This window comes from Providencia sp. PROV267, assembly GCF_028477825.1.
GTDB classification, from domain to species: domain Bacteria; phylum Pseudomonadota; class Gammaproteobacteria; order Enterobacterales; family Enterobacteriaceae; genus Providencia; species Providencia stuartii.
Genome location: NZ_JAMPLX010000001.1, coordinates 1 through 115,343, shown reverse-complemented (window position 1 = coordinate 115,343; position 115,343 = coordinate 1). Strand labels below are relative to the sequence as shown.

Genomic DNA, 115,343 nt, shown 5'->3' with positions numbered 1-115,343 from the left:
TGAAACGACTGTAGTTAGTTTCTGGAAACTCCATCACTTTAGCTTTAAAAGCTGCGGTTAATTCAGCGGAAGTACAACCCACTTTGATTAATTCGCTAGCAGCTTGAATACCCGCTTCTGTAATTTGAGCACTTTTTCTTAAGTGAGCGATTTCCCATTCACTCTTGATAACGCGCAATTCATTGAAGAGCGGAGCGGAATCCACTAGATTTAATTCTGGGATCACCTTGTCTAGCCACACTTTCCCCATATGGCTGATTTGACCCAATTCAATGGCGACAGGTTTACCATATACATCGGCTTCGGCCAGCGCATCTTTTAATAGCGTAAAAATAGTCTCAATCGGGCTATGAATAGGCCTTTGCTTAACAACTTTGCCATTATCAGGGTGATAAGGATCATCCACATCAACCCATATTGGGAATGTACGCACTTGTGCATTAGGCATTTCCAATTGCAAATTTGCAGCCTCAAATTCATTCATAATCACCAGCGATTTCACTGATGGGTCACGAAAAATTACCGCGATCGCCGAGCCTGTTTGCCTAAAGGTATACATGAAGAAACTAGCAAAACCGGTTAAGTGATAAAAATTATCTCCCACGGTAGCTACGAGGGCTTCAATCCCCTTTCGCTCCATAATCGCACGGGCTTTATTCGTGACATTTTGTAGGTGTTGTTGTTTTAAAGAAGATACATCTTTATGAATTGTCATTATTTATTCTCTCGGATGGTGCAACATGGTGACCAAGAATTAATTAGCAGGAAGGCATAATTCAGTGGGCATATAAATATATCAAATAGCCCACTTATTAATTATAACTAATAGTTATAATATAGTATCAGTAACACTATAGAATAGAAGACAGTATGAATTAAAGGGCTAAAGCATAGCCCTTATCAATTTAAGTCGTTAAGTTACGAATTATTTGCACACGAAATAGCTTTCTCAAACTCATTATTCCGTGTTAACCATAAAGAGAGCGCTTTTAAGGAGTCAGGGGTAAATTCATCACAACGAGCACTAATTTCGGCTGGCGTTAACCAATTCACCTCAACCACCTCAGACTCTTGCAATGCAAAAGGGCCATGGCTCACACAACTAAACAGACCGCCCCATATACGGCAGTTTTCGCCTTCATAATAAAATAAGCCATGTTCAGCAAACGGCACGCCTGCAATGCCTAATTCTTCTTCTGCTTCACGCTTAGCAGAATCTAAAATATTTTCACCTTGAGTCACCACTCCGCCAGCAGTCGCATCTAAGTAGCCCGGATAGAAATCTTTACTATCCGTTCGCCTTTGTACCAATATTTTGCCCATTCCATCATGGACAACAATGTAAGTAGCACGATGGCGCAAGTTTTCTGCTCGCATCTGGCTACGTGTGGCCTGAGCGATAACCTCATTGTTCTCATCAACAATGTCAACCCATTCAACCACTTCGGTTTGTTCTTCCATCCTTAAAACCTTTTTTTAACCTGTTAACACAGTTTTTATGCCATAGAACTATTGCCGAAATCGGTCAAGCAAACAGTCTGTAACAAGGTATGCTTTTCACGTTCCCCTTGCAAGTGATAGCACACAAATTTGAGTATTGATTTCATGTTGCAGGAGCTTTAATAATAGGCTATTTACAGGAACAACAAGCGAATTTTTAGGAAATGCAATGCAGTCTCAGCAAATTTTCTGAGTAGCTGCTATAGTTAGCTCAGATAAGCTTTACACTGATTAGTCCAATTTTTCACAGGAGGCGATTATGCGGATACTTATTACCGGTGGTACCGGTTTAATTGGTACACCTCTCGTACAACGGCTTGTTGCTCGCTCTGATAAGGTAACAGTGCTAAGCCGTTCCCCGCAGAAAGTCTACAGCCGCTTTTGTAAGGCTATCGAATGTTGGACTTCACTACAGGATAAGCAAGATCTCAATGATTTTGATGCTGTGATTAACCTTGCTGGGGAGCCTATCGCTGAAAAGCGCTGGAGTGATGAACAGAAAAAATTGTTGTGTGATAGCCGATGGAAAATCACTCAACGCTTAACTGAATTAATCGCTGCAAGTAAAACACCACCGCATACTTTTTTATCTGGCTCTGCGGTTGGTTATTATGGCGATCAAGGCCAAGCCGTTGTCACAGAATCAGAGCAGCCACACGATGAATTTACTCATCAACTCTGCCAACATTGGGAAGCCCTTGCTCAAAATGCGCAATCACCATCGACCCGCGTTTGTTTATTACGTACAGGCATTGTGATGTCATTAAACGGAGGTGCGCTCGCAAAAGTCCTTCCTATCTTTAAAATGGGAGCTGGTGGCCCAATTGGTCATGGCAAACAATTTATGCCATGGATACATATTAACGATATGGTCAATGCTATCTGTTTTTTGCTCGATAACCCAACTTTATCAGGCCCCTTTAATATGACAGCGCCTTATCCTGTCCATAATGACCAATTTGCCGCTATTTTAGGCGAGGTCATTAACCGCCCCGCTTTTGTTCGAACTCCCGCCTTTATGATTAAGGCCATTTTGGGTGAAGCAGCGACGTTAGTGCTTGGTGGGCAGCAAGCTATCCCAAAGCGCTTGGAAGAGGCGGGTTTTCAATTTGAATATATTGAGTTAAAAATCGCCTTAGAAGATTTATTTAAAACACGTGATAGTTCAACGAGCTAGTTTGAGCAGGCTACTGACCATTCAATGCGTCATGGTCAGTAGATTAACTAAACGGCGACAATTTATAACTGGCAATCGAATAAAACTACTTCCCTCCCTGCCAGCGGGTAAATAAATCTTGGTCTAATTCAATATCAAATTGATCGAGGATTCGGTTCACTGTTTGGTCAACAATATCTTGAATGGATTTAGGCTGATGATAAAAGGCTGGCATTGGCGGCATAATGACCGCTCCCATTTCAGCCGCTTGCACCAGTAACTTTAAATGCCCTAAATGCAGCGGTGTTTCACGTACCCCTAGAACGAGTTTTTTACCTTCTTTCAAGACCACATCGGCAGCACGAGTGACTAATGTGTCGGTATAGCTGTGTACAATGCCAGAAAGTGTTTTCATGGTGCATGGCATAATCACCATACCCGTTGTACGAAAGGAGCCGGAAGAAATAGCCGCGGCGATATCGCGGCTATCATAATGATGATCAGCTAATTGCTGAACCTCTTTGACACTATAATGTGTTTCTAATGATAAGGTTTGACGGGCCGCTGCGCTCATCACTAAATGGGTTTCCACATTCTTAACAGGTTTTAGCACCTCTAATAACCTAACGCCATAGATTGCGCCACTTGCTCCTGTTAACCCAATGATTAGCTTCTTCATTCTGCTCCCCGCACGATTCGATATCACCAACAACCATAGTAGCAATTATCGCAATGAAAAGCCCTTAAATCTATCAACCACAATCCCAGTTATAGACCACTTTGCTAAAATCTTTATTTTTTAAATCTTCAGGATGAATAAAAAAGTTACCGACGCCAATATCGCCCCATAAAATGCCAGTTTCATAATCACTGTCGATTTGCAGTAACAATACATAGTCCTGAATTTCTTTACGATACTCTCTAGGGTCGGTTTGAGTAAAGAAAGGATAGCCGCCAATACGATGACCGTTCGACGCAAAGTGTTCATTGTAGGGTTCTAGCCATTCATCGTAAAAATCCTCGCCTTCAAACTGATCTTCGTAATCATACAGATCATCAACATCTAAAATTTTGCGGCCAAACTGAAAGTCGTTCGAGCTGATATATTGTGTCGCGGGTGTGAATTCGAGACTAAACTGCCCTTCTATTGGTGAGTAATACTCATCTTCATAAGCGGCTTCAATGGTGGAGAAGTCTTGTTGGAGTTTTGCGTTATCTTCAATAACACTCTCCCAATAGATGACGCGAAAACCGTTTTGGGTTTGTAGATCATCAAAATCCGCACCATACAAATCATCACCGCCGATAAAAAACTGCAATAATCCAGTTGTTGGATAGTTTTCAAGTGGCGGCATTTGTGCGAAATTAATTTGTGCCAATAGTTTTAAAGGAATGCCATCACTATCGACAGGAAAATCTGAGCCTAAAGGCAAATAAGGCATGCCACCAATACGACTTTCCCACAAAATCGGCTGTTCAACAGGCGTGAGTTGCATCTCTATGGTTGGTTTAGCTGTAGCCGTGATTTTATCAACAAAAGGCTTTAAGTTATCGGGTAAGGCTGTTAGGTCAATCATGAGAACTCCAGATGCATGAGGATATTCACAACAAGATACTCAATTAAAAACAGCAATATATCAGATATAACTGGAAATTTTTATTTTAATAACGTGCTTTTAATTCCTAACTTAAATATTGATTTCACAACGATTAATTACCTATTTTATCTCAAATAAGAGCCTAATATCTTTATTGTCTTTTGGTATCTGGTAATCAAATAAAAATCGCTTATGGTGATTAAATAAGAGCAAGAAACCGATTTCAGGTTAGCAACTGTTTTCATCACTGACTAATTTAAAGATTAAAATATATGCAGTTTTTTTGAATGTTTTTATTGAAAAGTATTTGTAGAATCAATCGCGGTGAATAAAAAAATGCCAGTAATCATCTCGCTGGCATTCTTAATATGTATAAAGAAATGATTAACCTTCGTTATAAATTTCTAGGTTCTCAATTTCATTTTGATCTTTAATTTTTAATTCATCGTCTTTACGGAGATTTTCTAAATAATCTAAGTAAGTTTGGTCAATATCTTTTGTGACATAGATACCATCAAATACAGAGCACTCGAACTCATTAATTTCTGGATTCTCTTCACGAACGGCATCAACCAAGTCATTCAGATCTTGGAAAATTAATCCATCTGCCCCAATCAGTTTACGAATTTCATCGACTTCACGCCCATGGGCGATCAATTCATTCGCGTTCGGCATATCGATGCCATACACATTTGGGAAACGCACTTCTGGTGCAGCGGAAGCAAAATAGACGTTTTTCGCGCCAGCTTCACGAGCGAGTTCGACAATCTGCTCTGAGGTCGTGCCACGCACGATAGAGTCATCCACTAACAATACGTTTTTATCACGAAACTCTGCACGATTTGCATTGAGCTTACGACGCACCGACTTACGACGCTCCTGCTGGCCTGGCATGATAAAGGTGCGCCCCACATAGCGATTTTTGACAAATCCTTGGCGATATGGTTTATCTAATATGTGGGCAATTTCTAGGGCGATATCGCAAGAGGTTTCTGGAATTGGAATAACCACATCAATTTGCAGATCTTCCCATTCACGGGCAATTTTAGCACCTAATTTCTGCCCCATACGTAGTCTCGCATTGTAAACCGAGATCTTATCAATAAAAGAGTCTGGACGAGCAAAATAGACGTATTCAAATAAACAAGGCGTTAATTGTGGGTTTTCTGCACATTGGCGAGTATACAACTGCCCCTGCTCTGTCACATAAACCGCTTCACCGGGTGCGACATCACGTAAGAATTCAAAGCCTAACGTATCCAACGCAACACTTTCTGAAGCGACCATGTACTCTTGTGCGCCGTTTTCTAATATGCGGCGCCCCAAGACCAATGGCCGGATACCATAAGGGTCACGAAACGCCAACATACCGTGCCCAATAATCAATGCAACACATGCGTATGCGCCACGCAACCTTTTATGCATTGCCGCAACCGCCGTAAACACATTGTTTGGCTCTAACGGAAAGTGGTCAAAACGGTCTAATTCATAAGCCAAGATGTTCAACAAAATCTCAGAGTCGGAGGTTGTGTTGACATGGCGGCGGGCGGTTTCAAATAAACGGCGCGTTAATTCATGCGCATTTGTCAGATTACCATTATGAGCAAGGGTGATACCAAAAGGTGAATTCACATAGAAGGGCTGCGCTTCTGATGCACTCGAACTACCTGCGGTTGGGTAACGGACATGACCGATCCCCATATTACCTTGTAGTCGGAGCATGTGCCGCGTTTCAAAGACATCTTTGACGAGGCCATTCGCTTTACGTAAGCGAATATTATTTTTGCCATCAATGGTAGCAATCCCTGCTGCATCTTGCCCACGGTGCTGAAGCACCGTCAAAGCATCATAAATTGATTGGTTAACCGGCGTAACACCGGCGATACCGACAATACCGCACATTTAGTCTTTCCTCATCAGCCAGACGGAGAAATATTCTCCGGTAGGAAACTTGACGCATTTTGCAGGTAGTCAAAGAACCACCTGATTATATGACTGAACTGCGGAATAAGTTCCGAACGTTGCCAATCCTCACTTTGAGGTAGGGGCGTAAAAGTATCGAGAAAAAAGAGTAATGCCGATACAATCAATACCCCACGCAACGCTCCGAAGCAGATCCCCAGAACACGATCTGTACCCGATAAGCCAGTCTTTTGAACCAGAGAACTAATGACATAGTTCACAACAGCACCGACAATTAATGTCGCGATAAATAATGCTGCAATGGCGATACCATTTCGTACCAGTATATCCTCAAAGCGCGTAAAGTATTCCGCCAAGTAAGGATAAAATGTACTAGCCACAAAAAAAGCACAACCCCATGTGATTAGTGACAACGCCTCTCGAACAAACCCACGGATCAGGCTTACCAATGCCGAGAAGCCAATGATGGCAATAATTGCGTAATCTAACCAGACCATATCTTATTCCAAAATTCGCACCCACGGCAGTGGCTGGAGTGCATTCTAACAGAAAACGAAAACGTTTGCGTAACCAATTTACATACAATTTAAAAAAACCAGCGGCGAAAAGAAAAATTCATCTTCGCCGCTGTAATTGATTAAAAGCTCAGGCTTTTTGTGATATTCCTATTTTAATATCATGGCTTAAAAGCCCTAATCTCTCCCTGTAGCCCCGTGATTGAACGTAGCTCAGGTAGTGCGCCTTCTAACAATTGCCTTGAAGCTTCTGGTCCGACAAAAATTCGCGTCAGTTGCCCATTGACTGGCCGTGAAGGTACGGTATAAACCTGATACCCTGACAACCTCAATTTTGCGACAATTTCCTCAACTTTTGCTGCATTTTTCAACGCCCCAAGCTGTACCACAAAAGCTTTACCTTGTGGGGCCTGTACTTCTGGCTTAGGCTCAGGTTTTGGCTTCGGCTCTACTTTAACCTCAGGTTTTGGCGTTGGTTTAGGTTCAGGCTTTGGCTCCACCTGTTTAGGTGCCTCAGCAGGGATATTCGGTACCTCTTGAGGTTGAGAGGCAGAATTTGCAGCGGCTTGTTGCTCACGCTGTCGCTGTTGCTCCTCCTGCTTCTGCTCGGAAATCGCTTCTGACAGCATAGCCTCAGAAGCTTGGCCTGACGCCGGATTTTGTGCCAGCGGTGCAATAGCTTCGATATCCTGTTCATCACCAGGTTTAGGAATAATAGGAATGGCCGCAAATTCATTTTCATTATATTTCTTATCGCCATCAAGTAGCGCAGGCAATACAATGACCCCCGCCGCGATTAAAACAATGGCACCGACAAGACGATTCTGAAATTTACTCGCCACCGATTTTATCCTTTTGAATTTTCTAACAACATCATTACGTGAGCGACCGTATGGAATGAGCCACAAACAACAATGATGTCGTTATCTGTTGCATCAAGGCACGCTTTTTGCCACGCGTCATCGACTGAATCAAATACTTGTGGTGAATCAAGATATTGACTCAACTGCGAGGCAGGCGCCCCACGAAACTCAGTAAGAGGAGCCACATACCAATCCGTCACTTGCTCTGATAAACAGGTGAGTGTACCTTGAATATCTTTATCTCCAAGCATTCCCACCACGGCTCTGACACGACGCCCTTCCACAGCAGGCAGTTGTGCTAAGCGGTTTATCAAATATCCAGCAGCGTGCGGGTTATGCGCGACATCCAAAATCATTAATGGCTTTTCACCAATAATTTGGAAGCGCCCCGGTAACTGAGCCGATCGCAAGCCGTCATGAATTGCCTGATCAGTGATTTTAATCGCAAGTTGGCTATCAATCTCTTTAAGGCAACATATCACCCCCAATGCGGTCGCTGCATTTGCTAACGGCACATTAGGTAGTGGTAAATTCAGCCATTGGCATTGACGACTCTGCCATGCCCAACAATCATGCTGTTGTTCAAATGACCAATCTTTATCCCGACGAAACAGCAACGCACCGATATTTTCGGCATGTTGACCAATTGACTGAGGCATATCAGGTTCACCGACAACCGCATAGCGACCACCGCGGAATATACCGGCTTTCTCAAAACCGATATGTTCCCTATCTGACCCTAACCAATCGGTATGGTCGAGTGCAATACTGGTCACCGCCGCGACATCTGCATCGACGATATTCGTCGCATCCAAGCGACCACCTAAACCCACTTCAAGGATCACGACATCCAATGAGGCTTGCTTAAATAACGTTAATGCCGCCAGCGTGCCATATTCAAAATAGGTTAAAGAAATATCGCCTCGCTCTTGTTCAATCTCAGCAAAGGCACGGCAAAAGTCGGACTCGGCCAATTCCGAACCTTGGATACGAACACGTTCCGTATAACGAACAAGGTGTGGTGAGCTGTAAACACCGACTTTCAGACCGGCAGCCATCAAAATAGATTCAATTGTATGGCAGGTTGTACCTTTACCATTAGTACCACCGACGGTAATGACGCGAGGTGCGGGTTGTGTTAAACCCATTTTGCGGGCGACTAAGCCAACTCGCTCTAACCCCATATCAATATTTTGGCTGTGCAAGTTTGTCTGATAAGAGAGCCAAGCCTCCAGCGGAGACTCGGCATTAGGGATTGTAAACTGATTATTCATCATCTTTTTTATGCTTAGCAGAGTCCTTTACTTGCTCAGGAGCATCGATGACAGCATCGTCACTGGCGATATCGATTTTCACATCCTCTTCTTCGACGACTAATGTATCTTCAGTGGTATTAAAACTTGGCTTGTTAGTCAACATTGCCAATACATCTGCCAAGGTATCACGCATTTCAGGGCGACGAACAATCATATCAATCGCCCCTTTTTCCAGTAAGAACTCACTACGCTGGAAGCCTTGAGGTAGCTTTTCACGCACAGTTTGCTCAATAACGCGAGGACCTGCAAAACCGATCAGCGCTTTTGGTTCAGCCACGTTGATATCACCTAGCATCGCCAAACTTGCAGAAACCCCCCCCATGGTTGGGTCAGTTAACACAGAAATGTAAGGTAACCCACGCTCTTGCATTTTGGCCAATGCCGCGCTGGTTTTTGCCATTTGCATCAGTGATAACAGCGCTTCTTGCATACGCGCACCGCCACTAGCAGAGAAACAAACCAATGGGCAGTTATCTTCTAGAGCTTGTTCAACCGCACGCACAAAACGTGCACCTACCACGGAAGCCATAGAGCCTCCCATGAAAGAGAACTCAAAAGCCGCCACGACAACTGGCATCCCTTTTAACGTTCCTTTCATTACGACGATAGCATCTTTTTCACCGGTCTCTTTTTGAGCCGCTGAGAGTCTATCTTTATATTTTTTGGAATCACGGAACTTCAGCGCATCTTTTGGCTCAAGCTCACTGCCTAGTTCTGTTGTCGAGTTTTCATCGAGGAAAGCTTCAAGACGCTGGCGTGCATGAATACGCATGTGATGATCACATTTAGGGCATACTTGTAAGTTACGCTCTAATTCAGCCCCATAGAGGACTTGCCCACAGCTATCACATTTTGTCCAAACACCCTCTGGGATGTTGACTTTGTTTGATTGGGTCAAGTTACCTTTTTTTAATATTTTTTCAATCCAGCTCATTAATGGACCTTTTCGTCTGATTGATCTCTGACTTTCCTTAGCGAATTCAAGCAACAAAAATAATTGCCACATCAACTCACTCAGGTAAAACGCCAGTATGTAATTTTGTGCCATTAAACCACAATGGTACACCACTGTGGATAAAAACTTTTAAATCCGTTATGGATTATCACTTTTTTCAACCGCAACACGTTTTTCTTTCGCGGCGGCACGACGATGACGAATCACTTCGATCACCCCCGGAAGAATTGAAATAAAGATAATTGCCACTATCAATAATTTCAAATTCTGTTGTATAACGGGTAGATCACCAAACAGATAACCTGCATAAGTGAATGACAGTACCCATAATAACGCCCCTGTCACATTATAAAAGGCGAAATGACGATAAGACATTTTGCCCATTCCCGCAACAAATGGCGCAAATGTTCTAACAATCGGCACAAAACGAGCCAAAATAATTGCTTTACCACCATGCTTCTCATAGAAAGCATGGGTTTTTTCCAGATAAACACGACGGAATATTTTTGAATCCGGGTTTTTAAACAGTTTATCGCCGAAAATACGCCCGATCGCATAATTAACAGCATCACCAAGAATAGCGGCTGTAATCATCAATGCGACCATTAAATGTACGTTTAAATCATTGCTATCTAACGCGGAAATAGCCCCTGCGACAAACAGCAGCGAATCTCCCGGCAAAAATGGGGTAACGACCAGCCCAGTTTCGCAAAACAAGATCAGAAATAAAATACCGTACACCCATACACCATACTCAGCAACTAACTCTGCTAGATGGACATCGATATGCAAAATAAAGTCGATAATAAAACTGATAAACTCCATACAAACCTCATTATCAATAGCATCCATGCTATACTCATGATACCTTCAATGACGGCACTGTTGACTCTGCACATCCACACAAGTCACCTAGCTGCTTCTGAAATTATTTAGAGTATATAAAATTAGATTCACATCAGTTCGTCCGCTAAGAACAACGGCCCCATCACATTCGACGGTAAAGCGAATTTTTCAGGATAATCAACGGATACTAAATACAAACCATCAGCTTTGGCAGTTGCCGCAGCTTTCGTTCTGTCTTTTAGTTCGAGCAATTGTGCCATCCAATTAATATCCTGATTACCGCAGCCAATTTCTAGCAAACTTCCCACTATATTTCTGACCATATGGTGAACAAAAGCATTGGCTTTAATATCCACCACGACATAATTACCGTGACGTGTGACTTGCACATGCATCACATTACGCCAAGGTGTCCGCGACTGACACTGGACTGCTCTGAATGAGGTAAAATCATTTTCCCCCAACAGAGCTTGCGCCGCTTCATGCATCTTTTTTTCATCTAGTGGATAGTGAAAATGTGTCACTCCACTGGACAAAATCGCTGGCCGATAACGGTGATTAAAGATGACATAACGGTAACGGCGTGCTGTTGCACTAAACCTCGCATGAAACTCTTCATCGACAGGTTTACACCAACGTACCGCAATATCCTCTGGCAAATGGGTATTGACTCCCATTGTCCATGCGGCTTCTTTGCGGATCACAGGGGTATCAAAATGCACCACCTGCCCCGTTGCGTGAACCCCTGCATCCGTGCGACCTGCACAAAATACATTAATCGGATGATTCGCCACTTTTGACAAAGCGTCTTCAAGACAGCCTTGCACACTTTTCACTTCCTGTTGGCGCTGCCATCCATAATAACGACTCCCATTGTATTCGATGCCTAACGCAATGCGAGACAACTTAGTTGACTCTGACATCAGTAAAACAACTCCTGAGCCAGTTTTTCAGCCGTTTCCACTGCCATTAAAGCGCCACCGAAACGCACATTATCGGCCACCGACCAAAATTGCAAAATTTCAGGGATACCATAATCATTACGAATACAGCCAATACTTAAGCGATCATTACCCGATGCTTCAGTGACCTGAGTTGGATAATCACCTTCTTCTGAGACCTGAATATCATCAAAACGTTCCAGTTCATCTCGAGCTTCTTCTACTCCAACAGGACGCAATGTTTCGAGATACACCACTTGAGCATTGCCATAAAACACAGGCGATTGAATAAAACTCACCGCAACAGGTAGTCCATCGTCTTGTAAAACTTTTCTGACTTGTTCAACTAAACGGCGTTCTTGCTGTACGCTGCCTTCCATATCTGCCAGCATAGGCAACATATTAAACGCCAATTGTTTACTAAAACGCCCTTCTTCCGCAGGAATACCGTTTAATAAGCGAGCACTCTGCCCCGCTAACTCATCAACAGCCGCTTTGCCATAGGAGGAAACAGACAACATGTTCGTTAAGGTGATACGGCCGATACCCGCCGCTTCAATCAATGGCTTCGTCGCACTAAGTAACTGACTTACATAACTATCCGCTAGTGCAATAATATTGCGGTTACGGTAATCAGCAAGCACATGAGGGTTCACGCTGGGAACAACTAAAGGTACGTCAGGTTCAAGCGCAAATACACCACTCGTATCAATCACGATGCACCCTTCTTGGGCGGCACGCTCTGCATAATATAAACTGGCTTCTTCCCCAGCGGCGAAAAACGCGATTTGAGCTTGTGACCAATCAAAATCGGTAGCGTCTTGAACTTGATAACTTTTATTATTAAAACGCAGGCTTTCTCCAGCGCTTCGTTCACTCGCCAATAGATGCAATTCGCCAACAGGGAACTCGCGTTCTTGTAATAATGCTAAAATAGCTTCACCGACAGCCCCGGTGGCTCCCAATAACGCAATATTCCAACCTTCAGTCATTGCTGTTTCTCCAAAAATATAACCATTAAATGAAATCATCTACGCGTCTTAATAAAAGGTTGATGTTACATTCACCAACCTTTATCGAGACACGCTGTGATCACTTAATTAAATGTGCATTAAAACCCAGTGCAGCAAGTTGAGATACCGTTTGTTCATCATCACAGTGCACTTCAAGAGAGGACCACTCACGGCGTTCTTGGTAGTGTTTACGTAATTTGTCAAATTCACCAGGGATTGCCGCTACTTCACGTAGTGCGGCATCATCGCGACGCACATCATACACCAGATGAACTAACCTTTTGAGTTGACTTTGCGTTAATTTACCGAGAAAAGTGATGGCGCTGATCTCCGGTTTCGGTAATAACGATGATAGCGCGATACGGTCCGGTTGACCTAAAAATTGGCAGTACGCTTCATAAACTTGAGTCGTACCGCGCGCTTTCCCTTCTAAGGTATAACCTGCGATATGCGGTGTGCCAATATCTACCCATTCTAATAATTCAGTGTCTAAATTAGGCTCTGGCTCCCAAACATCTAACACAACGCTCATGTTTTTGCCTTGCTTTAACAAAGACAATAGTGCTTGATTATCAACAACCTCACCACGACTCGCATTAATTAAAATCGTACCATCACGTAAGTTAGATAAGCGTTCAGCATCCATTAAATGATAGGTTTTATCTGCGCCATCCATATTCAATGGGGTATGGAACGTTAGGATATCCGCATCAGCTAACAAGGTTTCCAGCGGTAAAAACGCCCCTTGTTCCCCCTTTGCTTTACGAGGCGGGTCACATAAAAGCGTTTTCACTCCCCAAGCGGATAATCGGTTAGCGAGGCGTCCACCCACATTCCCGACACCAACAATACCGACCGTTTTATCACGCAAATCGAAATGGTCACGTTCAGCAAGCATCAATAAGGCCGAAAAAACATACTCAACCACCGCAATGGCATTACACCCCGGAGCCGAAGAAAAGGCGATATTGGCTTCCTTCAACCATGCCGTATCTACATGATCAAAACCTGCCGTGGCAGTACCAACAAATTTGACAGGCGTTTCACTTAATAGTGCTCGGTTAACTTTTGTTATCGAACGTACCATTAACGCATCTGCATCCAGAAGTTCAACTTCAGGTACTGGACGCCCAGGTACGGCTTTAACCTCACCCAGTTTGCTAAACAACTGCTGAGCATACGGCATATTTTCATCAACCAAAATTTTCACTTTATTCGCCCCAATCATGTCATTGTATGCTCAATGATCAACATACAAACTACTGTATGGTTGTTTCATTTTATGAGTGCTTATTTTGCCACGTTCCACGCACATTGCCTATGTGCGATTACTGTGATTTCACTATTCTTTCGCACGGAAACGGTCGGGTGTTACCCCTGAGATCTGTTGGAACATCGCAATAAATGCAGACGCTGAGCTATAGCCAACATCCAGTGCGACTTCATGTACGCTTTTCCCTCGTTCCAGTGCAGAAACGGCGTGCAAATAGCGTAAACGCTGACGCCATTCGCTAAACGACATTCCCAGCTCTTGCTGGCAACGACGCGACAATGTACGCTCTGAGGTGTAACTCCGTTTTGCCCAATCCGCAAGTGTGGTGTTATCGGAAGGGTCTTTTTGCAAAGACGCTAGGATTGGCGATAAGAATTTATCTTTGGTGATAGGCAGATACGTTTTTTGGCAAGGTGACACTGCAAATTGGTCAATCAGTACACTGGCTAATCGTATGTCCTCCTCCGTTTGTGGCTCGACAACCCCCCTTTGATAAAGATCGGCCATAATTGTTTGAAAGATAGGACTGAGCTTAATCACACCAGCACGGGATGATAATTTATCGCTAAAACGTTGCGCGAAATCGATAATACGAAATTTCACACTCTGCTTATTAAAGCTTGCATGCTGTGTATTTGCGGGGATCCAAACACAAAATTCCGGTGGTGCAAGGTAGTGTTTGCCTTCGACTTCCATTTCCATAATGCCACACACCACATATAACAATTGACCAAATGGATGGGAATGCGATTTGTACTCGCTTTGAGTATCAATTTGTTCATGGCGCAATGCAATGAATGCAGGTTCGATAATATTGCATTCATTAATCAGCCATGTTGGTGATTTTTGATCTTGTTGCATAAATGTTGTCTGAAAACCGTTATCGAATGTCTGGATATCAGTATATATAAAAAATCTGACAACGGTATACTAACGCCACTCATTAGGGAGAAACTTTTAATGAAAAATTTATTATTTCCGCTAATAGCGGTTTTACTTTGGTCAATGAATGCGATAGTGAATAAAGCCGCGGCAACCGCTATCGATCCCGCCGCAATATCCTTTTACCGTTGGGCATTAGCTCTGCTTGTCATGACTCCATTTGTGCTACGCTCTGTCTTGCGTCACTGGTCGATAGTCAGAAAACATTGGTGGCAACTCGCCATTTTAGGGGCGCTGGGTATGATGCTCTACCAAAGCTTAGCCTATTATGCCGCTCATTCTGTCAGTGCAACCTTTATGGGAATTATGAACTCCTTAATCCCATTATTAACCGTTGTCATCAGTATTTTTGTCCTGCGAGTGATCCCAACCGTTGGTATTTTTATCGGTACTCTGTTATCGCTGGCGGGTTTAACTTGGTTAGTCAGCCAAGGTAACCCTGCAACGCTCTTTTCCCAAGGATTAGGCACCGGTGAACTGTTGATGTTGATTGCCTCTGCCGCTTATGCCTTATATGGCGTCTTAACTAAGCGTTGGGCTATTCAATTATCAAGTTGGGATTCACTGTATGTACAAGTTTTCTTTGGCGTTATTTTATTAATTCCCAATTTCTTATTGGCAGATGACGTGTCGCTTAACCGTCACAACATTGGTCTTGTGGCCTTCGCGGGTATTGCAGCCTCTATCCTCGCACCTGCATTGTGGATCCAAGGGGTTATGCGCCTAGGCGCCAATACGACCTCGATTTTTATGAATTTAGCGCCAGTATTTACAGCAATCATCGCTATCTTTGCGCTCGGTGAAGAGCTGCAAAGCTACCATTTAATTGGTGGTGGCGTGGTATTATTAGGTGTTATGTTAGCACAGCAATTACGTACCCCTCTGACTCATCTTTTTAAGAGCAAGAAAAAAATTGAGCAGAAAAAAGATTGCTTAAACGACTCCTAGCAGTAAAATTAAGCTTCAAGCAATGCAATGTCGTAATCCATATGCCCCACACTTGTGGGGCTATGTTTTTTATTATGACCTATTAATTAGAATAGTTTGAACTAAATATAAATAAGCAAAACATTCCGTTTTGGACAAGTTATTCGCTAAGCAATTAATATTATCAGGAAAAGGAAATTTTTTATTCCACTGCCGTTAGATATCGTGCAAATCACGGCATGCTGGCTAAAACAACCTGACGCAATTTTTGCTTCAGGTTTTCCTGAAAAAGATCAGTTTATTCTTTAATACCCCAAGCGTTAACAACTGTAAACTAGCATTGGTAATATATAAGTAATCGCGTTTAAAATAATAGTACAACTTGATTTATGATGAATATGAAAAAGGATAACCATGCTCCCTAATATTAAGCCACTGATAACACCGACTGTGCTTTTAACTGCATTGATAAGCCTAAGTTTTATTCCATCAATAAGTCAGATATCACCACTATCACCTAGTTATGCATTTTCTCAATCCGATTCCCCCCAAAAGGATCTAATATCACTGACCGAAAGTGCCAATAATGACTTATCATCAACGGTTAATCTCCCTACTATTTTCTCAATGATTGTTGACGATCATTATGCAAAAAAAGCTTATTTACTGTATCAAATCTATAATGGTGACAAATATGGAAAAAGTTTAAAACCCGATCAATTGCAGGCTCAAAAATACCTTCAGCTAGCTGCCGAACTTGGGCATCAAGATGCATTAATCGAAATGATTGACCAATCAACCAACCTTTATAATGCACCAGGGAAGTATCTTGATAGTCAAGCCCAAAAATATATCAATATGCTGCTAGAAAAATATCCGAATTCTCCAAAAACACTGATCACTGTAGGAAACCTCTATGCAGACTATAGAAAGCATTTTTATAATCCTGAAAAATCATTTGAACTAATTCAAAAAGCTAGTGAAATCTCACCATCAGCAGAAATCAACTATGATCTCGCAAAAAAGTACGCTCTAGCGCTAGGTACAGAGCAAAATTTAAAAAAGGCGATCAGTCTTTTACAAGAAAATATTACGAATGATAAATTGGTACAAGATAGTCAATATGCACTAGCACGACTCTATTTTCAATTTGATGTATCCGATGAAATTGGAAAAGATTTCGTTATGGATATACTCAGAGAAAGTGTTGAAAGAAATAAGTCCGCCTTGTTTCCAGATTATAGCTTAGCGCATTACTATGCAGACTACCTTTTAGAACAAGATCCGATTAATAATAGAGAATATGCTTTTTCCTTATACAATAAAGCAAGTCATTATTTTACTGATGCGAATATACATCATGCATTAGCGCTAATAAAATATGAAAAACACGAAAAAGAACAAGCCGCCTACCTTATTTTATCAACTTTAAAAGCGGATCAAAAATATCATTATCTCACCACAATAGAGCGTCAAAACGCTTATAACTTGCTCTTTAAACACTTTCTTGACTATCCTGGAACAATTCAATTTCTTGTTGAACAGTCACTTAATAATGAGCAAGTAAAATCAGCTATTCAACCTCTATTAAAGCAAAACCCTGACGCAAAGTTTAAATATGCCATAGCGAATGTTAACCGTATGAGCATCAAGAATACAATTGATGACAAGGCTTTAGCATTACATTATCAAGACATAATTACAGCCGCAGAACTGGGTTCCATTGATGCAATGCTGTTTATTATTCATGGTAAAGTCGATGATGACCGTCTACCCGGAACTCTTTTTGATGATAATAAATTTGACCAACTCACGGGGATAACGAATGATGATCGTTGGATGTGGCACAATAAATGCGCTGACCAAGGAAGTAACCGCTGTTTAGCCGAACTTGGTTATCGCTACCAATATGGTAAATTTGGCGTCGAAAAAGACTATTCAAAAGCACTTAAATATTATAAGCGCATTCATATTACACCGGATAATTATGAATTTCTTAATTATGAATCCGATATGAAGCTTATTGAAAAAGAACAACAAAAATTCAATGAGCTACTCAATCAATACAACAATAATGATGCCGAAGCCGCCCACAGGCTAGCCGATGTCTATCGATTTGGTAAATATGGGCAAAAAGAAGACAATGTTAAGTGGCTTAAATATCTAGATCAAGCAGCAAACTTAGGTAGTGCTAAAGCATTACATGAATTATGGTCCTATTATGAGGATGAAGGTCAGCTTGAAAAAAACAGAGCTAAAATCATGAGCTATTATAGCAAGCAGATCGCCTCTGGGAATCAATCTGCTGCTCTCACCTTAGGCTTAAATTATTTATATGGGTTACACCTTGTTAATGCGAACCGAACGAAAGCGCGTGAATTATTGAAGAAATCAGGTAAAGATGGTGAGCGCTATCTCGCTGAAATGGATAAGTTTGATGAGAAATATACATTAAAAGATAAAGATGCCACCACTAATTATCAACTAGGCGTTGCACACACATATGGTCGGGGCGCCAGCATTGATCATTTAAAAGCGAGGCAATTTTTTAAAACCGCAGGAGAACAAGGCCATCAAGAATCTGCTTACACATATATTAGGTCATTGCAAAATGGTATTTATGATTATAAAAAAAATCGCTGGATCGCAGAACCTAATTGGTATGAAGCTATTTCGTGGCTAAAACAATACCCTCTCGCATGTTGTCAGGAAGATGAACTGCTTCGCTATAATACACTGGTATTACCGGCTTTAAATAATGATATTAATGCGACATTAAAACTTTCTCATTGGTATATTGAGCAACAACAACATACTGCTGCGGCCTATTGGTATAACAAATTACTTGATAAAAAAGATTTAAATATCATTATTCCTGAGCTTGATAAAATCATTACGAATGATGGCAAAAAGCGTGAATTGTACTCAGCGGGAACCTTGAAAAATGACTTATATTCTAAAGTACACTTTGCGTCTTTAGCTGTAAATAATAAAAAAGTCGCTGCAAACCCTGAACTCTACCAGTCTATGATTCAATTTCTACATGAGGGATTAGGCTCAAGCGATCCTATCATTTCAGATCTTGCATTTAACTCTTTACTTACTGCCTATAGAGATGGAACCGAACAGTATAGTTATATATTCCGTCGCCCGATAAATGAGAAAGCGTATGTAGAATTATTGGAGTCACAGTCTAAAAATCGTGATGATGTTCTCATGTTATTGTCAGAATATTACACAACCCAAAATCCCCAAAAGGCTCTAGATTATGCTCAAAAGGCTTATGAAAAAGGTGATATCAGAGCAGCTAAATATCTATATAATTTTTATTATGCTCACCTTGATGTCAATCATGAAAATCTTAAGCGTACTACTCAATATCTCAAAAAATATCTCAATATGAGGGAAAGTGCTGATGAGAAGATTATCAATGAGCTTACTCTTCCTACTGAACATATAATCGGCATTGCTGATATCTATTTCGAAGGCTTTTACGATATGCCGCGAGATCTAGATAAGGCAATTGAGATGTATCAATATTTATTAAAATATGAACCTGAAATTGCTTTAGAAAAACTTTATGAGTCACATATCCTAAACGGAAATACCAATGAAGCTTATTACTATGCATTAATTCTCAATAAAGATACGGATAATGTCACCATGTTTAATACGCTAACAGATGTACAACGTGAAGCTATCAAAACACGTGTACAAGATTATTTTGATAACAAAAATACGAATAAATAAGTTAATTACAGCAATGAGGGTGCTAATGTTGATTATATTAATACCCTCATCTGACTTATCACTGGCTAGTTTGAAACACCACCTTTGCCAACAAACCACCGAGTTCTCTTCCCTTCAATAATTGCAGGTCGGTACCATGATAAATCGCAATATCTTTCACTAACGCAAGCCCGAGACCTGATCCTTCCATGGCTAATGCATTATTTAAGCGTGTAAATGCTTCCATTGAGCGACTGATTTTTTTATCGGGGATACCGGGTCCTGAATCTTCAACTTCTAATATGGTATGCTGTTTGTTTTCGCTTAATAATATCCGTACCGTTACAATGCCGTTATCAGGGGTATATTTAATGGCATTATCGATTAAGTTCGCACACATTTCTGCCAATAAAATAGGCTCACCTTTAATCCATGATTGCTCTTGTCCTTCATAACCAAGGTCAATTCCTTTACTTTCGGCTTGCCCCAATCGTGTAAAACAAGCCTGTTGGACTAACTCCACTAAATTAATCGCGCGATAGTGACGAATAGCCTCTTTCTCATGCGCTTTTAAACGCGCGAGTTGCAATAACCTATCAGTTAAGACAATCGTACTGTCGAGGGTTTTATTAATCGCATGCAGACTTTGCTGCCGCTGAACTTCATTTGTACTATTCAGGGCAACCGACACTTGGGTTTTAAGTACCGTTAAAGGTGTTTTCAATTGATGAGAAGCGTCGGCACTAAAGCGCTCTTGGCGTTTAACCATCCGTTTTAGCCTTTCAATATAGCGATTCAGGGCGTCCACGAGTGGCGATAATTCAGACCATGGCAGAATATCAGGAATAGGTGTGAGATCATTAGCGGAGCGCCCCATCATTAACTGAGATAACTTTTTCAACGGCGTTAATAGCTTACTCAGTAATAAATAGGCCAGCACTAATGTCAGGAACACGACAGTACCTTGGCTCATTAATGAGGATATTAATAGTTGACGAGCAAACTCATGCCGCGAAGAGACTGTTTCAGCAACGCGAATTTGCACCATTCCCATCATGCCACCTTCATTTATCGGTTGATAAAACGTGGCCACACGGATAGGCAAACCTTTATATTCGGCATCATAAAAATAGACCAGCGCCGTATAGTACTGAGAGCGCATCCAATTTGGGGGAATTTCAGGTAGGTCATCATAGCCAGAAATCGTTTCACCATTAGGCGCAATCACTTGGTAAAATAATCGGTCATTAATATTTCGTTCGAAACTGTCTAAAACGACATAAGGAACATCAACAATCAAATGACCGTTTTCAACCTTTAGCCGCTCGGCAACAGTACGAGCCGAAGCCAATAATGTCCGATCATAGGCCTGATTTGCCGCGTTTTTGGCACTGTAATAGTGAGTATAAACGGAGAATCCCCCCAACATAATGAGGGGGATACCGAAAAAGAGCAGTAACTGATGAAAGAGAGAGCGTGGATGAGAGACTAATTTCATACACTACACTGCTCTAATCGGTATCCTAATCCGCGAAGCGTATTGATATTGACATCGGTTCCTGTGAGTTTTTTCCTTACTCGATGCACATACAATTCAATACTCTGTAAGTTAGCTTCATCGGACAATGAAAAAACCTGTTCGAATAATTGTGTCTTTGAGACAGGCCGCCCACGACGATGAAATAATGTATTAAGTACTGCGAATTCTCTTGGTGTTAAGGCCAGCGGCTCTTTATCCACTAAGAAATAGCCTTCTTCATGGTAGCAAAGTGAACCAAAACGTTGTGGCTCATTCACCTGCCCTTGGCTCCGCCGTAATAATGCTCTGATCCGAGCTTCTAATTCCGCTAAATCAAACGGTTTAGTGAGATAATCATCTGCCCCTGCATTTAACCCTTTGACCCTATCTGAGACATCTGAGTTTGCCGTTAACAACAACACGGGGATCTCTTGACCCCGTTTTCTCATTTGGGCAAGTACTTCTAACCCGCTGAGCCTTGGCAACGACACATCTAATACCACTAATGAGTAGCTTTCTGTTTGTAATAATTGATCAGCAATCGCGCCATCACTCGCAATATCGACAGCAAAGCCGGTCGAACTAAGCGCTTTTTGTAACCATAACGACAACTCGTCATGATCCTCAACCAATAATATTCTCATTTGTATGCTCTCAATTCATTCAATACTGAGTATACGTTCGCATTAACCCCTGAGAAATAAAATACTTAAGCACAATATTTTCAAGGTGGCTCACAAGAATATTATATGAATACAAATTAACATTAAATTAACAAGTTAAAACTACTAATAATAAACAATCTGATATTCATCACAAAAAAACAACTCCATTTGTTAATGAAAGGTAAATGAAAGCTTTATGAGCCCATGATGATGATTAGAAAAACAACAATGACATCTCTTTTTGTCTGCTTTTTTGTGAGGAAATAAAGAATGAAAAAAACATCATTAGCGACACTCGCTGCTGCCCTTTTCTTTGCTGGTCTTAACCAAGCTGCGGCTCTACCTGAGCGTACTGAATGTATCGCACCAGCAAAACCCGGCGGTGGATTTGATTTAACCTGTAAGTTAGTGCAAGTTTCCCTACTCGAAACCAAAGAAATTGAAAAACCCATGCGTGTTACCTATATGCCTGGTGGTATTGGCGCGGTGGCTTATAATGCCATCGTTGCACAACGCCCAGCCGAAGCTGGCACAATCGTTGCTTTCTCAGGCGGCTCACTGCTTAACCTAGCGCAAGGGAAATTTGGTCGTTACAACGAAAATGATGTACGTTGGCTCGCCAGTGTGGGAAGTGATTACGGCATGATAGCTGTTCGTGAAGACTCTCCTTATAAAAATCTAAAAGATCTGATGGAAGCATTCAAAAAAGACCCTAACAGTATCGTCTTTGGTGCTGGTGGATCGGTAGGTAGCCAAGATTGGATGAAGACGGCATTACTCGCGAAACAGATTGATGTGGATCCGCGCAAAATACGCTATGTGGCCTTTGAAGGCGGTGGCGAAACTTTAACTGCACTGTTAGGTAATCACATCCAAGTCATGTCGGGTGATATGAGTGAAATGGCTCCTTACCTTAATGATGGGAAAGTGCGTGTATTAGCCGTTTATTCCGATAAGCGCCTTGGTGATGGCCTTGAAAATATTCCAACAGCGAAAGAACAAGGTTACGACATTGAGTGGCCGATTATTCGTGGTTTCTATATGGGGCCAAAAGTCTCAGATGAAGATTATAATCAATGGGTTGAAGCCTTCAAAAAACTCCAACAAACCGATGAGTTCAAGAAACAACGTGAGCTACGCGGGTTATTTGAATATAACTTAACAGGTCAAGAGCTGGATAGTTATGTCAAAAAAGAGATCGAGCAATACCGCGAACAAGCTCGTTCATTTGGCTTAGCGAAATAACGGAGGCCAATAATGAGCCAACGCATATTCGCCATTGTCTGGCTAATATTGTGTGGTATCGGCCTCTATATTGGCTGGGGGATACAAAGTGAATACGCCTATGAACCACTTGGCCCCCGCCCTTTTCCGATAGCCATACTTTCGTTAATGGCTTTATGCGCATTCATCTTACTTGTTGGTAAACAAGAAGCGATTGAATGGCCTAAGGCATATGTGTTACGTCGCTTAGTATTACTCATCCTTTCATTGGTTATCTATGCTTGGGTATTTGAGTGGCTAAGCTTCCCGTTATCGACCTCTCTATTGACTATCAGTATTGCGTTGCTGTTTGGCGCGACACCTATTGCTGCCATCATTTCCGGCCCAGTATTAGGTATCACGCTTTTTTATGCTTTCGACAAGCTACTGGATGTCACTTTGCCAATTGGCAACTTGTTTAATTAAGGAGATAGCCATGGAAACTTGGATGTACCTTTCACAAGGCTTTGAAGTGGCACTAATTCCACAAAACCTAGTGATCGCACTTATCGGTTGCTTTATTGGTACGGTTGTCGGTATGTTGCCTGGATTAGGGCCAGTAAACGGCGTTGCAATACTTTTACCGCTCGCTTTTGCCCTTAAACTGCCTGCTGAATCGGCTTTAATATTGTTGGCAACCGTCTACCTAGGCTGTGAATATGGTGGTCGAATCTCGTCTATTTTATTAAACGTGCCCGGTGATGCTGCCGCGATTATGACAACCCTTGATGGCTACCCTATGGCAAAACAGGGTAAAGGTGGGGTGGCGTTATCAATTTCAGCGGTAAGTTCCTTTATCGGCTCTACCATCGCTATCTTCGGGATCATTCTATTCGCCCCATTACTTGCACAATGGGCGCTGGCGTTCGGCCCCGCCGAATACTTTGCGCTCATGGTATTTGCCATCGCGTGCCTTGGCAGTATGATGAGCCAAAACCCAGTTAAATCCCTACTGGCTGCATTAATTGGCCTCGCATTCGCCACGGTGGGTGTTGATGCAAACTCTGGTGAGTACCGCTTTACTTTCAATAGTGTCAATTTATCGGATGGCATCCAATTTATTGTGCTCGTTATTGGGCTATTTTCCGTTAGTGAAATTCTATTGATGTTAGAAGGAACTGCAACAGGCCAAGGGCTGATCCGTAAAACAGGCCGTATGCTGTTCAATCGTAAAGAGGCTAAAGCTTGTGCTGGCCCTACGTTACGCTCCTCTTTTATCGGTTTTTTTGTCGGTGTCCTCCCCGGCGCGGGTGCTACCATCGCCAGTGCTATCACCTATATGACAGAGAAAAAAATCAGTGGGGCTAACAACCAGTTTGGTAACGGTGATGTACGAGGTGTTGCAGCGCCGGAAGCCGCTAATAATGCTTCAGCCTGTGGCTCATTTATCCCGATGTTGACCCTTGGTGTTCCCGGTTCAGGTACGACCGCCGTTATGATGGGCGCATTAACACTGTATAACATTACTCCAGGTCCTGGCATGTTCACGGAACAACCGGATATTGTGTGGGGATTAGTCGCGGCATTGTTGATAGCCAATATCGTTTTATTGATCATGAATATTCCATTAATTGGGCTATTCACACGCATGCTCTCTGTGCCACTTTGGTTCTTAGTACCGACAATCGCCACCATATCAGCCGTTGGAGTATACGCGGTTCACAGTACTACATTTGACTTACTACTCATGATGGGACTTGGCATATTTGGCTATATCCTACGGAAAATGAATTTCCCATTATCGCCGTTGATCCTTGGCTTTGTTCTTGGCGAGATGTTGGAACAAAATTTACGTCGCTCTTTATCTATCAGTAATGGTGATTTCGATATTCTTTGGAGTAGTTCGATTTCTCAATGCTTACTGGTAATGGCTGTACTTGTTCTCGCTCTACCACCAATTATTAAATTAATACGTAAAAAGCGCCAACACCAACCATCCACCCTCTCGGATTAAGCTTATATTATCTCATCGATTTCTCTGTAAACTTTGCCCCGACCAGTAGTTAGGGGCATTTTTTATTACTGAGCATCACATTGCATTTAGTACAAGGCGTTAAACATTCAGCAAGTCAGCCAATGTTCCCTTTACCTATTTATACTCAGTGAGCACTCTTAGACGACATTATTTGTTATGCTTAAATTGTTACAAGCTTTTTTTAAATGGCAGCCTAAGCCACTTCATCATAATCAATTTGTGACTGTATTCAATAAGCTATACCAAATCAGTAGCGAGTACCCTGCCACAATAACGTATAAAGATAATGGTGAGCTATTAGCGAAGGCGGTTGGTAAAGTCCATCTGTATTGCGATGGCAAATTGGTACTACGCCTCACTAAGAATGTCAGTGTCATTACAATTGGCGTAGTGGATAACAAAGCAAAAGTGATTAATATTAAAAAAGATGTGTTCCGTTTTCCGTCAAATACATCATCATCACATCCGCCCTATTTATCACCAAGCAGTGATTCAGACAGCCATCATCATACAAGTCGTTCTGACGATAATCATAGTGGCCACTTTTCAGGCGGTGATTCAGGTGGAGGAGATTGTGGCGGTGGCGGCGGCGGTGATTGACCATAAAAAAAAGCGAGAATCGAGGTTCTCGCTTTTAATTTGATAGCGTGAAAGACCAATTAGCCTTTATATTTGCTCATCACTAACGTTGCGTTAGTCCCCCCAAAGCCAAAGCTGTTAGACATAACTGTCTCTAATGCTTGCTCTGTCGGTTTCGTAACAATATTCAGCCCTTGAGCTTTAGGGTCTAAGTTTTCGACGTTGATACTTGGTGCAATAAAGCCATGCTCTAACATTAATAAGCTATAAATGGCTTCGTGAACACCCGCAGCACCTAAAGAGTGCCCTGTCATTGCCTTAGTGGCAGAAATAGCGGGTGAGTCATTACCAAATACTTCTTGAATCGCTTCGAGCTCTTTCGTATCCCCCACAGGGGTAGAAGTACCATGTGTATTGATGTAATCAACCTTACCATCAATGCCTTGCATAGCCATTTGCATGCAACGTACTGCACCTTCACCTGAAGGGGCAACCATGTCCGCACCATCTGACGTTGCGCCATAACCAACAATTTCAGCGTAGATATGGGCACCACGAGCGAGCGCGTGCTCAAGCTCTTCAACCACCACAATACCACCGCCACCTGCAATAACAAAACCATCGCGGTCAGTATCGTAGGTTCTTGATGCTTTGCTTGGAGTATCATTGTATTTTGTTGACAATGCCCCCATTGCATCGAATTCACAGGTCATTTCCCAGCTCAACTCTTCACCGCCACCTGCAAATACAACGTCTTGTTTACCTAACTGGATCAATTCAACTGCATGACCAATACAGTGTGCAGAAGTGGAGCAAGCAGAGCTGATTGAGTAGTTCACCCCTTTAATTTTAAAAGGTGTTGCTAAGCAAGCTGAGATCCCAGATGCCATAGCTCGTGTAACCATGTAAGGGCCTACACCACGAAGGCCTTTTGCACGCATACCATCAGAGCCAGCAACTTGGTTACGCGGAGAGCCCCCGCCAGAACCAACCACTAAACCAGTACGTAAATTCGAAACTTGTTCGTCTGTTAAACCCGAATCACTAATTGCCTGCTCCATAGACAGATAGGCGTAAACTGAGCAATCACTCATGAAACGGCGGATCTTACGATCAATCAGACCGTCAGTATCCATTTTTACATTACCCCAGACGTGGCTACGCAGCCCCGCCTCTTTGAATTCTTCTGAGAAAGTGATCCCGGAACGACCTTCCTTCAGAGAAGCCAGTACTTCTTCCTGGTTATTACCAATACTGGAAACAATACCCAGGCCAGTGATGACTGCACGCTTCATTCATTACCTCATGTCTTTTAATAATGTGAGTACGGGATTACAGGTTGTCACTTTAGCTTACACTTGTAAGCTGAACAAGTCCGATCAGGGTAAATATTTGTATTTTTTTTTCATCGAACATAATAACATTTTTGTTCAAAGGTAGCCTTGATGCCTGTTCGGCGCTAAAATTCAATGATTATTTGGATAAGAACAGGCATAAGTGTGAAAAAGTCAGCCGTGCAAACAGCCCGCCTTAGCTGGAATGATGAAGGTACGCCAGTATCAGAACAATTTGATGATGTCTATTTTTCTAATCAAGATGGACTTGAAGAAACTCGCTACGTCTTTTTACAAGGAAATCAATTTCCAACGCGCTTTGAAACACATCCTTTTGAAACCTGTGTTATTGCCGAAACAGGCTTTGGTACTGGGTTAAACTTTCTTACTTTATGCCAATGTTTTGAAGAGTTTAAGCAAAATCATCCCAACGCAAAACTACAACGCTTACACTTTATCAGTTTTGAAAAATACCCCCTCAGCCAAGAAGACCTAAAAGCAGCCCACAGCCGTTGGCCTGAGCTAGATCCACTCTCCCAAATGCTCTGTGAAAAATGGCCTGATCCCCTACCCGGTAACCAACGTATTATCTTAAAAAATGGGGAAATCATTCTTGATTTATGGTTTGGTGACGTAAATGAACAATTACCTCTACTTAATAGCAATTTAAACAATAAGATAGATGCTTGGTTTTTAGATGGATTTGCACCTTCTAAAAACCCACAAATGTGGAGCGAACAACTGTTCACTGCAATGGCTAAATTTGCCCGCCAAGGAGGCACTTTTGCGACCTTTACCTCTGCGGGTTTTGTGAAACGCGGATTACAACAAGCGGGTTTCACTATCAAAAAAATTAAAGGTTTTGGTCGTAAACGGGAAATGTTAACAGGCAGCTTAGCGGATAAGCATGACGGAATGATGACACCTTGGTTCGCTCGTCAGCCAGCTGCAATACCAACCGATGTTGCTATCATAGGCGGAGGTCTCGCCAGTTTAACCACTGCCTATGCCTTAAATCAGCGCGGTGCTAACGTCACGCTCTATTGCAAAGACCAACAAGTGGCACAAAATGCTTCTGGCAACCGCCAAGGGGCGGTCTACCCACTTCTCAATGGGCGTGATAACCCTCTAGAGCGTTTTTTCGTCAGTGCGTTCCCTTATGCGCACCGCTTTTATCGTCATCTTTCCCAATCGGGGATCCCATTTGATAGCCAGTGGTGCGGTGTTTCTGAGCTAGCCTACCATGAAAGAAGCCGCAAAAAGATTGATGCGATGCTGCAAACTGAGTGGCCTGCTGCGTTCGCGGCTGCAAAGACACGTGAGCAGTTAACCGAGTTAGCAGGTCTTGATGTTAACCATGCTGGTATTCATTATGCTAAAGGGGGATGGCTTTGCCCCGCTCAATTATGTGAAAGCCTTATGCGCTATCTCGCTGAAAAAGGCGTTCAATTTCATTTTAATCACGATGTTGAGCAATTACAGCATTCTGAGGAAGGGTGGACTTTATCTGCGAATGTTTCCGGCAAACAGCAACAATATTTACATCAAACGGTTGTCATTGCTAATGGTCATTTACTTACCCAGTTTCAACAAACCCAACAACTTCCAGTGACCCCCGTGAAAGGGCAAGTGAGTCATATCCCAACGACACCATCATTAAGCCAACTTAACAATGTATTATGCTATGAAGGTTATTTAACCCCAGTAAATCCCAATAACCAGCAGCACTGTATTGGGGCAAGTTATCAGCGTAACCACTTAGATTTTGCATACAGTGAAGTAGACCAGCAAGATAATCGCCAAAAACTGCTCAATAGTTTGCCCGATGTGAGTTGGCCAGAAGAGGTTGATGTTTCTGCTCAACAAGCTCGCCAAGGGATCCGCTGTGTGATCCGCGACCATATGCCACTAGTGGGGAATATCCCTCACTTTACGCAATTAATGGCAGCTTATGAAAATTTACCTGAACAGATGGAAAAACAGGCAAATATTGTACTCGCCCCAACCTATCCTAATCTCTTTATCTTAGGGGCGTTAGGCTCACGAGGGCTTTCAACCGCGCCTTTGTGTGGTGAGTTACTCGCCGCACAAATCTTTAATGAACCACTGCCTTTAGATGATGAAACGTTAGCCGCATTGCACCCTAACCGCTTTTGGGTGAGAAAATTGCTCAAAGGCCGTGAAGTTAAAGTGATGCCACAAGAAAACATCATAAAATAACAGAATCCTGTGCTCTATTGACGTAATAATATCGAGCGCTTTATCGCTTAAAAAGCGATATGAATGAACAGCAAAAAATAGCCGCATTCGTTCAATGCGGCTATTAACGTCTAAAAACAGTAAGTTACTGCTATCTTAATTCGGACGGACTGTTTTAATCCTCATTGCACAACGATCAGCAGCATTAAACCCAGCATCAATTTCTTGTTGTAGAATTTCTTCTAACTCAGTGGGTAGAGCCTCTTCATCAATGATAGAAAATCCAAAACGCTGATAATACGGTGCATTCCAAGGGATTTCACGGAAAGTGGTTAGCGTCACATAGTCAAAGTGATGTTGTAACGCATAATGGAGAATATGCTGAATTAATGCCCGACCTACGCCCTTACCCTGCCACGATTGGCACACAGAAATTTCACCGATATGGAGGCTATGCGTTAATTTGTCGACATTAATAAAGCCAATGGGCTGATCGTCATTATCTACCGCCACCCATTCCCTATTGTCCTGAATAAACTGTAGATGATCTTGCTCTGATTGCACTTCATCGTCAGCAATCCAAGCAAATTGATGATGACCACGAAATACTTGCGCGGCAGAGCGCTCGATAGTAGGGAGTTTTTTTGCGTCGCACGGCTGTGCTTGGCGAATATGAAACATAAAATAAACCTATAAAAAAGAGGAGCTTCCTCCTCTTAATAATCAATATAGTGTGAGATTAACGCACGTCATCCAGTAAGGATTTCCACATACCTAAAACCAGCACTTGATCTGGTGGGGTGAGCTCTCCCCCTTTAATTGCCTGCTGAATACTCTCTTCAACACGTTGATAAAGTGCATCAACACTGGTTTCATTCTCTTGTTCAAGCTCTGCGACAGCAAGGGTTAGATGCCCACGCAAATAGCCGCCCGCAAATAATTCATCGTCACTTGCGTGTTCGACCATATCATCAATTTTTGTCAGTATGCGTGTTTCAAAATCCGCAAGCATGCTTAATCCTTACTCTCGTTAATGTGTCATTAGGCAAAAATATCTTCCGGATAAGGGAAGTCTTCTGCACAAAGTGGTGGAGTATTGTAAAACGTTTGTAACGCGTTCACAAAGCGTAATGGCCTTTCAGGAATACCATTTGCTAAATATTCCATCACTTGGCCATGTACTTTGCGCTGAAATGCGATACGGTCAGGCTCAAAATCCCCTTCTAGATTGTCGCAACTGACATTAAAAGGAATGCCAGCCGCTACACAAAATAACCAATCTAACGCCTGAGGTTTGATTTCAACGACTTCAAATGCACATTGCGTTTTTTCATCACGACCATCGGGGCAATACCAGTAGCCATAATCGACTTGCTGGCGTCTTGCCTCTCCCGCAATGCACCAATGCGAAATTTCATGCAGTGCGCTGGTGAAAAAACCATGTGCAAAGACAATGCGATGATAAGGTGTTTGCTCATCGGCCGGTAAATAAACTGGCTCATCGTCACCTTTCACCAATTTGGTGTTGTACTCTTCGCCAAAGCACTGTTCAAAAATATCAATCAACTGCTGATAATGATGTTTAATCATGGAAATTCAAATCATTTTAAAATAATGAAACAACCCAAGCTTTGATAGCATCGCCATGGCTGTCATGGAGCAATTTAATACTCATCAGCAAAGAGATGATCACAATCATTGGCCTGATCAGTTTTTGCCCTTTCGTTAACACCAAGCGAGCGCCTAGTCTTGCGCCAACCATTTGGCCGATAAGCATAACAAAACCGAGCACCCAAAGAACATGACCTCCGATAATAAAAAATATTAAAGAGCCAAAATTTGAGGCAAAGTTCAGTAACTTAGCATGGGCAGTCGCTTTAGCAAGGTTATACCCCAACAATAACACATAGCCTAATGCTAAAAATGACCCAGTTCCCGGCCCAAATGCGCCATCATAAAAACCCATCGTCATACCAACAGCAACCCCAAAAACAGGCATACTAATACGTTGCTTACGATCTTGTGCACCAATTGACGGTGTTAACAAAAAGTACAGGCCAACGCAGATAACCATGATAGGCAAGAGCTGTTTGAGAAAATCCGTATTAATCATTTGGATCAAGATAGCGCCTAACATGGCACCAATGATCGTCATGATAAAGGGGAACATTTGCTCTCGTAAGTTAATCGCTTTACGTCGAACAAAATAGAGTGACGATGAGAACGAACCTCCAACTGCTTGGAGTTTGTTAGTTGCAAGTGCCTCAACAGGCGTTATACCGACAGAAAGTAATGCAGGGATGGTTAATAACCCCCCGCCGCCAGCTATGGAGTCAATAAATCCCGCGAACAATGCAACACAGAAAAGTAATAAATAAATTTCAGGTGCAACAACAGTCAGCCAATCCATTTTTAATCCAAGTAACAGAATTGCCATTACGGCGATACGTAATCTACTCTGCCGCTGATAAACAAATACAAGCCCACAGAGTATCACTGCCCAGATGAGGTATTTTTAAGGAGGCGTCATCCAAACCTTCATATTAACAATAAGGGAGACTATGCCCCCTTACGCACTCTTTACGACAATCCTGAAAATGGTTTCATTGTGGGTATAACATCAGCACATTGCCCACGGTGACGTAAATAGTGATCCATCAATACAATCGCCATCATTGCTTCTGCAATAGGTACGGCTCGAATACCAACACAAGGGTCATGTCGACCTTTGGTGATCATTTCGACTTCTTCACCATCACGATTTAGCGTTTTACCTGAAACGGTAATACTGGAGGTTGGCTTCATCGCGATATGCGCAATAATAGGTTGGCTGCTACTTATCCCCCCTAGAATGCCCCCAGCGTGGTTTGAAGTGAAGCCCTCGCGAGTGATTTCATCGCGGTTTTCACTCCCTTTCAGGCCAATTACTCCAAAACCATCCCCAATTTCAACCCCTTTAACAGCATTAATACTCATTAAAGCATGAGCAATATCTGCATCTAAGCGGTCAAATACAGGCTCTCCCAATCCTGCTGGTACATTCTCAGCCACGACAGTCACTTTCGCGCCAATCGAATCTCCCTCTTTTTTTAGCCCTCTTAGTAACTCATCTAGCGCTTCTAATTGACTAGGGTCAGGGCTGAAAAAAGGGTTTTGCTCAACAATAGACCAATCTTTGATTTCACATTTCACTGGCCCCATTTGTGTCAAACAGGCACGTATCGTGATCCCCAATTTTTCTTGTAGGTATTTTTTAGCGATTGCTCCAGCCGCAACACGCATAGCCGTTTCACGAGCAGAAGAGCGCCCGCCTCCACGGTAGTCGCGCTGACCATATTTTTGTTCGTAGGTATAATCTGCGTGCCCTGGTCTAAAGACATCTTTAATTGCGCTGTAGTCTTGAGAACGTTGATCGGTATTTTCAATCAATAGGCCTATGCTGGTTCCCGTAGTGACACCATTAAATACCCCAGATAGAATTTTGACCTGATCAGGCTCTCGACGTGCAGTAGTATAACGAGACGTTCCCGGACGGCGGCGGTCAAGATCCCCTTGTAGATCGGCTTCTGTTAATGCTAGCCCTGGTGGCACACCATCAATGATGCACCCCAAAGCCAAGCCATGAGATTCCCCAAAAGTGGTAACCCGAAACAGTTGCCCTATTGAATTTCCTGCCATACCAAATTCCTAATTAATATTTCATGATTGTTATTTTGATGTTGTGGTTGATTAGAATGCCGCGCAATATTTTCTTAATCAATATAAAGTTGAAAATGAGCATGATGTTCAACTAATTGCTCACGCGTCAACATAAATACTCCATCACCACCATACTCAAACTCTAACCAAATAAAGGGAATTTCTGGGTATTGTTCAATCAGATGTACCATACTGTTACCGACTTCGCAGATCAATACACCCTCATCACTCAGAAAGCGTGGTGCATTTGCTAAAATACGACGCACCAATTTTAAACCATCGCTTCCCGCCGCTAGCGCCAATTCAGGCTCAACGCGGAACTCTTCCGGTAAATCATCCATATCCTCAGCATCAACATAAGGTGGATTAGTCACAATTAAATCATACTTAACGTCAGGCATATCCCTAAACAGATCAGAGCGGATAGGAATAACGCGGTGCTCTAAACCATGATTCGCAATATTGTGTTCAGTAACGGCAAGCACATCGGTCGAGATATCGACCGCATCCACTTCCGCTTCAGGGAATTCATACGCACAGGCGATTGCGATACAGCCACTCCCTGTACACATATCAAGTATCGTTCGCGGCTCATCAGCCAACAAGCCAACAAAATGGTTGTTGATAAGCTCTCCAATTGGTGAACGAGGAATTAATACACGCTCATCCACATAGAACTCATGTCCACAGAACCACGAACAGTTAGTCAGGTAAGCCACTGGAACACGCTCATTAATACGACGCAATACACGTTCAATGATACGATGACGCTCCGTTGGAGTCAGGCGCGAGGTCAATAGTTCATCCGGTACATCAAGAGGTAAGTAAAGCGTTGGTAGCACTAATTGTAACGCTTCATCCCATGCATTATCAGTACCGTGACCATAATAAACATTGGCAGCATTAAAGCGGCTCATTGTCCAACGTAAAATGTCCTGAATGGTATGAAGCTCAGCAACAGCTTCATCAACGAAGATCTTTTCCAAGAAGGGTTTCTCCAGACTGTATATCGAAAGTGTTCAAGTTTGCCACGAAGTGAGACACAAATCAGCAGATTAATACAATAAAATCGCGAGGAAAACAGAGGGGAAACTATTTAATGTCAAAAGGCCCCCTGTTTAAACTGGAGGCCTCTTAGGATAAGTCGTTATTCTACCGACTCAGCGTTGTAATTTACGTCAGTCTCCGCATTGGGTTGTTTAACCCACAGTGCATAAACGACGGCTAAAATCACCAACCAAACAATACCCACATATAAAGCAATACGTGTATCTTCAAAATAACCGAGTACCCCAAAGATAAATAGCATAAATATGATGGCAAGTGCTGGACCAACTGGCCATAATGGTACAGGGAATTTCAGTTTACTCACCTGCTCTGGCGTCATTTTGCGGCGCATGGCTACCTGTGATACCAAGATCATCAGCCATACCCAAATCGTGGCAAAGGTTGCAATCGATGCAATCACTAAGAACACTTTTTCAGGGATCAGATAATTCAATACCACCCCAACCAGCAAAATAATTGACATCACCAGTACGGTCATCCATGGCACACCATTTTTGGTCAGTTTAGTGAATACTTTCGGTGCCTGCCCTTCGTGTGCCATACCATACATCATACGGCCCGCCCCAAAGATGTCACTGTTGATAGCGGAGATTGCTGCGGTGATCACTACCACGTTCAAAATGTTTGCGGCCGATGCAATGCCTAGGCTATCAAAAATTTGTACGAATGGACTGCCTTGGTGACCAATTTGATTCCAAGGGTAGATACACATTAAGACAAATAAAGTTAAGACATAAAAGAGTAGGATACGAATTGGTACCGCATTGATAGCACGAGGAATTGTTACGTCAGGATTTTTAGCTTCACTTGCCGTAATACCAATGACTTCAATGCCCCCAAAGGCGAACATTACCACGGCAAACGATGCGATAACCCCTCCGATCCCATTTGGCATAAAGCCACCGTGCTCAAATAGGTTTGTAATACCGACTGCATGCTCAGAGGCTTGCCCAAAGCCAAACACCATAATCGCCGCACCGCCGATGATCATCGCGATAATTGCAACAATTTTGATGATAGAGAGCCAGAACTCCATTTCACCAAATACTTTTACATGACAAAGGTTAATTGCCCCGATAAAACAGATGATACTCAAAACCCAGATCCACTGAGCGACCTCAGGAAACCAGAGCTTCATATAAAAACCAAATGCGGTGACGTCTGCTAAGCAGACAATGAGCATTTCAAAAACATATGTCCAACCAGCAAAAAAACCTGCTCGTGGACCTAAATAGTGACTTGCATACTGTGAGAAGGAGCCAGCAAGGGGGTTATGTACCGCCATTTCCCCTAGGGCGCGCATCACCATAAAAACCGCCGCGCCACCAATAATATAAGCAATTAAAACCGCAGGGCCTGCCGTTTCAATCGCTTTTGCTGAACCATAAAAAAGACCTGTACCAATCGCTGCCCCGAGGGCCATAAACCGGATGTGACGCGCAGAAAGTCCACGCGTAAGTTTTGTTGTGCTTTGCATGATTTATCCTTCGTTTTTTATATACCCTAAATCATTCAAGCCACTTCTCAGAATGATGAGTAGACACAAGCTCACTAAGGTGACAGACAGATATCTATCTCTCATGTCGCTTGAAGATTAATGGGTACTATTTTTAATAATGGTCGTGCAGATAAATACTACAAGCGGCCGATACATTGCCGACCGCTTATTATTTGCGTGATGTATTATTTAGGAAAAACCGAGCTTTCAGGGAACAATGTTGATAGCTTTTGTTCCGTAATGAGCTGAATTGCCGCATCAATATCAGGGGCAAAATAGCGGTCTTTATCATAATACGCGACTTTATCACGCAATATGTGACGGGCTTTTTCTAATACCTCGCTTGATTTTAAGCCCTCACGGAAGTCGATCCCTTGACATGCCGATAACCATTCAATGGCTAAAATGCCTGTCACATTTTTTGCCATTTCCCACAAGCGGCGGCCTGCTGCTGGCGCCATAGAGACATGGTCCTCTTGGTTTGCCGAGGTCGGTAAACTATCAACACTGGATGGGTGTGCTAATGCTTTATTTTCACTCGCCAATGCTGCCGCAGTTACCTGAGCAATCATAAAACCAGAGTTGACCCCGCCATTATTAACGAGGAATGGTGGCAATTGAGACATGTGCGTATCCATCAATAACGCAATACGTCGTTCAGACAGTGCACCGATTTCGGCTAAAGCAAGCGCGATGTTGTCCGCAGCCATTGCCACTGGCTCCGCGTGGAAGTTACCGCCAGAGATAATGTCACCATTATCAGTAAAGACTAATGGGTTGTCAGAAACAGCATTCGACTCGATTAAAATTACCTCAGCCGCTTGACGAATTTGCGTCAAACAGGCCCCCATCACTTGAGGCTGGCAACGTAACGAATAAGGGTCTTGTACTTTAACGCAATTTTCATGAGATTGAGCCAACTCACTCGTTGGTGTTAACACCTCACGAAATAGTCTTGCAACATCAATTTGCCCTTTTTGACCACGCACCTCGTGGACGCGCGCATCAAATGGTTTGCGTGACCCCAATGCTGCTTCCACACTCAGAGAGCCACAAACAATACCGCTTAGCAGCAAGTTCTCAGCTTCAAATAACCCTTTTAGCGCAAACGCCGTTGATACTTGGGTGCCGTTTAATAGTGCTAGACCTTCTTTCGCTTCCAGTTTCAACGGTTTTAGCCCTGCTTTTTCAAGTGCCGATTTAGCGCTGAGCCATTTACCTTGATAGCGTGCTTTCCCTTCGCCAAGTAGCAGCAAACTCATATGCGCTAAAGGTGCTAAATCACCAGAAGCACCAACTGAACCTTTAGCAGGAATAAAGGGATAAACTTGGTGATTCACTAACGCGATTAGGGCTTCAATCACTTCTAATCGAATACCAGAGAAGCCACGAGCTAAACTATTAATTTTTAAAACCATAATCAGACGAACCAATTCGTCATCAAGCGGTTCACCCACGCCCGCTGCATGTGACATCACAATAGAGCGTTGCAGCGATTGCAGATCTTTTGCAGCGATTCGGGTATTGGCTAATAAACCGAATCCTGTATTAATACCGTATGCCGTCTTATCTTCAGCAATAATCTTATTTACCGTTGCCACACTTTTTTCGATTGCCAAATGAGAGCGTTTATCGAGAGCAACCGTTACAGGCTGTGCAAGCACAATACGCAAATCATTCAGTGACATTTTTCCTGGATGGATAGTTAACTTAGTCATGCCCGGCTCCTCTTAGCGTGTTTTTAACATCGGTAGGTTAAGATTTTTTTCTTGTGCGCACTGAATCGCTATATCATAACCCGCATCAGCGTGGCGCATGACACCTGTCGCAGGGTCATTGTGTAGAACACGAGCAATCCGCTCAGCAGCTTCATCAGTGCCATCGCACACAATCACCACCCCTGAATGTTGAGAGAAGCCCATACCGACCCCTCCACCATGGTGTAATGAAACCCATGTTGCTCCACTTGCTGTATTCAATAAGGCATTCAGTAAAGGCCAATCAGAGACGGCATCTGAACCATCTTTCATCGCTTCTGTTTCGCGGTTTGGGCTAGCAACTGATCCTGAATCAAGGTGATCTCGACCAATCACGATCGGCGCTGAAACTTCACCGCTTCTTACCATTTCATTAAAAGCTAAACCTAATTTCGCCCTATCCCCCAAGCCAACCCAACAAATACGTGCGGGTAAGCCTTGGAAGCTGATACGTTCACGCGCCATATCTAACCAACGATGTAAATGCTTATCGTCAGGTAAAAGCTGTTTTACTTTTGCATCTGTTTTATAAATATCTTCAGGATCACCGGATAACGCCACCCAGCGGAAAGGACCAATACCGCGACAGAATAATGGGCGAATATAAGCAGGTACAAACCCTGGGAAATCAAAAGCATTTTTGACGCCCATTTCAAGGGCCATTTGACGGATATTGTTACCATAATCAAATGTTGGAATGCCTTGTTTTTGGAAGGCGAGCATCGCTTTAACATGTTCAGCCATCGATGCTTTTGCTGCTTTCGCTGTGCCTTCAGGATCTTTCACGCTACGCTCGCGATACTCTTCCCAACTCATCCCAACAGGTAAATAACCATTGAGAGGATCGTGAGCACTCGTTTGGTCGGTAACCATATCTGGGCGAACGCCACGTTTCACTAACTCTGGTAAGATTTCAGCCGCGTTAGCACATAAGGCGATTGATACAGCTTTCCCTTCCGAGGTGTATTTTTTGATACGCGCCAATGCATCATCCAGATCGGTCGCTTGCTCATCCACATAACGGGTACGCAAGCGAAAATCAATACGGCTTTGTTGACATTCGATATTCAGTGAACAGGCACCCGCGAGTGTTGCTGCTAACGGCTGCGCCCCGCCCATACCGCCTAACCCTGCCGTGAGTACCCAGCGCCCAGTTAAGTCACCATTATAATGTTGGCGCCCTGCTTCAACGAAAGTTTCATAAGTCCCTTGAACAATGCCTTGGCTACCAATGTAAATCCAGCTACCCGCCGTCATTTGGCCATACATTGCCAACCCTTTCGCATCCAATTCGTTAAAGTGTTCCCAGTTAGCCCAATGTGGTACAAGGTTTGAGTTTGCGATTAATACGCGAGGGGCATTTTCATGGGTTTTAAAGACGCCAACGGGCTTGCCAGATTGGACCAGTAGAGTTTCATCACTCTCTAAATTTTTAAGTGTTTCAACAATTTTGTCATAGCACTGCCAATTACGTGCCGCACGACCAATACCGCCATAAACGACCAGTTCATGTGGATTTTCAGCAACATCAGGATCTAGGTTATTCATCAGCATACGTAAAGGGGCTTCAGTCAACCAGCTTTTCGCGCTGAGAGTGTTACCTCGTGGTGCTCTGATATCACCATTTCTGTATTTATTATTTATCGTTGTCACATTCATACCCTCTTTCGATAGATTCAGCTTGTACTGATAACGTCTTTATATAGGTATAGTTGTATATACATGTACAATCAATACCCTATTTAACATCAAAATTGAGAATGAAATGCAGATAAATAATAATTACATATTATGTTTCAATGGATTATAAAAAAACCACATCAAATTGGTGGTTAAATTTTCTTCTAAATCTGCCAGTGAGATCACATTAAATTTACAATTAATTCACATCTTTCAAGGGTTTTAGCGGGAAATATCAAAATTCACCATGAGATTAAGATAAACCCTCTACTCATGGTCAATATAGACGTGATTTTCAACATTTATTCGATAAAATACGCTAGGAAAGCAACCCCATAAAATAGCGTTGCCTTGAGATACTAAGAGGTAAAATGCCCTTTCAATTTATAGCGATGCCCCGGAAATAATAATTTCGTGCTAGTCACCACAAATGATTGGGACCATGTACGTCTTGAAATTAATAAGCAAGAAGAGCCTAACGCAATATTCAGCCATTTAGCAGCGCGCTCATCGGCTTCAATGGCCTCAACGATATGCTCACCTTCTGTTAATGGCGCCACCATAGAAAGGTAATCATGAGGAGTGATGGTCAAAAAGTCTTGTTGTAGATAATCAGGAGCCGCTAGCGCATTGACATACCGATCTTCAATTTGCACTGGTACATCATTTTCGTAATGAATAATAATTGAATGGAATACCCTTGTTTCAGGGGCGATATTCAATTCCGCAGCCAACGAAACCGATGCAGCAACCTCTTCTAGCTTGATAATTTTACAGCTATATTGATGATTTCTTGCCAGAATTTCGGACTCGATGCTATGAACTTCAAATAGCGCTGATTGGCCTTTTGGCTCTGCGACGAATGTACCGACCCCTTGAACCCTGACTAACAGCCCTTCTGCTGTCAGCTCCCTTAATGCACGATTTGCCGTCATACGGCTACATTCGAATTGTTTGACCAATTCAGATTCCGAGGGAACACGATCATTCGCCTGCCACTCACCTGTATGGATTTTTTCTGTTATTAACTGTTTTACTTGCAAATAGAGCGGGATCGGGTTGTCTCTATTACCTTTTTTTTCTGCTGTCACAATCGTTTCCATTTTAAAAAGTAAAATGCCAAACCCTTAAAGTAAAAACTTAGGGTTACCGTTATACTATTAAGTTGTGCTATCAAATAGCGGATATTCTGACAGTCGCAAATAAAACTTAACCCTCTGTAAATATCCTACAAGTCTATTTACCAATTAAAGGCTAACAAAAACCCCTTACGGCATATATTACCACACAACAAATTGATAATGTTGGCAACACCAAACAATAGGAATTTTATGATTTAATGAATTTCTAACAAAAATAACTAATAATCAGCTGATTTTATCGACATTATTCTATTTGAAGGAACGGTTTATATTCTCATCCCGTTCCTACTCCACCAGCGTGCAAACTATCTGATACTTTAATTCACTTATGAGTTATGATGACTAATATTGCCTTGATAAACTCGCATATATAATGGCTGGCTACCTTGCTCATAAATCATCTCAACGGGGTCAACCGCATTCCAAACCACAAAGTCAGCCTGATAGCCGACCTTAAGCTGTCCATGGCTTGCCTCGCGACCTAATGCTTTCGCAGCATGACAAGTAACTCCAGCCCATACTTCTTCAGGTGTTAATCTAAATAGTACAGCAGCCATATTCATGATCATACGTAGTGAAGCGAAAGGGCTTGTGCCAGGGTTAAAATCCGTTGATACCGCCATTGGTATTTGATGTTCACGCAACAGTTCTATAGGTGGCAATTTTTTCTCTCTCAAGAAATAAAAGGCGCCCGGAAGTAAAACGGCTACTGTTCCACTCTCTTTTAGTGCACGAATACCATTAAGATCAAGATACTCAATATGATCAACCGACAACCCCCGATAACTAGCAACCAGTTCGCTGCCTCCAAGGTTGGACAACTGCTCAACATGCCCCTTGACTGGGATCCCCAATTTTTGTGCGGCTGCAAATAGTTTTTGGCTCTGTTCTAGCGAAAAGCCCACCGTCTCACAAAAGACGTCAACGGCTTCAAATAACCCTTGCTGCCACAATGTTGGCATAATATCCGTACAAATTAGATCAATATATTCATCAGCTTTATCTTTATACTCAGGCGGTACCGTATGCGCTGATAGCAAAGTTGAACTGACTGTTACTGGGTATGCTTCGGCTAATTTTTTGGCAACCATGAGCTGTTTTTGCTCACTCTTCAAATCCAAGCCATAGCCTGACTTCATCTCAATGGTTGTGACACCTTCACGGATCAGCGCCTCTAATCGCGGTTGTGAAACCTGATAGAGTTCATCTTCATTTAACGCTCGCGTGGCACGTACAGTAGAGTTAATCCCACCACCTTGTTGGCTAATAGTCTCATAAGAGACACCATTCATCCGCTGCTCCCACTCGGCCGCACGATTGCCACCAAAAACCAAATGCGTATGGCAATCAATTAAACCTGGTGTAATTAAGCGCCCTTCTAGATCCACTACTTTACAATTAGCTGTATCTAACTCACCTTTTGGTTCAATCGCCACGATCTTATTCTCTCGCGTGACCATATCGTGATTTTCTAAGAGTCCATATGCCACGTTAGATCCCAGATCCATTGTAGCAATGCGGCCATTTCGCCAGACGACATCATGAGCAAGTGTTTTAAATGACATAACAGATCCTATGGGTTTAATAAGTACATTTACCACTGCAATAGATAACAGGTATATATATGTATATACAATTAGTCAATACAGCTACAATTGTCAATGTAAACTGCCCATAACGTTAAAATTTTGTTAGTTAAATCTTATAATCCACAGCTATAACCTTCGTCATCAAAAATAGGTTACACTAATGTAGATAAGTACTATCTGAAAAAGATAATTAAACAGCTAGCTAAGATAATTAATCGAATGAAAAATAAATTTGAATTAGACAAAGATGACATTCATCTATTTAAAGAAGCTATTCGCGGCACAAAAAAGATAGCACAAGATCAAATCTTGCATACTCCTGTGCGAACAAAAGTCACTCATCCTTCAAGTAAAAAAGTCCAACAAGAACAAATCGATGCTTCATTTTATTTTTCAGATGAATTTCAACCTCAATTGGAAGATGAAGGCCCAACTCGCTATTTGAAACCCGGCTCTAGCCCTTACGAACTGAAAAAATTGCGTCGAGGCGATTATGTTCCTGAACTTTTTCTTGATTTGCATGGCTTAACGCAATTAGAAGCGAAACAGGAAATTGGGGCGCTGATTGCCGCATGTAAACGCGAAAATGTCTTTTGTGCGTGCATTATGCACGGCCATGGTAAGCATATTTTAAAGCAGCAAACGCCACTGTGGTTAGCCCAACACCCAGATATTCTTGCTTTTCATCAAGCACCTAAAGAATGGGGCGGGAATGCGTCACTACTCTTATTAATTGAAACTCAAGAACACATTAGGCGCTAGCAATTTTCAGCGTCTTCATATTACACAATACAACGTTAGCCATTTTTCATCACGACAACAGACCGTTTAAAAGCCCCTAGGGGCTAACTGGTCGCCATTACTGATTGACTGAGAGTAATTGAGCTGGGCTGAGCATCCAATCTAAATGGGCTTTATGGTGCTTCACATCCATTTCAATGCAGGCAATCGAAGAAGTGATAAACATCGGAGGGGCTTCATGAGGGCATAACTCTGAAACTAAATACCCGACAAGAGGTAGATGAGACACCACCAATACGGCATTCGCTCCCATTATTGCTAGGTCACGAATATGATCTGCCACAAATGCCGCATTCCCACCGGGTGTTAACATCTCCATTACCGTAGCTTGTTCAGGTAGGCTAAGATGTTCACGGACAGTTTGTAGTGTTTGCTCTGCTCGAAGATAAGGACTTACTAGGACATGATCAATCTCTGGATGACGTTTATTCAACCATTGAGCCATCAATACCGAATCATCTTTCCCTTTTTGAGTTAACGCTCTTGCCGCATCACTTGCGGCCTGTAGTGCGGCATCACCATGACGCATAATATAAACTTGCATAATCCACCATCTGAGTAGCCTAGCAAATAACACTGGCTAATCTTTTTGTTAAAATAATTTATTGTCAGAGTCACCATCAGTGGGGCGAAAAGTGATTCTGCATCAAACTACCGACAAATAAAATGATTTAAGTAATTTTTTGCGTTTAATTTTGTCTGAAAAGCATGCAGCAGTGGCCTAATTACCTTATTGCTCCCGCTCCCATCGGCCCCTCTGACCTACCAATTAACTACATTAGAGGCCATCTAACTTTTTCTATTTTCAATCAATAAAAAACCCGATGATTGCTATATTAAAGCAAATACATCAGGCTTTTTGGTTACATCATCGTACCTTAAAATACACAGTTGTACGCTAAGTGGTATTTCAGGTTGTTAATTAAAGAAGCCACCGTTATGGCTGCTTGAAAGTGGCTTCACAATACTCAACTTTTGTTTGCTGGAAAAAAGGTTTCATTTGTTTGTGCCATCTGACACAAGCGTTCACAAGGGCGGAATTTATCACCGTAACGCTCAGCTAACTGATTCATCGTATCTACTGTTTTTTGAATACCTAAGTTATCCATATATCGGAATGGCCCACCAAAGAATGGCGGGAAGCCAATACCAAATACCGCGCCAATATCCCCATCTCGTGCATTTTGGATAATATTCTCATCTAAACAGCGAACAGCCTCATTGAGCATCAACATCACACAGCGTTCAGCAATATCAATTTTGCTCAAATGATTTTGTGGCTGAATACCGATTAATGAATAGATACTGCTATCTACCTGACGCTTTTTAGATTTTTTCCAGAACATCAATTTAGATGCGGGTTGATGCCCATACAAATAAAAGCCTTTCCCATTTTTCTTGCCTTTACGGTCGTCTTTATTCACTTTATCCAGAAGCTCAGGAGCCTTAAACCTATCACCAAAGCGATTGACTAAAATAGGTAAAATTTTAGTTCCGACATCAATACCGACTTCATCTAATAAGTTAAATGGCCCAACAGGGAAGCCAAAATCAACAAGCGCACTATCAATATGTTCAATTGATTCGCCACTCATTAAACATTCAGCCGCTTCACACAAATAAGGCGCTAAAATACGATTCACATAAAAGCCTGCATCATCCCCCACAACAATGGCCGTTTTACCTTGGCGTTTCGCAAAAGCCACCACCGTCGCAATGGTTTCTGCATCTGTTTGCTGATGAGGGATCACTTCAACCAGTGGCATTTTGTCAACAGGGCTAAAATAATGTAGGCCAATCACTTTTTCAGGATGAGCTGCATTTTCAGCGATTTGATGAATAGGTAATGAAGAGGTGTTCGAGGCAAAAATCGCCTTCCCGTGGGTGACCTCTTGTACCTCTGCAACCATCTTTCGTTTTAGTGAGAGATCTTCAAAGACAGCTTCAACCACAATATCAGCGTGCTCAAACCCTTGATAATTTAGCGTGCCCGATATTTTTGCCATCACTGCATTACGCTCGCGAGCAAGCATACGCCTTTTATTAACTCTTTGCGTTAATAGATCCCAGCTATAACGCAGTGAATGGGTAATGCCTTTCTCATTAATATCTTTAATACGGACAGGAAGATCACCTTTCATTGCGGTGACAAATGCAATCCCCCCTCCCATTAAACCGCCACCTAACACACCAATCTGCTTAAATGCGAGTGGTTTTGCACTAGAGCCCGTTTCATTTTTTAATGCCGTTGTCGCAAAGAATAAACTTCTTAGTGCGGCTGACTCTGGTGTCATCACTAACTCGCCAAACGCTTTGGCTTCTGCCTCATATCCGGCTTTAGCCCCTTTTTCTACCCCTGTTTTGACAACCTGAATAATTTTCTCTGGAGCAGGATAATGGCCTTTCGTTTTGCGCATTACGGTTTGTTTGGCGCTGGAAAAGACTTTATTACGTAATAAATTACTGCTTAATAAACGATGTTGCCAATGAATAGGCGCGCGTTGGATTTTACCTTTTTTCGCCATTGCAATAGCGACATCTAACAGAATGGTTTCAGGCACGACATCATCCACTAACCCCATTTTTAGTGCCTGTTTCGCGCGTAACTGTTTACCCGTTAACATCATATCCAGTGCATTTGGTATGCCAATTAATTTTGGTAAACGTTGGGTTCCACCTGAGCCGGGAAGTAAGCCTAATTGGACTTCAGGTAGGCCTAAACGCGTTTTATCGTCATTCGAGCACACTCTGACATGGCATGCTAATGCAAGTTCTAACCCACCACCGAGACAGGCTCCATGGATTGCCGCAACAATAGGTAAAGGATAGTTTTCTAGCTTTTCGAAAAGCAGGTGCCCTTCTCGAGATAACTCACTGGCTTGCTCTTTACTTTGGCAGTTAGCAATCATGCTAATATCCGCGCCCGCGATAAAACTGTCTTTTTTCCCAGAGGTGATCACCAATCCTTTTAAACCAGGTGTCGACTGTGCTTGCTGTAAAATAGAGAGGAACTGTTGTGCAAACTCAGCCTTCAATGTGTTGACCTTTTCATTTGGTACGTCAATGAAAATGACCCCCACTGTTTGGGCATGAACTTCAAGGCGAAAAGCTTCATGCACGAGGCCTGCTTGAACCCCTGTTTCTGAATGGTGCGTCATTATTCCACCTCCAAAATCATTGCAGCGCCCAACCCACCAGCAGCACATGCTGTTGTTAAACCAAACCCACCACCTCGGCGACGTAATTCATGCAGTGTTTGTGTCACCATACGCGCTCCTGTTGCAGCGAATGGATGACCATAAGCAATAGACCCACCAAGCACATTGAACTTATCCATATCTACTTCACCAATTTCTTTTGATAACCCCAATTTTTCTTGAGCAAATTGGCGACTAGAAAAGAGTTTAAGATTCGCTAGCGTCTGAGCGGCAAAAGCTTCATGCATATCGATTAATGTCAAATCTTGTAGCGTCAACCCCGCACGTTTAAGCGCTATTGGTGTCGCATAAGAAGGGCCTAACAGCATATCTTGCCAAACATCAATAGCAGAGAAAGCAAAGCTACGTATATAACCTAACGGGGTATAACCTAATGCTTTAGCACGAGATTCCGTCATCATTAGCACGGCGGCCGCCCCGTCGGTCAGTGGTGTACTATTGGCTGCCGTCACCGTACCGTGTTTACGATCAAATGCAGGTTTTAACTTTGCATAAGAAGATAAAACTGAATTTGTACGGATATTATTATCTTGAGTGAAGGCTTGTTTGAATGGCGGCATGTAAGCACTCATCACCTCTTGCTCCAAAACACCACTTTCCCAAGCTTTGGTCGCGAGCAGATGTGAGCGATGCGCAAGCTCATCTTGCTGCTCACGAGTGATGTGATACGTTTTCGCCATTTGCTCCGCCGTATCCCCCATCCGTAAACCTGTCGAATATTCTGCAACGGCGGGTGCGACAGGTAACAGATCTTTTAGACGTAATTTCGACATCAATGAAAGCTTTTGCCCGAATGACTTCGCTTTACTTAATGACAAAAGCGTTGCTGCAAGTTTCTTGGAAACCCCGATAGGTAATACAGAAGATGAATCTGCACCTCCAGCAATACCAACTGAGATATGACCAGCCATCATACTCTCAGCAATATTTGCCATAGCCTGGAAACTCGTCGCACAAGCGCGAGAAACACTATAGGCATCCGTCGAGACACTCATACCTGTACCGAGCACTATCTCCCGCGCAATATTCGGGGCTTCTGGCATTTGTACCACTTGCCCAAACACCAGCTGTTCAATAAGTTGTTTTTCAATACCGCTTCGACTTAGCAGTTCTGCAACAACAGCTTTTCCCAGATCAACCGCAGCAATACCTTGATATGCTGTGGCTTGCTTGGCAAAAGGTAAACGGAGGCCGCTAATAATTGCTATCCTCTCTTTTGCTGCATAAGTGCTTTCGCCATGATGGGAAAGTTGATTCATGGTAGCTCCTGCTAAAAAGTGATAAACCGTTTTTTATGACCTCTAAACCTTTCATGCTGGTTTCTGTAGCCACAAGTGAAACCCGCACTTTAAAATAATAGGTGTAACTTATTTATATTTAACCGATTCTCGTAACCTGTTAAAAAAGTGCTTGTGGCTAACTGACCCTCGCTAAAGAGGTCTGACCTGTTTAATATTGTTAACATAAACGTTACATTCAGAAAATAGCGACATTAAGAAAATGCGAGCTTGCACACAACTTAATGAATATTAATGAAAGCAGAAAAGAGTTGAGCAGAAAATAAAGGGAATTAAATAGAAAAACACCTTCACTATAGCGCAATTAGACTATAGTGAAGGAGATAAAGAGTTAATCAGTTGTTTGATTAGCGTAAGCCTAATTGAAAAATCAGACTTTCTGCTTCACAACTAAAAGTAAAGTTTGCAGACAACTCAACACCACCTTCAACATTGGTGATGGAATGGTCGATAGCACAAGGTTCTGACTCAACAGATTTGGCCTTTTCAGTTAGCTGTTTCAACATAGATTCCGCTTCTTCATGGCTCGCGAAAACATGCTGATACGATGCAGTGCAATCTTTATTATCTAAAACTGTACCCACATCTACACAGCAGCAAGCAGCAGTTTCTTCCGCGCTACAACGGTTAATCGCATCAGTCATTTTACTCTCCAAATCAACAAACTGTTAAGTTGCTATCATAACGCTGAAAAAGAGAGAAAAACCAGTGTATATCAAGCCTATTCCCTGACTATCTGAGATAAGTTTGATCTAACCCCATAAATACTCATCAATGACAGAATTACGCCCAACGGATGTTGCCATTTTGTTAAATACATCGCAATTTTGAAAACAATTTGTATATAAACGAAAAACATGCTTGCAACATATGAGGTGGTCAGACCTATACTCTAGTAACTGGTCTGATTTGTCATAGAGGCAAGCGACCCTACAATTCTGCGCTTCTTGCGATAGAAGTCGCCTAATATACATAATAAACAAGAGGGTTTTGGTCATGAGCCAGAAAAACCTATTTACTCGATCAGCTTTAGCAATAGCAGTGGCAATAGTTTCATCTAATGCGGGCGCCGCTGGTTTTTTGCTTAATGAATATTCCACATCTGCGCTCGGACGTGCATTTTCGGGAGCCGGCGCACTCGGTGACAACGCAAGTGAAGGTAGTCGTAACCCTGCTGCAATGATGTTATTTGATCGCCCAGCCATTTCAGTCGGTGCAGTTTATATTGACCCAAGTGTTGATATTAAAGGGCGTGGAGCATCTCCTTTAGGCAGTAACTTAACCGCAAATGATATTGCACCAAGCGCTCTCGTGCCTAACGCGCATTTCATTTTCCCTATCAATGATAAGTGGGCGGTAGGTACATCAATGACCACCAACTTTGGCCTCGCAACTGACTTTAGTAAAAACTATGCAGCAGGCCCTATTGGCGGTAAAACTGACCTGAAAACAGCCAACTTAAATTTAAGTGGTGCATATCGTTTAAATGATAACTTTAGTTTTGGTTTAGGTGTCAATGCGGTTTATGCCGATGCTGAAATCACTCGCCATGCAGGTGATTTAGGTAAATTAACACCAAAACTTGGATTACCACCTATTCCTGCTAGTACCACAATGGCAAAACTGACAGGCGATGATTGGGGCTACGGCTGGAACGCAGGTATCCTCTACGAACTCAATCCAGATAACCGTTTTAGTTTAACCTATCGTTCTAAAGTTACCGTCAAGTTTAAAGATGGTAAGTACTCAAATGACCTTCCAAGTAATAACCCTTACCTTAATGGCGCTGGTATTGTCGGCACTGATGGTGAAAAAATCAAAGGTAAGCTTGACCTAAACCTTCCTGATATTTGGGAGTTCTCAGGTTACCATAAAGTTGCTCCAAAATGGGCATTGCACTACAGCGTAGCTTATACTGGCTGGAGTGAATTCAAAGATTTAACAGCATATCGTAGTAGTGATGGAAAGCAATTATTCCACAAGGCTGAAAACTTTAAAGATGCTTGGCGTTTCGCAGTAGGTACAACCTATTACTATGATGATAACTGGACATTCCGTACAGGTATCGCCTATGACGAAAGCCCTGTACCGACAAAATACCGTTCAATTTCCATCCCAGACCAAGATCGCTATTGGTTAAGTGCGGGTACAACCTATGCATTTAATGAAAATGCTTCTGTAGACTTGGGTATTTCTTATATGTACGGTAAAAAAGTCAACATATCTGAGAAGCTAGTAGAAACTAACGCACTGCCACTTCCTGCTTATGAGTTTAAATCTGAAGGGTCAGCCTGGTTGTATGGTGTGAACTTCAACTACACATTCTAATTGTGTCGATGCAAATAAATAACAGGGGATGATCCCTCTGCCAAACCGTTAGCTAACCCCATGCTTTTCTACATGGGGTTTCTTGTTTAAGGAACATAATCGTTAAAATGATTCTCCCATTATCTTCTGAACGTCATTAATGAAAACGATAACTCATTTTAATTGGCACCAATCTCTCTTTTTAGTCCTAAAAGGATAAAAAAGAGTGTTAACCTAGTTACTGTCTCCATCTTATATGTCGTAGCTGCAATAAACCGAAAACACGGACAAGCAGAAATAAAAACTCTCACACCAAAAATTTACCTTTTTACAAAATAATTAACTAATTTACATTCGATTTTCTTGATAATAAGTAACCATTAATTATTAAAACAGAAAAATACACTACTTTAAATCCTCCTAAAAGTGAGTTTGAGGCCGTTCAGACCTGAAGTGCTCTTGACTTTTATCCCTGTAAATCTATAAATTAAATTGTGGCTTGAATGTTATCTTAGTATTAACTAATGATTTATCGGGCTTATCACTGTAAAACTATTTCAATTTCTTCTTTCTCGATCACTTCGTTGTAAATAGTTTTGCAATTCATTTTCATAACATCACACACCCTGCATGTTCTTGTCACTACGTCTAGTACAATGTAGTCATTGTCTGGTTCGGCGTAGCGCCGCTAGCATATAGGAAAAATAAATTAACGTTTAAGCAATAATCGTAAGCTAACCGTTAATTCTAAAGAGGTTAATATGACGATATAGAGAGGAGGTATTTATGGGAACACTGTTTACGGTTGGCTTTATTGGTGTTTTAGGTGTTATTGCTCTGATTGATGCAATCACTTCTCGAGGAAAACGAGGCAATGAATAATACTCTTATCACTCTCTGATGCCATACATAGCAAAAGAGAGTGATAGCTTCCTGTCATTAATCGATAGAATCTAAATCATCTTCGATAGCTGAGGCATTTGGATTTACCGTCGCTTTTAACTCCCCACCACTTGATAAGAAATCATTTCGCTGGAAATATGCTTCGCGCATCAACAAATAAGGATCAGACGAATTTTTCAGCAATCCATCCGAATCGAGTAGCTGGGAACGCGTTTCGATGCCTTCTAAGGCCCATTTACCTGCCGACATCCAGAATGTCAGATAGCTCAACATTGGGTAAAGATCATCAACTAAATTACCGCCCTCTTCACGTGGTGTAAAACTACCGTAACCAGGTAACACCACATAAGGACCATAACCTACATCATAGTAACCCAATGTGTTACCAAAACGTTTAGGATCTTCTTTTGCTAACTGCGGGTTAGCCATTGAAGCTACATCAATGAGTCCTCCAACACCAAAGACGGTGTTAAGGAAGAAACGGTTAAAGTGTTTAAACCCTTGGCTGACTTCACCTCGTAAAAAGCTGTTCAGCATGCTGGCTGGCTCTTCAAGGTTGACAAAGAAGTTCGTTAAACCATTTCGTGCAGGCATAGGTACATAATCGCGCCAAGCAACGGCAACCGGCCTTAAGATATAGGGATCTAACACATTGTAGTTAAAATTGAACATCGCTCGGTTAAAACCTTCAAGCGGATCTGAGCGCTCCTGAGTTTCAGGATTAATTGAGCTTGAACACCCAACAAGCAAAACCCCCGCAAGAAGAACGCCACTCATGCGAAACTTCATAATACTCTCCATTCCCTGTACCACCAGCCATGGCACTTCAATTCAAATTATAAACCAATGCGTTTATATTAAAACCAAATAAATATAATTGTTAACCAATTTGAGTGCTCAATATGACCAAGCAACCATAACGCTAAGTATACATTATTAAGTATATTGTTTTTATAAGAAAAGTGATCAAATGCACGATTGGCTAACTGTATCCGTTACAATGGAGTAATAAACAGTACAGTGTTCACGAGGCTTAGAATGGGCTTTTTAAGATAAGCGATAAACATCGGCGCTCACTGAGTTTACTTAGCATTACTCATCAAAAATGCGAATCTCGATTTACGGCTTATCCCTGCATAGGATGAGCAATTCACGCCATAATTACCCTCAATAATAACATTACGTGTTTTTATAGTTTCATTAACATATCGCGCAAAAGATCACCTAAAACTATAGTTTATTACTCTTTTATAAAAGAAATTCCACGTAACAACTTGATTCAATTAGAAGTCAGAAGTAGAATGCCGGACGTTGTAACATAATTTATGTCCCCTTAGTTAAATGGATATAACGAGCCCCTCCTAAGGGCTAGTTGTAGGTTCGATTCCTGCAGGGGACGCCACTGTAAGCCAATAAACCCGCTATCCTCCCACTAAAAACCTGCTTTACCTGTCCGTTGAGTTAAATAATACTAAACTGAATAAATATTTCTCAGGGGAATATGGGGTCTCACACACTTTTATTACCCCAATGAAACTAAACGTAATTCCAAGATAACGCCTATAAACAAACCGATGATGATGGTTGATGTTTTAATGTATCGTCCACTGGCGCAAAGTTTTAATAGACTCGATAAAAAGAAAAACTTCATACTATCAAGTTATATCCTGACATTAGTTTTGCGTGTCTTGCTGCACGACAAAACTGAAACTGCTCTGGCAAATTCTGTTCGTTACCCTATAGCAGCAATGATTTTCTCTTGTACACCATTAATCAACATTGAGTATCAATGCCCTAATGTGGCTAAGTCTGTTCAGCTCTTCATGCTATCAATTATCTAGCATTACTGCGGCATTGGCTGTGTTTTGTCGGCTTTACATCACCGCATAGCGTATTAGCACATTAGGCACTAACAATAGTAATCAACTTGCCTGCTAATGCCCTCTAAACCATTTTTTATACGTCAAGCCTGTATTTTACTTTCGGCCTCTTTTCCGGTTTCATCTCGTCATGAATAAGTTAACACTGTTCCTTGTTGCTTGCGCGCGTGTAAAAGGTTTTCATCTCAAAGTCACTTATTAGCCACCATAGCTAATAGACAACATTAATCAAGCCCCCCATCAAAAAGCGATTGATTCCTCAAAGGCATGTTATTCAAGGCCCCACATTGCTTTAACTAAATCCCAGCACTGTGACATCCATTACCCGTTTAAGTTAGATTCCAAACATATTCCGAGTTAAAATAACAATTAATTTCATTTAGCGCTCAATAAATGAATGAAAATATTCTTTAATTCCATTTAATATATCAAAATGAGAAATCAAATATGGATTTGAAGGTAAGTTATATGGAAAATAATATAATTCATACACTCGTTGAATTAACAAATAGAGGTAATGACGATGTTAAAATAGCCGCAATCACCGCTCTCGGAGATTACAAGGCAACGATTGAACAGCAAACTGCTATTTCTAGGCTTATTGAGTTGTGCAAGGACCCCAATAAGGATGTGGCAATTTCAGCCATAAAAGCCTTAAGTAAGCTTGCAGAATTCTTTTAACTTATTGTAAACACTCCGTTCTAATGTAATTTAGCAAATACATCGCCTGCTGTTCGTTCTCAGCTATCATCACTAATCTTGTTCAACTGCTACATTAGGTCGTGCGGTATCTCCATGATTCTGTTTTGTCAATAACGAAGCCGACATGACCATCTCCGATATGTGAAAAAACACAATACAACCGCATTTAAGTTAAAATAAGTTTACGCCATCGCTAAGATATGAGCGAGGAGAATGAATGCCATAACGCGCTATCATTACATTGGCGAAGCCTACTCATTAAGGAGCTGGTTTAGCTATCCCGACTAATCCACGACGTTTGGGTCGATAGAAAATAAATCTAATTACAGGATAAATAGCATCCTCCATGAATGCATTCACCTGCCTAACGCAATGCTTTGCAACGTCTAAATTTATTACTGTTTTTTCTGATAACGCATCTAAAACATTTTATGAGCTTTTGTATTATGTATAGCATTTAATAACAGCCTCACGAAAGGGATTACTGCTTAGTAAAAATTATTATTAATACGCATTTCAACAAACTCAAATTACCTTTTATCACCTATTCCGCTTATCATGGCGTCCCCTGTAGGAATCGAACCTACAACTAGCCCTTAAGAAGGATTCGTTATGTCCATTTAACTAAAGGGATATAAATTACCTTACAACGTTCGGATATTTCTTACTTCTAACTCATTCTCCATTTTGTGTGGAGAGTGAAAGTAACCATCATTAATATCTGAAATTACATATCTTCTAATCTAAATAACGTATCCGTATTTTTTACTATTCATTAGCTAAGTAACATCAATACAAATCCTCTATCCCGATGGAATATATTTTTTGTCTCTGGTAGTTGTTGCACTCCCTATTAACTGTGCGACCTATCATTTTTATTTCCTTAGATAAAGAGATTTTTACTGTTATCAATGTTGAACCAACAGAGTCGATAAATCAAAAATGCTATTGTCACTCGCTATAAATGAACCACTATAGTATCGGCAGTCCCAATAATCTAAAAAAAGAAAGCTTTCCATTTCATGATAAAAATCATCAAATCCAGACATGTCCCATATAAAGTGATGAATCATACAGTACATTCACTCAAAATAGGATAATTCTTGAATTAACTCTTTTACTCTATTAAAGCTAATAAACAACCATAAGTTGTCCCTTTATGAAGATAAAAATTCTCATATGATGATTTATTTATATTGAGTTTTACTTAATAATAATTTAGATTAAGTCACAAAATTTGTGATTGGTAAAGCTGGGAATTTACATTTTTAACGAATAAACCGTTGTATCATATTTAGCTTGCTGTATTTTATACTTGAAAATTCACTAACCACTGTCATTTTCATCTAAATACACATCACTATGCGTTATATCTCATTAGTTTCAGCCTAATTGTCTACGTATAGCGTTTTAAAATGTAAGTTACTTTTTATATCCCCAGCACACTGTAAATAAAACATAAATAGAGTAACCTTATGGAAAACGCAACAAAAAACCTTTTGGATATCGATATTGAAAAGGAAGATATACGTAGTCAAGTTCATCATGTTAAATTTCATGGTGACAATACTGAGTATTTCTTTATATGGATAGTGAATGTTTTATTGACGATACTCACTCTAGGTATATATTCAGCTTGGGCCACCGTCAGAACCCGACGCTACTTCTTAGGTAATACTGAGGTTAATGGCTCACGTCTTGAGTATCATGCTTCACCTGTAAGGATTCTAGTATCTAGGCTTATTATATTTTTCTTTTTTGCATTATATTTAGCCGTTAACTATCTTTTCCAACCAATAGCATATGTTATTCTGTCCCTGTTTTTCTTGATGCTACCTTACTTTATTATTCGCTCATGTCGTTTCCATGCCATTATGACAAGCTATAGAAATGTAAGATTTAATTTTCTCGGCAGTTATAAAAAAGGGTATTGGTACTTTTTTATCCTTCCATTATTACTTTTATTAGGTGCAATTGCTTTTTCATTCTTGGTAGGACAAGTCATAGGTTTAATCGCTATCTTTAGTTCAGCGAATACCAATGAACATATAAATCTGAGTAGATACTTTATCGGCACATACGCGACTTTGTTATTAATAGCGATTTCTTTATATGCCATTTTTGCAATAAGAACCAAACAATTGTATGAGTATTTCGCAAATAACTTTTACTTTGGCAAATCTGCATTTAAGCTAAAAATGAATTATCGGGCAGTGGCTAAAATTTATAGTATCGCTTTTTTAATACTGGTTCCTTTCATCATCTTAAGCGGGTTTAGCATCATCTCTATGATAAAAACCGTTATCATACACGAAAGCAACTTCAGTGAGTTAGAACCACCTGTTTTTTTGTTTTTATTCATATATTTATACTTATACGTAGGGTTTTTCTTCTCTTATAGTTACATTCATATCATGATGAGACGTGAGTTTTTCAATAAATTAGAATTCAGTAACGAGCTAAAATTTAGCTCATCCATCACCTATTTTTCTTACCTAATTTTACTGTTCTCTAATAGTCTTATTATTATATTTACGCTAGGGTTAGCTACACCTATTGCTCAAATTCGCCATGCACGATATTTCGCCATGAACACTAAAATTACAGGCGATATGTCTCTAGAGAATGAACTCGCTCATGATGAGACTCACTCCAATTCTTTTCATGATGAAACGCTTGATTCCTTCGACTTTGGATTATCGTTGTGAACATAGTGGGTGAATATACTTATAATAAAAAGGCACTGAAACACAGTGCCTTTATTGAGTTAGATAATGATAAGCATCAAATTACTCTTCACGTTAACGATGAAGTTAAAACATATCTATACCAAGATATTCATTTATCAAAACCACTAGGAACACTACCAGACTCTATCTATTTTTCTGATGGTGGATGTTTTACCTGTGATAAAGAGCAACATTTACGTAACAAACTCGTTCTAAAAAAAGGCAAACTCCATTTTGGTGTTATTCACTTTTTAGAACGTTATAAAATGGCTAGCCTGTATTTACTAGCCTGTATTATTCCTATGGTATATCTCTTTTTCCAATTCTTTCTACCATCAATGGCATCGATTATTGCTAAAGAGGCTCCTGTTCGAATTCAAATGCACCTTGGCCAAGAAACACTCGTACTCTTAGATGAAAGTGTACTTGAACCAAGTAAATTGCCATTAAAAAAGCAGCAAGAACTTAAGGCGCTATTTGAAAGAATTACACCTCAAGAATTTAATAATTATGATTTAAAACCACGGCTTATTTTTAGAGACTACCCGAAACAAGCCAACGCATTAACATTAACTGACGGTACAATCATCATTACTGATGAGTTAGTTAACTTAATTGAAGATGAAAATGAACTTGTTTCCGTTTTATTACATGAAATGGGCCATCATTATCATCATCATATAATGAATTCTTTAGTGAGTTCATCATCGTTAAAATTTGTCAGCATGTGGATACTGCGCAAATCATCAGGGATTGAAGACATATTGTTAAATTCAGGTAATCAATTAATGACATTGAGCTACTCTCGGGATATGGAATTAGAAGCTGACCAATTTGCTATTGAGTATATGTTAAAACAAGAACGCCCTTTAGAGATGATGGAATCAATATTTATCAAGCTGGCTAACATATCACCTGAAATGAAGAGTAAGCTATTAAGTACCCATCCTCTATGGAAAGAGCGCTTAAATGCGATAGATGCATCTAAACCCTATAGTCAGGATAAAAAACACTAATCACCTCGCTAACATCCCTTTTTATCAATCACTGAATAGAGAATCCCCAATAATATGGAGATTCTCTATTTGCCTTATTGGTAAAAAAATCAACATATAACTGATTATTAATGGAATATTTATACGTTCGATATAGATAGCGTTTATGAAAACAATATGCCGCGTTTTATCACTCTGTTACCACACGAGCATCGCTCTGTTTTATGTGAAATTGAGTTTTCTTCACTATCAAAAAATCAAATTTACGTTATAGTCATGATCTTTAAGTGTTATTTAACCTTTGGGTTATGATGTCAATACCCATCATATATCGTCGCTAGCACAAGATATTATTAGGCAAAATTAGATGAAATACGCATCCGTGCCATTTAATCAAAACGAAAATGGTTGGTTAAATGAAACTTCACGCACTCCCCGATATCCGACCTTAAATCAAAATACCGACGCAGATTGGGTAGTTATAGGTTCCGGCTACGCGGGTTTATCTTTTGCAAGAAGACTTGCACACAACAATCCGAACCTTAAAATTATTCTCCTTGATTGCGCAACGGCAGCCGAAAGTTCATCTGCTCGAAATTCAGGATTTATTATTGGGTTACCTCATAATATTGGCAGTTCAACGGCCGAACTAAAGAAAGCCCAATTTTATCGCACGTTGCTTGAAGAAGGCATTCATCAGCTCGCGACATTAACTGAACAGTTTGCGATTGAGTGTGACTGGGAAAGTGCCGGCAAATATCATTGCCAAGTTGATAAAAAGAATGAACGTGTTTTACAAGAGTATGTCGATAATCTCAATACAATGAGTGAACCTTATCAATTACTCGATAAGGAGATGCTCTATCACAAATTAGGTACGCATTTTTATCATAAAGGGATATACACACCAAATTCAATTCTCGTTAATCCAGCAAAATTGGTGGTAGGCTTAGCACGCTCATTACCTGAGAATGTGAAAGTGTATAATTACACTCCCGTTATGGCAATACAGCCTGGCGCCACCATACAGGTACTGACTCCTTATGGCAATATTCGTACAGCAAACATTATGTTAGCAACGAATGCACTCTCTAGAGAATTAACACCAATTAATCATAACCAAGCAGCAATGGCGACATTTGCCAGTATCACAGCCCCACTTTCTCTCGAACAACAACAACGCTTACCTGCGATGAAGAGCTGGGGCTTAACACCTGTGAATGCTATTGCTGGCGCAACGTTACGCTATACCAAAGATCAGCGTATATTGATCCGCCAGCATGTTACCCCTGCGATATGTGGGCGGATCAGTGCAGAACAAACTTATCGAGTGACACAACAGCATCAACAGCTATTCAATAAAATCTACCCGCAATTAGCTGACGTTCCGATAACAAATACTTGGTCCGGTACAATCAGCGTTACCAGAAATGGTGCTCCTATTTGGGGCAGACTCATGAAAGGCGTGTATAGCGCGGGCGGTTGTAATGGCGCAGGGATCTCAAAACAAACCATAGCAGGAACATTATTGGCAGATTATGCTTTAGGAGTTGATAACCCTTTAATTGATGCCATGCAGCAACTTGGGCAAGCGAACTATTTGCCACCATCACCGATATTGGATATTGCAATCCACGCCTCATTACTGAAAGAAAGATATATTGGGAGAACGGAAGTATAATGGCAATCGAGTGAACTCTCCCATTCTAGTTTGATCTACATTCCGCACTAACCAATGGAACCCTTTTATCGCGTCATTTATTGGACCATTGGTTTCCCATCAGTAAGAAATTTTACTGCAATTTGCTGCCTATTCATGCTAACACCATAGCCTACGTTATGTGATTGAACCTTTGCCCAATAAACCTGCTGTGAATGCTATTCAACGGTTATGATCGCCATCCATCGAATATTTTTTATTTAACCCAGACTGATTAGGATTATCATTAAATGACTTTTCACAACTTATTATTATTTAAAGGTTATTCTAACTTGCTTCATTGATCCTTCACCGCTAAATTACCCGTAATTTTACTAATATGAGTGAATGGTTTATGAGCCTCACAATCATTATCTTTTTACTTGTTTATATTGCGATGGGGTTTGGTAAGCTCCCCGGTTTTAAAGTGGATAGAACCGGTGCTGCTGTTATTGGTGCCTTAGCCATGATGGCTGTTGGTAGTATTACCCCTCCTCAAGCATGGAATGCGATCGATTATCGTACTATTGGCATGTTATTTGGGTTGATGGTGGTTTCCGCCTCTTTTGTCGTATCTGGATTTTATAGCTGGACGGCAAACCGCGTTGCCATGCTCAAAGTCAGTGCCCCTGTGTTACTCGCTGTACTCATTGCTGTAGGTGGTTTACTTTCTGCTTTATTGACCAATGATGTTGTTGTGGTGGCAATGACCCCATTATTAGTTTCTATTACATTGTCACGGGGATTAAACCCTGTCCCTTTTTTGTTAGGGTTTTGCTTTGCTGCAAATAATGGCGCTTCTGGCTCCTTGATCGGTAGCCCACAAAATATGATCGCAGCCCAAGGGCTAGATATTTCATTTGTTGGGTTACTCCAGGCTTCGGCTGTACCAGCCTTACTCTCATTACCACTGACTTGGGCTGTTTTAGTTTTTCTTTATCGGAACCGTTGGTATCTGGCGAAAACATCCGTGGATGGAGCCGCGGCCCCCCCTACTCCATCTACTGATCCTGCAACAAAACTTGATGTATGGGAAACCAGTAAAGCGGGCATTATTACGTTAATTGTTATTATCGCTTTCGTCATCAGTGATATTCCAAGAGAGCTTATTGCATTAACTGCGGCTGGGTTTTTATTGCTAAATCGCTCAATTGCATCAAGTGATATGCTGAAATTAGTTGATGGTAATCTGTTATTACTGATTATGGGATTATTTGTCGTCAATGCTGCATTTGCATCAACGGGATTGCCTCAGCAAATGTTAAATGATTTACGGAATAACGGTGTTGAGCTAAATAACCCTATCGTACTTTTCTTGATCACTGGTGTGTTAAGTACCATTGTTGGTAATAACCCCGCAGTAATGTTACTGGTGCCTTTCTTATCATCCAGCGGTAATACCGACTCATTAGGTGCCGCCTTAGTACTTGGCTCGGGTTTTTCAAGTAATTTATTCGTCTTTGGTAGCCTTGCCGGTATCATTGTGGTCGAACAAGCTGCCGCTTATGGCGTGAAAATTTCGTTTTCGGAATTTGCCAAATCAGGTGGGATCGTCGCTTTATTATGTATGCTACTAGCAGCAGCATGGATAGTCTTGGTGCTTTAAGCAGAATGCCACTCGCGTAATAGCGAGTGGCATATAAATAATTATTTCGGATAGCTGGTTTTATTTAAAATAGTGGCATGCGCCCCAACGGGAAATAGGCTAACCGCACTAAAGGCCTGATCCTGATACCCCATGATCCCACCATCCGTCCTCATCATATCTAAATCAATCAGGATAATGCCGAGTGTTGGAATAATTTTCTCACGCCAAATAAATAAATATAACTGCTCTGACACCTTAATATAGTGGCAGCGGTCAACATCAGCTAACCCCTTTTCGACCCCATCTAAACAATGCCACGCATAAAACTGTTCGTTAAGATAAACATGTTCATAGCGCTCTTTTGGATTATAGGTATACATATTGCGCATACCAATTAATTCAGATGTGTAGGCTGGTAAGGAGCGTTGAGCCTCTCCTAAAGTGCCAAAATAAATCTCCACTTCGACATCTGTCAAAGGGCGATTTTGCTCTACTTTACTAAAGGCAGAAATGCGAATATCTGCTTCGTCAGGGAGTTTACCTTGCACTAATACACAGTTACCGTCTTTTTCATTGATAATTAAGGTAACACTGGCTTGCCAATCATCTGGGGAGATAAAATTGACGAAATAAACCCCTGAACGAATTGAGGTAACACGGCAATCAATTGTCACACCTTGCCATTCAATTTGTTGATCTGCTGGAAAAGAAATATCTTCTTGCCGGTCTTTTTCAGCGAATCTCAATTGAAATGTTTTACCTGTTAATTGGTTATTGGTTTCTAAAATATAGCTATCTGGAGCAAAACCATCTGACAATGCGCCAACTTGGATAAAAGCCACTTCTTCAATCATAATAGCTCCTTAAGTAAAAGCGAGTGTAGGTAAATCAACGACGCTTGCACCACCATCAATAACCAGTGCAGCACCTGTAATCATTGATGCGTCAGTAGAGCATAAGAATCGGCATGCCAATGCGACCTCTTTTGCCGTTGCAGGGCGCTGTAACGGTACATCACGGCATACATATCGATAAGCGTCATCTAATGTAAATTGATGCTGCTCCATTAAAGGCTGCATCTCTTCATCTGCCATTGGTGTTCTAACCCAGCCGGGACAAACCGCATTCGCTCTGACACCTTGATGACCATAATCACGTGCAACGGAGCGCATCAATCCTATTAAGGCGTGTTTGGCTGTCACATACCCACACGCTTCCGGACCTGCGGCCAACGATGCCAGTGAGCCGACAAATAAGACATTACCGTGACTTTGCGTTAATAGGGGTATACAACCACGAACACTCGCAAAAGCACTATCAAGATTAGCTTTCATCGCTTGATGCCACTGTTGGTCATTCATATCTTCAACACGCCCCAACCCCATTCCGCCTGCATTGCACACCAGCACATCAATAGTGCTCGTATGTTGCTTAATTTGTGGCAAAATAATTTCGTTCCATGAAGTTTCAGTTGAGACATCAGCAACGATAGCAATGGCACCTGTTTCAAGTGCAACTGCATTTAGCGGCTCTGCACGCCGTCCAACAATAAAAACTTGATCCCCTTGCTGTGTGAATAGTTGCGCACACGCCGCACCAATCCCTGTGCCACCTCCTGTAATGATGACGGATCTTGAGTTCATTCAACCCCCCTATCGCTGGAATTGTTAAAACAACGTTAATTTATTTATTAATATAGAAATAAATAACCTTCGTTGACCATCGATCTAAGGAACGATATTCAGCAAAATACGGAGGTCGCGAATAAATTTATCGCTAAAAGGTATCAACCTGCCTCACAACAGGTTGATAAAGATAAGGGAAGCATTAAGGTAAGATAGCAAAAGAACGCACGGGAAAACCGCTCGCATTATTAGGTTTGGCAACAATATTAAAAATAACCGCCCCTCTCGTCGGTAATTTGTCCAGATTGGTCATCAATTCAATTTGATAGGTGTCCTGCTCTAGAACATAGTATTCACCTAATAATGCATTATGGCGACGAAAATCCTTAGCCGCATCGGTGTCAAAGGTTTCATGGCCTATTGCTTTGATCCTCCTTTCCTCAAATAAGAATTTCAATGCATCAATTCCCCAACCCGGTATCTGATTATTTCCCTCTGCATCTTTGTTATCCATCGCCTCCTGAGATGGCCAGCGATGACTCCAGTCAGTCCGTAGTGCAACAAAAGTATCAGGCTCTATTTTTCCGTACTCTTGTTCAAAATTGAGTACATCTTGACGTGAAAATGCAAACATAGGGTCTTGCTTCGCTCTTTTTGATTGGTCAATCACAATTAGGGGTAAAACTAACTCTTTTAGTTCTAATTCATGCAGATAGCGTTTCCCTTCAACGAAATGGCAGGGGGCGTCAATGTGTGTGCCATATTGGCCTGGAAAAGTAAATTGTTGCGCAAAAAAACCATCTGGATAATCAAATAATGTCTTTATGCTTGCCGATTCAAACATAAAAAAATGCGGTGAATCTTTATCAAAAGGATGCGTTAAATCAACCCATGTTTTTGACTTTAATAATTTAAGTGCTGTGATTAAGTCATTTTCCATAATATTCCCCTGATGATGCGTTAATTCAATTTTTAATTTTTAGCTTGTTCAATAACTAATTAACGAAAAAAGCACAATTTGTCTAGATCAGTAAAGAGAGGAATTTTCATATTAAAAATAGAAGAGAAAATCGTATCACTCAAATAAAAAACCACCTAATATAAATATTAGGTGGTCAAATGTAACATAATAAAAAATAATAAATAGACTAGGGTTTTGGATAATTAGCCCATGCTTGAGGTTCAATAAAACCATCATAAATAGACTGAGAACGAATGTAATCAGCGTATTCTTTAGATTCAAAAGCCTCTTTTAAATCTTTTGCCCATTGGGAATTCACATTGTCTTGCATAACAGTCACAATCACCCGATGCTCTAATGGTGAATTTTCTACAACCAGCCCATCGGCAATACGCTGACCAGCGCTGGCAACATAGTTGCCGTTAACAACAACAAAATCAACATCATCTAATAAACGTAATCCCTGAGCTGCATCGGTTTCACGTATATCTAAACGATATTTAGCAGGTTCGATATCATTAACACTAAAGGTTAATGTGCTGATATTCGGTTTGATTTTTATCCAACCTAACTCTTCTAAAATACGTGCGCCGCGCTCTGCATTTACGGGATCATTGGATAAAGCAACGATCATACCGTCTTTCACTTCGTCTAATGATTTATGTTTATTCGAACGTAAGCTTTGTGGTGCACTCGGAGAATCGGTTAATGCCACCATATTAATATTATTTTTCTTATTATAAGCTTCCATATATGCACGACTCTGGTTTACCGAGGCATCGATAGAACCTTCTTCAAAGGCGGGATTTATTTGTCTATTTTGCGAAAATTGGCGTAAATTGACTTTATAACCCTTCTTTTCCAAGATGGGTACAATCCCTTTCTCAACTTGGTCGATATAATTACCAACCCCAAAACCTATAGTGATCTCTTTTTTATTCGGATTATCCTTTTCACTATTATCATTACATGCAGCTAATGCAATAACAGCGGTAGCAATAAGCGATAAGTATTTTATTTTTTGTTTCAACATGATGTTACGACCCTGTGTAAATAATGTGGCCAGTATAATCATATTTTTTACATCTTATTTAGATCATCTCGTTATAACTTAATACAAAAAGAATATATAACCTATTTTATATGCCTTTTAGGTATATGAATATAATAATTTGTTCGTTCGAATAACGATTCGCTTGATATGTAATGAAGGAGATAAAAAACGTTAAAAAAAAGTGAGTTATGAAATGCCGATTTTAAATTATGATTTAATTGATGCGCTAATCAATATAACACCAGAGTCTACCTTAGCAGACGCAAGGAAAGAACGTTCAAACGCGACAGAAAATACGCAAGCTGCTTTTGAAGCGATTTTTTCCGCACCGTCACCCCAATTAACCGGAGAAATTAAGTTTTTATTTGCGCGAATTATCGCTGAACAGACAGGCAGCCATGTGCTAGCCGATTTTTACAATCAATTATTAGGGCAGCGCTCACCTCACTTGAATACGCCAGCGCTTCAAGCCGCTGAACACTATTTACGCATATTGGTTAGCCAGCCAAAACAAACTCATTACTCCCTCATTCATGCCCTAATTGAACAAGGGTGGCACGAAGCGGATATTATCCTACTTGCGCAATTAATAACTTTTGTCACCTATCAAGCCCGTTTAATTGAAGGGTTAAGATTATTGCAAGGTAACAGTACTATCACCAAATCTGCTGAGCCAGTTACTGCTGGACAATGGAATAGCAACTCACACACTCATCAAGGCCAACCCGCTCCGACCGCCTTCACTCAAGATCAACTTGGATGGGAATCATGGCTACAAGCGAGAGATCCACAGACGCTAGAAGCAGATGAAGCTCAGGTGATGAAAAAATTCGGCCAACTTAATTCTGAATATTTTTTGCTGCTCGCCCATCAAAGTCACATTCTAACACTACGTACGCTTATCGATCGTGGCGTCTTTTATACCCTCGGCGGCTTACCTCGTTGGGAACGTGAATTTGCTGCTGCGGCGGTTAGCAAGGTGAACGGCTGCATCTATTGTGCTTCGGTACATGCTCGTAAAGCCAGCCAATATGCCAAAGAGCGTAAAGCGGATGTTGAGAAGCTTATCGCAACGCCAGTAGGCGCGATTTTAGCTGAGGGTTTTGATGACCGTTTAACGGCGATTACGGATTTCACGACAGCGCTATCAACGACACCAATACGAGCCACGCATCAACAGGTTGAGACACTACGTCAACTAGGGCTAAGTGAGCTAGAGCTACTTGATTTGATCCAATCAACCGCCTTTTTCTCTTGGGCTAATCGACTGATGCTCTCACTCGGTGAACCATTTGAACTTAAACAGGACAAGGAGTGATCTCGTGACACAGCTAAAAGGGTTAAATGCTTTGGAAGAGCAAATCACTCAAGACCTACAAAACCTTAATCTGCCATTAAACCGCTGGTCATTATCGCCAAACCAGTCTGATGACCATCAATTAGATGTTGCAATTATCGGTGCGGGCATGTCAGGGGTTACGGCAGCCTTTGCCCTTAAATTACAAGGGATTGATGCGATAGTTTTTGATCAAGCCCCAGAAGGTCAAGAAGGCCCATGGCAAACGCCGGCCTTGATGGAAACATTGCGTTCACCAAAACAGGTGGTTGGCCCAGCACTCGCGTCACCCTCTTTAACTTTTCAAGCTTGGTTTAAAGCTCAGTTTGGTGACGATGAGTGGGAAGCACTCGATAAAATTCCTCGTTTACAATGGGGGGAATATCTACAATGGTTTAAAACCATGACGTCGCCAGTGGTTTTCAATCAATATCAATTAACTGATATTCAAGTCAACCCACAAGGTTGCCTACTCACATTTGCAACACCTAACGGTAAACAGCAATATCAAGCACAACATGTGATCCTTGCGACAGGTATGGAATCCTTTAGCGAACCTAATATTCCAAGCTTTATGGCGGAGATCCCTTCTGCTTACTGGGAGCACTCTTACGCCGGTAGTGATTACAGCCGGTTTAAAGGGTTAGATATTGCGGTCGTAGGATACAGTGCCGGTGCTATGGATAGCTCGGCAACAGCACTTGAACAGGGTGCGCGCTCTGTTGAATTATTGATCCGAGCGAAAGATATGCCAAGGGTGAATCGCGGAAAAGTCGCAGGCAACCCTGGCTTTACTCAAGCTTATCACCAGCTTACCGATGCACAAAAATGGCATTACAGTGATTATGTTGCTAAAGCAAAAACGCCGGCCCCGCATGGCAGCACGCTGAGAGTCTCTCGGCATGAAAATGCTTATTTTAACTTTAATACACAGGTCAAAAAGATAGACGTCAATGGTAAGAAACTGCATATCGCCACAACCACAGGGGAATATGTGGTCGATTACCTGATCTTAGCGACCGGATATCGCATTAATTGGCAGCGCCACAGTGCATTTAATCACATCGCGCCTTTTATTCGTAAATGGGGTGATGTGTATACCCCTTCTAAAGCTGAACAAAATAGTGAGTTTGCCTCCTATCCCTATTTAGGCCATCACTTTGAATTTCTCCCTAAAACCGATTGTGAGTTACCTAAGCTCAGTAATATTTACTGCTTTAACTTAGCTGCATCCTTAAGTATGGGGCCACTTATTGGTTTGATCCCTAATACCAATACGGGCGCGCAGAAACTGGCTGAACATATCGCTGCTCAGTTGTACCTCGCTCATCATGAGCAACATTTAGAGCAGGTAAAAAATAGCACTGAAGCGGAGCTACTAGGTGATGAATGGCAACCTGCTCTCCCCTATAGCCAGCGAACACCACAAACGAGTAATGTGGAGTGATTGATGATTACATTTAAAAATATTCAGAAGGTCTATGAAAAAGAAGGCCATTCACTCACTGCCTTACAGGATGTGAATTTGCAGATTCATGAAGGTGATATTTTTGGGTTTATTGGCTATAGCGGTGCAGGAAAAAGCTCCTTGATCCGTCTCGTCAACCAACTTGAAAAACCCTCGTCAGGTGAAGTGATCATTAATGGGAAAAATATTGCTCACCATAGTGCAACTGAAATTCGAGCCCATAAAAAAAGCATCGGCATGATCTTCCAGCACTTCAATTTGTTAGAAACGAAGACCGTTGCACAGAATATCGCCATGCCGTTATTGCTATCAGGGGTCGACAAAAAAGAAATTCAGCGACGCGTGGATGATATTTTAGCCTATGTAGAGCTGAGTGATAAAAAACACCAATATCCTGGGCAACTATCAGGCGGACAAAAACAGCGTGTTGGTATTGCTCGAGCATTAATCAATAACCCGAAAATTTTATTGTGTGATGAAGCCACTTCTGCACTTGACCCACAAACGACACAATCTATTTTGTCATTATTAAAAAAAATTAATCGTGAACAAAATATCACCATTTTGTTGGTAACTCATGAAATGGAGGTGATTGAGCAGATATGTAATCGTGTCGCGGTAATGGAGGCGGGTCGAGTTGTCGAAGAAGGCACTGTTTTAGAGATATTCTCAGAGCCACAACATCCGACGACAAAAAAGTTTGTCCGTACCGTACTTAACGAAGAAATCCCTGAACGTGTCTTGCACAATTTAGAGCATCAAAGCAATGTTTACCGCTTAGAGTTTTTAGGTGCTTCCGCACAGCAACCCGTTGTGAATGAACTGATCTTACAGGATAAAGTTAAAATCAATATTTTGTTTGCCAATATGAAAGAGATAAGTGGTGTCGTGTTAGGCAGTATGTTTGTCCAGATCGTCGGCCATGATGAAGATATCGACCAAGGGATCGCATTTTTACGTCAGCGCGGTGTTGCTGTCAATAAGGGGGTACTATGACACAATGGCTTGATACCGCATTAACGAGTAAACAATTTTTACTCGCGATGTCTGAAACCTTCACTATGGTTTCAATTGCACTGGTTATCGGTTCCCTATTGGGGATTTTACTGGGGATTGCACTCGTTGTGACGCGCCCTGATGGGATTTGGGAAAATAAATGGGTTTATCGCATTATTAACCCAATAATCAATACGGTCCGTTCATTGCCTTTTATTATTCTACTCGTTGCAATGATCCCTCTAACACGTTTTATGGTTGGCACCTCTATCGGCACTACAGCTGCCATTGTGCCCTTAGTTATCTATATTGCACCTTATACGGCTCGTTTAATTGAAAACTCATTATTAAGTGTGCATTCGGGGATCATTGAAGCCGCAGATTCAATGGGGGCGACCAATTGGCAAATTGTTTGGCACTTTATCTTACCTGAGGCTAAATCATCGCTAATCTTAAGCTTAACCGCAGCCAGTATCACTTTAGTGGGAGCGACAGCCATGGCTGGAGCGGTCGGTGGTGGCGGTGTCGGTGACCTAGCACTCAACTACGGTTACCAACGTTTCGACAACGTTGCTATGGCAATCACCGTCGTTACATTAGTCATTATTGTTCAAGGAATACAAATGATTGGTGATTATCTTGCTAAGAAAGCAAGATTCCACTAATTCTAGATGACCGATATATCAGATTATATCGGTCAATCTACTCTTTTCCGTCCAATGCATCATTTTATTGATAATCTCCGCATCTTTTTCGCCTGTTTTCCTCTAAATAATTATTTTTCTAATTTATAGCTTATTGATTAGAGTGAAAATTACACAAAACGCCAACCTTTACTAACTTTAAAGTTAAATCCCACAAAAAAATATAAATGAAACCGCTGATTCCACCAAACAATGCGTTCAAAAGCTTATAAAAATAGCATAAGCATGTCATAACAATTTAAAAAAATGCAGTTAATCGTCAATTTATTTGTTGTTATCTGTTGTATAATCATAATGATATGTCAATGGAAATGTTTTTAAGTCGTTTTAAACAAAAACATTATCAATGCCATGTTAATCTGAGTTTTTTCTTCTTATTGCTGATTACTTTATACGCAACACTACTGCATCATCAGCGTTTTATTAACCTCTAACCTAAATCTGATTATGCCAACAATAGAACAACTGATATTACTGACATCCATACTGATTTTACTGGGTATTTTTTCTAGCAAACTTTCTGCTCGGCTAGGCTTGCCTATGCTTGTTATGTTCCTGTTTATAGGAATGTTAGCGGGTGAAGATGGCATAGGCCAAATCGCGTTTAACAACGTGAATGTTTCCTATGCTGTAGGTTCACTCGCATTAGCCTTGATTTTGTTCGACGGTGGCCTACAAACATCAGTTAAATCGATTCGACTTGTTTGGAAGCCTGCATTTACCTTGGCCACCTTTGGGGTGTTAATTACCGCGGGCATCACCGGACTCGCCGCGGCTTATATTCTTGGCATCCCCTTACTTGAAGGGCTGTTGCTTGGCGCCATTGTCGGCTCAACAGATGCGGCGGCGGTATTCTCCCTATTGCGTAACGCGGGTATCTATCTTAATGAACGTTTACAATCAACGTTAGAAATTGAAAGTGCTACCAACGACCCAATGGCAATTTTCTTAACCGTGGGCTTACTGCAACTCCTCATGAATCAAAGCGCTTCTGGTAGCGAATTATTATTACTGTTCGTTAGCCAAATGGGGATCGGTACACTTGTCGGCCTAAGTGTTGGTTGGATTTCAATCAAGATCATTAATAAAATTAAGTTACTGGCAACAGGGTTATACCCAGTATTAGTGGCGGCGTGTGGTCTATTATCATTCGGTCTAGCCAGTAACTTACAAGGTAGTGGCTTTTTATCTATCTTCGTTACAGGCGTTGTGATTGGTAATGCTCGCTTTGTTTTCCAACGTAATACCTTTTTATTCCATGATGGGCTGGCTTGGCTCAGCCAAATCATCATGTTCGTTATGTTAGGCTTGCTAGTTAACCCAAGCTCTTTATTAGAGGTCTGGTTTGAAGGGTTGGTGATCGCACTGGTACTCACCTTTATCGCTCGCCCCATCGCTGTCGTGCCTGTATTAAAATTCTTTAAATTCAGTCGTGAAGAAATTACTCTGGTTTCTTGGGTTGGTCTGCGTGGCTCTGTTCCTATTATCTTAGCGATCTTCCCTTTTATTTATGGTCTACCAGGCGCTAACTTAATTTTTGATGTGGTTTTCTTCGTGGTATTAATCTCAGCGACGTTACAAGGCTCTACCCTACCTTATGTCGCACGCAAACTTAATTTAATGCAGCCACCACCATTACTGCCCGCTGCAACTTTGGACATTACCGCTGTCGATCAAATTGATGCTGACCTAGTAGAGTATACGTTGGGTGAGGACTGTTCTGCTGTCGGCCGCCGTCTATCTCAATTGGCACTACCTGACCAAACTGTCATCGCAATGATCACTCGTGGTAAAAGCGTGCTCCCCCCTCGTGGTTCAACAAGACTAATTGCCGATGACCATTTGTTTGTCGTCTTGAAACCAGAAAATCGTTTATTCCTCGAACGGCTGTTCTCTGAACAAGTCTCTCCTGATTTAACCCCGATAGAATTACCCACTTCTGGGCTCAGTCTAAAGGGCACAACAAGGTTAGATGAGATTTATGAGTCTTATGGCATTTTAATCGATAATGAGAATAACCAGACACTGGATCAATTTATTTATAGCATTTCAGCAAATGAGCCAGTACAAGACACCGTCATTAGCTTAGCGACATTACAGATAAGAATTAGTGAGATGATCGGCTCTCGAATTGTGACGGCAGTATTAGAGCCCCTTCCACAAGAAGATAATTAGTTCAACGGCAAACATCAGTTAATTCGATTTACAATGAAATTAACTGATGTTTATATCTGCCAGCCTCTTTTATTGTCTGGATGTGCGATTTTATCTGGGTGTATTGTTGATAGCTTTATCTTCTTTAGACTATTTGATGAGTTGTTATTTTTACTCATATAATTTTCTAGATTCTTAGCTACAAAAAATAAAAGCCCGTAAACGGGCTTTTATTTCGCAAAGTATAAATAAAGATAGCTACAATAAATTATCAGTATACTCAATAGAGAGAATTCTCAATTGTTATTAGCATATTAATGTTCTTAATTGAAACAATTAAGTTTTAATTGCTTAATTAAGTTCCACTTTGGAACATAATAACTGATGATTAAATGAGTGAATAAATAGAGTCATCAAACCCTTTAGATTCTTTGTCCTCATTAGCATGAGTATCATCTTGCAGGATTTCACTGAAGAATTCGCCCATATTTACATCTAATACTTTTAGTACTCTAACTAGACAATCAATATCTATACGATTTACCCCACGTTCATAACGAAATAGTTGTTGCTCACTGATATCAATCTCTTTAGCTAACTGAAAAACGGTATAGCCTTGAGATTTTCTTAACGATTTAATTTTTTGTCCAACTGCACAAGCGACAGGATATTTTGTATTCATAAACATTCTCGCTTCAACTTATATTATTAATGAAATAAAAAATCAGCAGGTGATTCTCTGTGTTTTTCTATTGTTATCTTTATTTATGATATAGCCATTTGGGTGTATTAACGACGATTCAGCATATATCTTGAGAGGGATGATATACTAGCCATATAATTAGTTTCAACTAATCCAAAAATGACATTGCAAATGTGTAACTAAATATTATCAGAATCACAAAAAGCCCACCACCTAAGTATTATTCTTTAATTTCAATAAGTTAATCTGTTTAACAATTAATAGTTGTTGTTCTATGCAGACATAGTCTAACAGGTAGCGGTAGAATTATAATCTAAATTAACCTCATTTAACCGATAAAAAATCTAAAAATAAAAGAAATAAACAGAATAATTTAATACTGTAACACTATTAATGATTTTTCAAATCAATATTCATTTTATGAATACGCATAATAGGATAATTACAGCAATACTGTAAAACAAAGTAAAAAATGGAAATTTTTCCCATATTATCATTTTGATAACTTAAATATCAATAACTTATAACAATAGTCCTTTTGTTACAATCGGCAGAAAATACTTAATTTTTAAAGCAGCACAAAAAAACAGACTACAGCTATCATAGCTAACATAACAAAACATTAACGTTAAGTATCTTTTTGCTTTGCTATACATGAAGCATATCACAAAAAACAAAAAATTAAATTCCCACAAATAAACAGGTTTTTATCTCGCTACAACACTCTAAAAGTGATATTTTTCTTATAGATTTTTTACATATATTAAACATGGGGAGTTTATGTCTACAAAATTTTTATCGGCAGATTTTTATCATGTTAAGCTCGACTGATACTCCTACAATTTTTTTGTTTTTAGCATCTGATATAGACAAATGAAATCTAATCCTCAACAAAAAGAACATCTACAGCATTATAAGAGTAACAATGTAGATTTTATCTAACCATTATTCTTAGCCCAATAAGAAGACTATTTCTAGCAATAATCATTCGAAATTTATTTCCTTTTTTGATCCTACCTTCCTTATAACTCATATACAGCGTAGATATAGCGACAAATAAACACCATGCAAAGTCATCTTTTAATGACAATCATTTATTGATAAGTTTTTATTGATGATCATTTTTGAACCAAACATTTTTATTAATACATATTTTAGGTGGTTTATTAATTACCTGATTAGTGACTAATAGCAACTTAATGAATATTTTTCGATATTGTAAATATTAAAACTAATTATCATTAATATTTTCATTAAATAAAATAACGGTAAGTGATAATAAAGCAAAGATAATGCGCTCGAGTTAATAAGAGATTATTTTCATCAATTAGCACATTGGGTAATATTTAATATCTAAATTTAGGTTTAGACGTTGCTTTCAGCGAGTTTAATTACTGCGTTCAATTTGCACTCAACGCGTTTACAAGTTTTTTTATTATTATGCCCAGCTAACGGTCAATTAAGACTAAAATGCTGAGATATGCGCATTTAGCTCACTCTACAGTGGGAAATTTAATGGAGCTATCCGAGAAATGAATTTCTGTTATTTTATCCAGCACGCTGCGCACTAGAGCAAAATTGAATAAAAATGAGAGGTTGAAGTGTTATTATCTATGTGAGTGGTTATTTATCAATTTTACAAGCTAGCAAATCAATAAGCTCAGTGTCTTGGCTAAATCTCTGTTTGTTAGCTTCGCAGACATGACAAAAACGCTATCGATAAGCAGGGTTCGATGATCGCAAAGCGGTTACAGTGGGTTTGATTAGAATTTTAATGCGGTTTTTCATTGATACTTAAATAAACATCATGAAAATAAGGTGGTTATTGTTGATTTAGGGGATTGATTAGATGGTGGGTCGTGCAGGATTCGAACCTGCGACCAATTGATTAAAAGTCAACTGCTCTACCGACTGAGCTAACGACCCATCTGGTATGACTGATTTTAATATTAAGATGGTGGGTCGTGCAGGATTCGAACCTGCGACCAATTGATTAAAAGTCAACTGCTCTACCGACTGAGCTAACGACCCATCTATTAATTTTTATAACCAGTATTTATGAAAATGCGAGTAACTAATGAAGTGGTGGGCGATACCGGGCTCGAACCAGTGACCTCCTCCTTGTAAGGGAGATGCTCTACCAACTGAGCTAATCGCCCACTTCATGACAAGTTTCACATATTTGTAAATAAATGGTGGGCGATACCGGGCTCGAACCAGTGACCTCCTCCTTGTAAGGGAGATGCTCTACCAACTGAGCTAATCGCCCATTTATTTACTTCACTTACTTGTTTTATCGTCGACAGTGGTGGGCGATACCGGGCTCGAACCAGTGACCTCCTCCTTGTAAGGGAGATGCTCTACCAACTGAGCTAATCGCCCTGCCGTCGATGGAGGTGCATTATAGGGATCCCTCGTTCTGAGTCAACGGTTTTTGAATAGATTTTTTCTGTTCGTTGTAAAAATAAGCAAGATGTTCCAATATTCACCAGAAAAGAACCTTATTTAACCAATAATTAAGCTTTTGTATCACCCAACCAATACAATATTAGAACAAAAATATTTTTATGCTGAGAAATTGCCTATCCTTTTTCTTTTTTTACGGATTTTATTTGCATCAACATCGATAACTTGATTGAGGTATCACTTTAGAGTGATAGAATAGAACAACATTTTAGACATGCTGACGTGTTTCTCTGGTGACCGATAGCGAGAAGAAATCTTTCGCTCACATATCAATGATAGGCTGTTTATATTTAACGCCTCCCTATTATTTAGAGAACGTTGGCATGTTAGAAACCACGTATCGCAATTAAGGCAATCTCGATGAGTAAAATTAAAACCCGTTTTGCACCTAGTCCAACAGGGTATTTACATGTTGGTGGAGCGCGTACTGCGCTTTATTCCTGGTTATTCAGCCGCCATAATCAAGGCGAATTTGTTCTGCGTATCGAAGATACGGACTTAGAACGCTCAACTCAGGAAGCTATCGATGCCATTATGGATGGTATGAACTGGTTAAATTTGAATTGGGATGAAGGCCCTTATTATCAAACGAAACGCTTTGACCGTTATAACGATGTTATTGACCAAATGCTTGAAGCAGGTACCGCTTATCGTTGCTACTGCTCAAAAGAGCGCTTAGAAGCGCTGCGTGATCAACAGATGGCATCAGGTGAAAAGCCTCGCTATGATGGCTGCTGCCGTGATCATGCCCATAACCATACGCCTGACGAGCCGCATGTTGTTCGTTTCCGTAATCCACAAGAAGGCTCAGTTATTTTTGATGATAAAATCCGTGGCCCGATTGAGTTTAGTAATCAAGAGTTAGATGACCTCATTATTCGCCGTACCGATGGCTCACCAACTTATAACTTCTGTGTGGTTATTGATGACTGGGATATGGAAATTACTCACGTTATCCGCGGTGAAGATCATATCAACAATACCCCACGCCAAATTAATATCTTAAAAGCGCTAGGAGCACCTGTTCCTGAATATGCACACGTTTCAATGATTTTAGGCGATGACGGTAAAAAACTCTCCAAGCGTCACGGTGCTGTAAGCGTTATGCAATATCGCGACGAAGGGTATTTACCAGAAGCACTACTCAACTATTTAGTTCGTTTGGGCTGGTCACATGGCGACCAAGAGATTTTTTCTCGTGAAGAAATGATTGAATACTTTAGCTTAGATGCAATTAGCAAATCAGCGAGCGCATTCAATACCGATAAGTTGCTTTGGTTAAACCACCATTATATTAATCAATTGCCACCAGAAGAAGTTGCCGTTCACCTTGCATGGCATATTGAGCAACAAAACATCAACACTGAAAATGGCCCGCAATTAGCTGAGTTAGTTAAATTGCTCGGTGAACGCTGCAAAACATTGAAAGAGATCGCTGAATCCTGCCGCTACTTCTATGAAGAGTTTGATGAGTTCGATGCAGATGCCGCGAAAAAACACTTGCGCCCTGTTGCACGTCAACCATTAGAAACGGTGAAACAAAAACTGTCAGCAATTACCGATTGGACAGCAGAAAACGTTCATCAAGCTATCGAGCAAACGGCCGCTGAATTAGACGTTGGTATGGGTAAGGTCGGCATGCCATTACGTGTCGCTGTAACTGGTGCGGGTCAATCCCCTGCGTTAGATGTTACCGTTCATGCGATTGGTCAAACACGTGCTATTGCACGCATTGATAAAGCGTTGTCGTTTATCGCCGAACGTGAAGCCTCAGCCCAGTAATTGATTTAATTAAGCCCCTGTGATGGTTAGCATCATAGGGGTTCACACCTTATCAACCTTATAAGTACTCCTCTAATCTCTATACACCCCCTTATTCATTGACGAAATGCTCTATAATTCAGCAATTAAACTTAAAACCACATTATTTGATTGACACCCTGACATTGCTTGAATATTATGCCCTCCGTCCAAAAGATTTTGTTTGGGGCTATAGCTCAGCTGGGAGAGCGCTTGCATGGCATGCAAGAGGTCAGCGGTTCGATCCCGCTTAGCTCCACCATCTAATGTCCCTGTTAGGTGGTATCAAAATCATTTTGTTGGGGCTATAGCTCAGCTGGGAGAGCGCTTGCATGGCATGCAAGAGGTCAGCGGTTCGATCCCGCTTAGCTCCACCACCTTATATCCTGTCAATAGTTAGTCAGCCTATCTCTTTTTTATCCCAATATAATAGATTGGTTCGAGATGTCATCCGGTTTTACTTCAGAAAAATAGCCGCTATTGAGATATAACACTTCCTCATACTATGGCTGTTTTTGATGCACTTCTTGTAAGAAGAAGTGGTTGCGGCTAGCCATGAATATCTATCACCACCGCATCCCTATTGTGCCGTATATCCCCCATCGACGGGTATAAATGCCCCTGTAATAAAACTGCTATCATCAGAAAGTAAAAATGCGACTGTTTTTGCGATCTCTTCACGCGTTGCCATGCGCCCCATTGGGTGAGTCGATGCCATCCATTCTTGAGTTTCTGTTGGTAAATTCATTATATTTGGCGTTGCGACATAACCAGGACCGATAGCATTAATCCTCACCCCTTTTTGAGCATACTCTAGTGCCGTTGCACGAGTTAGACCTAAAACAGCATGTTTTGCCGCTGTATAAGGTGAAATACCCGCAATACCAGTCACGCCATTACATGCAGATAAGTTCACGACGGCTCCGCCTCCTGCCCTGACGATTGCAGGTAATCCGTATTTTAATCCATAAAAAGTTCCACTCACATCAGTTGCGATAACGGCATCCCAATCCGCTAGTGGATAATCCTCAATAGTAACGCCATGAGGTCCTGTGATCCCTGCATTATTAACCAAATAGTGTAACGCCCCACACTGCTGCTCAATTTGTGTAATTGCTGCTTTAAATTGCTCGTGACTTGTCACATCCATCACTAAAGGAATAACACGTTCGCCACTTTGGTCTATCTTATTGGCTGCTGTTTGTAATGATATTTCGTTGCGTCCTGTTATAAACACCGTCGCACCACATTGGTATAAATGTAGTGCAATTTCTTCACCAACTCCTGTTGATGCGCCTGTCACTAAAGCGACTTTCTCTTGTAAATTTTGCATACTCCCTCTCAACATGATTAACTAAAGTTAATTAACCACACTGTATATGATTAACTTTAGTTAATCAATAGTCGATTTTATCGGATTGATAAGGCTATACTGTGTCAATAATCACTAACATGATGAAATAACATGGCAAATCAACTCGAAGATGCACTATCACTTTTGCAATGTACCTTGGTTGCGAGGCGTTTAAGCTTTACACCTGAACAGGTCACTTGGGGGCAATATGATGTATTAGAAATACTTCGGCTCAAAGGGGATCAAACACCAGGGCAATTAAGCCAACTGTTAGGCATATCTCGGCAGAATTTATCCAAGTTTCTTCGAGCACTAAAAGCACTTGGGTTCGTGAGCCAATACCAATCTGAACAAGATAAGCGAGAATTAATCACTCACTTAACCGATGAAGGTCGGGATTTTTTACAACGTGCAGCAACAGGCCGAAAAGAAAATGCCGCTAAAGTCAGTAGTGCTTTAACAGCGAATGAACAAGCTTTGTTTATCCAGCTTTCACAGAAAGTCACTGCGGCTTTAGGCCATGACTGACCCAATACAACTAAACTCGTTTTAAAGGCTTTACAAGGCCATCTAGCCCCTCTATTTTTAAGCCTAATGCCATTTCCATCAGTTGCCCTAATCGCCCCTGTGGAAATGCCCCTTTTTTGTAAAACCATAGCAGGTATTCTTCAGGAAGATCGATCAATACACGACCTTGATATTTTCCAAATGGCATCCGCGTGTTTGCCATATCAATGAGATCTTGTTTTTCCATTTTTTCCTCCTAAAAGCAAAAACGGCATTCATAATGAACGCCGTTTTACACTTTACCACGCTTTTATGTTTTACAGAATTAAGCCAACAACAGCCGCTGATAGGAAGCTAACTAATGTTGAACCAAACAGCAGTTTCAAGCCAAAACGTGCAACCGTGTTACCCTGTTTCTCATTTAAGCCTTTGATTGCCCCTGCCACAATACCGATTGAGGAGAAGTTAGCAAAAGAGACTAAAAATACCGATAAAATACCGACTGAACGTGTTGATAACGTTGCTGCAACCTCTTTTAGGTCGCCCATTGCGACGAACTCGTTAGTGACCATTTTTACCGCCATGATCCCACCGACTTGCAATGCTTCTTCAGCAGGGATACCTAATATCCAAGCAAATGGGTAGAACACGTAGCCCAGCATGGTTTGGAACTTGATATCAAAAATCGCCATACAGATACCATTTACCATGGCAATCAAAGCGATAAAACCGATTAACATGGCTGATACGATAATCGCAACTTTAAAGCCGGCAAGGATATATTCACCCAACATTTCAAAGAAGCTTTGACCTTCATGAATATTGGTCATCTGTAACTCTTCTTCGGCTTCAGGTGGGTATGGGTTGATTAAGGAAAGGATCACGAAAGTACCAAACATGTTAAGTACCAATGCTGCAACCACAAAGCGCGGTTCTAGCATGGACATATATGCACCAACTATCGACATAGAAACCGTCGACATTGCCGTTGCAGCCATGGTGTACATTCTACGTTCAGACATTTTGCCTAGCTGATCTTTATAGGCAATAAAGTTTTCAGATTGGCCTAATAGCAGTGAACTAACCGCGTTAAAAGACTCTAGCTTGCCCATACCATTGACTTTAGATAGAACCGTACCGATCACACGGATCACAAGAGGCAGCACCTTAATATGCTGTAAGATACCGATCAGTGCGGAAATAAAGATGATTGGGCAGAGGACTTGCAAGAAGAAAAACGCTAGATTGCCTTCGATCATGCCACCAAAAACGAACTTGGTCCCTTCGGCTGCATAACCTAATAAATGGGTGAAAACACTTGCAACGCCTAGTACGAATGAAGAACCGACATTAGAATTCAAGAAGAAGTATGCTAATGCGATTTGAATAACCAGTAGTTGAAAAACATAGCGTAGTCGTATCGCCTTACGGTTACTACTGGCTAAGACTGCAAGAGCGCCAATTACAACAAGGGATAGAACAAAATGCAGGATCGAGGTCATATGCGACTCCATACAAATTTAATAAAGCGGTTTATGTATCTATTCTATGTAATAGCCGACATTTAAATGAGACGGGAATCACATTAGTATGAAAACGACCCCAGTGTATTTTGCAAAAAATATATACCGATCACATTATTACAGTAAATTCTAATTCTTAGGTGGTAGATTGATACAGATCATATCATTACCCATTTTCTGGGTAATGATACTTCAAACTCTCGTTAATTATTAGGCTTCTAATAAGCGAATTAGCTCATTTTCGTCAATGACAGGTATACCTAGCTCATTTGCTTTTGCCAGTTTTGAACCTGCCGCCTCACCTGCAATGACTAAATGCGTCTTCTTAGAGACACTGCCAGAGACTTTAGCGCCGAGTGCCACTAATTTATCTTTTGCTTCATCCCGTGTCAGTTGGCTCAAAGAGCCCGTCAATACCACGGTTTTCCCTGCAAATGGACTATCTATCGTACTCACATCTACCGCAACAGCTTCTGGCCAATGAATATTCGCCTTATCTATTAACGCTTGAATGACAGTTTGATTATGCTCCTCGCGGAAAAAGTTAACGACATGCTTAGCCACCACATGACCAACATCTTGCACCGTTTTGAGTGACTCCTCATCTGCCGCCATTAGGGCTTCAAGGGTGCCATAATGCGCCGCTAAATTTGCCGCGGTAGCCTCACCGACCTCACGAATGCCTAACGCATAAATAAAACGAGCGAGAGTCGTTGATTTCGATTTATTTAGGGCTTCCACTAAATTTTGTGCCGACTTTGGCCCCATGCGATCTAAACCCGTCAATATCCCTGCACTTAATTGGTACAGATCAGCCGGATTTTTCACATATTCTTTTTCAACTAATTGGTCGATGATCTTATCGCCCATGCCATCCACATCCATCGCACGGCGTGAGACAAAATGTTTCAGTGCTTCTTTACGTTGTGCACCACAAATCAACCCACCAGTACAACGCGCAACGGCCTCACCTTCGACACGTTCCACATCAGAGCCACAGACTGGGCAGTGAGTTGGGAAAACAATTTCTCGGCTATCGGCTGGGCGTTCAGACTCAACAACACTCACAATTTGAGGTATCACATCGCCCGCACGACGGATCACAACAGTATCACCGATATGAACCCCTAAGCGCTCAATTTCATCAGCGTTGTGTAGCGTCGCATTACTGACTGTCACGCCGGCAACTTGAACTGGTTCCAAACGTGCAACAGGCGTAATTGCTCCGGTACGTCCAACTTGGAATTCAACATCTTTTAGCAATGTCATCTGCTCTTGAGCCGGGAACTTAAACGCCGTTGCCCAACGAGGTGCCCGAGACACAAAGCCTAACTCTTCTTGGGTTGCAATGTCGTTAATTTTAATGACGACCCCATCAATATCAAAGCCTAATGTTGGGCGAGCTTTTTCTATCTCATGATAAAAGTCCAATACCGCCTGAGCGCCTGTCCGTAATTGCACATACTCACTTACAGGTAACCCCCACTTCTTAAATTGCATCAGTCGCTCATAATGAGTATCTGGCAGTGTTTCGCCTTCCACCAGCCCCACGCCATAGCAGTAGAACGTTAAAGGCCTTTTCGCTGTAATACGTGGGTCTAATTGGCGTAATGACCCCGCTGCCGCGTTACGAGGGTTAGCGAAAACTTTTCCACCTGTACGGCGCGCTTCCTCATTCAATGCTTCAAAGCCTTTTTGTGGCATAAATACTTCACCACGAATTTCTACCCTAGCAGGAATATTTTCACCCGTTAAACGAAGTGGAATAGCACGAATTGTACGAACATTAGAGGTAATATTTTCCCCCACAGTTCCATCACCGCGAGTAGCGGCTTGGACGAGTTCGCCATTCTCATACAGTAAGCTCACCGCAAGGCCATCTAATTTTAATTCACAACAGAAGGTTTGTTCTTGCTGATCTTTTAATCGGTCTCTCACGCGTTTGTCGAAAGCAAGATAGCTTTCTTCATCAAATACGTTATCAAGCGATAACATCGGTATTTCATGACGTACGGTGTCAAACGCCGCTAATGGAGCCGCACCCACTCGCTGAGTCGGTGAGTCACTGGTGATCCATTCAGGATGTTCCGCTTCGATAGCCTTCAGCTCTTCCATGAGTTTGTCATATTCTGCATCTGGGATTTCAGGTGCATCTAATACATGATATTGATATTCATGATGACGTAATTGTTGTTTGAGTGTATCGAGATGTTGTTTTGTAGTCATGTTTCACCAGTAAAGATAAAAAACCCCCAGTTAAGGGGGTTTCGTTGATTCTGATATTTAATTCAGTGTGTTGCGGATCCGAGCATGGTACACCTCAATTTTCTGAGGTGTGAGCATTTTACGCTCATCATCAAGGACTACGCCCCCCACATCGGAAGCAATACGCTGTGCAGCTTGCAACATCAATTTGAAATTTTGCCCTGCTTCACCATACGATGGCACCATCATAAACATAGAGATACCCGGAGTGGTGAACTCTGACATCGTTTCTGGATCAAAAGACCCCGGTTTCACCATATTAGCAAGACTAAATAAAACCGGCCCTGTTCCCGATGGATGCACATGTCGATGGAAAATACGCATTTCACCGAACTGGAAGCCCGCTTGAAGAATGCTTTGCAACAGCGCTTCACCTTGTAGAACTTGCCCCTGAAGTGCAGCTACATGAAGAACCAGAACCGTCTCCTTGTTGTTCTCTGAAGATTGGTTTTGCGGTTGTTCAGTTTTCTTCTCAGTGTGCGCCTGTTCCTGTTCATGGTGTGTCGGCTGTGGCCCCTCTTGCTCTTCGTGAATGTCAAAATCAAATTCTGGTTGTTCAGGCGCATGCTGAGTGCGCCCATTCGCTGTAGAGACTGGTGTCGCTATTGGTTGAACCGTTGGTTCCACCTTCATCGCGGGTTGTTCATTTACAGCATTAACGCGCGAGTCAATATCAGATTCAACAGGCTCTGAACGCTCAGGCGTAATATTTAATACAGGCTCGGTATCACGAGTAGAAGATGTAATGGGTGGCAAATCAGGTTCGGCACGACGTTCTTCTTGAACCTGACGAGCAGGCTCAGAAACTACCGGTGAAGAGACGGGAGGCTCTACCTTTTGAGTTTCACTGAATAATGCAGAATCATCATCATAATCCGATGATTTATCCTGACTGTCATGTTTTCGGCGTTTTACGGGACGATCACGGAATAACTTAGAGCGCTCTTTACGGCTGGTCCATAAACCATGCAGTAATAACGCAATTATGGCTATCGCACCTACGACCACTAATATCAGACGCAAATCCTGCATCGCTGCTATCTCTAATTGTTGAATGATAATGCCACCACGGCAAAAAATAAGCCAAAATACTTTAAGTTGCAAGCCAAGGCGCACTCCCGCTCCCCTCGCCCCGCATTGCGGTATGATTTTGGGGATTTCAGCGGTAAAACGCCGTCAACCGAAAAACAACTTAAAAAATGACGGATATATCTTAAGATTATTTGTCAAACGTGCTAAGTGCAACCCCCTAAACGATTTTCTGATAAGAAAGAGACAATTCTGCTTTCGTTTGCTGCTTTTTTAAGCAAATACTGACTAGCCAGCCTAAAAACCTATCTATATGATACATAGTCAACCGCAAAGGAGAGAATAAGAAGTATGATACAATCGACAGATTCGCAACAAAAAAGCCATTCGGGTTTTTATTACTTCGTTCAAGGATGGCGTCTTGTTACACGTCCAGGTATTAAACGTTTTGTTATTCTACCACTTTTAGCCAATATCATCTTACTTGGTGGTGCATTTTGGTGGTTATATACCAAACTTGGTGGTTGGATTGACCAAGTCATGAGCTATATTCCTAGTTGGTTACAATGGCTTGATTATCTTATTTGGCCTATTTCCGTTATTTCGATTTTACTTATATTTACTTACTTTTTCAGTACGGTTGCCAACATTATCGCCGCACCGTTTAATGGTTGGTTATCCGAAAAGCTCGAATCAGAATTAACCGGTGTGCCCGCCCCTGATGGCGGTATTGTTGATATCGCAAAAGATGTTCCACGCATGGTTAAGCGTGAGTTTGTTAGGATCGGTTATTACCTTCCGCGCGCTATTGGCTTATTAATTTTGTTTTTTATTCCTGGTATTGGGCAAACTGTTGCTCCCATTCTTTGGTTCCTATTCGGTGCGTGGATGATGTCAATTCAGTATTGCGATTATCCATTTGATAATCACCGCGTTAGCTTTAGTGAAATGAAAAATGCTTTAGCCAAAGACCGCATGAATAATATTCAATTTGGTGGAGCAGTTAGTGTGTTAATGATGATACCTATCCTTAACTTGATTATTATGCCTGTTGCCGTTTGTGGCGCGACCTTAATGTGGGTTGACCAATACCGCGCTCGTCATGCACGCTATTAATTATTCACTGATTTGATCAAGAGTGCGGGGGGAATTTACACCTCGCACTTTTTCATCTTCAACCTCCCTCAGATCACAGACACAGCGCAACATATTTTATGATAGGTGCTTGTGTCACAACCTTTTACTTATAATTTTTCCACATAAGATAGCAATTCGTTATAAGCTTATACTTAATTTATATTTGCAATAATAGCGAGTTCACGTATGTTTGGAGTCAATCTTATCTATCATTCTCAGTTCTAAATAGGCAACTGCCTGATTATAAGGATATCCCATGAGTAAAATTTATGATGATAATTCGCTAACTATTGGCCATACCCCGTTAGTACGTTTAAAGCATTTCGGCAATGGCAATATCTTAGCGAAAGTTGAATCACGCAACCCAAGTTTCAGCGTTAAATGCCGTATTGGTGCGAATATGATTTGGGATGCTGAGAAAAAAGGACTTCTGACCAAAGAAAAAGAGCTGGTTGAACCTACTAGTGGTAATACAGGGATTGCTTTGGCGTATGTCGCCGCGGCTAGAGGCTACAAATTAACATTGACCATGCCTGAAACGATGAGCGTCGAACGCCGTAAACTACTTAAAGCATTAGGGGCGAATCTTGTATTGACTGAAGGCGCTAAAGGGATGAAAGGCGCCATTGAGAAAGCCGAAGAAATCGTCAACAGCAATCCGCATAAGTATATTTTGCTGCAACAATTTAATAATCCAGCTAACCCTGAAATTCATGAAAAAACGACAGGACCTGAGATTTGGAGTGATACTGACGGTAAGGTTGATGTTGTTATCGCGGGTGTGGGAACCGGGGGTACTATCACCGGTATCGGTCGTTATTTGAAAAAAACCAAGGGCAAAAATGTCACTCTGGTTGCGGTAGAGCCTGAAACGTCCCCTGTTATTAGCCAAACGCTAGCAGGAGATGAAGTCAAGCCAGGCCCACATAAAATTCAAGGGATCGGGGCTGGTTTCATTCCTGGCAACCTAGATATCACGCTTATTGATAGAGTATTTAAAATCAGTGATGATGAAGCCATTCAAACTGCCCGCCAATTAATGGAAAAAGAAGGGATCCTAGCAGGGATTTCATCAGGTGCTGCTCTTGCAGCCGCAGTAAAACTCGCAGCTGAACCTGAATTTAAAGATAAAAACATTGTTGTTATCTTACCTTCATCAGGCGAGCGCTATTTATCAACGGTTCTATTTTCCGATCTATCCGCCGAGTAATTTTAAAAACCGTTAATTAATCGTTAAAAAAGCACCTATTTGGTGCTTTTTTTGTGGAATGGATCAAACTTTAGCACGTATTGAGATGATTTCTGACCTAGGGTTTAGTATTAAACATAGTAATTATTTTGAGCCACGAAATTAATCAACTTTAAGTCAAAGATTTGTTCAATTACTCATATTCTTTGCGATTTAAATTGACATTATTTAGGCCAATAAACTGAAAAAGTGTTGATACGCAACAAAGTAGGAAACCTTTTTAACAGTTAATAATCTAACAATACGCAAACCTAAGTTTATTCAACTACACTAGCTTAGGTCATTATAAAAAACTAAAGTTATTGAGGAAATAATATGTTCCAGCAAGAAGTCACTATTACAGCACCTAACGGCTTACATACTCGCCCTGCCGCTCAATTTGTGAAAGAAGCCAAAGCATTCTCTTCTGATATTACTTTGACTTCTGGTGGCAAATCAGCAAGCGCAAAAAGCCTATTTAAGTTACAAACTCTAGGCTTAACTCAAGGTACTGTTGTGACAATTTCTGCCGAAGGCGAAGATGAAAAACAAGCAGTTGAGCATTTAGTTAAACTGATGGGTGAGTTGGAATAACCGCACAAGCAAGAGAGCCTGTGTCACCGCATTAATCTTCATCCCTGAATGGCATCATTCAGGGATATCAGTTTACACACAGATAAGCTTACTGTTGTCTTTTCAACATCAGAACACCTACCCGCAGTAGTAAGGTAATATTATGATTTCAGGAATTTTAGTATCCCCAGGTTTTGCTTTTGGTCAGGCTTTAATCCTCAAAGAAGATCCTATCACTGTCAGCACAAAAAAAATTACTGACGACCAGATAGAAACCGAGATCCAACACTTTATTGAAGGACGTAACAAATCAGCCGAACAGCTCAGCTTCATTAAAGAGCGAGCCGAAAAAAATCTTGGTGCAGAAAAAGCTGAGATCTTTGAAGGCCATATTATGCTGCTGGAAGATGAAGAGCTTGAACAAGAAATTGTCTCTCTAATCAAAAGTGATAAAAAAACAGCTGATGCCGCGGTTTACTCCGTTATTGAGGATCAAGCCCAAGCGCTCGAAGCACTTGATGATGAATATTTGAAGGAGCGTGCTGCCGACGTACGCGATATTGGTAAACGCCTATTAAAAAATATCCTCGGTATGCCTATCGTCGATTTGAGTGCCATCGACAAAGAGGTTATTTTGGTTGCAGCTGACCTAACACCGTCAGAGACGGCACAATTAAACCTTGATAAAGTATTAGGTTTCATCACCGATTTAGGTGGTCGTACATCACATACCTCAATCATGGCTCGTTCACTGGAGTTGCCTGCCATTGTCGGCACCTCAGATGCCACCGCGAAAATCAAAAATGGTGACTACCTCATTCTAGATGGTGTCAACAACCACATCTATCTGAACCCGTCAGATCAAGAAATTGATAAGCTGAAAAAATTCAATGAAGAATATCAGCAAGAAAAAAATGAACTGGCAAAATTAAAAGATTTACCTGCAATCACACTGGATGGTCATCAAGTCGAAGTGTGTGCAAACATCGGTACTGTACGCGATGTCGCGGGTGCTGAGCGTAACGGTGCTGAAGGGGTTGGTTTATATCGCACTGAGTTCCTGTTTATGGATAGAGACTCACTGCCAACTGAAGAAGAACAGTTCCAAGCATACAAAGCTGTTGCCGAAGCAATGGGAAGCCAAGCTGTTATTGTGCGTACCATGGATATCGGCGGTGATAAAGACCTGCCATACATGAATTTGCCAAAAGAAGAGAACCCATTCTTAGGCTGGCGGGCAATTCGTATTTGCCTTGATCGCAAAGAAATTCTACATTCTCAGTTAAGAGCTATTTTAAGAGCCTCAAGTTTTGGTAAACTGCGTATTATGTTCCCGATGATTATTTCCGTTGAGGAAGTTCGCGAACTAAAAGCAGAACTTGAGATGCTAAAAGGTCAATTACGTGAAGAAGGCAAAGCCTTTGATGAATCAATCGAAGTTGGTGTCATGGTGGAAACCCCTGCCGCAGCGGTTATTGCTCATCATTTAGCAAAAGAAGTTGACTTTTTCAGTATTGGGACGAACGATCTCACTCAATATACTCTAGCTGTTGACCGTGGTAATGAGCTGATTTCTCACCTCTACAATCCAATGTCGCCTGCTGTATTGAACTTGATTAAGCAAGTCATTGATGCATCACATGCAGAAGGCAAATGGACAGGAATGTGTGGTGAATTAGCAGGTGATGAACGTGCAACCTTGTTGCTGCTTGGTATGGGGTTAGATGAATTTAGTATGAGTGCAATTTCAATTCCTCGTATTAAAAAATTAATTCGTAATGCAAACTTTGCAGATACTAAAGCACTGGCTGAGCAAGCCCTTGCCCAACCAACCGCAGACGAATTGATGAAACTTGTTGATACCTTTATCCAAGAAAAAACGTTATGCTAGGAGCAGCACATTAGTTCGGTCCCATATAAAAACGATTAGGAGAAGGTCCATGGGTCTGTTTGACAAACTGAAATCACTGGTTTCGGATGATAAAAATAGCAGTGGCAGTATTGAAATTATCGCACCTCTATCGGGTGAAATTGTCAATATTGAAGATGTTCCCGATGTTGTTTTCGCTGAAAAAATTGTTGGTGATGGTATCGCCATCAAACCAGCAGGGAACAAAATTGTCGCTCCTGTAGATGGGACTATTGGTAAGATATTTGAAACCAATCATGCGTTTTCTATTGAATCTGATGATGGTATTGAACTATTTGTTCACTTCGGTATTGATACAGTCGAACTGAAAGGTGAAGGCTTTAAACGTATCGCTGAAGAAGGGCAATCCGTTAAAAAAGGTGATTTGGTTATCGAGTTTGACCTTGCATTGCTGGAAGAAAAAGCAAAATCAGTTCTAACGCCGGTTGTGATTTCTAATATGGATGAAATTAAAGAGCTGACTAAGCTTAGCGGTAGCGTTACCGTGGGTGAAACAGTTATTATGCGCGTTAAAAAATAACGGCAATCCCTTTTAAGCTTTTCAAATAAAACCACCAGATAGCGTTGTATGACCTCTGGTGGTTTTTTTATGGCAGGATAAAATCCATCGCCATCATATCTGTTGCAATCAACGACTCACCTATATTCGAGCACATTGATGCTTTTGTCAGTGTCTAGATGGCGATGCTAATTAATCGTCAAACACGCCCGTAGAAAGATAGCGATCGCCTCGGTCACAAATAATGGCAACGATCACCGCTCCCGGATTCATTTTAGCCACTCTCAAAGCGCCCGCAACCGCGCCTCCTGAACTAACACCACAAAAGATACCTTCTTGTTTAGCGAGGGCTCTCATCGTCTCCTCAGCCTCTTCCTGATTAATATCTAAAACGGTATCAACGAATTCCTGATTGAAGATCCCCGGAAGATAGCCTGGCGACCAACGGCGGATCCCCGGAATTTGGCTTTTTTCCGCTGGTTGTAAGCCCACAATCTGAATATGTGATGATTGTGATTTTAAATAACGACTGACACCCGTGATAGTTCCTGTCGTTCCCATACTTGAAACAAAGTGAGTCATGCGCCCATCGGTTTGCTGCCATATCTCAGGGCCTGTGGTCTTAAAATGGGCTAATGGATTATCGGGGTTATTAAATTGGTCAAGGACCTTCCCTTCCCCCTTCGCTTCCATTTCTTGAGCTAAATCGCGAGCGCCTTCCATGCCAACTGAAGTACTAACTAAAATGAGTTCAGCACCATAAGCCTTCATTGAGGCTTGGCGCTCTTTACTCATATTTTCGGGCATCAATAGTTTGAGTTTATAACCTTTGACTGCGGCGATCATTGCCAAAGCAATCCCGGTATTGCCACTCGTCGCTTCAATCAATGTATCACCAGGTTTTATTTCACCACGTTTTTCCGCTTCTGTGATCATTGAATACGCGGCTCTATCTTTGACGGAGCCAGCCGGATTATTACCTTCTAGTTTGACCCAAATTTCAGCGTCCATCCCCTGTGTCAAACGCTGAAGTTTAACTAGCGGCGTATTACCTATAAATTGTTCCAGAGTTGCCACTGTCTATTCCTTATTCTATTTATCTATAATCACCATTTCGAATGATATAGATAGTATCCTAACACCTACAAATTAGCAGCATGAAAAAAATTCACTTATATATCAGTAATTAATAATTCTGGTCGATGTTATTACTAATATCGATAATATGATATGTTTACAGGGAATTTGACTGAAAATAGTCTCAAAAAAATGCCATTGGTCAGCTCAAAAATGGTCAGGCAGGCATAAATTACGTTTTAATATCGAGGGATATTGCGTTGATGAAATAACAACATCAACGCAATATTAGGAATGGTTAGGCACTTTTAGCTAACTGGGGAAATAAGAGCTCATTTTCACCTTGGTAAATTTTAGCCTGTTGACTACCAAGGAAATAGTGCTCACCACGCACAGGCGTTACATGAGACGATTGCCAAACTACAGAGAGAGGTTCATGCCCCCAACCTATAGGCTGTACCGTTAACTGCCAGAAATGCCCTCTCGGCCCGGATTCAATCACACGAACCGGTAATCGGTGCTGTTCATCAACGTCTTTCTTCAGTGTTATATCCCATGGACGTAAAAACACATCCACCTCGCCTTGTTGGGCACTTGCATGATGTAGAGGGAATTCATAACCATCAATATGTAACTGAGAACCTTTAATTTGCCCATGGAGTTGATTCACTTCCCCCATAAACTCCAACACAAAACGCGTTTCAGGACGTTGCCAGATATCATCAGGAGTGCCAACTTGCTCAATATGCCCCTGACTCATCACCACTATTCTATCGGCAACCTCCATGGCCTCTTCCTGATCATGGGTGACAAATACACTGGTAAACTTCAATTCATCATGTAATTGACGTAACCAGCGGCGCAATTCAATACGTACCTGAGCATCCAACGCACCGAAAGGCTCATCTAGCAATAAAATTTGTGGCTCTACAGCCAAGGCACGGGCCAGCGCAACACGCTGTTTTTGCCCTCCTGAAAGCTGAGAAGGATAACGAGAGGCCAAATGCGCCAACTGAACCATATCAAGTAATTGCATGACTTTCTGCTTGATAGCTTGCGATGATGGGCGTTGTTTTCTTGGCATAACGGTGAGACCAAACGCGACATTGTCAAACACCGTCATATGACGAAACAGGGCATAATGTTGAAATACAAAGCCAACATGCCTATCTTTAGCATGAATACGGCTAACATCTTGACCATGGAAGCGTAGTAAGCCATGGCTATGCTGTTCTAACCCTGCAATAATCCGTAACAGTGTCGTCTTACCTGAACCGGATGGACCGAGCAGTGCCACCATTTCACCAGATGCAATATCTAATGAAATATCTTTCAACACTTGCGTCCTACCAAACAATTTCCCAATTTTTTTAATTTGAATACTCATGGTAAATGAACTCCTGATTCGGATTGCTGCCGGCTCAAATGCCATTGCAATGCACTTTTAATAATTAAAGTGATAATCGCCATTACAGCTAGGATCGCAGCAGCAGTAAATGCGCCTACGGTGTTATAGTCTTGATGCAATAATTCTACTTGTAACGGTAGCGTATAGGTTTCCCCGCGTATGGCACCAGAAACAACGGACACGGCACCAAATTCACCTATTGCTCGAGCATTAGTCAGAACAACACCATACAATAGTGCCCAACGGATATTTGGTAAGGTAACTCTCCAAAACATTTTCCAACCTGAAGCGCCCAGTAATACTGCCGCTTCATCTTCGTGACTACCTTGGCTTAACATCAGTGGAACTAATTCCCTAACTACAAAAGGACAGGTCACAAAAATGGTCACTAATGCCATACCGGGCCACGAGAACATTAATTGGATATCATAACTTTCTAGCCAGCCCCCAAACCAACTGTTGGAGCCATAAAACAGTAGATAAAGTAACCCCGCGACCACTGGCGATACCGCAAAAGGAATATCGACTAGGGTTAATAACAGTTGCCTACCAGGAAACTGAAATCGAGTAACTAACCACGCGAGCATGGTGCCAAAGATCAAGTTGACAGGCACCGTTATCAGTGCAATAAGGACCGTCAGTCCAATAGCATGCAACATGTCCGCGTCATTCAAATTCATTAAAACCGCATCAATACCTTTGGAAAAAGCGGTCAAAAATATCCAAATAATTGGCACCACCAGCAACATGACTGAAAACAATATGCCTGTGATAATCAAAGACCATTTAGCCCAATTAATCGGTTGACGAGAAGCCCCCGTGACAGGTGTAACCTGAGCCATTACTTTCCTCCCAACCTTTTGCCAAAGCGGCTTTGTACGACATTGACGCTAAATAGCAGTAATAATGAAACCGCTAAAATAACAGAAGCAATCGCACTCGCTGCTGGGTAATCAAACTGTTGTAACTGACTAAAAATCATCAAAGATACGACTTCAGTTTGCCAAGCAATATTTCCTGCAATAAAGATAATGGCACCAAACTCCCCCAAACTTCGGGTAAAAGACAATACTGTTCCTGCAATTAATGCGGGAGAAACTTCAGGCAATACCACCCGTCGAAATGTTTGCCAACGGCTTGCACCCAATGTTTGTGCCGCCTCTTCATATTCAGGCCCAAGCTCTTCTAACACAGGCTGTACCGTTCGTACAACGAACGGAATACTGGTAAAAGCCATTGCGACAGCAATGCCGAGCCAAGTATTTACTACTTTAATATCAAAGTGATGCAGAAACTGCCCGTACCAGCCAGACGCTGCAAATAACGTAGCTAATGTTAAACCTGCCACCGCGGTAGGTAAGGCGAAAGGCAAGTCAACAAGACCGTCTAAAAAAGTGCGGCCAGGAAAACGATACCGAGTCAAAATCCAAGCGAGCAGCATGCCAAAAACCGCATTAAATAAACTCGCAACCAGTGCAGCCAGTAAGGTGACTTTATAAGCGGCAACGACTTGCGGATAGCTGATCACATCCCAATATTGTTGCCACGTCATTTCAGATAACTGAACGACTAACGCACTCAAAGGTAGCAGCAGGATCAAACAGGTATAAAATAGGCTGCTACCTAGTGTGAGGCCAAATCCTGGCAAAAAGCGTTTCCCTGACTTACGCATTAACGGCGCCCTTCTGCCATCAATTTGTCAAACTCTCCGTTCGTCGCAAAATGGGTCTCCATCACCGCAGGCCAACTCTTAAACTGTGATTCGACCGTAAATAAGCGGGTTTCAGGGAACTTATCTTTATTTGCCGCCATGACTGCCTGATCGTTCACCCGATAGTTAAATTTAGTGATAATTTCTTGAGCTTTTGGACTATATAGGTAATTAAGATAGGCTTTCGCCACCTCTTCCGTACCATTTTTCTGAACGTTTTTGTCAACCCAAGCAACTGGGAACTCCGCCAGAATATCGACAGGAGGAACGATAACTTCATAGTCCGTTTCACCATACTGCTGACGAATATTGTTCACTTCTGATTCAAAGCTAATCAATACATCCCCAAGGCCTCTTTCAATAAAGGAAGTTGTGGCACCACGCCCCCCTGTATCGAACACTTCTACATTTTTCAAAAACTGCTTCATCTGCTCGCGGGTTTTCTTTTCATCACCTTTATTTTCTTGCGCATAGGCTCCCCATGCCGCTAAATAAGTGTAACGACCATTACCCGATGTTTTTGGATTTGGAAAAATCAGCTTCACGTCTTCACGCGCTAAATCATCCCACGTTTTAATGCCCTTTGGATTACCTTTACGCACTAAAAACGCCATCGTAGAGTAATATGGTGAGCTATTATTCGGTAATCTTGCTTGCCAATTTTCAGGGATCAACTTGCCTTTATCATGCAAGATTTGTACATCTGTCACTTGGTTATAAGTCACCACATCAGCCTTTAAACCTTGCAAAATAGCTAAGGCTTGTTTCGATGAGCCAGCATGTGATTGCTTGATCGTTAATTTGTCATCAGGGTGCTGTTCATTCCACTGCTTTTCAAATTCAGGGTTTAGTGCAACAAATAGCTCTCGGGCGATATCATAAGAGCTATTGAGCAGTTCAGCCGCTACCAACGGCGCGCTCCCCATCAATGAAAATGTTGCGAGACTCGCTAAGGCTGTTTTCTTTAAAATCGCTTTTTGCATTAGGCACCTACTTATGACTAAACCAAAACTACGCTAATGAGGTTACTTTATCTGCTTTGTTTATAACTGTGTAGCTATCAATTGCCTTTTAATATATCAAATTGGTATATTCAAGAAATTATGGCAATAAGCAAATAAATTATATTAGTTATCATAAAGTTGACTGCGTGAAAGGCCTTCATGAAGGCGCTAAGCAATAGAAGGGAAAAGTAGGATATTGACGCAAAAGTAAATTGCCGCCAGATGGCGGCAATAAGAATAATTTATAACGACAATAAAGTGTCAATTGAAGGGGCAAAATAGTAGCTTCCTGATACTGCTTTGGTCATGCGTAACAGGTCATCATATTTACCATCTTTTTCACCAAACATACTCAAAAGCTGCTGTTCAATATTATGGAGGCGCGCGCAATACGCAACGAAGAATAAACCATGTTTGCCGCTTGCCGTACCATATGGCAAGCTATGACGCATAATCGACAACTCTTCCCCATCTTCTTCAACCACCACGCGAGAAACATGTGAAGTCACATTACGTTCGCTTTCATCCAGCTCCACACTGTCTTTTTTGGTGCGACCAATCATTTTCTCTTGTTCTTGTTCAGAGAAACGGTCCCATTTATTGAGGCTGTGCTCATAACGCTGAACAAGAATATAACTGCTTCCCATATCAATGCCATCAGCAATTAATGCAACTTCAGCGATTTCTTCACCTTGTGGGTTTTCGGTTCCATCAATAAAGCCACTTAAGTCGCGCTCCTCAACCCAACGGAAGCCGTGGATCTCTTCTTCGACTTTAATTGCTGAGCCGAATGCTTTTAGTGCCGCCTGTGCCAATGAAAAGTTAATATCATGGCGTTGAGATTGGATATGAATAAAAATATCACGCTGTGTTGCTGGCGCTAACCCTTTACCTAATGGATGAAATGGTTTTAACTCAGGCGCGCTTTCCGGTGTTGATAGCTGTTTCCAGATATCAGAGCCGAAGGCCACTACAGCCCCTAATCTATCTGTTGGATACTGCTCCTGTAATTGAGTCAGTGTTTCAACAAAACGCTGACAACCTGTTTTTATATCAGCCAGAGACCCTTGCACCATTGCTTCAATGAAAATACCGAAACGGCTATGATCTTTCAAAATACCGCTCTGAGAATGAGACATGCTAATCAACCTCTTTTAAATAATTTATTATTTATGTCTAGCGATATAGTATCTCATCGATGACGATTTTCACCTGTTTTAACGCAAATATTGGCTAACATTTAGAAAAATGCACAATTTATTCTTAATAAGATAAGTGGGTTAAGAGGGGATCGTATATTAGGAGGGAATAACAACGTATTTTACCTTAATAAAACACGTTGTTATATCAATTAAATGTTTAGAACATAATCCAAAGCTATCGACCAATAGCTCTCTATCATCACGCTAAATCACCATTATTTTTTCCAAATAATTTGTGATACCGTCCAGCTCTTTAATTCATCATCCGGTGGCATTAAACCTTCTGGCCCTTGCCATTTACCATTAAATCGATAAATGATATGGGATGTTTGCGGGGCTACACATTCAACAGTCGGTTGATTATTAATTGGCTCAGCCATTTTACATGCGCCAAAAGCTTTTTCATAAATACCGCTAAATGATGAACCAATTTTCGTTCCCCATTCAGTTTTAATGTCAGGGTCATCCACAATAATACGTGAAACATAACCTTTTTCAGGGCCGATCACTTCAATTTTAACCGTCTCATCATCGATACCTTGAAACACGGTCACAATTTCACCTTGCTCAGTTTGCATCCCACTTCGTATCGTGTAACGGTTATCTAATCGCTCCTTGATGATGTCAGCTTGCATTGGTGTGAACCCAGTGATCTCCCCCACACCCGCTGCCTTCGCAGTAATAGGGCTACTAAACCAGTTCATTGGTGAAAGTGAAGACCAAAACCCCCCTGAGCCTGCACAACCCGATAGCAAAAACACACCACTTAGCGCGACTATCTGAGAAAGCTTCACAATTACACTTTTGGGCATAACATCCTCTATTTATTGGCTGACTGACTGCTTACTGTGACAACCTTTTTCTGAAAACATTCCAGTTTATAACGAAATAAACACACAACAGCATTAAAAATCCAAATCACGATCCAGTGTTTTTGTATAGATAAGCCTTGCTGGCTGCTCTTCTTCATATAACATTTTTTCGAACATACAGATAGCAGCGTCAGACTCCTCATTCACAAGGAACTCAATTCTGCCGCACCCTCTTGCTCGCAATTTTTTCTCTAAGCGACTAATCAGAGCATTGGCAATACCTCGGCCACGAAACTCTGGATGAACCGCAAGATAGCATGCCGTTCCCCTTATTCCGTCATATCCTCCCATCACAGTGCCAACAACCTCACCTGTCACTTCCGCAACAAGAAAAAGATCTGCACCACACTGGAGTTTTCGTTCAATATCAAGTTCAGGATCATCCCCAAACTCATTTAAATCACAGCGTTCCCACAATGTGATGACTTCTTCAAAATCGCTTTGGCGAAAGATGCGTATTTCCATGTTCATGACCCGTTTTAACTGAGTTTTCTGCCATTATCACCGCTTTTTGCGCACAATCAATATTCAATATGCCTTTTTTAACTCAAAAGGGTATACTTTACTCACTTTTTTTTACCAACCGTTCTATTGGAAAACAATGAATTACCCTGATATTTTTCAAGTAAAAACATTTTTGCTTGAACTACAAGAAACCATTTGCCAAAAAATTACTGAACTGGATGGTAAGGAAACCTTCCTAGAACAAACATGGGAACGCGCAGAAGGTGGCGGAGGCCGCAGCCGTGTGTTAACTCAAGGTGCTATTTTTGAACAGGCAGGCGTTAACTTTTCCCATATTCAAGGAACAAAACTCCCGAGTTCAGCAACCGCTCACCGCCCTGAATTAGCAGGTCGTAGCTATCAAGCTATGGGAGTCTCTTTGGTGATCCACCCTCTGAATCCCTATATTCCAACCACTCATGCAAATGTCCGTTTTTTTATTGCAGAAAAAGAGGGTCAAGATCCCGTTTGGTGGTTTGGTGGTGGTTTCGATTTAACCCCTTACTATGGTTTTGAAGACGATGTGATCCACTGGCACACCATTGCACACGACCTCTGCGCACCTTTTGGTTCAGAAACTTACCGCAAATATAAAGCGTGGTGTGATGACTATTTCTTTTTGAAACATCGCAATGAGCCACGAGGCGTTGGTGGGCTATTTTATGATGACCTAAACCAACCTGATTTCGAGACTTGTTTCGACTTCACACAAGCTGTTGGTCATGGTTTTTTAGATGCCTATGTACCTATCGTAGAAAAACGTCGCCACCATCAGTGGGGAGAAAGAGAGCGTCAATTTCAACTGTATCGACGTGGTCGTTATGTTGAATTCAACCTCGTGTGGGATCGCGGTACACTATTTGGTTTACAAAGTGGAGGACGTACAGAATCCATTTTAATGTCAATGCCTCCTTTAGTCCGTTGGGAATATGACTATCACCCTGAGCCCAATACCCCCGAAGCCAAACTGTATAGTGACTTTTTAGTCTCTAAAAAAGATTGGCTGGCGAAATAAGCGTAAAAATCATTTTTTATAAAGTCGCCAAAGCACTTGGCGGCTTTAGTAACAAAAAATATCAAAAATTATCAAATATAATTAATTATCAACTAGTTACACTCATCCCCTTGTAGCTTATGATTCCATTTCCACCCACAAAATGGAGTCTATTTATGAATCATATTCTTGGTCGTTCCTATCTTCCCCCATACCTTGTTGATCACTTATATAAAGAATCTCAATGCCAAAAGCTTAAATCCACACTACTTCATATCAATGAATTAATGAGCAGAGGCTATTCGACGGAAGATAAAGAACACCTAAAACAGTTATTTACTTGTTCAGCCCGCCCAGGTACAAACTACGAACGCATCATCCGCGATGCACAGGAAAAAGCATTTTTACCTAACCATACCCATTCTAACCTACCTATCTGCTCTCGTTCTGACCTTTCACTGGAGCCTACCTATCCGAGTCCTGATGAACTTCATATGCCCCATGAAGACTATCTTATTGTTATGAAAGAAGGTGATCCTGCAAAACCATACACACCCGTACAGATTGTTTATGATTCTATTGGCTATGTTAGGCAGTTTTATAAAGAGAAGCTCAACATTGATAAGATCTTTGGTTGTGATTCGCAAATCAATGCGGTAGTTCATTTCGACAAAAATTATCCAAACGCATTCTGGAATTCACAAGCTATCTATTTCGGTGATGGTGATAGTATCTATTTTGGCCCGTTTTATAATGATATTGATATTATTGCACACGAATTAACCCATGGGTTTATTACCTTTACGACTGATTTTGATTATATTTTCCAGTCAGGCGCCTTGAATGAATCCGTTGCCGATGTTGTCGGTATTATGGTTAAACAGTATGTAGCAAATGAAACAGCAGCTGAGTCCAATTGGCTGCTCGGTGAAAACCTTTTTATCAATAAAGCCAAAGCTCCTGCTTTACGTTCTATGGCTGCACCGGGAACCGCCTATCGCCTTTCGGAAACAAACAGAGACCCACAAGTCGGTCATATGAGAGATTACAAAAATCTATCTATTTTCCAAGACAATGGTGGTGTGCATATTAATTCAGGTATACCTAATAAAGCATTTTACCTGCTGGCGACAACGTTAGGTGGTTACTCATGGGAGGTAGCGGGACAGATTTGGATCCGCACTATGTTTGATAAGACACTTAGCACGCGAGCAACATTTGACGATTTCGCCAAAGCAACCATTAGAATAGCGACAGAAAAATTTGACCATCATGTCGTTAATCTTACTCGCAAAAGCTGGGAAAATGTCGGTATCTACGTTTAAGTTTGCAAATAAAATGCCCTGTCACTAACAGACAGAGCTTGTCAGCCATAAAATACGGCTGACATTTTAAAACATAAGGTTAGCGTCTTTTCTTTTTACGGCCTGGTTGAGTGAAACGTTTACGAGACGCAGTATCAGCCATTCCTTTAGGCTTGCTGCCTGCATTTGGCTTGCTACCCGTTTTCCCTGCCGTTGATGTTTTCGGTTTAACAGACTTTTTCGGCTTAGCCTCTGATTCTGATTTTTCAATCATCTCAAATAGCTTAATTAGCTCATCATCTGTTAAGTCACGCCATTCACCTAATGGGATCCCAGAAAGATTCACGTTCATAATACGCACGCGTTCTAACTTAGTGACCTCAAAACCAAAATATTCGCACATGCGACGAATCTGACGATTTAACCCTTGAACTAACGTGATCCGAAATACAAAAGGAGCTTCTTTCTTTACTTTACACTTTTTAGTTACCGTGCCTAGGATAGGTACGCCAGCTCCCATACCACGAATAAAATCATCAGTAATAGGCTTGTTAACCGTGACTAAATACTCTTTTTCATGCTCATTACCCGCACGCAAGATCTTATTCACTAAATCGCCATGGTTTGTGAGAAAAATTAGCCCTTGAGAATCTTTATCTAAGCGACCAATAGGGAAAACACGTTTACTGTGATTAACATAATCAACGATATTATCTCTTTCCCCACTTTCCGTCGTACTCACAATACCAACTGGCTTATTCAGCGCAATTAACACTAAGTCTTCTTCATTCCTAGGTTCAATAAGTTGTCCATTTACTTTGACAACGTCACCACTAAAAACTTGATCGCCGATAGCCGCACGTTTGCCATTAATAAAGACATTTCCTTGCTCAATATAACGATCCGCATCACGCCTTGAACAAATTCCACTCTCGCTAATGTACTTATTAAGACGTGTCGAAGATTTAATTTGCATGGTTACCCTCTGTAATCTGCATAGATAGGGAGCCAAACGGTTGAACCTAGCTCACTTTAAATAATAACGGATAGTTATTAAAAAGCCGTAACAGAATAATTTGTTACGGCTTTTTCAGAAGCTTCACGTTGACGTGCGACTTCTTCGCTTAGCGTTTTTTCAAATGTTGCATTAAACGCTTACGTTTACGCAATTGAGTTGCTGTTAGCTGATTTTTCTTATTCGCATAAGGGTTTTCACCTTCTTTGAATTGAATACGAATTGGTGTACCCATCACTTGCAATGAACGGCGAAAATAATTCATCAGGTAACGTTTATAGCTATCAGGCAAATCAGAAACTTGATTACCATGAATAACAACAATTGGCGGATTATGACCACCCGCATGCGCATATTTCATTTTCACACGACGACCACGGATAAGTGGAGGTTGATGCTCCTCTTCCGCCATCTTCATAATACGTGTTAACAATGCAGTACCAACACGGCGTGTCGCAGACTCATAGGCCTCTTCAACGGATTCAAACAGGTTACCTACACCACTACCATGCAGCGCTGAAATAAAGTGAATACGGGCAAAATCCACAAAGCCGAGACGTAGCTCTAACATGTCTTTCACATGTTCACGATCTTCAGGCTTCATTCCATCCCATTTATTAACCGCAATCACTAATGAACGACCAGCATTAAGAATAAAACCAAGTAGTGACAGGTCTTGATCGGAAATACCTTCCCGCGCATCAATGACCAACAACACCACATTCGCATCTTCAATCGCTTGCAGCGTTTTGATTACCGAAAATTTTTCGACCGTCTCGGTGATCTTACCGCGTTTACGGACACCCGCTGTATCAATTAAAACGTATTCACGCCCGTCACGCTCCATTGGAATATAGATACTGTCACGAGTTGTGCCTGGCATATCAAACACCACAACACGCTCTTCTCCAAGGATACGGTTAGTCAATGTTGATTTACCCACATTTGGGCGCCCAACGATCGCTAATTTAATTGGTAACGTTGTTGGATCAAACTCTTCGTCTTCTTCATCAAACTCAGCTTCAGCCTCTTGCGCAGCCCAATACGCCGCGTTTTCTTCTTCCTCGGTTAGCTCGACTTCTTCTTCTATTTCAATGAAAGGTTTTAGCGATTTTTCGATTAGCTGGGTCACGCCGCGACCATGTGACGCTGCAATAGGGTGGATTTCACCTAAGCCAAGTGAATAAAAGTCTCCAATTACACTGTCAGCATCAATACCATCCGTCTTATTGGCGACCAGATATGTTTTTTTCTTACGGCTACGCAGGTGTTTTGCGATACCTTCATCAGCAGGCATTAACCCTGCACGTGCATCGACCATAAATAGAACCACATCAGCTTCTTCAATCGCTTGTAAGGATTGTGCTGCCATGTGGGTTTCGACGCCTTCCTCAGTACCATCGATACCACCCGTGTCAATAATAATGAACTCATGCCCTTCCACTTCGGCACGACCATATTTGCGATCACGAGTCAGACCAGGAAAATCCGCTACCAGTGCATCACGGGTACGGGTTAATCGATTAAATAACGTGGATTTTCCTACGTTTGGACGCCCAACCAGCGCTACGACGGGTATCATTATTTGATGCCTCACTACTCTAATTAACTAAAAGAATCCCGGTTCTTAAACAAAACCCAACCAGAAAACAAAAAACGAAACGGTTCCTACCACTAGGAACCGTTGATTTTAGCGAGAAATTGACAGCTTGTCAGAAAATTAACGAGTTAACAGATAAACTGTTCCGTTTCTTGCCTGAACCATTAGCTTATCACTGGCAACAACTGGGCGGCTATGCAGACCTGAACTGTTAATTTTGTTTTGTGCTACAAAACCACCAGTGCTCATGTCTAACCAATGGAGGTAGCCTTCTTTATCACCAACCACAAGGTAGCCATTGTACATTTCTGGTGCACTTAACCCACGATTAAGCAGATCTTCTTGTGTCCACAGTGTTACGCCATCGCTCTTACGCACAGACAATACACGATCATTTTGGTCGACCAGATAAAGGTTTTCACCTGAAAGCACCATGTTATTGACAGAGCCGAGATCGCGTTTCCATTTTATTTGTCCTGAACGCATATCAAGTGCTGCGAGTGTACCGTTATACGCAATTGCATAGATAGTACCATCATCAATAATTGGCGTCATATCAACATCATCTAAGCGACCAATTTCTGTAGAGCTAGTCACTTGAGAGATACGTTGTTGCCAAATAAGTTGACCTTGGGATAAAAGTACAGCACTAACGCGGCCATTATCACCACCAACAATAGCGGCACCATAGGCAATACTTGGCGCTGATTCACCACGTAAAGACAATGATGGTGTATCCATATTCACTGTCCACTTGATTTCACCACTGTTCTCATCAAGTGCTTGCAACATGCCATTACTAGTATGAACAATAACTAAGCCATCATTGGCTACTGGGCGAGAGAGGGCTTCACCCGCTACTTCGACATCCCATACCACCGAGCCATCTTCTTTATTCAATGCAATGACTGTTCCGCGTTCAGTACCAATATAAATATGGTTACCCGAAACCGTTAACCCACCCGAAAGCAGTGCGGATAAGTTAGCAGAAAGAAAACCTGTGCGCTTAGAAAGGTCTACTGACCAAATTTCTTTACCGCTCTCCAGTTCTAATGCTTTCACTATTCCTTTACGATCGGCAGCATAAACAGCACTACCATCCCATACTGGCGATAGATCAGAATAAAACTGCTCTACACCATTACCGACTGATTTATCCCAAACGATCGTTGGAGTAAATTGGTTTTCAACCTGAGGAAGTGGTGCCATAACGATAGAATCAGTTTCGCTGGAACAACCGGCAAGTAAAGCTGAAGCGACTAAGCCAATCAAAAGTGTTTTCCGCAACTGCATAATAATCGTTTCCTTTCTTCTTATAAATTATACTCATCCAATTTCAAGCCGTATCCTGTTGATATCCATTGATTTCCCCCTATCGCGTATGTCTATCGCTCTAAGGGGGGATTGGCCTACCGATTGGATACGACCCTAATAATTTAGAGTACAGATACGTTGTTCAGTTTAAGGGTAAGAAGTTCTTTAAGCGTCTGTGAGCCTTCACTATCTAGCCCTTGAGTATATGCAGCTTTTGCGCCTGCATTGTCGCCTTTATGAAGTAATGCATCTCCACGAACATCTTGTGCAGCAGCCTGCCATGCCTTTCCTTTGATGTTACCAACAGAAGCTAATGCTGCATCAGCATTCCCTTGTGCAAGCTGCACTCTTGCTAAGCGGAAATTAATTAAATCAAGCATATCATCGGTTTTTGCTTTAGTTAAAGCAGCAGACAATGATTTTTCAGCCAACGCTAAATCGCCTTTATCGACAGCCACTTGAGCCAACTCTAGTCCGATCATCGCGCTGTATACATCTGTTGTATCCGCAGCGAATTTTTGCGCAGCTTCAATACCTTGAGTAGAGCCTGAATGCAGTTCTTCGCTCGCTTTTGCAAACTGTTGAGCGCTTTCTTGCAGCATATTTGTTTTATGTGACTGCCAGTAATTCCATCCCCAAACAGCCCCAACCCCTAAAACAAGCCCGACCACCAATGCCACGCCATTATTAGCAAAAAAGCGTTTAATCGCATCAACTTGTTCATTTTCGTTTGTATAAACTTCCACGTGCCTCTCCTTAACCTAACAGTTCAGCTAAACGCTGTGCCAATTGCTGCTGCGATACTGTTTCTTGCTCACCTGTTCGTAGATCTTTTACCCCGACTTGGTGATTAGCGATTTCCTCTTCGCCTAAAATCAACGCAACTTTAGCGCCCTGTTTATCTGCACGCGCTAATTGCTTTTTAAAGTTACCGCCGCCATGGTTGGTCATCACACGTAAGTTTGGTAGAGCATCACGTACTTGCTCTGCTAATAACAGCGCCGATTTTTGGCTATTTTCACCAAATGAGGCTAAATAAACATCCGTGACAGATTCATCAGCAATAAAGCCAGGATTTAGGCTTTCAACTAATAGAACCATACGTTCCATGCCCATAGCAAAACCGACTGCTGGGGTTGGTTTACCGCCCAATTGACCGACTAAACCATCATAACGTCCACCAGCACATACTGTACCTTGCGAGCCTAGCGCTGTTGTCACCCATTCAAAAACGGTGCGGTTGTAATAATCCAGACCACGTACTAAACGTTGATTAACACGATACTGAATACCCGCTGCATCTAACAATTTGCATAAACCATCAAAATGCTCACGAGATTCATCATCTAAATAATCAAACAACTCAGGAGCATCATTTAATAACGCCTGTACATCTTGATTTTTTGAATCAAGCACACGCAATGGATTCGTGTACATACGGCGTTTGCAATCTTCATCGAGTTTTTCTTTATGCTGCTCAAGGAAGGCCACTAATGCTTCACGATAATTTGCACGAGCGTCTAAAGAGCCGATTGAGTTTAACTCTAACGTCACATGTTCGCTGATACCTAATGCGCGCCACCAGCGTGCTGTCATCATTATCAGTTCAGCATCAATGTCTGGCCCCGCAAGACCGAAAACTTCGGCGCCAAGTTGGTGAAATTGACGATAGCGGCCTTTTTGTGGGCGTTCATGACGAAACATGGGCCCTAGATACCATAAGCGCTGTTCCTGATTGTACAGCAAACCATGCTCAATACCTGCACGGACGCAACCGGCAGTATTTTCAGGGCGTAAAGTGAGACTTACCTCTGCTTTATCTGTGTCGTGACGGTCGATAAAGGTATACATCTCTTTTTCGACAACATCGGTCACTTCACCAATCGCTCTGCTAAATAGCGGGGTGTGCTCTACAATCGGGGTACGGATTTCACTAAAGCTGTAACCCTGCAAAATATTTTTAAGTACTGCTTCAATTTTCTGCCAGACTCGAGTGTCTGCCGGCAGATAGTCATTCATGCCACGAACGGCCTGGATATTTTTTGCCACGTTATGTCTCTATTTTTTCGGAATCGAATAGACTCGATTATAAAAGCGAAATGTCATTGGGTTCAATCGACAAACCACAATATTCCGCTTCAATCGGGAATATTCTGCTCTTTTTGGGTTTGTCCGTTTAATTTTTACATCAAGCTATGCGCTGAACCCCCGTCAAAAAGTCATAAAAACAAAAACTGGCCCTCAATGAGCCAGTTGTTTGACAATTATTTTTCGACTTGGTTTATCTTTATACGGTTATTTTCATCAAGCATTGCTGCTTTTGCGCGAATTTTCGCCTCAAGCTGATCAATAATATTGTCATTATCAAAACGCTCTTTTTGGCGAACGCCATCTTCATAGAAACCACTTTTGGTTTTCGCGCCAGCCACACCTAAAGTAGAAACCTCGGCTTCACCCGGGCCATTCACTACACAACCAATAATAGAGACATCCATCGGCGTGATAATGTCTTCGAGGCGCTGCTCCAAAGCATTTACCGTACCAATCACATCAAATTCTTGGCGTGAACAGGTTGGGCAAGCAATAAAGTTGATGCCACGTGAGCGGATCCGTAACGATTTTAGAATATCAAAACCGACTTTCACTTCCTCAACAGGATCCGCCGCGAGTGAGATACGTAACGTATCGCCGATACCTTCAGCCAACAACATACCAAGACCAATTGCTGATTTCACTGAACCAGAACGAGCCCCACCCGCTTCTGTAATACCGAGGTGAAGTGGTTGATCAATTTTTTGCGCCAATAAACGATAAGAGCCGACGGCAAGAAAGACATCCGACGCTTTAACACTGACCTTGAACTGATCGAAATTCAGCCTGTCCAAGATATCAACATGTCGCATTGCTGATTCAACCAATGCTTCAGGTGTTGGCTCACCGTATTTTTCTTGGATATCTTTTTCCAGTGACCCGCCATTGACCCCTATACGGATAGGAATGTTGTGATGACGAGCACTATCAACGACTTGGCGAATACGCTCTTCACTGCCGATATTACCTGGGTTAATTCGTAGGCAGTCAACACCATATTCAGCCACTTTCATCGCGATACGGTAGTCAAAGTGAATATCCGCAACCAATGGCACATTCACGCGCTGCTTAATTAATTTAAAGGCTTCTGCTGCATCCATCGTAGGAACAGACACGCGGACGATATCAACACCTACACGCTCAAGTGATTGGATTTGCCGCACAGTGGCTTCAACATCCGTCGTGCGCGTATTCGTCATAGATTGGACAGCAATGGGAGCACCATCGCCAATAGGCACGTTACCTACATAAATTCGGGTGGATTTACGTCTTTTTATCGGTGATTCATTATGCATTTTAATTTTACTCTCTGGACATCCATGTGCTCTTAAACACTGTTGTGTAGTTGATAATCATTGCTTCGATGACCACTATACACAAAAACGCAAACTGCAAACTATCACAATTCTAGTTTTAGGATACAGTTTGCGTCTTCTTAATTTGTGACTTTATGCTTCAGGTATTTTTAATTTAGCAGAACGATTCGCTTTAATAAAACGGCTTAAGTCAACCACATTACCATTGAATTTGATATCAACGTTTGCGGGCGCACCAATATTCAAGCGGTAAGGCAATTTACCTTGTAAATCCAAGGTGTCGCCGCTGTTCTTAATACCACTATACAAGACTTTATTATTCGCATCGCGAACTTCCAGCCAACATGAACCTTTAAAGCTCATGGTGAGCGCATCTTGAACGACAGGAGTAGCTACAGGCTCTTCCGTTGATTGAGTGCGATCAACGCTCACGGTTGTATTAGGTGAATTCGGTAACGGAACGGTTTTTACTGGCAAAGATTCAATTGGCTGATTCTCTGTCGCTTGAGCGGCGTTTAAGTCGACAAGGGTACCTTCACCTGTCTCAGATGTATTTGTGGGCGTCTCTGTTGACCCATTGGAAAGCTCAACTGGATTTCCACTTTCATTTTGCTGAGATATAAGCAAATCATTTTGATTTGCCATCGTAACAAATTCATTTTGTTGTTTTTGATGATCTTGCCACCACCAAATACCAACCATAGCAATTAAAACAATGACAATTAGCCAGGTTAGTTTCATTAACCAACCTTCACGCTTCTTACGCTTTTTACCTAAAGAGTAACTCTGCATTGATGAGACTGTTGATGCCGCAATCGGCTCATCATTTTTAAGTAACGCATTCAATTCACTTTCAGGCACATTAACCATACGCGCATATAAGCGCATATAACCGCGTAAAAACGTAGGTTCAACGCCAGCAGGTTTCACATCCTCATCGATTTCCCTTACCGTACTAACTTTAAGACACAGACGCTCCGCGACTGACTCTTGTGTTAATCCCATACGTTCACGCGCTTGAGACAATAATTTTCCTACAGTGATTGGGGTTTGTTCGGTATTGTTATCGATAGTCATTTGCTGGCAACACTGTTTCCGAGTGAATGAAATATAAAGCTATTTTTCCTTAGCTTTACTCGTAATAATCCTAATGTGATAATTATATTAATATCATCACCTACAAAACATTGTAGGTGATGAGGGCCATTTTGCCTATCCATAAATGACCCAAATGATAATTAGACCAAATATTTAGACTTTATCTATAACTTCAGACTGCTTTCACCTTAATAGGTTCCCCAGCCATACGTTTTTTCAAGGTCCGTTTTGTTCGGTCAATCACTTCTCCCGCCAACTGACCACAGGCGGCATCAATATCATCACCACGTGTTTTACGCACAATCGTTGTAAAGCCATATTCCATTAATACTTTTGAAAAACGATCAATACGACTATTCGAACTACGACCATACGGCGCCCCAGGGAACGGGTTCCAAGGTATCAAATTAATTTTACTTGGCGTATCTTTTAAACATTCCGCTAATTGGTGAGCCTGTTCAATACTGTCATTAATGTGGTCAAGCATGACATACTCTACCGTGACACGACCACCATTCGCATTGGATTTGGATAAATAACGTCTTACACTGCTCAGGAATGTTTCTATATTGTATTTTTTATTGATAGGTACAATATCATCACGGATATCATCAGTCGGTGCATGTAATGAAATCGCCAAAGCGACATCAATCATATCCCCTAATTTATCCAGCGCAGGAACAACACCGGAAGTTGACAGTGTGACTCGGCGTTTAGATAAACCAAAACCAAAGTCATCCATCATGATTTCCATCGCGGGAACCACATTATTCAAGTTCAGTAATGGCTCCCCCATTCCCATCATAACCACGTTGGTAATAGGACGACGACCACTGGATTTTAATGAACCAATAATTTTTGCTGCGCGCCAAACCTGCCCGATAATTTCAGAAACCCGTAAGTTACGGTTAAATCCTTGTTGAGCGGTAGAACAAAATTTACATTCCAACGCGCAACCTACCTGTGAGGAGACGCACAAGGTTGCACGATCATCTTCTGGAATATAAACCGTTTCGACTTGCTGGTCACCTACCGTTATCGCCCATTTAATGGTGCCATCTGCTGAGCGTTGTTCTTCAGCAACTTCAGGAGCACGAATTTCAGCGACTTCCTTTAGTTTTGCTCTTAACGCTTTATTAATATCTGTCATTTGATCGAAATCGTCATAACAGTAGTGATAAATCCATTTCATGACTTGATCGGCACGGAATGGTTTTTCACCCATTTGCGCAAAAAATTCACGCATCTGCTTGCGATTCAAATCCAGCAGGTTAATTTTTTGTGTGTTGTTTTCTGGTGTGACAGAAATAGCGGAGGAAGTTGCACATTGTGCACTGGTTGTCATATCGGACATGTTAAGTTGCCTCGTTGTTACACTTTCGGCGAGTGCTACTTTGGTAGCACAACGTTCATAATAAAATCGCCCTGTTAACAATTATATTAACAGGGCGTCGCATTGTACAAACTTTATAAAAATAATGCTAATGCATTACACTAGTTTACCAATTAGCGTGGGCAGATTTCGTCTTCAGTGAAGAAATACGCGATTTCGCGGTTTGCTGATTCAACAGAATCTGAACCGTGAACCGCATTCTCAGTGAAGCTGTCTGCATAGTCAGCACGTAGAGTACCTGCCAGTGCATTATCTGGATTAGTTGCACCCATTAGGTCACGGTGACGTTGAACTGCGTTCTCGCCTTCTAGTACTTGCAGCATAATTGGACCAGAAGTCATGAATTCAACCAGACCTTCAAAGAAAGGGCGGCCTTTGTGCTCTGCGTAGAAACCTTCTGCTTGCTCACGAGTCAAATGCAACATTTTGGCGGCAACGATTGAAAAACCAGCGCTTTCAAAACGATTATAGATTGCACCAATAGCATTTTTCTTCACTGCGTTTGGTTTAATAATAGAAAATGTACGTTGAACCGTCATAAATAACCTCTTAGCGATATCGTGACTTTTACTTTTGTATTCTTAACTTTCATGTTAATCAAAACACAAAGTAGATGTCAGTTGTAGTTTTTTATATTGTTTATCTTCTGATGACGAGCAGCAGAAATTAAGGCGTTGATTATAGGGGCTACGATTACAATTTCCTACAGTCACATCAACATTTTGTTAAACTTTTTATAGCAAAAAACACTATTTTTTTGACTCAGTCACACTTTTTATTTGTTACTTGACTTTAAAATTAACTGACGTGACTTGCCCACCAAGATCTAATACCGAAATTTGATAGTTTCCTGCCTTATCGAAGGTCAGTAAAACGCTACCATTGTGCTCAGTCTCTTGGATCTGTTCACCATTTAAAAACCACCATTGCTGCCCTTGCCCACCTTGTGTCATTAGACGCACATCCAAACTCGTTTTTCCTGGTAGCCGTTGCAGAATTTCCCCATCACGGATGCCCGAAATAAACAAAGGTGGTGTTTCCGTACGCAATGGAGGACAGGACGAGTCGATTGGCGGTAAACGATTTATCCGTTTTTCACTCTGTGGTAACCAAGACTCTAAGGTAATCGGCCACAAATAAACCTCTTTTTCCACTGCATTAGAGCAATCAGGAGCAACCTGCAACCCTTGTTCATTTACCCATATTTTCTGACGTAACCCCAATAATGATTCTTGATCTTTCGCCATTAATGTTGGCGGGATCGTATTATCTAAAATCCAACTTAAACGGCGTTGCCGACAATTACTATCCCCTTCTGGTAATACAGTGCCGCTAGGCCAACAGATCATCGCTTGACTGACCGTTGATGGCTTGGTGTCTTTTGGCATCAATTGATTCGATTGATACAAACGCCCTAACAATAAATTATTCACTTGATTCATAATGGGGATCGCGGTCGCATAACCTAATTGCCCGGCAACAGGAGTACCATCGGGCCGCCCCACCCACACTCCTATTGTGTAGCGTGGATTTACCCCGATAGCCCAAGCATCTCGATAACCATAGCTAGTACCTGTTTTCCACGCTAAATTAACTTGCGCGGTCAAACTACTATCAGGAACAGGGCGCGCTTCACCACCCATAATACGCCGAATAATCCATGCCGCACCCGCTGACATTAATTGGCGATCACGTATTGTGTCTGTTGGACGATAGCGCAATGGCGACACTTTCCCTTGGCGAGCAAAAGCACTATAAGCCGCAACTAGCTCATCCATACGAGCGGCAGTGCCTCCTAAAATTAACGACAAATTAGGTTCGCTAGCTAAAGGAAAACGTAATTCTGTTCCCACATTACGTAATTTCGCCGTAAAACGCTTACTTCCGTAAACGTCAAGCACTTGTACTACGGGTAAATTCAGTGAACGGACTAATGCGTCACTCACACTCACAGGCCCATTAAAACCGCTATCAAAGTTCCCCGGTCGATAATCATCGAAGCGTCGAGGCACATCTTGCAGTAAAGATTCAGCGTGGATCAAGCCATCATCCATCGCTAAAGCATATAAAAAGGGTTTCAATGTTGACCCCGGTGAGCGCCAAGCCGTGATCATATCGACATGACCAAAACGGCCATTATCTTGAAAATCGATTGACCCAATATAAGCTTTCACACTCATATCAGTATGATCTACTACCAATATCCCTAGCGATGTCTGCTTAGGAAGCTGGTTTTTCCAGTTAATTGCCATCTCTTCCAATTGGCGCTGCAACCCTGCATCAATGGTGGTTTCAATGACCGTTTCTTGTGCATCTTTGACAACTCGGCGCGCCAACAAAGGCGCAGAATTCGGATTTTTGCGTGGCGCTAACCAAATCTGTTCTTGTTTAATATCTTCAATTTTATCTGCTGGCCACACCTGATATTCCGCGAGTCTATCGAGCACTTTATCGCGTGCAGCTTGCGCTCTTTCGGGGTAACGGTCTGGCCTTAGTCGACTAGGTGCTTGTGGCAACACCGCAAACAATGCCGCTTCACCCGAGGTTAATTTATCAGGTGCTTTGTTTAAATAGACCCAACTGGCCGCACCGATACCTTCAATCGTACCTCCATAGGGAGCTCGGTTAAGATACATTTCCAGTATTTCATCTTTTGAATAGTGATATTCAAGTTGTGCAGTACGCCATAACTGTTTCAATTTCCCTGTTATGGTGCGGTCATGGGGATCGACTAACCGAGCAACTTGCATTGAGATCGTACTTCCACCAGAGACAATGCGCCCTGAACTGACGTCTTGCCACAATGCTCTCAGTAATGAAAATGGGTTAACACCGGGATGTTGATAAAAATGACGATCTTCGTAGGTCAATAATGCTTCGATAAACTCAGGGGAAACTTGATCCAGTTTTACGGGGTAACGCCATATTCCTTCTTTATCCGCAAAACGCCAAAGTGGTGTACCATCCTGGGCAACGACCGTGCGCGCCATCTCAACTTGTTTTATCGGCAATGGCCAAATCTTATCTGCCAGCAAAAATAAAAGAGGCAAAAAAATCACCAAGCAGAGCAAAACCAACCCAGCGCGTCGTAATCTTTTTTTCATAGATGGATATACCGCAAACAAATAGCCCTTATACCGAAATCATCACGCATCCAGTATAAGGGCTGATTAAAGATTAACGAACGACTTCTAATTGGCCGTTAGCTTTACCTACCGCACGCCATTCAGGAACATACATCGATTCCACTTGTGGAGCCGGGATAGAATATACCCCCGGTGTCACGGCACGCGCCAAATAGACTAATGTTGTCGGTCTATATTGCTCAACCTCAACGGCTGCCACAAAGCGATCATCCCGATATTCCATATGGTTGACTTGTGATTGTTGCATATCATCAATCACTTCCTGCAAGTTTGGCGCAGTTTCACTCAGATTAGCACTACTATTTGCTAAGTTCTGGTTTTCAAGCTCTAAGCCAGCAGGCAATAAATCAACCACTAAAGCATCAGGTACTCTTTGTGAAGCATTAACTTCTAATTTCACCACAACCATTTCACCTGTTCTTAAACGATCGAGTGAAATTGGACGACCTTGCAGATCTAAATAGGTTCGTTTCACATTCAACACATTCGAACTTGGTGTTGGCGTATACAATGGATAACCCACTACGTTCAATTGGCCATACAACGTGTTCGTTCCTGTATTTTCGATGCTATAACCTGTTTTTAGCTGCTCTTTAGTTAAAAACTCATTGATAGGCTTATCTGAGGTCATCGGTGGTTGTTGACCATTAATGACCGCTTTCCATGGGGTTTCTGTATTATTCACATAATAACGTCCCGCCAAGTACAGCGCATTGCTCTCTTGAGTTGAGAAGTACTGTTGAGATACCAAGTTGTTTGAAAGCATTTGCAGTTTTTGATCACGTGCTTTTGTCATCAATTGGTATTCATTCAGTAACGCAACGATCATCGCATCATCACGAATGATTGAGCCATAATCCCCACTGTAGCTGTAACGAGCTCGCTGCTTTTTCAACCCATCAGCAATTACATTATCACCCCGTGTTTTATCGCCCATCAAATTTAAAGCGATACCCAACTGTACTAGTGGCAACCCACTATTGGCTTCCTGACTTCTTGAGTAGAGTTGTCGTAGTGCTCCGAGAGGCGCCTTTTGCTGTGTTGCAAGTACTAAGCCCGCATAGGCTTGGGCTGCAAAACGTGCGGCTGATTGATCATCTACATAGGGGTAATTAATTTGATTACCATCTTGTAAATAGCTCAATAAACGACTATTAGCATTGGTTAATGCCTCTTTCGGCACCGCATAACCACGCTGATTTGCTCGGTTAAGGAAATCCGCAGCATATGCCGTTAACCAGTACTCTTCTCTACCGTTACGATCCCATAACGAGAAACCACCATCAGGACGTTGCATGCTTAATAAATGAGGGATCCCCAATTCAATGGCTTTGCGACGGTCATCATCTGTCTGCGATTTTATACCTAACTTATTCAGCTCTGCTTGTGAAGAGTATAACGATGGATACAAGCCACTGATTGTCTGCTCAAGACAGCCATATGGATAAGCAAATAACTCACGAATATAGCGGGCAATCTGCAATGGTGGACGGCTAGTTAGTAAAACTTGACCTTCGAGCGTATTAGGGGAGAGACCTTGTAAATTCTCGGTTGGTAATGACCATTGCTCACCCGGCTCAATAGCAACAGCATAAGAGACCGTTTCCGCAGGCTGTGCAGGGCGAACCCCGACTTTCCAACTATTGCTATACGCTTTCAATGATTCATCTGGCAAATCAATACCATTGATTGTCATTGAAACCTCACCCTGACCATAACCATAATCCGCGCGAACTGGCAACGTTACCGTTGTACGTTTACCTTTCACTAAGGCTAGCTCTTTCGTGGCAACTCCATCTAATTTCACCATTCCAGAGGCTTTAAAAGTCACTGTCACATTTTGTGTATTGTCCGTCGTGTTAGTGAGATCTAATGCGAAGTAAGATTTATCACCACCAGCCATAAAACGTGGCATCGACATTTGAGTGATAAGCGGCGCCGCTACCACGACTTTACTATCAGCATGACCAAAATCCTTCTCATTCCATGCTTGAGCCATTACGCGCAACTCACCATTAAAATCAGGGATCGGTAAGCTAATTTCACCTTCACCATTTTTATCTAATGTGACAGGTGCCGCCTGTTCCGCAATGATTTGCACTTCTGTAAGTGGCTTCATTCCACCACGATCTAATGAAGTATCTTCACCATCACCACCAAAACGTAAATTTGCTAACTTACCTTGGCCTTCAATGAGGTGACCGTACACATCGTACTGATCGACACTGTAACGTTTACGACCAAAGAAGGCGTCATACGGATCGGGCGTTTTAAAATCAGTAATGTTCAACACGCCAGTATCCACAGCAGATAGCAATACATTGACTTTTTCAGGTAATGGCTTGCCATCTTGTGCCGTCGCTTTCACTTTAACGATAAGGTCTTGGTTTGGACGCATTTGGGTTGGTGCTGAGAGCGCTAATCCAATCTTGCGATTTTCATCCGCTAACGGAAGATGAAGTACCCCAATCGCTCGCTTAACCGTTGCCTCTTTCGAGTCATCTCCTGGACGAACAACGACCGCAGTAATGTATAGGTCATGACGAGCCCACTCTTTATTCACTGGTACCTCAATTTCCATTCCTTTTTCAGGAACATCAATTTCTTGCCACCACAGTGGACCATTACTTGATTCAAGTAAAATATAACCTTTACCCGCTTTTGGTGATTCCACACGAACTTTTGCTTTTTCACCCGGTAAATAAGCCGGTTTATTTAAACTCAGCTTAACTTGATCAGGGCGCACAGCCCCATTACCGCCCGTATTGTCTTGCCATGAATAACCGGCCCAAAACGGTAGACTGGTGACTAATTGGTTATTTTCATTGATAACCTCAAGACGGAAGGCACCCCAATCAACAGGAAATGAGACTTTTGTTGTCTGACCTTGACTAATCTTGATGTTTTCATTGGCCATCACTAAATCTTTTTGATCATAGTTTGATGTCCAACCACCACTTTCAGACCAATTCCAATAATAATCACGACGCTCATAAATTAGGCGTACAGTTAAATTGTTGGCCTCTAATTTATTTCCGGCAGCATCAGCAAAGACAAGCTCAAACTCCGCTAAAGAATTTTCATCAACATTATAGCGTTGGGCATAGCGGTCAGTTCGATAATCATAAATTTCCTTTTTATTGAATAATGGGCGAATACCCACCATCTCCCTTGCTGGCCATACGGCTTGCTCAGCACGACGGGTCACCGGACGCCCGCCCGCCTCCAATAGACTAACTTGCGCAATAACTTTTATTGGGGAGCGTAAAGATTCCCAATTACTTTGTGGCACACTAATGGCGGTTTCACCCGTATCATCTAGCGTTAAATCGAATTCATCAAGCTTACGTTGCAACCCTTCTTCGCTCGCAAAACCAAATTCAAATCCAGGTAATTTAGCTACGGCTTCACGATCAGGACGAATAAATATTTGCCCTTGAAGTTCATTACCCGCGGCGGGTGCACCATATAAATAGCGGCCTTGAATATCAAACTCAACAGGCTGATTATTCAAAATAGGTTTATCTTTTGTAGTGACATCTAATGCCATGCGTTCAGGCATAAAGTCTTCAACATTGAATTTATAGTAACGTAGTGGTGACCCGTCACCTAAATCAAAGCGTAATGACCAGCCCCCCGTTTCCGCTGATTGAGGAATTTCATACTGGTATTGATACAAACCATCATGGTCTTTCTCAGGTTGCCACACAAAACTTCTAACAACCTGTCCATCCGTTTTTAAAACATCCACTTTAACAGGTTGCGCTTTAAGTGGATTTCCATCACCGTCGCGTAATAACCCATTAACCAATAACAGTTCACCTGGGCGATATAAGTCACGTGGCCCAAACACAAAAAATTGTTTTGCGTATCCAGTAGGGCCTGAAATATCAAATTCAGAGAGGTCTAAAGCAGGTTGAGTAAGGTCAATCATGCTCGTTTGCCCATCAAGGGTCGCTAGCAATAATTTTCCACCCGCTAATTTATCTAATTTGGCATGCCCCTCGCTATCAGTAGTCGCTTGGTTAACCAATTGACCTTTTTCATCAAGGATACGCAGCTCAACGCCTTTAAGGGCTGAACCTTTTGCGAGTGATTGCGTAAAAACATCAACCTGATCTTGATAGCTATGCAGTGAGACCCCTATGTCACTCAGGGTGAATACTGTTGCAGGGAACTGATAACTGTAGCTACCCGCTTTTTGCATGATAGCTAGGTAGACGCCGTCTTGCTGTAGCTCTTTAATGTCTTTTAAAGGTAGTAAAACGGTTTGGCGAGTGTTTTTATCAGGATTGAGGTCAAAGCGCCCTGTATAAGCAAGTTCGGTTTTATTGAGAAACTCTTCTGAATACCAATATTCATAGTTACTACGGTATTGCCACATTGACAGAAATTGTGGTAATTGCTTTTCGTCAATACGGAAAAAATTCACATCGACTTTATCTACATTCAGCGCAATAACGGGCAATCCTTGTGCTACTTTGCTCGGTAATAAGGAGCCTTTGCTTGCAAAACCAACAGTTGGGATAATCTGTGCTGTTTGCAGTTTTTTCTCAAATGGTTGCTCTATCGTACGCCCATTTATCGCCTTAATCCCTGTATTTACTGTGAGATTTAACTCTCTTGATGGCGGTAAGTGACGAAAACGTAACTCCATTTTATTATCGGATAGTTCCCAAGCACCATCCAATTTTCCTGATTTCACATCAACTAAGTTTAAATATTGACTAAAATCTTGCTCCTCATATAGCGGCACAGAGAAGGTGACAACCATTGCGCTTGCCCCATCTAGTTGCAACTCAGAGGCATCAAGAATAGTTAACTCTTTACCCGCATAGCGCTTCATCATTTCAGCTGCTGATAATTTCGGCGTAGCTCCCTTTGCCGCCGCTAACGGTGCCGTTTGAATCACTTTTTCTGTCGTTGCACTTTTTTCGGCTACGACGCTGTTTTCTTTACTATTTGTGTTGTCTGAATTATCACAACCTGTTAGTGCAATAACTGAGGCTAATGCTGCTACAATATAACGTTTTTTTGTTTTTAGACCCGCCAATGAAGCCCAACGAATATGTTGATTCATGACCGATTCTTCCTTTTATAGTTAATATATGGTGCTTTTACTTCCATCTATAAGTTGGAAGCTACAGAAATCTTGGCTGGATGTTAAAATAAGCAAAGACTGAGATAGTGCGTAAATCGGTTACACAATTTAACAGATTGTGCGATTAGTACCTATAAGACAAAGCGGAAAAAACCCTAACTATTTTAGGCATCAGTACAGATAAAACAGATATTAACGCACATAAGATAATCCATTAATGTATCTGTAGGCGGTGTTGTGATGATTTTGTAAGATACAAAGAAAAAATAGAGCCCTTCACATCAACAAAGCAGAGCG

At 41.6% G+C, this 115,343-nt stretch carries 92 protein-coding genes and 8 tRNA genes (1 of these 100 running past the window's edge); 33 read left to right on the top strand and 67 right to left on the bottom strand.

All coding sequences use genetic code 11. From position 1 onward, the window contains the following. On the bottom strand, positions 1-715 hold the 5' portion of the coding sequence (locus PR709_RS00500; protein ID WP_272570685.1) for a M24 family metallopeptidase. The gene continues 521 nt to the left of window position 1, outside the view; only the first 715 of its 1,236 coding nucleotides appear in the window; it begins with the start codon at positions 713-715; its stop codon lies beyond the left edge, outside the window. A gap of 203 nt (positions 716-918) precedes the next feature. Next, positions 919-1,461, bottom strand: a complete 543-nt coding sequence (yfcD, locus tag PR709_RS00495; RefSeq protein ID WP_004921163.1) for an NUDIX hydrolase YfcD — start codon at positions 1,459-1,461, stop codon at positions 919-921. Positions 1,462-1,759: 298 nt separating this feature from the next. Here yfcD and PR709_RS00490 point away from each other — a divergent pair, with 298 nt between their 5' ends. After that, the gene (locus tag PR709_RS00490) at positions 1,760-2,677 is read left to right on the top strand and encodes a TIGR01777 family oxidoreductase (protein ID WP_004921167.1); all 918 of its coding nucleotides are present in this window, start codon (positions 1,760-1,762) and stop codon (positions 2,675-2,677) included. A gap of 85 nt (positions 2,678-2,762) precedes the next feature. On the opposite strand, the gene PR709_RS00485 is transcribed toward PR709_RS00490, so the two are convergent. The 12 genes from PR709_RS00485 to PR709_RS00430 all read right to left on the bottom strand — a co-directional run bounded on the left by PR709_RS00485 (position 2,763) and on the right by PR709_RS00430 (position 14,760). Then, positions 2,763-3,335, bottom strand: a complete 573-nt coding sequence (locus PR709_RS00485) for a UbiX family flavin prenyltransferase (RefSeq protein WP_004921169.1) — start codon at positions 3,333-3,335, stop codon at positions 2,763-2,765. Between the two features lie 73 nt (positions 3,336-3,408). After that, a complete protein-coding gene (locus PR709_RS00480) occupies positions 3,409-4,233 on the bottom strand; it encodes a YwqG family protein (RefSeq protein ID WP_004921171.1) in 825 nt (274 codons plus the stop codon). Positions 4,234-4,638: 405 nt separating this feature from the next. Next, positions 4,639-6,156, bottom strand: coding sequence for an amidophosphoribosyltransferase (purF, locus tag PR709_RS00475; protein ID WP_004921177.1), 1,518 nt, complete (start codon positions 6,154-6,156; stop codon positions 4,639-4,641). A gap of 14 nt (positions 6,157-6,170) precedes the next feature. Next, positions 6,171-6,674, bottom strand: a complete 504-nt coding sequence (gene cvpA, locus PR709_RS00470; protein ID WP_004921179.1) for a colicin V production protein — start codon at positions 6,672-6,674, stop codon at positions 6,171-6,173. Between the two features lie 179 nt (positions 6,675-6,853). Continuing rightward, positions 6,854-7,534, bottom strand: coding sequence for a cell division protein DedD (gene dedD / locus PR709_RS00465; protein ID WP_004921181.1), 681 nt, complete (start codon positions 7,532-7,534; stop codon positions 6,854-6,856). 5 nt (positions 7,535-7,539) lie between these two features. After that, complete coding sequence (folC, locus tag PR709_RS00460) at positions 7,540-8,829, bottom strand: bifunctional tetrahydrofolate synthase/dihydrofolate synthase (RefSeq protein WP_204351367.1); 1,290 nt, start codon at positions 8,827-8,829, stop codon at positions 7,540-7,542. Beyond that, positions 8,822-9,805 carry an acetyl-CoA carboxylase, carboxyltransferase subunit beta gene (gene accD, locus PR709_RS00455; protein WP_036943936.1) on the bottom strand — a complete coding sequence of 328 codons (984 nt, stop codon included), beginning with the start codon at positions 9,803-9,805 and terminating at the stop codon, positions 8,822-8,824. The genes folC and accD overlap by 8 nt, the downstream gene beginning before the upstream one ends. A 159-nt stretch (positions 9,806-9,964) precedes the next feature. Continuing rightward, complete coding sequence (locus tag PR709_RS00450) at positions 9,965-10,651, bottom strand: DedA family protein (protein WP_036943938.1); 687 nt, start codon at positions 10,649-10,651, stop codon at positions 9,965-9,967. A gap of 128 nt (positions 10,652-10,779) precedes the next feature. Next, on the bottom strand, positions 10,780-11,595 hold the full coding sequence (gene truA, locus PR709_RS00445; RefSeq protein ID WP_004921188.1) for a tRNA pseudouridine(38-40) synthase TruA: 816 nt from the start codon (positions 11,593-11,595) through the stop codon (positions 10,780-10,782). After that, a complete protein-coding gene (locus tag PR709_RS00440; protein ID WP_014656277.1) occupies positions 11,595-12,605 on the bottom strand; it encodes an aspartate-semialdehyde dehydrogenase in 1,011 nt (336 codons plus the stop codon). The genes truA and PR709_RS00440 overlap by 1 nt, the downstream gene beginning before the upstream one ends. 100 nt (positions 12,606-12,705) lie before the next feature. Continuing rightward, positions 12,706-13,836, bottom strand: coding sequence for a 4-phosphoerythronate dehydrogenase PdxB (pdxB, locus tag PR709_RS00435; RefSeq protein ID WP_040133500.1), 1,131 nt, complete (start codon positions 13,834-13,836; stop codon positions 12,706-12,708). 132 nt (positions 13,837-13,968) lie between these two features. Then, positions 13,969-14,760 (bottom strand): AraC family transcriptional regulator, encoded by a 792-nt coding sequence (locus PR709_RS00430; RefSeq protein WP_004921194.1) that lies wholly within the window; start codon positions 14,758-14,760, stop codon positions 13,969-13,971. Positions 14,761-14,859: 99 nt separating this feature from the next. Between PR709_RS00430 and PR709_RS00425 the strand changes: the two genes are divergently transcribed. Next, the gene (locus PR709_RS00425; protein ID WP_014656279.1) at positions 14,860-15,789 is read left to right on the top strand and encodes a DMT family transporter; all 930 of its coding nucleotides are present in this window, start codon (positions 14,860-14,862) and stop codon (positions 15,787-15,789) included. A 393-nt stretch (positions 15,790-16,182) separates the two neighbouring features. Further along, on the top strand, positions 16,183-19,518 hold the full coding sequence (locus PR709_RS00420; protein WP_272570684.1) for an SEL1-like repeat protein: 3,336 nt from the start codon (positions 16,183-16,185) through the stop codon (positions 19,516-19,518). Positions 19,519-19,576: 58 nt separating this feature from the next. Here PR709_RS00420 and PR709_RS00415 read toward each other — a convergent pair whose 3' ends face one another. Beyond that, entirely contained in the window at positions 19,577-20,995 is a 1,419-nt protein-coding gene (locus PR709_RS00415) for a sensor histidine kinase (protein WP_014656281.1), read from the bottom strand. Next, entirely contained in the window at positions 20,992-21,660 is a 669-nt protein-coding gene (gene tctD / locus PR709_RS00410) for a transcriptional regulator TctD (protein WP_004921202.1), read from the bottom strand. Before tctD ends, PR709_RS00415 begins: the two co-directional genes overlap by 4 nt. A gap of 291 nt (positions 21,661-21,951) precedes the next feature. Here tctD and PR709_RS00405 point away from each other — a divergent pair, with 291 nt between their 5' ends. The 4 genes from PR709_RS00405 to PR709_RS00390 all read left to right on the top strand — a co-directional run bounded on the left by PR709_RS00405 (position 21,952) and on the right by PR709_RS00390 (position 25,519). Continuing rightward, positions 21,952-22,926, top strand: a complete 975-nt coding sequence (locus tag PR709_RS00405) for a Bug family tripartite tricarboxylate transporter substrate binding protein (RefSeq protein WP_272570683.1) — start codon at positions 21,952-21,954, stop codon at positions 22,924-22,926. Between the two features lie 12 nt (positions 22,927-22,938). Continuing rightward, positions 22,939-23,370, top strand: a complete 432-nt coding sequence (locus PR709_RS00400) for a tripartite tricarboxylate transporter TctB family protein (RefSeq protein ID WP_272570682.1) — start codon at positions 22,939-22,941, stop codon at positions 23,368-23,370. 10 nt (positions 23,371-23,380) lie between these two features. Beyond that, the gene (locus PR709_RS00395) at positions 23,381-24,898 is read left to right on the top strand and encodes a tripartite tricarboxylate transporter permease (protein ID WP_004921210.1); all 1,518 of its coding nucleotides are present in this window, start codon (positions 23,381-23,383) and stop codon (positions 24,896-24,898) included. A gap of 177 nt (positions 24,899-25,075) precedes the next feature. Next, on the top strand, positions 25,076-25,519 hold the full coding sequence (locus tag PR709_RS00390) for a hypothetical protein (RefSeq protein WP_004921211.1): 444 nt from the start codon (positions 25,076-25,078) through the stop codon (positions 25,517-25,519). Positions 25,520-25,578: 59 nt separating this feature from the next. On the opposite strand, the gene fabB is transcribed toward PR709_RS00390, so the two are convergent. Further along, positions 25,579-26,793 (bottom strand): beta-ketoacyl-ACP synthase I, encoded by a 1,215-nt coding sequence (gene fabB, locus PR709_RS00385; protein WP_004921214.1) that lies wholly within the window; start codon positions 26,791-26,793, stop codon positions 25,579-25,581. Between the two features lie 204 nt (positions 26,794-26,997). Here fabB and mnmC point away from each other — a divergent pair, with 204 nt between their 5' ends. Beyond that, positions 26,998-29,052 carry a bifunctional tRNA (5-methylaminomethyl-2-thiouridine)(34)-methyltransferase MnmD/FAD-dependent 5-carboxymethylaminomethyl-2-thiouridine(34) oxidoreductase MnmC gene (gene mnmC / locus PR709_RS00380; protein ID WP_204280506.1) on the top strand — a complete coding sequence of 685 codons (2,055 nt, stop codon included), beginning with the start codon at positions 26,998-27,000 and terminating at the stop codon, positions 29,050-29,052. A 135-nt stretch (positions 29,053-29,187) separates the two neighbouring features. Here mnmC and PR709_RS00375 read toward each other — a convergent pair whose 3' ends face one another. From PR709_RS00375 to hutI, 11 genes are all read right to left on the bottom strand, one after another. Further along, the gene (locus PR709_RS00375; RefSeq protein ID WP_004921217.1) at positions 29,188-29,712 is read right to left on the bottom strand and encodes a GNAT family N-acetyltransferase; all 525 of its coding nucleotides are present in this window, start codon (positions 29,710-29,712) and stop codon (positions 29,188-29,190) included. Between the two features lie 58 nt (positions 29,713-29,770). Further along, positions 29,771-30,043, bottom strand: coding sequence for a YfcL family protein (locus PR709_RS00370; protein WP_004921219.1), 273 nt, complete (start codon positions 30,041-30,043; stop codon positions 29,771-29,773). A gap of 29 nt (positions 30,044-30,072) precedes the next feature. Then, positions 30,073-30,621: an elongation factor P hydroxylase gene (locus tag PR709_RS00365; RefSeq protein ID WP_004921221.1), complete on the bottom strand. Its 549-nt coding sequence runs from the start codon at positions 30,619-30,621 to the stop codon at positions 30,073-30,075. A gap of 16 nt (positions 30,622-30,637) precedes the next feature. Next, the gene (locus PR709_RS00360; protein WP_014656286.1) at positions 30,638-31,441 is read right to left on the bottom strand and encodes a TSUP family transporter; all 804 of its coding nucleotides are present in this window, start codon (positions 31,439-31,441) and stop codon (positions 30,638-30,640) included. Positions 31,442-31,611: 170 nt separating this feature from the next. Then, positions 31,612-32,709: a chorismate synthase gene (gene aroC / locus PR709_RS00355; protein WP_004921225.1), complete on the bottom strand. Its 1,098-nt coding sequence runs from the start codon at positions 32,707-32,709 to the stop codon at positions 31,612-31,614. Positions 32,710-32,783: 74 nt separating this feature from the next. Then, a complete protein-coding gene (prmB, locus tag PR709_RS00350) occupies positions 32,784-33,716 on the bottom strand; it encodes a 50S ribosomal protein L3 N(5)-glutamine methyltransferase (RefSeq protein WP_004921227.1) in 933 nt (310 codons plus the stop codon). Between the two features lie 161 nt (positions 33,717-33,877). Next, positions 33,878-35,275: an amino acid permease gene (locus tag PR709_RS00345; RefSeq protein WP_014656287.1), complete on the bottom strand. Its 1,398-nt coding sequence runs from the start codon at positions 35,273-35,275 to the stop codon at positions 33,878-33,880. 206 nt (positions 35,276-35,481) lie between these two features. After that, positions 35,482-37,014: a histidine ammonia-lyase gene (gene hutH / locus PR709_RS00340; protein WP_004921231.1), complete on the bottom strand. Its 1,533-nt coding sequence runs from the start codon at positions 37,012-37,014 to the stop codon at positions 35,482-35,484. Between the two features lie 12 nt (positions 37,015-37,026). Further along, entirely contained in the window at positions 37,027-38,712 is a 1,686-nt protein-coding gene (gene hutU, locus PR709_RS00335; protein ID WP_004921233.1) for a urocanate hydratase, read from the bottom strand. Between the two features lie 380 nt (positions 38,713-39,092). After that, the gene (gene hutC / locus PR709_RS00330) at positions 39,093-39,836 is read right to left on the bottom strand and encodes a histidine utilization repressor (RefSeq protein WP_004921235.1); all 744 of its coding nucleotides are present in this window, start codon (positions 39,834-39,836) and stop codon (positions 39,093-39,095) included. Between the two features lie 365 nt (positions 39,837-40,201). Continuing rightward, the gene (hutI, locus tag PR709_RS00325; RefSeq protein WP_014656290.1) at positions 40,202-41,440 is read right to left on the bottom strand and encodes an imidazolonepropionase; all 1,239 of its coding nucleotides are present in this window, start codon (positions 41,438-41,440) and stop codon (positions 40,202-40,204) included. A gap of 243 nt (positions 41,441-41,683) precedes the next feature. Between hutI and smrB the strand changes: the two genes are divergently transcribed. Beyond that, positions 41,684-42,226 carry an endonuclease SmrB gene (gene smrB, locus PR709_RS00320; RefSeq protein WP_004921238.1) on the top strand — a complete coding sequence of 181 codons (543 nt, stop codon included), beginning with the start codon at positions 41,684-41,686 and terminating at the stop codon, positions 42,224-42,226. A 97-nt stretch (positions 42,227-42,323) separates the two neighbouring features. Here smrB and sixA read toward each other — a convergent pair whose 3' ends face one another. From sixA to PR709_RS00300, 4 genes are all read right to left on the bottom strand, one after another. Then, positions 42,324-42,809, bottom strand: coding sequence for a phosphohistidine phosphatase SixA (gene sixA, locus PR709_RS00315; RefSeq protein WP_004921240.1), 486 nt, complete (start codon positions 42,807-42,809; stop codon positions 42,324-42,326). A 424-nt stretch (positions 42,810-43,233) separates the two neighbouring features. Further along, on the bottom strand, positions 43,234-45,423 hold the full coding sequence (gene fadJ, locus PR709_RS00310) for a fatty acid oxidation complex subunit alpha FadJ (protein ID WP_154598967.1): 2,190 nt from the start codon (positions 45,421-45,423) through the stop codon (positions 43,234-43,236). After that, complete coding sequence (gene fadI / locus PR709_RS00305) at positions 45,423-46,742, bottom strand: acetyl-CoA C-acyltransferase FadI (RefSeq protein WP_004921245.1); 1,320 nt, start codon at positions 46,740-46,742, stop codon at positions 45,423-45,425. The genes fadJ and fadI overlap by 1 nt, the downstream gene beginning before the upstream one ends. Positions 46,743-47,128: 386 nt before the next feature. Next, positions 47,129-47,425 (bottom strand): YfcZ/YiiS family protein, encoded by a 297-nt coding sequence (locus tag PR709_RS00300; RefSeq protein WP_004921249.1) that lies wholly within the window; start codon positions 47,423-47,425, stop codon positions 47,129-47,131. A 352-nt stretch (positions 47,426-47,777) separates the two neighbouring features. Here PR709_RS00300 and fadL point away from each other — a divergent pair, with 352 nt between their 5' ends. After that, positions 47,778-49,109: a long-chain fatty acid transporter FadL gene (gene fadL, locus PR709_RS00295; RefSeq protein WP_102780937.1), complete on the top strand. Its 1,332-nt coding sequence runs from the start codon at positions 47,778-47,780 to the stop codon at positions 49,107-49,109. 918 nt (positions 49,110-50,027) lie between these two features. Here the strand turns inward: fadL and mlaA are convergent. Continuing rightward, positions 50,028-50,780 (bottom strand): phospholipid-binding lipoprotein MlaA, encoded by a 753-nt coding sequence (mlaA, locus tag PR709_RS00290; protein WP_036940944.1) that lies wholly within the window; start codon positions 50,778-50,780, stop codon positions 50,028-50,030. Between the two features lie 538 nt (positions 50,781-51,318). On the opposite strand from mlaA, the gene PR709_RS00285 reads away from it, so the two are divergent. The 7 genes from PR709_RS00285 to PR709_RS00255 all read left to right on the top strand — a co-directional run bounded on the left by PR709_RS00285 (position 51,319) and on the right by PR709_RS00255 (position 59,602). Further along, positions 51,319-51,393: transfer RNA gene (locus tag PR709_RS00285), tRNA-Arg, on the top strand. A 172-nt stretch (positions 51,394-51,565) separates the two neighbouring features. Next, a complete protein-coding gene (locus PR709_RS00280; RefSeq protein ID WP_272570681.1) occupies positions 51,566-51,832 on the top strand; it encodes a hypothetical protein in 267 nt (88 codons plus the stop codon). A 507-nt stretch (positions 51,833-52,339) separates the two neighbouring features. Beyond that, positions 52,340-52,552, top strand: a complete 213-nt coding sequence (locus PR709_RS00275; protein ID WP_104873590.1) for a HEAT repeat domain-containing protein — start codon at positions 52,340-52,342, stop codon at positions 52,550-52,552. Between the two features lie 1,496 nt (positions 52,553-54,048). Then, positions 54,049-55,281: a YjgN family protein gene (locus tag PR709_RS00270; RefSeq protein WP_004921259.1), complete on the top strand. Its 1,233-nt coding sequence runs from the start codon at positions 54,049-54,051 to the stop codon at positions 55,279-55,281. Next, the gene (locus tag PR709_RS00265) at positions 55,278-56,318 is read left to right on the top strand and encodes a M48 family metallopeptidase (RefSeq protein WP_040133303.1); all 1,041 of its coding nucleotides are present in this window, start codon (positions 55,278-55,280) and stop codon (positions 56,316-56,318) included. Before PR709_RS00270 ends, PR709_RS00265 begins: the two co-directional genes overlap by 4 nt. 346 nt (positions 56,319-56,664) lie before the next feature. Further along, on the top strand, positions 56,665-57,978 hold the full coding sequence (locus PR709_RS00260) for an NAD(P)/FAD-dependent oxidoreductase (protein WP_272570680.1): 1,314 nt from the start codon (positions 56,665-56,667) through the stop codon (positions 57,976-57,978). 373 nt (positions 57,979-58,351) lie between these two features. Beyond that, positions 58,352-59,602, top strand: coding sequence for an SLC13 family permease (locus PR709_RS00255; protein ID WP_036940952.1), 1,251 nt, complete (start codon positions 58,352-58,354; stop codon positions 59,600-59,602). Between the two features lie 41 nt (positions 59,603-59,643). Here PR709_RS00255 and PR709_RS00250 read toward each other — a convergent pair whose 3' ends face one another. The 4 genes from PR709_RS00250 to PR709_RS00235 form a co-directional block, all read right to left on the bottom strand. Next, positions 59,644-60,438, bottom strand: coding sequence for a MoaF C-terminal domain-containing protein (locus PR709_RS00250; RefSeq protein ID WP_053110511.1), 795 nt, complete (start codon positions 60,436-60,438; stop codon positions 59,644-59,646). Between the two features lie 9 nt (positions 60,439-60,447). Beyond that, positions 60,448-61,227 carry an SDR family NAD(P)-dependent oxidoreductase gene (locus PR709_RS00245; protein ID WP_004921272.1) on the bottom strand — a complete coding sequence of 260 codons (780 nt, stop codon included), beginning with the start codon at positions 61,225-61,227 and terminating at the stop codon, positions 60,448-60,450. A gap of 184 nt (positions 61,228-61,411) precedes the next feature. Beyond that, positions 61,412-62,149, bottom strand: a complete 738-nt coding sequence (locus tag PR709_RS00240) for a cyclase family protein (protein WP_272570679.1) — start codon at positions 62,147-62,149, stop codon at positions 61,412-61,414. Between the two features lie 208 nt (positions 62,150-62,357). Beyond that, positions 62,358-63,203 (bottom strand): MetQ/NlpA family ABC transporter substrate-binding protein, encoded by an 846-nt coding sequence (locus PR709_RS00235; RefSeq protein WP_227698385.1) that lies wholly within the window; start codon positions 63,201-63,203, stop codon positions 62,358-62,360. 214 nt (positions 63,204-63,417) lie between these two features. On the opposite strand from PR709_RS00235, the gene PR709_RS00230 reads away from it, so the two are divergent. From PR709_RS00230 to PR709_RS00210, 5 genes are all read left to right on the top strand, one after another. After that, positions 63,418-64,542, top strand: a complete 1,125-nt coding sequence (locus PR709_RS00230) for a CMD domain-containing protein (protein ID WP_004921279.1) — start codon at positions 63,418-63,420, stop codon at positions 64,540-64,542. Positions 64,543-64,546: 4 nt separating this feature from the next. Next, the gene (locus PR709_RS00225; protein ID WP_004921281.1) at positions 64,547-66,007 is read left to right on the top strand and encodes an NAD(P)-binding domain-containing protein; all 1,461 of its coding nucleotides are present in this window, start codon (positions 64,547-64,549) and stop codon (positions 66,005-66,007) included. A 3-nt stretch (positions 66,008-66,010) separates the two neighbouring features. Further along, positions 66,011-67,024 (top strand): methionine ABC transporter ATP-binding protein, encoded by a 1,014-nt coding sequence (locus PR709_RS00220; RefSeq protein ID WP_004921283.1) that lies wholly within the window; start codon positions 66,011-66,013, stop codon positions 67,022-67,024. Then, positions 67,021-67,689: a methionine ABC transporter permease gene (locus PR709_RS00215; protein ID WP_004921285.1), complete on the top strand. Its 669-nt coding sequence runs from the start codon at positions 67,021-67,023 to the stop codon at positions 67,687-67,689. Before PR709_RS00220 ends, PR709_RS00215 begins: the two co-directional genes overlap by 4 nt. 486 nt (positions 67,690-68,175) lie before the next feature. Next, the gene (locus PR709_RS00210; RefSeq protein WP_004921290.1) at positions 68,176-69,903 is read left to right on the top strand and encodes a potassium/proton antiporter; all 1,728 of its coding nucleotides are present in this window, start codon (positions 68,176-68,178) and stop codon (positions 69,901-69,903) included. Positions 69,904-70,270: 367 nt separating this feature from the next. Here PR709_RS00210 and PR709_RS00205 read toward each other — a convergent pair whose 3' ends face one another. From PR709_RS00205 to PR709_RS00180, 6 genes are all read right to left on the bottom strand, one after another. Continuing rightward, entirely contained in the window at positions 70,271-70,564 is a 294-nt protein-coding gene (locus PR709_RS00205; RefSeq protein ID WP_014656306.1) for a helix-turn-helix domain-containing protein, read from the bottom strand. 1,871 nt (positions 70,565-72,435) lie between these two features. Next, positions 72,436-72,511: transfer RNA gene (locus PR709_RS00200), tRNA-Lys, on the bottom strand. Between the two features lie 29 nt (positions 72,512-72,540). Further along, positions 72,541-72,616: transfer RNA gene (locus tag PR709_RS00195), tRNA-Lys, on the bottom strand. Positions 72,617-72,668: 52 nt separating this feature from the next. Continuing rightward, a tRNA-Val gene (locus tag PR709_RS00190) sits at positions 72,669-72,744 on the bottom strand. Between the two features lie 34 nt (positions 72,745-72,778). Next, positions 72,779-72,854: transfer RNA gene (locus tag PR709_RS00185), tRNA-Val, on the bottom strand. Positions 72,855-72,891: 37 nt separating this feature from the next. Continuing rightward, a tRNA-Val gene (locus PR709_RS00180) sits at positions 72,892-72,967 on the bottom strand. A 444-nt stretch (positions 72,968-73,411) separates the two neighbouring features. Between PR709_RS00180 and gltX the strand changes: the two genes are divergently transcribed. The 3 genes from gltX to PR709_RS00165 all read left to right on the top strand — a co-directional run bounded on the left by gltX (position 73,412) and on the right by PR709_RS00165 (position 75,228). Then, the gene (gene gltX / locus PR709_RS00175; RefSeq protein WP_004921297.1) at positions 73,412-74,833 is read left to right on the top strand and encodes a glutamate--tRNA ligase; all 1,422 of its coding nucleotides are present in this window, start codon (positions 73,412-73,414) and stop codon (positions 74,831-74,833) included. A 204-nt stretch (positions 74,834-75,037) separates the two neighbouring features. Next, a tRNA-Ala gene (locus PR709_RS00170) sits at positions 75,038-75,113 on the top strand. 39 nt (positions 75,114-75,152) lie between these two features. Further along, a tRNA-Ala gene (locus tag PR709_RS00165) sits at positions 75,153-75,228 on the top strand. A gap of 203 nt (positions 75,229-75,431) precedes the next feature. Here the strand turns inward: PR709_RS00165 and PR709_RS00160 are convergent. After that, complete coding sequence (locus PR709_RS00160) at positions 75,432-76,184, bottom strand: SDR family NAD(P)-dependent oxidoreductase (protein ID WP_014656307.1); 753 nt, start codon at positions 76,182-76,184, stop codon at positions 75,432-75,434. Between the two features lie 132 nt (positions 76,185-76,316). Here PR709_RS00160 and PR709_RS00155 point away from each other — a divergent pair, with 132 nt between their 5' ends. Beyond that, positions 76,317-76,733 (top strand): MarR family winged helix-turn-helix transcriptional regulator, encoded by a 417-nt coding sequence (locus tag PR709_RS00155; protein ID WP_004921302.1) that lies wholly within the window; start codon positions 76,317-76,319, stop codon positions 76,731-76,733. A gap of 10 nt (positions 76,734-76,743) precedes the next feature. Here the strand turns inward: PR709_RS00155 and PR709_RS00150 are convergent, their stop codons facing one another. From PR709_RS00150 to zipA, 4 genes are all read right to left on the bottom strand, one after another. After that, positions 76,744-76,959, bottom strand: coding sequence for a DUF3820 family protein (locus tag PR709_RS00150; protein WP_004921304.1), 216 nt, complete (start codon positions 76,957-76,959; stop codon positions 76,744-76,746). 70 nt (positions 76,960-77,029) lie between these two features. Next, a complete protein-coding gene (locus PR709_RS00145; RefSeq protein WP_014656308.1) occupies positions 77,030-78,214 on the bottom strand; it encodes a NupC/NupG family nucleoside CNT transporter in 1,185 nt (394 codons plus the stop codon). Between the two features lie 231 nt (positions 78,215-78,445). Next, positions 78,446-80,461 (bottom strand): NAD-dependent DNA ligase LigA, encoded by a 2,016-nt coding sequence (gene ligA / locus PR709_RS00140; protein WP_004921309.1) that lies wholly within the window; start codon positions 80,459-80,461, stop codon positions 78,446-78,448. 57 nt (positions 80,462-80,518) lie between these two features. Continuing rightward, entirely contained in the window at positions 80,519-81,532 is a 1,014-nt protein-coding gene (gene zipA, locus PR709_RS00135) for a cell division protein ZipA (RefSeq protein WP_151207855.1), read from the bottom strand. A 348-nt stretch (positions 81,533-81,880) separates the two neighbouring features. Here zipA and cysZ point away from each other — a divergent pair, with 348 nt between their 5' ends. The 5 genes from cysZ to crr all read left to right on the top strand — a co-directional run bounded on the left by cysZ (position 81,881) and on the right by crr (position 86,917). Continuing rightward, positions 81,881-82,645 (top strand): sulfate transporter CysZ, encoded by a 765-nt coding sequence (gene cysZ, locus PR709_RS00130; RefSeq protein WP_004921313.1) that lies wholly within the window; start codon positions 81,881-81,883, stop codon positions 82,643-82,645. Positions 82,646-82,922: 277 nt separating this feature from the next. Then, complete coding sequence (gene cysK / locus PR709_RS00125; protein ID WP_004921315.1) at positions 82,923-83,876, top strand: cysteine synthase A; 954 nt, start codon at positions 82,923-82,925, stop codon at positions 83,874-83,876. Between the two features lie 354 nt (positions 83,877-84,230). Continuing rightward, entirely contained in the window at positions 84,231-84,488 is a 258-nt protein-coding gene (gene ptsH, locus PR709_RS00120) for a phosphocarrier protein Hpr (RefSeq protein WP_004921318.1), read from the top strand. Between the two features lie 142 nt (positions 84,489-84,630). Next, entirely contained in the window at positions 84,631-86,358 is a 1,728-nt protein-coding gene (gene ptsI, locus PR709_RS00115) for a phosphoenolpyruvate-protein phosphotransferase PtsI (RefSeq protein WP_004921320.1), read from the top strand. A 49-nt stretch (positions 86,359-86,407) separates the two neighbouring features. Next, the gene (gene crr / locus PR709_RS00110; RefSeq protein WP_004921322.1) at positions 86,408-86,917 is read left to right on the top strand and encodes a PTS glucose transporter subunit IIA; all 510 of its coding nucleotides are present in this window, start codon (positions 86,408-86,410) and stop codon (positions 86,915-86,917) included. Between the two features lie 171 nt (positions 86,918-87,088). Here the strand turns inward: crr and cysM are convergent, their stop codons facing one another. The 8 genes from cysM to PR709_RS00070 form a co-directional block, all read right to left on the bottom strand. Continuing rightward, on the bottom strand, positions 87,089-87,973 hold the full coding sequence (cysM, locus tag PR709_RS00105; protein ID WP_004921324.1) for a cysteine synthase CysM: 885 nt from the start codon (positions 87,971-87,973) through the stop codon (positions 87,089-87,091). A 298-nt stretch (positions 87,974-88,271) separates the two neighbouring features. Further along, on the bottom strand, positions 88,272-89,360 hold the full coding sequence (gene cysA / locus PR709_RS00100) for a sulfate/thiosulfate ABC transporter ATP-binding protein CysA (protein ID WP_004921326.1): 1,089 nt from the start codon (positions 89,358-89,360) through the stop codon (positions 88,272-88,274). Further along, a complete protein-coding gene (gene cysW / locus PR709_RS00095) occupies positions 89,357-90,223 on the bottom strand; it encodes a sulfate/thiosulfate ABC transporter permease CysW (protein WP_004921327.1) in 867 nt (288 codons plus the stop codon). The genes cysA and cysW overlap by 4 nt, the downstream gene beginning before the upstream one ends. Then, positions 90,223-91,053, bottom strand: a complete 831-nt coding sequence (cysT, locus tag PR709_RS00090; protein WP_004921329.1) for a sulfate/thiosulfate ABC transporter permease CysT — start codon at positions 91,051-91,053, stop codon at positions 90,223-90,225. Before cysT ends, cysW begins: the two co-directional genes overlap by 1 nt. Further along, a complete protein-coding gene (locus PR709_RS00085; RefSeq protein ID WP_004921332.1) occupies positions 91,053-92,075 on the bottom strand; it encodes a sulfate ABC transporter substrate-binding protein in 1,023 nt (340 codons plus the stop codon). Before PR709_RS00085 ends, cysT begins: the two co-directional genes overlap by 1 nt. Before the next feature lie 263 nt (positions 92,076-92,338). Then, positions 92,339-93,235 carry a Dyp-type peroxidase gene (locus PR709_RS00080; protein ID WP_004921333.1) on the bottom strand — a complete coding sequence of 299 codons (897 nt, stop codon included), beginning with the start codon at positions 93,233-93,235 and terminating at the stop codon, positions 92,339-92,341. Positions 93,236-93,513: 278 nt separating this feature from the next. Beyond that, positions 93,514-94,110 (bottom strand): RpoE-regulated lipoprotein, encoded by a 597-nt coding sequence (locus PR709_RS00075; protein ID WP_004921336.1) that lies wholly within the window; start codon positions 94,108-94,110, stop codon positions 93,514-93,516. A gap of 93 nt (positions 94,111-94,203) precedes the next feature. After that, on the bottom strand, positions 94,204-94,635 hold the full coding sequence (locus tag PR709_RS00070; protein ID WP_014656314.1) for a GNAT family acetyltransferase: 432 nt from the start codon (positions 94,633-94,635) through the stop codon (positions 94,204-94,206). A gap of 136 nt (positions 94,636-94,771) precedes the next feature. Between PR709_RS00070 and hemF the strand changes: the two genes are divergently transcribed. After that, positions 94,772-95,689 carry an oxygen-dependent coproporphyrinogen oxidase gene (gene hemF / locus PR709_RS00065; RefSeq protein ID WP_004921339.1) on the top strand — a complete coding sequence of 306 codons (918 nt, stop codon included), beginning with the start codon at positions 94,772-94,774 and terminating at the stop codon, positions 95,687-95,689. Positions 95,690-95,844: 155 nt separating this feature from the next. Then, complete coding sequence (locus tag PR709_RS00060) at positions 95,845-96,993, top strand: M4 family metallopeptidase (RefSeq protein WP_272570678.1); 1,149 nt, start codon at positions 95,845-95,847, stop codon at positions 96,991-96,993. Positions 96,994-97,072: 79 nt separating this feature from the next. On the opposite strand, the gene rluF is transcribed toward PR709_RS00060, so the two are convergent. The 11 genes from rluF to PR709_RS00005 form a co-directional block, all read right to left on the bottom strand. Then, complete coding sequence (gene rluF, locus PR709_RS00055; protein ID WP_072502412.1) at positions 97,073-97,948, bottom strand: 23S rRNA pseudouridine(2604) synthase RluF; 876 nt, start codon at positions 97,946-97,948, stop codon at positions 97,073-97,075. A 148-nt stretch (positions 97,949-98,096) separates the two neighbouring features. Further along, positions 98,097-99,569, bottom strand: coding sequence for a ribosome biogenesis GTPase Der (der, locus tag PR709_RS00050; protein WP_004921345.1), 1,473 nt, complete (start codon positions 99,567-99,569; stop codon positions 98,097-98,099). Positions 99,570-99,707: 138 nt separating this feature from the next. Continuing rightward, on the bottom strand, positions 99,708-100,880 hold the full coding sequence (gene bamB / locus PR709_RS00045) for an outer membrane protein assembly factor BamB (protein WP_004921347.1): 1,173 nt from the start codon (positions 100,878-100,880) through the stop codon (positions 99,708-99,710). Between the two features lie 143 nt (positions 100,881-101,023). After that, the gene (locus PR709_RS00040; RefSeq protein WP_004921349.1) at positions 101,024-101,647 is read right to left on the bottom strand and encodes a YfgM family protein; all 624 of its coding nucleotides are present in this window, start codon (positions 101,645-101,647) and stop codon (positions 101,024-101,026) included. 10 nt (positions 101,648-101,657) lie between these two features. After that, entirely contained in the window at positions 101,658-102,950 is a 1,293-nt protein-coding gene (gene hisS / locus PR709_RS00035; protein ID WP_014656316.1) for a histidine--tRNA ligase, read from the bottom strand. Between the two features lie 215 nt (positions 102,951-103,165). Further along, positions 103,166-104,287: a flavodoxin-dependent (E)-4-hydroxy-3-methylbut-2-enyl-diphosphate synthase gene (gene ispG, locus PR709_RS00030; protein WP_004921354.1), complete on the bottom strand. Its 1,122-nt coding sequence runs from the start codon at positions 104,285-104,287 to the stop codon at positions 103,166-103,168. 153 nt (positions 104,288-104,440) lie between these two features. Then, on the bottom strand, positions 104,441-105,385 hold the full coding sequence (gene rodZ / locus PR709_RS00025) for a cytoskeleton protein RodZ (protein WP_004921357.1): 945 nt from the start codon (positions 105,383-105,385) through the stop codon (positions 104,441-104,443). 193 nt (positions 105,386-105,578) lie between these two features. Beyond that, complete coding sequence (locus PR709_RS00020) at positions 105,579-106,760, bottom strand: bifunctional tRNA (adenosine(37)-C2)-methyltransferase TrmG/ribosomal RNA large subunit methyltransferase RlmN (RefSeq protein ID WP_004921358.1); 1,182 nt, start codon at positions 106,758-106,760, stop codon at positions 105,579-105,581. 152 nt (positions 106,761-106,912) lie between these two features. After that, positions 106,913-107,338 carry a nucleoside-diphosphate kinase gene (gene ndk, locus PR709_RS00015; protein ID WP_004921360.1) on the bottom strand — a complete coding sequence of 142 codons (426 nt, stop codon included), beginning with the start codon at positions 107,336-107,338 and terminating at the stop codon, positions 106,913-106,915. 243 nt (positions 107,339-107,581) lie between these two features. Continuing rightward, entirely contained in the window at positions 107,582-109,903 is a 2,322-nt protein-coding gene (pbpC, locus tag PR709_RS00010) for a peptidoglycan glycosyltransferase PbpC (protein ID WP_088499176.1), read from the bottom strand. Positions 109,904-109,976: 73 nt separating this feature from the next. Beyond that, on the bottom strand, positions 109,977-115,025 hold the full coding sequence (locus PR709_RS00005) for an alpha-2-macroglobulin family protein (protein ID WP_141173340.1): 5,049 nt from the start codon (positions 115,023-115,025) through the stop codon (positions 109,977-109,979). Between the last annotated feature and the right edge of the window lie 318 nt (positions 115,026-115,343).

Excerpts from the sequence above, each read along its gene's own strand:
- yfcD (WP_004921163.1), bottom strand. The coding sequence starts at position 1,461 with ATGGAAGAACAAACCGAAGTGGTTGAATGGGTTGACATTGTTGATGAG.
- PR709_RS00490 (WP_004921167.1), top strand. The coding sequence starts at position 1,760 with ATGCGGATACTTATTACCGGTGGTACCGGTTTAATTGGTACACCTCTC.
- PR709_RS00485 (WP_004921169.1), bottom strand. The coding sequence starts at position 3,335 with ATGAAGAAGCTAATCATTGGGTTAACAGGAGCAAGTGGCGCAATCTAT.
- PR709_RS00480 (WP_004921171.1), bottom strand. The coding sequence starts at position 4,233 with ATGATTGACCTAACAGCCTTACCCGATAACTTAAAGCCTTTTGTTGAT.
- purF (WP_004921177.1), bottom strand. The coding sequence starts at position 6,156 with ATGTGCGGTATTGTCGGTATCGCCGGTGTTACGCCGGTTAACCAATCA.
- cvpA (WP_004921179.1), bottom strand. The coding sequence starts at position 6,674 with ATGGTCTGGTTAGATTACGCAATTATTGCCATCATTGGCTTCTCGGCA.
- folC (WP_204351367.1), bottom strand. The coding sequence starts at position 8,829 with ATGAATAATCAGTTTACAATCCCTAATGCCGAGTCTCCGCTGGAGGCT.
- accD (WP_036943936.1), bottom strand. The coding sequence starts at position 9,805 with ATGAGCTGGATTGAAAAAATATTAAAAAAAGGTAACTTGACCCAATCA.
- PR709_RS00450 (WP_036943938.1), bottom strand. The coding sequence starts at position 10,651 with ATGGAGTTTATCAGTTTTATTATCGACTTTATTTTGCATATCGATGTC.
- truA (WP_004921188.1), bottom strand. The coding sequence starts at position 11,595 with ATGTCAGAGTCAACTAAGTTGTCTCGCATTGCGTTAGGCATCGAATAC.
- PR709_RS00440 (WP_014656277.1), bottom strand. The coding sequence starts at position 12,605 with ATGACTGAAGGTTGGAATATTGCGTTATTGGGAGCCACCGGGGCTGTC.
- PR709_RS00430 (WP_004921194.1), bottom strand. The coding sequence starts at position 14,760 with ATGCAACAAGATCAAAAATCACCAACATGGCTGATTAATGAATGCAAT.
- PR709_RS00425 (WP_014656279.1), top strand. The coding sequence starts at position 14,860 with ATGAAAAATTTATTATTTCCGCTAATAGCGGTTTTACTTTGGTCAATG.
- PR709_RS00420 (WP_272570684.1), top strand. The coding sequence starts at position 16,183 with ATGCTCCCTAATATTAAGCCACTGATAACACCGACTGTGCTTTTAACT.
- PR709_RS00415 (WP_014656281.1), bottom strand. The coding sequence starts at position 20,995 with ATGAAATTAGTCTCTCATCCACGCTCTCTCTTTCATCAGTTACTGCTC.
- tctD (WP_004921202.1), bottom strand. The coding sequence starts at position 21,660 with ATGAGAATATTATTGGTTGAGGATCATGACGAGTTGTCGTTATGGTTA.
- PR709_RS00405 (WP_272570683.1), top strand. The coding sequence starts at position 21,952 with ATGAAAAAAACATCATTAGCGACACTCGCTGCTGCCCTTTTCTTTGCT.
- PR709_RS00400 (WP_272570682.1), top strand. The coding sequence starts at position 22,939 with ATGAGCCAACGCATATTCGCCATTGTCTGGCTAATATTGTGTGGTATC.
- PR709_RS00395 (WP_004921210.1), top strand. The coding sequence starts at position 23,381 with ATGGAAACTTGGATGTACCTTTCACAAGGCTTTGAAGTGGCACTAATT.
- PR709_RS00390 (WP_004921211.1), top strand. The coding sequence starts at position 25,076 with ATGCTTAAATTGTTACAAGCTTTTTTTAAATGGCAGCCTAAGCCACTT.
- fabB (WP_004921214.1), bottom strand. The coding sequence starts at position 26,793 with ATGAAGCGTGCAGTCATCACTGGCCTGGGTATTGTTTCCAGTATTGGT.
- PR709_RS00375 (WP_004921217.1), bottom strand. The coding sequence starts at position 29,712 with ATGTTTCATATTCGCCAAGCACAGCCGTGCGACGCAAAAAAACTCCCT.
- PR709_RS00370 (WP_004921219.1), bottom strand. The coding sequence starts at position 30,043 with ATGCTTGCGGATTTTGAAACACGCATACTGACAAAAATTGATGATATG.
- PR709_RS00365 (WP_004921221.1), bottom strand. The coding sequence starts at position 30,621 with ATGATTAAACATCATTATCAGCAGTTGATTGATATTTTTGAACAGTGC.
- PR709_RS00360 (WP_014656286.1), bottom strand. The coding sequence starts at position 31,441 with ATGGATTGGCTGACTGTTGTTGCACCTGAAATTTATTTATTACTTTTC.
- aroC (WP_004921225.1), bottom strand. The coding sequence starts at position 32,709 with ATGGCAGGAAATTCAATAGGGCAACTGTTTCGGGTTACCACTTTTGGG.
- PR709_RS00345 (WP_014656287.1), bottom strand. The coding sequence starts at position 35,275 with ATGCAAAGCACAACAAAACTTACGCGTGGACTTTCTGCGCGTCACATC.
- hutH (WP_004921231.1), bottom strand. The coding sequence starts at position 37,014 with ATGACTAAGTTAACTATCCATCCAGGAAAAATGTCACTGAATGATTTG.
- hutU (WP_004921233.1), bottom strand. The coding sequence starts at position 38,712 with ATGAATGTGACAACGATAAATAATAAATACAGAAATGGTGATATCAGA.
- hutC (WP_004921235.1), bottom strand. The coding sequence starts at position 39,836 with ATGGAAACGATTGTGACAGCAGAAAAAAAAGGTAATAGAGACAACCCG.
- hutI (WP_014656290.1), bottom strand. The coding sequence starts at position 41,440 with ATGTCATTTAAAACACTTGCTCATGATGTCGTCTGGCGAAATGGCCGC.
- smrB (WP_004921238.1), top strand. The coding sequence starts at position 41,684 with ATGAAAAATAAATTTGAATTAGACAAAGATGACATTCATCTATTTAAA.
- sixA (WP_004921240.1), bottom strand. The coding sequence starts at position 42,809 with ATGCAAGTTTATATTATGCGTCATGGTGATGCCGCACTACAGGCCGCA.
- fadJ (WP_154598967.1), bottom strand. The coding sequence starts at position 45,423 with ATGACGCACCATTCAGAAACAGGGGTTCAAGCAGGCCTCGTGCATGAA.
- fadI (WP_004921245.1), bottom strand. The coding sequence starts at position 46,742 with ATGAATCAACTTTCCCATCATGGCGAAAGCACTTATGCAGCAAAAGAG.
- PR709_RS00300 (WP_004921249.1), bottom strand. The coding sequence starts at position 47,425 with ATGACTGATGCGATTAACCGTTGTAGCGCGGAAGAAACTGCTGCTTGC.
- fadL (WP_102780937.1), top strand. The coding sequence starts at position 47,778 with ATGAGCCAGAAAAACCTATTTACTCGATCAGCTTTAGCAATAGCAGTG.
- mlaA (WP_036940944.1), bottom strand. The coding sequence starts at position 50,780 with ATGAAGTTTCGCATGAGTGGCGTTCTTCTTGCGGGGGTTTTGCTTGTT.
- PR709_RS00280 (WP_272570681.1), top strand. The coding sequence starts at position 51,566 with ATGATGATGGTTGATGTTTTAATGTATCGTCCACTGGCGCAAAGTTTT.
- PR709_RS00275 (WP_104873590.1), top strand. The coding sequence starts at position 52,340 with ATGGAAAATAATATAATTCATACACTCGTTGAATTAACAAATAGAGGT.
- PR709_RS00270 (WP_004921259.1), top strand. The coding sequence starts at position 54,049 with ATGGAAAACGCAACAAAAAACCTTTTGGATATCGATATTGAAAAGGAA.
- PR709_RS00260 (WP_272570680.1), top strand. The coding sequence starts at position 56,665 with ATGAAATACGCATCCGTGCCATTTAATCAAAACGAAAATGGTTGGTTA.
- PR709_RS00255 (WP_036940952.1), top strand. The coding sequence starts at position 58,352 with ATGAGCCTCACAATCATTATCTTTTTACTTGTTTATATTGCGATGGGG.
- PR709_RS00250 (WP_053110511.1), bottom strand. The coding sequence starts at position 60,438 with ATGATTGAAGAAGTGGCTTTTATCCAAGTTGGCGCATTGTCAGATGGT.
- PR709_RS00245 (WP_004921272.1), bottom strand. The coding sequence starts at position 61,227 with ATGAACTCAAGATCCGTCATCATTACAGGAGGTGGCACAGGGATTGGT.
- PR709_RS00240 (WP_272570679.1), bottom strand. The coding sequence starts at position 62,149 with ATGGAAAATGACTTAATCACAGCACTTAAATTATTAAAGTCAAAAACA.
- PR709_RS00235 (WP_227698385.1), bottom strand. The coding sequence starts at position 63,203 with ATGTTGAAACAAAAAATAAAATACTTATCGCTTATTGCTACCGCTGTT.
- PR709_RS00230 (WP_004921279.1), top strand. The coding sequence starts at position 63,418 with ATGCCGATTTTAAATTATGATTTAATTGATGCGCTAATCAATATAACA.
- PR709_RS00220 (WP_004921283.1), top strand. The coding sequence starts at position 66,011 with ATGATTACATTTAAAAATATTCAGAAGGTCTATGAAAAAGAAGGCCAT.
- PR709_RS00215 (WP_004921285.1), top strand. The coding sequence starts at position 67,021 with ATGACACAATGGCTTGATACCGCATTAACGAGTAAACAATTTTTACTC.
- PR709_RS00210 (WP_004921290.1), top strand. The coding sequence starts at position 68,176 with ATGCCAACAATAGAACAACTGATATTACTGACATCCATACTGATTTTA.
- PR709_RS00205 (WP_014656306.1), bottom strand. The coding sequence starts at position 70,564 with ATGAATACAAAATATCCTGTCGCTTGTGCAGTTGGACAAAAAATTAAA.
- gltX (WP_004921297.1), top strand. The coding sequence starts at position 73,412 with ATGAGTAAAATTAAAACCCGTTTTGCACCTAGTCCAACAGGGTATTTA.
- PR709_RS00160 (WP_014656307.1), bottom strand. The coding sequence starts at position 76,184 with ATGCAAAATTTACAAGAGAAAGTCGCTTTAGTGACAGGCGCATCAACA.
- PR709_RS00155 (WP_004921302.1), top strand. The coding sequence starts at position 76,317 with ATGGCAAATCAACTCGAAGATGCACTATCACTTTTGCAATGTACCTTG.
- PR709_RS00150 (WP_004921304.1), bottom strand. The coding sequence starts at position 76,959 with ATGGAAAAACAAGATCTCATTGATATGGCAAACACGCGGATGCCATTT.
- PR709_RS00145 (WP_014656308.1), bottom strand. The coding sequence starts at position 78,214 with ATGACCTCGATCCTGCATTTTGTTCTATCCCTTGTTGTAATTGGCGCT.
- ligA (WP_004921309.1), bottom strand. The coding sequence starts at position 80,461 with ATGACTACAAAACAACATCTCGATACACTCAAACAACAATTACGTCAT.
- zipA (WP_151207855.1), bottom strand. The coding sequence starts at position 81,532 with ATGCAGGATTTGCGTCTGATATTAGTGGTCGTAGGTGCGATAGCCATA.
- cysZ (WP_004921313.1), top strand. The coding sequence starts at position 81,881 with ATGATACAATCGACAGATTCGCAACAAAAAAGCCATTCGGGTTTTTAT.
- cysK (WP_004921315.1), top strand. The coding sequence starts at position 82,923 with ATGAGTAAAATTTATGATGATAATTCGCTAACTATTGGCCATACCCCG.
- ptsH (WP_004921318.1), top strand. The coding sequence starts at position 84,231 with ATGTTCCAGCAAGAAGTCACTATTACAGCACCTAACGGCTTACATACT.
- ptsI (WP_004921320.1), top strand. The coding sequence starts at position 84,631 with ATGATTTCAGGAATTTTAGTATCCCCAGGTTTTGCTTTTGGTCAGGCT.
- crr (WP_004921322.1), top strand. The coding sequence starts at position 86,408 with ATGGGTCTGTTTGACAAACTGAAATCACTGGTTTCGGATGATAAAAAT.
- cysA (WP_004921326.1), bottom strand. The coding sequence starts at position 89,360 with ATGAGTATTCAAATTAAAAAAATTGGGAAATTGTTTGGTAGGACGCAA.
- cysW (WP_004921327.1), bottom strand. The coding sequence starts at position 90,223 with ATGGCTCAGGTTACACCTGTCACGGGGGCTTCTCGTCAACCGATTAAT.
- cysT (WP_004921329.1), bottom strand. The coding sequence starts at position 91,053 with ATGCGTAAGTCAGGGAAACGCTTTTTGCCAGGATTTGGCCTCACACTA.
- PR709_RS00085 (WP_004921332.1), bottom strand. The coding sequence starts at position 92,075 with ATGCAAAAAGCGATTTTAAAGAAAACAGCCTTAGCGAGTCTCGCAACA.
- PR709_RS00080 (WP_004921333.1), bottom strand. The coding sequence starts at position 93,235 with ATGTCTCATTCTCAGAGCGGTATTTTGAAAGATCATAGCCGTTTCGGT.
- PR709_RS00075 (WP_004921336.1), bottom strand. The coding sequence starts at position 94,110 with ATGCCCAAAAGTGTAATTGTGAAGCTTTCTCAGATAGTCGCGCTAAGT.
- PR709_RS00070 (WP_014656314.1), bottom strand. The coding sequence starts at position 94,635 with ATGGAAATACGCATCTTTCGCCAAAGCGATTTTGAAGAAGTCATCACA.
- hemF (WP_004921339.1), top strand. The coding sequence starts at position 94,772 with ATGAATTACCCTGATATTTTTCAAGTAAAAACATTTTTGCTTGAACTA.
- PR709_RS00060 (WP_272570678.1), top strand. The coding sequence starts at position 95,845 with ATGAATCATATTCTTGGTCGTTCCTATCTTCCCCCATACCTTGTTGAT.
- rluF (WP_072502412.1), bottom strand. The coding sequence starts at position 97,948 with ATGCAAATTAAATCTTCGACACGTCTTAATAAGTACATTAGCGAGAGT.
- der (WP_004921345.1), bottom strand. The coding sequence starts at position 99,569 with ATGATACCCGTCGTAGCGCTGGTTGGGCGTCCAAACGTAGGAAAATCC.
- bamB (WP_004921347.1), bottom strand. The coding sequence starts at position 100,880 with ATGCAGTTGCGGAAAACACTTTTGATTGGCTTAGTCGCTTCAGCTTTA.
- ispG (WP_004921354.1), bottom strand. The coding sequence starts at position 104,287 with ATGCATAATGAATCACCGATAAAAAGACGTAAATCCACCCGAATTTAT.
- rodZ (WP_004921357.1), bottom strand. The coding sequence starts at position 105,385 with ATGACTATCGATAACAATACCGAACAAACCCCAATCACTGTAGGAAAA.
- PR709_RS00020 (WP_004921358.1), bottom strand. The coding sequence starts at position 106,760 with ATGTCCGATATGACAACCAGTGCACAATGTGCAACTTCCTCCGCTATT.
- ndk (WP_004921360.1), bottom strand. The coding sequence starts at position 107,338 with ATGACGGTTCAACGTACATTTTCTATTATTAAACCAAACGCAGTGAAG.
- pbpC (WP_088499176.1), bottom strand. The coding sequence starts at position 109,903 with ATGAAAAAAAGATTACGACGCGCTGGGTTGGTTTTGCTCTGCTTGGTG.
- PR709_RS00005 (WP_141173340.1), bottom strand. The coding sequence starts at position 115,025 with ATGAATCAACATATTCGTTGGGCTTCATTGGCGGGTCTAAAAACAAAA.